The organism is Undibacterium sp. YM2 (genome assembly GCF_009937975.1).
Taxonomy (GTDB): domain Bacteria; phylum Pseudomonadota; class Gammaproteobacteria; order Burkholderiales; family Burkholderiaceae_D; genus Undibacterium.
On the sequence record NZ_AP018441.1, the window covers coordinates 5,004,290 to 5,119,632 of the forward strand.

At 52.8% G+C, this 115,343-nt stretch carries 89 protein-coding genes and 2 pseudogenes (1 of these 91 cut by a window edge); 57 read left to right on the forward strand and 34 right to left on the reverse strand.

The annotated features are described in order from the left end of the window. Positions 1 to 43: 43 nt before the first annotated feature. From dnaJ to grpE, 3 genes are all read right to left on the reverse strand, one after another. Positions 44 to 1,162 (reverse strand): molecular chaperone DnaJ, encoded by a 1,119-nt coding sequence (dnaJ, locus tag UNDYM_RS23000; protein ID WP_162043198.1) that lies wholly within the window; start codon positions 1,160 to 1,162, stop codon positions 44 to 46. 158 nt (positions 1,163 to 1,320) lie between these two features. Then, positions 1,321 to 3,261 carry a molecular chaperone DnaK gene (dnaK, locus tag UNDYM_RS23005; protein ID WP_162043199.1) on the reverse strand — a complete coding sequence of 647 codons (1,941 nt, stop codon included), beginning with the start codon at positions 3,259 to 3,261 and terminating at the stop codon, positions 1,321 to 1,323. 143 nt (positions 3,262 to 3,404) lie between these two features. Continuing rightward, positions 3,405 to 4,007, reverse strand: coding sequence for a nucleotide exchange factor GrpE (gene grpE / locus UNDYM_RS23010; RefSeq protein ID WP_162043200.1), 603 nt, complete (start codon positions 4,005 to 4,007; stop codon positions 3,405 to 3,407). A 614-nt stretch (positions 4,008 to 4,621) separates the two neighbouring features. On the opposite strand from grpE, the gene rfbB reads away from it, so the two are divergent. The 15 genes from rfbB to UNDYM_RS23085 all read left to right on the forward strand — a co-directional run bounded on the left by rfbB (position 4,622) and on the right by UNDYM_RS23085 (position 20,422). Beyond that, the gene (gene rfbB, locus UNDYM_RS23015) at positions 4,622 to 5,698 is read left to right on the forward strand and encodes a dTDP-glucose 4,6-dehydratase (protein WP_162043201.1); all 1,077 of its coding nucleotides are present in this window, start codon (positions 4,622 to 4,624) and stop codon (positions 5,696 to 5,698) included. Continuing rightward, positions 5,695 to 6,603 (forward strand): glucose-1-phosphate thymidylyltransferase RfbA, encoded by a 909-nt coding sequence (gene rfbA / locus UNDYM_RS23020; protein WP_232063086.1) that lies wholly within the window; start codon positions 5,695 to 5,697, stop codon positions 6,601 to 6,603. Before rfbB ends, rfbA begins: the two co-directional genes overlap by 4 nt. A 17-nt stretch (positions 6,604 to 6,620) precedes the next feature. Beyond that, entirely contained in the window at positions 6,621 to 7,166 is a 546-nt protein-coding gene (gene rfbC / locus UNDYM_RS23025; protein WP_162043202.1) for a dTDP-4-dehydrorhamnose 3,5-epimerase, read from the forward strand. Then, positions 7,163 to 8,131, forward strand: coding sequence for a dTDP-4-dehydrorhamnose reductase (rfbD, locus tag UNDYM_RS23030; protein WP_162043203.1), 969 nt, complete (start codon positions 7,163 to 7,165; stop codon positions 8,129 to 8,131). The genes rfbC and rfbD overlap by 4 nt, the downstream gene beginning before the upstream one ends. Then, positions 8,128 to 8,529, forward strand: coding sequence for an FdtA/QdtA family cupin domain-containing protein (locus UNDYM_RS23035; RefSeq protein ID WP_162043204.1), 402 nt, complete (start codon positions 8,128 to 8,130; stop codon positions 8,527 to 8,529). Before rfbD ends, UNDYM_RS23035 begins: the two co-directional genes overlap by 4 nt. Before the next feature lie 142 nt (positions 8,530 to 8,671). Continuing rightward, positions 8,672 to 9,796: a DegT/DnrJ/EryC1/StrS aminotransferase family protein gene (locus UNDYM_RS23040; protein WP_162043205.1), complete on the forward strand. Its 1,125-nt coding sequence runs from the start codon at positions 8,672 to 8,674 to the stop codon at positions 9,794 to 9,796. A 2-nt stretch (positions 9,797 to 9,798) separates the two neighbouring features. Then, the gene (locus UNDYM_RS23045) at positions 9,799 to 11,046 is read left to right on the forward strand and encodes an O-antigen translocase (RefSeq protein ID WP_162043206.1); all 1,248 of its coding nucleotides are present in this window, start codon (positions 9,799 to 9,801) and stop codon (positions 11,044 to 11,046) included. Then, positions 11,033 to 12,454: a hypothetical protein gene (locus UNDYM_RS23050; protein WP_162043207.1), complete on the forward strand. Its 1,422-nt coding sequence runs from the start codon at positions 11,033 to 11,035 to the stop codon at positions 12,452 to 12,454. The genes UNDYM_RS23045 and UNDYM_RS23050 overlap by 14 nt, the downstream gene beginning before the upstream one ends. Positions 12,455 to 12,469: 15 nt before the next feature. Then, complete coding sequence (locus UNDYM_RS23055) at positions 12,470 to 13,261, forward strand: glycosyltransferase family 2 protein (protein WP_162043208.1); 792 nt, start codon at positions 12,470 to 12,472, stop codon at positions 13,259 to 13,261. 3 nt (positions 13,262 to 13,264) lie between these two features. Continuing rightward, on the forward strand, positions 13,265 to 14,221 hold the full coding sequence (locus UNDYM_RS23060; RefSeq protein WP_162043209.1) for an SDR family oxidoreductase: 957 nt from the start codon (positions 13,265 to 13,267) through the stop codon (positions 14,219 to 14,221). An 8-nt stretch (positions 14,222 to 14,229) separates the two neighbouring features. Beyond that, a complete protein-coding gene (locus UNDYM_RS23065; RefSeq protein WP_162044757.1) occupies positions 14,230 to 14,790 on the forward strand; it encodes a sugar transferase in 561 nt (186 codons plus the stop codon). 18 nt (positions 14,791 to 14,808) lie between these two features. Then, the gene (locus UNDYM_RS23070; RefSeq protein ID WP_162044758.1) at positions 14,809 to 16,737 is read left to right on the forward strand and encodes a nucleoside-diphosphate sugar epimerase/dehydratase; all 1,929 of its coding nucleotides are present in this window, start codon (positions 14,809 to 14,811) and stop codon (positions 16,735 to 16,737) included. Positions 16,738 to 16,762: 25 nt separating this feature from the next. Continuing rightward, a complete protein-coding gene (locus tag UNDYM_RS23075) occupies positions 16,763 to 18,139 on the forward strand; it encodes a phosphomannomutase/phosphoglucomutase (RefSeq protein ID WP_162043210.1) in 1,377 nt (458 codons plus the stop codon). A gap of 179 nt (positions 18,140 to 18,318) precedes the next feature. Then, a complete protein-coding gene (gene waaC, locus UNDYM_RS23080) occupies positions 18,319 to 19,317 on the forward strand; it encodes a lipopolysaccharide heptosyltransferase I (protein WP_162043211.1) in 999 nt (332 codons plus the stop codon). Between the two features lie 277 nt (positions 19,318 to 19,594). Then, positions 19,595 to 20,422, forward strand: a complete 828-nt coding sequence (locus tag UNDYM_RS23085; RefSeq protein ID WP_162043212.1) for an AraC family transcriptional regulator — start codon at positions 19,595 to 19,597, stop codon at positions 20,420 to 20,422. 21 nt (positions 20,423 to 20,443) lie between these two features. Here UNDYM_RS23085 and UNDYM_RS23090 read toward each other — a convergent pair whose 3' ends face one another. The 5 genes from UNDYM_RS23090 to UNDYM_RS23110 all read right to left on the reverse strand — a co-directional run bounded on the left by UNDYM_RS23090 (position 20,444) and on the right by UNDYM_RS23110 (position 24,822). After that, positions 20,444 to 21,436 carry a proline dehydrogenase family protein gene (locus UNDYM_RS23090; protein WP_162043213.1) on the reverse strand — a complete coding sequence of 331 codons (993 nt, stop codon included), beginning with the start codon at positions 21,434 to 21,436 and terminating at the stop codon, positions 20,444 to 20,446. A 238-nt stretch (positions 21,437 to 21,674) separates the two neighbouring features. After that, the gene (locus tag UNDYM_RS23095; RefSeq protein WP_162043214.1) at positions 21,675 to 22,115 is read right to left on the reverse strand and encodes a hypothetical protein; all 441 of its coding nucleotides are present in this window, start codon (positions 22,113 to 22,115) and stop codon (positions 21,675 to 21,677) included. Between the two features lie 53 nt (positions 22,116 to 22,168). After that, entirely contained in the window at positions 22,169 to 22,858 is a 690-nt protein-coding gene (locus UNDYM_RS23100; RefSeq protein ID WP_162043215.1) for an energy transducer TonB, read from the reverse strand. A gap of 64 nt (positions 22,859 to 22,922) precedes the next feature. Continuing rightward, positions 22,923 to 23,768, reverse strand: a complete 846-nt coding sequence (gene kdsA / locus UNDYM_RS23105) for a 3-deoxy-8-phosphooctulonate synthase (protein WP_110256067.1) — start codon at positions 23,766 to 23,768, stop codon at positions 22,923 to 22,925. A gap of 55 nt (positions 23,769 to 23,823) precedes the next feature. After that, positions 23,824 to 24,822 (reverse strand): hypothetical protein, encoded by a 999-nt coding sequence (locus UNDYM_RS23110; protein ID WP_162043216.1) that lies wholly within the window; start codon positions 24,820 to 24,822, stop codon positions 23,824 to 23,826. Between the two features lie 390 nt (positions 24,823 to 25,212). Between UNDYM_RS23110 and UNDYM_RS23115 the strand changes: the two genes are divergently transcribed. Then, on the forward strand, positions 25,213 to 26,115 hold the full coding sequence (locus tag UNDYM_RS23115) for a DMT family transporter (RefSeq protein WP_162043217.1): 903 nt from the start codon (positions 25,213 to 25,215) through the stop codon (positions 26,113 to 26,115). Between the two features lie 3 nt (positions 26,116 to 26,118). After that, on the forward strand, positions 26,119 to 27,396 hold the full coding sequence (gene waaA / locus UNDYM_RS23120; RefSeq protein ID WP_162043218.1) for a lipid IV(A) 3-deoxy-D-manno-octulosonic acid transferase: 1,278 nt from the start codon (positions 26,119 to 26,121) through the stop codon (positions 27,394 to 27,396). Here waaA and UNDYM_RS23125 read toward each other — a convergent pair. Further along, complete coding sequence (locus UNDYM_RS23125; RefSeq protein WP_232063571.1) at positions 27,391 to 32,475, reverse strand: two-component regulator propeller domain-containing protein; 5,085 nt, start codon at positions 32,473 to 32,475, stop codon at positions 27,391 to 27,393. The two genes, waaA and UNDYM_RS23125, sit on opposite strands and share 6 nt — an antisense overlap. Positions 32,476 to 32,516: 41 nt before the next feature. Here UNDYM_RS23125 and UNDYM_RS30270 point away from each other — a divergent pair, with 41 nt between their 5' ends. Beyond that, positions 32,517 to 32,765, forward strand: coding sequence for a hypothetical protein (locus UNDYM_RS30270; protein ID WP_174244912.1), 249 nt, complete (start codon positions 32,517 to 32,519; stop codon positions 32,763 to 32,765). Positions 32,766 to 33,379: 614 nt separating this feature from the next. Beyond that, entirely contained in the window at positions 33,380 to 35,869 is a 2,490-nt protein-coding gene (locus UNDYM_RS23135; protein ID WP_162043221.1) for an adenosylcobalamin-dependent ribonucleoside-diphosphate reductase, read from the forward strand. Between the two features lie 166 nt (positions 35,870 to 36,035). Here UNDYM_RS23135 and UNDYM_RS23140 read toward each other — a convergent pair whose 3' ends face one another. Continuing rightward, the gene (locus UNDYM_RS23140) at positions 36,036 to 36,629 is read right to left on the reverse strand and encodes a hypothetical protein (protein WP_162043222.1); all 594 of its coding nucleotides are present in this window, start codon (positions 36,627 to 36,629) and stop codon (positions 36,036 to 36,038) included. Positions 36,630 to 37,088: 459 nt separating this feature from the next. Between UNDYM_RS23140 and UNDYM_RS23145 the strand changes: the two genes are divergently transcribed. Next, positions 37,089 to 37,898, forward strand: a complete 810-nt coding sequence (locus tag UNDYM_RS23145; protein WP_162043223.1) for an ABC transporter substrate-binding protein — start codon at positions 37,089 to 37,091, stop codon at positions 37,896 to 37,898. A gap of 485 nt (positions 37,899 to 38,383) precedes the next feature. On the opposite strand, the gene UNDYM_RS23150 is transcribed toward UNDYM_RS23145, so the two are convergent. Beyond that, entirely contained in the window at positions 38,384 to 40,462 is a 2,079-nt protein-coding gene (locus UNDYM_RS23150; protein ID WP_162043224.1) for a multicopper oxidase family protein, read from the reverse strand. Between the two features lie 350 nt (positions 40,463 to 40,812). Between UNDYM_RS23150 and UNDYM_RS23155 the strand changes: the two genes are divergently transcribed. From UNDYM_RS23155 to UNDYM_RS23245, 19 genes are all read left to right on the forward strand, one after another. Next, positions 40,813 to 42,057: a nitrate/nitrite transporter gene (locus tag UNDYM_RS23155; protein WP_162043225.1), complete on the forward strand. Its 1,245-nt coding sequence runs from the start codon at positions 40,813 to 40,815 to the stop codon at positions 42,055 to 42,057. A 48-nt stretch (positions 42,058 to 42,105) separates the two neighbouring features. Further along, the gene (locus UNDYM_RS23160) at positions 42,106 to 43,491 is read left to right on the forward strand and encodes a NarK family nitrate/nitrite MFS transporter (RefSeq protein WP_174244963.1); all 1,386 of its coding nucleotides are present in this window, start codon (positions 42,106 to 42,108) and stop codon (positions 43,489 to 43,491) included. A 218-nt stretch (positions 43,492 to 43,709) separates the two neighbouring features. Then, complete coding sequence (locus UNDYM_RS23165) at positions 43,710 to 47,438, forward strand: nitrate reductase subunit alpha (RefSeq protein WP_162043227.1); 3,729 nt, start codon at positions 43,710 to 43,712, stop codon at positions 47,436 to 47,438. Then, positions 47,435 to 48,988, forward strand: a complete 1,554-nt coding sequence (gene narH / locus UNDYM_RS23170) for a nitrate reductase subunit beta (protein ID WP_162043228.1) — start codon at positions 47,435 to 47,437, stop codon at positions 48,986 to 48,988. Before UNDYM_RS23165 ends, narH begins: the two co-directional genes overlap by 4 nt. 62 nt (positions 48,989 to 49,050) lie before the next feature. Continuing rightward, positions 49,051 to 49,728, forward strand: coding sequence for a nitrate reductase molybdenum cofactor assembly chaperone (gene narJ / locus UNDYM_RS23175; protein ID WP_162043229.1), 678 nt, complete (start codon positions 49,051 to 49,053; stop codon positions 49,726 to 49,728). Then, positions 49,725 to 50,408, forward strand: a complete 684-nt coding sequence (gene narI / locus UNDYM_RS23180; protein WP_162043230.1) for a respiratory nitrate reductase subunit gamma — start codon at positions 49,725 to 49,727, stop codon at positions 50,406 to 50,408. Before narJ ends, narI begins: the two co-directional genes overlap by 4 nt. A 40-nt stretch (positions 50,409 to 50,448) precedes the next feature. Next, positions 50,449 to 51,195: a peptidylprolyl isomerase gene (locus tag UNDYM_RS23185; RefSeq protein WP_162043231.1), complete on the forward strand. Its 747-nt coding sequence runs from the start codon at positions 50,449 to 50,451 to the stop codon at positions 51,193 to 51,195. Between the two features lie 16 nt (positions 51,196 to 51,211). Continuing rightward, a complete protein-coding gene (locus tag UNDYM_RS23190; RefSeq protein ID WP_162043232.1) occupies positions 51,212 to 51,670 on the forward strand; it encodes a hemerythrin domain-containing protein in 459 nt (152 codons plus the stop codon). A 27-nt stretch (positions 51,671 to 51,697) separates the two neighbouring features. Further along, entirely contained in the window at positions 51,698 to 53,008 is a 1,311-nt protein-coding gene (locus UNDYM_RS23195) for a hypothetical protein (RefSeq protein ID WP_162043233.1), read from the forward strand. 84 nt (positions 53,009 to 53,092) lie between these two features. Next, on the forward strand, positions 53,093 to 54,100 hold the full coding sequence (gene moaA / locus UNDYM_RS23200; RefSeq protein ID WP_162043234.1) for a GTP 3',8-cyclase MoaA: 1,008 nt from the start codon (positions 53,093 to 53,095) through the stop codon (positions 54,098 to 54,100). A 19-nt stretch (positions 54,101 to 54,119) separates the two neighbouring features. Next, positions 54,120 to 54,815 (forward strand): carbonic anhydrase, encoded by a 696-nt coding sequence (locus UNDYM_RS23205; protein WP_162043235.1) that lies wholly within the window; start codon positions 54,120 to 54,122, stop codon positions 54,813 to 54,815. Between the two features lie 79 nt (positions 54,816 to 54,894). Next, positions 54,895 to 56,832: a type IV pili methyl-accepting chemotaxis transducer N-terminal domain-containing protein gene (locus UNDYM_RS23210; protein WP_162043236.1), complete on the forward strand. Its 1,938-nt coding sequence runs from the start codon at positions 54,895 to 54,897 to the stop codon at positions 56,830 to 56,832. Positions 56,833 to 56,868: 36 nt separating this feature from the next. Further along, positions 56,869 to 57,516, forward strand: a complete 648-nt coding sequence (locus UNDYM_RS23215; RefSeq protein WP_162043237.1) for a response regulator transcription factor — start codon at positions 56,869 to 56,871, stop codon at positions 57,514 to 57,516. 154 nt (positions 57,517 to 57,670) lie between these two features. Next, positions 57,671 to 58,363 (forward strand): Crp/Fnr family transcriptional regulator, encoded by a 693-nt coding sequence (locus UNDYM_RS23220; protein WP_162043238.1) that lies wholly within the window; start codon positions 57,671 to 57,673, stop codon positions 58,361 to 58,363. A gap of 71 nt (positions 58,364 to 58,434) precedes the next feature. Further along, positions 58,435 to 59,439, forward strand: a complete 1,005-nt coding sequence (locus UNDYM_RS23225) for a peptidase U32 family protein (RefSeq protein WP_162043239.1) — start codon at positions 58,435 to 58,437, stop codon at positions 59,437 to 59,439. A 1-nt stretch (position 59,440) separates the two neighbouring features. Next, positions 59,441 to 60,364 (forward strand): U32 family peptidase, encoded by a 924-nt coding sequence (locus UNDYM_RS23230; protein WP_162043240.1) that lies wholly within the window; start codon positions 59,441 to 59,443, stop codon positions 60,362 to 60,364. A gap of 6 nt (positions 60,365 to 60,370) precedes the next feature. Next, positions 60,371 to 60,823, forward strand: a complete 453-nt coding sequence (locus tag UNDYM_RS23235) for an SCP2 domain-containing protein (protein WP_162043241.1) — start codon at positions 60,371 to 60,373, stop codon at positions 60,821 to 60,823. Beyond that, positions 60,823 to 61,197 carry a putative zinc-binding protein gene (locus tag UNDYM_RS23240; RefSeq protein WP_162043242.1) on the forward strand — a complete coding sequence of 125 codons (375 nt, stop codon included), beginning with the start codon at positions 60,823 to 60,825 and terminating at the stop codon, positions 61,195 to 61,197. The genes UNDYM_RS23235 and UNDYM_RS23240 overlap by 1 nt, the downstream gene beginning before the upstream one ends. 55 nt (positions 61,198 to 61,252) lie before the next feature. Next, the gene (locus UNDYM_RS23245; RefSeq protein ID WP_162043243.1) at positions 61,253 to 62,398 is read left to right on the forward strand and encodes an NnrS family protein; all 1,146 of its coding nucleotides are present in this window, start codon (positions 61,253 to 61,255) and stop codon (positions 62,396 to 62,398) included. Positions 62,399 to 62,492: 94 nt separating this feature from the next. Here UNDYM_RS23245 and UNDYM_RS23250 read toward each other — a convergent pair whose 3' ends face one another. The 6 genes from UNDYM_RS23250 to msrB form a co-directional block, all read right to left on the reverse strand. Continuing rightward, positions 62,493 to 63,614, reverse strand: a complete 1,122-nt coding sequence (locus UNDYM_RS23250; RefSeq protein ID WP_162043244.1) for a hypothetical protein — start codon at positions 63,612 to 63,614, stop codon at positions 62,493 to 62,495. A 116-nt stretch (positions 63,615 to 63,730) separates the two neighbouring features. Continuing rightward, positions 63,731 to 64,084, reverse strand: coding sequence for a gamma-glutamylcyclotransferase family protein (locus tag UNDYM_RS23255; RefSeq protein ID WP_162043245.1), 354 nt, complete (start codon positions 64,082 to 64,084; stop codon positions 63,731 to 63,733). Between the two features lie 68 nt (positions 64,085 to 64,152). Beyond that, positions 64,153 to 65,595 (reverse strand): coniferyl aldehyde dehydrogenase, encoded by a 1,443-nt coding sequence (locus UNDYM_RS23260; protein WP_232063572.1) that lies wholly within the window; start codon positions 65,593 to 65,595, stop codon positions 64,153 to 64,155. A gap of 171 nt (positions 65,596 to 65,766) precedes the next feature. Continuing rightward, positions 65,767 to 66,474 (reverse strand): peptide-methionine (S)-S-oxide reductase MsrA, encoded by a 708-nt coding sequence (msrA, locus tag UNDYM_RS23265; protein ID WP_162043246.1) that lies wholly within the window; start codon positions 66,472 to 66,474, stop codon positions 65,767 to 65,769. Between the two features lie 24 nt (positions 66,475 to 66,498). Beyond that, positions 66,499 to 68,379: a cytochrome c biogenesis protein DipZ gene (locus UNDYM_RS23270; RefSeq protein WP_162043247.1), complete on the reverse strand. Its 1,881-nt coding sequence runs from the start codon at positions 68,377 to 68,379 to the stop codon at positions 66,499 to 66,501. 20 nt (positions 68,380 to 68,399) lie between these two features. Next, positions 68,400 to 68,876, reverse strand: coding sequence for a peptide-methionine (R)-S-oxide reductase MsrB (msrB, locus tag UNDYM_RS23275; protein WP_162043248.1), 477 nt, complete (start codon positions 68,874 to 68,876; stop codon positions 68,400 to 68,402). 152 nt (positions 68,877 to 69,028) lie between these two features. Here msrB and UNDYM_RS23280 point away from each other — a divergent pair, with 152 nt between their 5' ends. From UNDYM_RS23280 to UNDYM_RS23295, 4 genes are all read left to right on the forward strand, one after another. Further along, complete coding sequence (locus UNDYM_RS23280) at positions 69,029 to 69,745, forward strand: response regulator transcription factor (protein WP_162043249.1); 717 nt, start codon at positions 69,029 to 69,031, stop codon at positions 69,743 to 69,745. Then, positions 69,742 to 71,253, forward strand: coding sequence for a HAMP domain-containing sensor histidine kinase (locus UNDYM_RS23285; RefSeq protein WP_162043250.1), 1,512 nt, complete (start codon positions 69,742 to 69,744; stop codon positions 71,251 to 71,253). Before UNDYM_RS23280 ends, UNDYM_RS23285 begins: the two co-directional genes overlap by 4 nt. Before the next feature lie 126 nt (positions 71,254 to 71,379). Further along, positions 71,380 to 71,997 (forward strand): phosphohydrolase, encoded by a 618-nt coding sequence (locus UNDYM_RS23290; protein WP_162043251.1) that lies wholly within the window; start codon positions 71,380 to 71,382, stop codon positions 71,995 to 71,997. Positions 71,998 to 72,239: 242 nt separating this feature from the next. Continuing rightward, positions 72,240 to 74,303 (forward strand): TonB-dependent receptor, encoded by a 2,064-nt coding sequence (locus UNDYM_RS23295; RefSeq protein ID WP_232063573.1) that lies wholly within the window; start codon positions 72,240 to 72,242, stop codon positions 74,301 to 74,303. A 153-nt stretch (positions 74,304 to 74,456) separates the two neighbouring features. Here UNDYM_RS23295 and UNDYM_RS23300 read toward each other — a convergent pair whose 3' ends face one another. The 4 genes and pseudogenes from UNDYM_RS23300 to UNDYM_RS23315 all read right to left on the reverse strand — a co-directional run bounded on the left by UNDYM_RS23300 (position 74,457) and on the right by UNDYM_RS23315 (position 81,384). Then, positions 74,457 to 75,902, reverse strand: coding sequence for an efflux transporter outer membrane subunit (locus UNDYM_RS23300; protein ID WP_162043252.1), 1,446 nt, complete (start codon positions 75,900 to 75,902; stop codon positions 74,457 to 74,459). A gap of 9 nt (positions 75,903 to 75,911) precedes the next feature. Next, positions 75,912 to 79,114: pseudogene (locus tag UNDYM_RS23305) on the reverse strand (efflux RND transporter permease subunit). Between the two features lie 40 nt (positions 79,115 to 79,154). Then, positions 79,155 to 80,396, reverse strand: coding sequence for an efflux RND transporter periplasmic adaptor subunit (locus UNDYM_RS23310; RefSeq protein ID WP_162043253.1), 1,242 nt, complete (start codon positions 80,394 to 80,396; stop codon positions 79,155 to 79,157). Between the two features lie 58 nt (positions 80,397 to 80,454). Next, entirely contained in the window at positions 80,455 to 81,384 is a 930-nt protein-coding gene (locus UNDYM_RS23315) for an alpha/beta hydrolase (RefSeq protein ID WP_162043254.1), read from the reverse strand. Between the two features lie 187 nt (positions 81,385 to 81,571). Between UNDYM_RS23315 and UNDYM_RS23320 the strand changes: the two genes are divergently transcribed. After that, a complete protein-coding gene (locus UNDYM_RS23320) occupies positions 81,572 to 82,603 on the forward strand; it encodes a LysR family transcriptional regulator (RefSeq protein WP_162043255.1) in 1,032 nt (343 codons plus the stop codon). A 111-nt stretch (positions 82,604 to 82,714) separates the two neighbouring features. On the opposite strand, the gene galA is transcribed toward UNDYM_RS23320, so the two are convergent. The 3 genes from galA to arsA all read right to left on the reverse strand — a co-directional run bounded on the left by galA (position 82,715) and on the right by arsA (position 89,624). Beyond that, the gene (gene galA, locus UNDYM_RS23325; RefSeq protein WP_162043256.1) at positions 82,715 to 85,582 is read right to left on the reverse strand and encodes a beta-galactosidase GalA; all 2,868 of its coding nucleotides are present in this window, start codon (positions 85,580 to 85,582) and stop codon (positions 82,715 to 82,717) included. A 102-nt stretch (positions 85,583 to 85,684) separates the two neighbouring features. Continuing rightward, complete coding sequence (locus UNDYM_RS23330) at positions 85,685 to 87,688, reverse strand: ATP-binding protein (protein ID WP_162043257.1); 2,004 nt, start codon at positions 87,686 to 87,688, stop codon at positions 85,685 to 85,687. 172 nt (positions 87,689 to 87,860) lie between these two features. Further along, positions 87,861 to 89,624 (reverse strand): arsenical pump-driving ATPase, encoded by a 1,764-nt coding sequence (gene arsA, locus UNDYM_RS23335; RefSeq protein ID WP_162043258.1) that lies wholly within the window; start codon positions 89,622 to 89,624, stop codon positions 87,861 to 87,863. 461 nt (positions 89,625 to 90,085) lie between these two features. Between arsA and arsC the strand changes: the two genes are divergently transcribed. From arsC to arsH, 3 genes and pseudogenes are all read left to right on the forward strand, one after another. Then, complete coding sequence (arsC, locus tag UNDYM_RS23340) at positions 90,086 to 90,514, forward strand: arsenate reductase (glutaredoxin) (protein WP_162043259.1); 429 nt, start codon at positions 90,086 to 90,088, stop codon at positions 90,512 to 90,514. Then, entirely contained in the window at positions 90,498 to 90,689 is a 192-nt protein-coding gene (locus UNDYM_RS30350; RefSeq protein WP_370529369.1) for a hypothetical protein, read from the forward strand. Before arsC ends, UNDYM_RS30350 begins: the two co-directional genes overlap by 17 nt. A gap of 246 nt (positions 90,690 to 90,935) precedes the next feature. Further along, positions 90,936 to 91,484: pseudogene (gene arsH, locus UNDYM_RS23350) on the forward strand (arsenical resistance protein ArsH); the annotation flags it as partial. A 76-nt stretch (positions 91,485 to 91,560) separates the two neighbouring features. Here the strand turns inward: arsH and UNDYM_RS23355 are convergent. Beyond that, the gene (locus UNDYM_RS23355) at positions 91,561 to 91,914 is read right to left on the reverse strand and encodes a CZB domain-containing protein (protein ID WP_162043261.1); all 354 of its coding nucleotides are present in this window, start codon (positions 91,912 to 91,914) and stop codon (positions 91,561 to 91,563) included. Between the two features lie 574 nt (positions 91,915 to 92,488). Between UNDYM_RS23355 and UNDYM_RS23360 the strand changes: the two genes are divergently transcribed. The 5 genes from UNDYM_RS23360 to UNDYM_RS23380 all read left to right on the forward strand — a co-directional run bounded on the left by UNDYM_RS23360 (position 92,489) and on the right by UNDYM_RS23380 (position 97,952). Continuing rightward, a complete protein-coding gene (locus UNDYM_RS23360; RefSeq protein ID WP_162043262.1) occupies positions 92,489 to 92,938 on the forward strand; it encodes a hypothetical protein in 450 nt (149 codons plus the stop codon). A 236-nt stretch (positions 92,939 to 93,174) separates the two neighbouring features. After that, the gene (locus UNDYM_RS23365) at positions 93,175 to 94,323 is read left to right on the forward strand and encodes a hypothetical protein (protein WP_162043263.1); all 1,149 of its coding nucleotides are present in this window, start codon (positions 93,175 to 93,177) and stop codon (positions 94,321 to 94,323) included. A 181-nt stretch (positions 94,324 to 94,504) separates the two neighbouring features. After that, a complete protein-coding gene (locus tag UNDYM_RS23370; protein WP_162043264.1) occupies positions 94,505 to 95,614 on the forward strand; it encodes an aminoglycoside phosphotransferase family protein in 1,110 nt (369 codons plus the stop codon). Positions 95,615 to 95,625: 11 nt separating this feature from the next. Then, positions 95,626 to 96,618, forward strand: a complete 993-nt coding sequence (locus UNDYM_RS23375; protein ID WP_232063574.1) for a T3SS effector HopA1 family protein — start codon at positions 95,626 to 95,628, stop codon at positions 96,616 to 96,618. Next, positions 96,615 to 97,952 carry a lanthionine synthetase LanC family protein gene (locus UNDYM_RS23380; RefSeq protein ID WP_162043266.1) on the forward strand — a complete coding sequence of 446 codons (1,338 nt, stop codon included), beginning with the start codon at positions 96,615 to 96,617 and terminating at the stop codon, positions 97,950 to 97,952. Before UNDYM_RS23375 ends, UNDYM_RS23380 begins: the two co-directional genes overlap by 4 nt. Positions 97,953 to 98,085: 133 nt before the next feature. Here UNDYM_RS23380 and UNDYM_RS23385 read toward each other — a convergent pair whose 3' ends face one another. The 3 genes from UNDYM_RS23385 to UNDYM_RS23395 all read right to left on the reverse strand — a co-directional run bounded on the left by UNDYM_RS23385 (position 98,086) and on the right by UNDYM_RS23395 (position 100,482). After that, the gene (locus UNDYM_RS23385) at positions 98,086 to 98,385 is read right to left on the reverse strand and encodes a DUF1843 domain-containing protein (protein ID WP_162043267.1); all 300 of its coding nucleotides are present in this window, start codon (positions 98,383 to 98,385) and stop codon (positions 98,086 to 98,088) included. 124 nt (positions 98,386 to 98,509) lie between these two features. Then, a complete protein-coding gene (locus UNDYM_RS23390) occupies positions 98,510 to 99,979 on the reverse strand; it encodes a GDL motif peptide-associated radical SAM/SPASM maturase (RefSeq protein WP_162043268.1) in 1,470 nt (489 codons plus the stop codon). Positions 99,980 to 100,035: 56 nt separating this feature from the next. Next, complete coding sequence (locus tag UNDYM_RS23395; protein WP_232063575.1) at positions 100,036 to 100,482, reverse strand: DUF1843 domain-containing protein; 447 nt, start codon at positions 100,480 to 100,482, stop codon at positions 100,036 to 100,038. Between the two features lie 210 nt (positions 100,483 to 100,692). Between UNDYM_RS23395 and UNDYM_RS23400 the strand changes: the two genes are divergently transcribed. Together UNDYM_RS23400 and UNDYM_RS23405 are read left to right on the forward strand one after the other, a co-directional pair. Then, positions 100,693 to 101,310 carry a bifunctional 2-polyprenyl-6-hydroxyphenol methylase/3-demethylubiquinol 3-O-methyltransferase UbiG gene (locus UNDYM_RS23400; RefSeq protein ID WP_162043269.1) on the forward strand — a complete coding sequence of 206 codons (618 nt, stop codon included), beginning with the start codon at positions 100,693 to 100,695 and terminating at the stop codon, positions 101,308 to 101,310. A gap of 111 nt (positions 101,311 to 101,421) precedes the next feature. Continuing rightward, positions 101,422 to 102,507 (forward strand): hypothetical protein, encoded by a 1,086-nt coding sequence (locus UNDYM_RS23405; protein WP_197740948.1) that lies wholly within the window; start codon positions 101,422 to 101,424, stop codon positions 102,505 to 102,507. A 1-nt stretch (position 102,508) separates the two neighbouring features. On the opposite strand, the gene UNDYM_RS23410 is transcribed toward UNDYM_RS23405, so the two are convergent. The 6 genes from UNDYM_RS23410 to UNDYM_RS23435 all read right to left on the reverse strand — a co-directional run bounded on the left by UNDYM_RS23410 (position 102,509) and on the right by UNDYM_RS23435 (position 110,205). Beyond that, the gene (locus tag UNDYM_RS23410) at positions 102,509 to 102,943 is read right to left on the reverse strand and encodes a GAF domain-containing protein (RefSeq protein ID WP_162043270.1); all 435 of its coding nucleotides are present in this window, start codon (positions 102,941 to 102,943) and stop codon (positions 102,509 to 102,511) included. A 31-nt stretch (positions 102,944 to 102,974) separates the two neighbouring features. Next, positions 102,975 to 103,874: an EboA domain-containing protein gene (locus UNDYM_RS23415; protein WP_162043271.1), complete on the reverse strand. Its 900-nt coding sequence runs from the start codon at positions 103,872 to 103,874 to the stop codon at positions 102,975 to 102,977. Between the two features lie 23 nt (positions 103,875 to 103,897). Next, positions 103,898 to 104,845: a UbiA family prenyltransferase gene (locus tag UNDYM_RS23420; RefSeq protein WP_162043272.1), complete on the reverse strand. Its 948-nt coding sequence runs from the start codon at positions 104,843 to 104,845 to the stop codon at positions 103,898 to 103,900. Further along, complete coding sequence (gene eboE, locus UNDYM_RS23425) at positions 104,842 to 106,062, reverse strand: metabolite traffic protein EboE (protein WP_162043273.1); 1,221 nt, start codon at positions 106,060 to 106,062, stop codon at positions 104,842 to 104,844. Before eboE ends, UNDYM_RS23420 begins: the two co-directional genes overlap by 4 nt. Positions 106,063 to 106,069: 7 nt before the next feature. Next, entirely contained in the window at positions 106,070 to 107,365 is a 1,296-nt protein-coding gene (locus UNDYM_RS23430; RefSeq protein WP_197740949.1) for a 3-dehydroquinate synthase, read from the reverse strand. Positions 107,366 to 107,526: 161 nt separating this feature from the next. Next, entirely contained in the window at positions 107,527 to 110,205 is a 2,679-nt protein-coding gene (locus UNDYM_RS23435; RefSeq protein ID WP_162043274.1) for a ferritin-like protein, read from the reverse strand. A 416-nt stretch (positions 110,206 to 110,621) separates the two neighbouring features. On the opposite strand from UNDYM_RS23435, the gene UNDYM_RS23440 reads away from it, so the two are divergent. The 3 genes from UNDYM_RS23440 to UNDYM_RS23450 form a co-directional block, all read left to right on the forward strand. Next, complete coding sequence (locus tag UNDYM_RS23440; protein WP_162043275.1) at positions 110,622 to 112,016, forward strand: nucleotide pyrophosphatase/phosphodiesterase family protein; 1,395 nt, start codon at positions 110,622 to 110,624, stop codon at positions 112,014 to 112,016. A gap of 37 nt (positions 112,017 to 112,053) precedes the next feature. Next, entirely contained in the window at positions 112,054 to 113,175 is a 1,122-nt protein-coding gene (locus UNDYM_RS23445) for a TatD family hydrolase (protein WP_232063576.1), read from the forward strand. A gap of 102 nt (positions 113,176 to 113,277) precedes the next feature. Beyond that, a protein-coding gene (locus UNDYM_RS23450; protein WP_162043276.1) for a tetratricopeptide repeat protein crosses the window boundary here: on the forward strand, positions 113,278 to 115,343 show its 5' portion. 709 nt of this gene lie beyond the right edge of the window; the window shows 2,066 of its 2,775 coding nt (coding positions 1-2,066); the start codon lies at positions 113,278 to 113,280; its stop codon lies off the right edge, out of view.

Here is a 115,343-nt window from a genome sequence, read left to right on the forward strand (position 1 = left end):
GTCTTTTTGCAAAAAAATCAGGATGCAGCTTTATTTTGCAACTTCATTCAAAAAACTTCTTGACCTTGTCCATCCAGGTTTTGCTTTGCGGGTTGTGCTTGGAACCGCCTTCTACCGTCAGTTTTTCAAAGTCACGCAAGAGTTCTTTTTGCTTTTCTGTCAGCTTCACCGGTGTTTCGATGACAACGTGGCAGAACAGATCGCCCGCATAGCCGGAACGCACGCCCTTCACGCCCTTGCTGCGCAGGCGGAAAGTCTTGCCCGACTGGGTACCTTCAGGCACGGTGAACGATGCCTTGCCACTCAGGGTCGGCACTTCGATATCGCCGCCCAGGGCCGCCTTGACAAAGGAAATCGGAATTTCGCAGTGCAGGTCGTCACCTTCACGCTGGAATACCGGATGCTGCTTGATATGGATTTCCACATACAAGTCACCTGGCGGGCCACCGTTGACGCCCGGCTCACCATTGCCGGATGAACGTATGCGCATGCCGTCATCGATACCTGCAGGGATTTTGACTTCCAGCGTCTTGTTACGCTTGATACGGCCAACGCCTGAGCAAGTAGTACACGGATCAGGAATCATCTTGCCTGTGCCATGACATTTCGGGCAGGTCTGCTGTATGCTGAACAAGCCTTGCTGCATGCGCACCTGGCCATGTCCGGCGCAAGTGGTACAGGTAACAGGTGAAGTGCCTGGCTTGGCACCAGAACCATGACAGGTCTCGCAAGAATCCCAGCTAGGTACGCGGATGGTGGTATCAAAACCGTTGGCAGCCTGCTCCAGTGTGATCTCAAGGTTGTAGCGCAAATCAGCACCACGGTACACTTGCGGGCCCGCATTGCGACGGCCACCACCAAAGATGTCACCAAAAATATCGCCAAAGGCATCCGCAAAACCACCTGCGCCACCACCACCGCCGCCACCCATATTCGGATCGACACCGGCGTGACCATAGCGGTCATAGGCATCGCGCTTCTGGCTGTCGGACAACATCTCGTAAGCCTCTTTGGCTTCCTTGAATTTTTCTTCCGCGACCTTGCTGTCCGGATTGCGGTCCGGATGGTATTTCATCGCCAGCTTGCGGTAGGCCTTTTTGATTTCTTCTTCAGTGGCGTTTTTGCCCAACCCAAGAATCTCGTAAAAATCACGCTTCGCCATCTCTTGTTAACCTCAGTATTGTTCTTGAACTTATGCTGCGGACTTAAGCATTAGCCTAAGCGCAAACGCCGGGTCAGCACCGCAAAGCGAGCCACCCGGCGCGTCATGACGGGCAAGCCCGTCATATCAGTGGACTGGAACAGTCCACCGGCGACGTCTTACTTGCTGTCTTTGACTTCCTTGAAGTCAGCATCCACGACATCATCATCTTTTGGTTTGGCTTCTGCACCGGCAGCGCCTGCACCACCGGCCGCACCTGCTGCTGCCTGTTGTGCCTGCATGTCGGCATAGACTTTTTCACCCAACTTTTGTGATGCGGTGGACAATGCGCCCAGCTTGGTGTCGATCTCAGCCTTGTCACCGGATTTCAAGACATCTTCCAGTTCCTTGATGGCAGCTTCGATTTTCTCTTTTTCGCCAGCTTCGAGTTTGTCGCCATGTTCAGCCAGCGCTTTTTTGGTGGAGTGCACCAGCGCGTCGCCCTGATTGCGGGACTCGGCCAGTTCCTTGACCTTTTTGTCTTCTTCCGCGTTCAGTTCAGCATCTTTGACCATTTTCTGGATTTCATCTTCTGTCAAACCAGAATTGGCCTTGATCGTGATCTTGTTTTCTTTGCCAGTAGCTTTGTCTTTGGCACCTACGTGCAAGATACCATTGGCGTCGATGTCAAAAGTCACTTCAATCTGTGGTGTACCACGTGCTGCTGGTGGGATACCTTCGAGGTTGAACTCGCCCAGGCCTTTATTACCGGCAGCGATTTCGCGCTCACCCTGATAAACCTTGATCGTCACTGCAGGCTGGTTGTCGTCTGCAGTAGAGAACACCTGGCTGAACTTGGTCGGGATGGTCGTATTTTTCTGGATCATTTTGGTCATGACGCCGCCCAGGGTTTCGATACCCAGGGACAAAGGTGTCACGTCCAGCAGCAACAGGTCTTTACGGTCACCAGACAGGACAGAACCCTGGATCGCTGCACCAACGGCAACGGCTTCATCAGGATTGACGTCTTTACGTGGTTCTTTACCAAAGAATTCCTTGACCACGTCCTGCACTTTAGGCATACGTGTCATACCACCAACGAGGATGATGTCGTCGATGTCAGTTGTCTTAACGCCTGCATCCTTGATCGCCATGCGGCAAGGCTCGATGGTTTTCTGGATCAGTTCTTCTACCAGGGCTTCCAGTTTTGCACGTGTGATTTTCAAATTCAAATGCACAGGTGCGCCGTTTGCCATGGCGATGTAAGGCTCGTTGATCTCAGTCTGTTGTGAGCTCGACAATTCTATCTTTGCACGTTCGGCAGATGCCTTGATACGTTGCAAAGCGATAGGGTCTTTGGACAAGTCCAGACCATTGATCTTTTTGAATTCGTCAATGATGTAATCGATAACGCGTTGATCGAAATCTTCACCACCGAGGAAAGTATCGCCGTTGGTGGACAATACTTCGAATTGCATTTCGCCATCTACGTCAGCGATTTCAATGATGGATACGTCGAAAGTACCGCCACCCAAGTCGTATACTGCAATCTTGCGGTCGCCTTTTTCTTTTTTGTCCAGACCAAAGGCCAGCGCAGCAGCAGTTGGCTCATTGATGATGCGTTTAACATCCAGACCGGCGATACGGCCTGCATCTTTGGTTGCCTGACGTTGTGCATCGTTAAAGTAGGCAGGAACAGTGATGACTGCTTCTGTCACTTCTTCACCGAGGTAATCCTCAGCGGTTTTTTTCATTTTGCGCAAAACTTCAGCAGAAATTTGCGGTGGAGCCAGTTTTTTGTCGCGCACGGACACCCATGCATCGCCATTGTCAGCTTTGGAAATGGAGTAAGGCATCAGACCGATGTCTTTTTGCACTTCTTTTTCTTCGAACTTGCGACCGATCAGGCGTTTGACCGCGAACAGTGTGTTCTTGGGGTTGGTCACAGCCTGGCGTTTGGCAGATGCGCCAACCAGGATTTCACCGTCTTCTTGATACGCAATAATGGAAGGCGTAGTACGTGCACCTTCTGCATTTTCTATCACTTTTGGCTGACCGCCTTCCATGATAGCAACGCAAGAATTGGTAGTACCCAAATCAATACCAATCATTTTTCCCATGATAATTCCCTCAGAATTTAGATTTTTTTGTCAATGTTGGTGAGTCAGTGCGTTTTTTTAAGCTGCAACTAACTCGTCTGTTTCGGATATATGGTAAAAAACACGCTTTTCAAGCCACTTTTGCGTGTATTTTTACGCTTTTCTTACTTTCCTTGCGCTACTGTCACTAAAGCCGGGCGCAACAGGCGGTCGGCAATGGTATAGCCTTTTTGCAATACCGTCACGACGGTATTTGCCTCTTGCTCGGCTGGCACCATGGAGATGGCCTGGTGCTTCATAGGATCCAACTTATCGCCCTGGACCGGATTGACTTCGGTCAAACGATTCTTTTCAAATGCTGAACTGAGTTGCTTCAAAGTCATTTCCACGCCTTCTTTCAGAGCTTCTATGGAAGGCGTGTCTATCTTCAGTGCCATTTCCAGGCTGTCCTTGACTGGCACCATGGCTTCAGCAAAGCCTTCAATCGCAAATTTGTGTGCCTTGCTGATATCTTCCTGGGCGCGGCGGCGGATATTTTCACCCTCGGCCTTGGCACGCATGAAGGAATCTTGCAATTCTTGCACTTTTGCTTCCAGCTTGGCAATGACTTGCTCGGCAGTATCCTGTACAGGCGCTGCAGCCTGGGCAGCTTCTGGTGCGGATGTCTGCACCGTTTCACCTTGAACTACACTGTCCAGTTGAACTTCCGGCGCGGTGGCTTCTTTTATTTCTACCTTTTCCGCTTGCTGGTTTTCTTGCTCTTGCATACTTACTCTCCCGATCAAAAACGTACATTACCCCTGCATCTGGGGATATATCCTTACGATTTCAAGGCTTTATCAGCAAATTTTCCTGAACATCCCTGAATTTTCCTTAACTGAGCTTTCCTGACAGGATATTGGGACTAGGCAGCCAAGCTGCAAGCAGCATTTGATGTACAAATGATGTACAAATAAACACATTTCGTAACAAAGTCAGAACAATTCATTACTGGCATCTGCTGCGCCGCCTCCTAAAATAATGAGTAAGAAATATCTCCCCTGGAGGTCTCATCATGAAACTCTCACTCATCTCCCTGCTCTTGCTGGCTTATACCGTTGCCACCGTCGCCTGGATCTGCCTGTCCCAGACAAACCCGCTGGCGTCTTAATCCATCAAGACATGGCAACATTTTCATATTGGCAAGTTTATAAGCTCGCCCGCTACTTTGCTGCGCGCTGTTACACGCTGCCTCGGGCTGTCTATACATAAACAATTGCCAAAACATATTAAATAAACGCGTAGATTAGTAGGCCCCTTCAACGAAAGCACGCTCTTCTCAAGTAAAATCGCCTGTTGCGAGCAATTCAGCAGATTTCAGCGATTATTAGAGGAGTGAGGCATGATTTTTGTCACAGGGGGCGCGGGTTTCATCGGTGCCAATTTTGTTCTGGACTGGCTGGCCCAGTCAGATGAGTCCGTACTCAATTACGACAAACTGACTTATGCCGGTAATTTGAACAACCTGGCCAGCCTCAATAACGACGCACGCCACGTATTTGTCAAAGGCGACATCATCGACAGTGCGCATCTGTGCGGCTTGTTTTTTGAATATCAGCCCAGGGCTATTGTCCACTTCGCAGCAGAAAGCCATGTAGATCGTTCCATCCATGGTCCGGCAGCTTTTGTGACGACCAATGTCAACGGCACTTTCAATCTGCTGGAAGCGGCACGCACTTACTGGCAAAGCCTGGAAGGTGAAGACAAGGCCAACTTCCGCTTCCTGCATATCTCTACTGATGAAGTATATGGCACACTGGCCGCAGATGATGCGGCATTCAGCGAAACCACGGCTTACGCACCAAACAGCCCTTATTCAGCCACCAAGGCAGCCTCCGACCATCTGGTACGGGCATATCACCATACCTATGGCTTGCCGGTACTGACTACCAATTGCTCGAATAATTACGGTCCTTACCATTTTCCGGAAAAACTGATACCGCTGATGATCGCCAATGCGCGCGCAGGCAAGGATTTGCCGGTGTATGGTGATGGTTTGCAAGTGCGTGACTGGTTGTATGTCAAAGACCATTGCGCCGCAATCCGCCGCGTGCTCGAAGCTGGCAAACCTGGTGAAACCTATAACGTCGGTGGCTGGAATGAACAAACCAATTTGAGCGTGGTACACACCCTGTGTGAATTGCTCGACGAGCTGCAACCCAAAGCACAGGGCAGCTACAAAGACCAGATCAAACATGTGACCGACAGGCCAGGCCATGACCGCCGTTATGCGATTGATGCCCGCAAGATAGAAAAAGAACTGGGCTGGAAGCCGCAAGAGACTTTCACTACCGGCCTCAGAAAAACCGTGGAATGGTATCTGGCCAATGATGAATGGACCAAGCAGGTACAGTCTGGTGAATACTTGAAGTGGGTAGCGCTGCAATATGAAGAAGATGAAGACGGGGACGTAGTATGAGTGGTAACAATATGGCCAGTACTTCAGCACGCAAAGGCATTATCCTGGCCGGTGGCTCTGGCACGCGCCTGTATCCGGTGACACAGGCGATATCCAAGCAATTGCTGCCTGTGTATGACAAGCCCATGATTTACTACCCGCTGACATCACTGATGCTGGCGGGAATACGCGACATCCTGATTATTTCCACACCACAGGACACGCCGCGCTTTGCGGAATTGCTGGGCAATGGCAATCAATGGGGCATACAACTGAGTTATGCCGTCCAGCCCTCACCTGATGGTCTGGCACAAGCCTTTATCATAGGCCGTGAATTTGTAGGCAATGCCAGCACGGCGCTGATACTTGGTGACAATATCTATTACGGCCATGATTTTGAGCCGCAAATGCGCCAGGCTGATGCACAGCAAAGCGGTGCCACCGTATTTGCCTATCATGTACAAGATCCTGAACGCTATGGCGTCGTTGAATTCAATGAGAAACGTCAGGCTATCAGCATAGAAGAAAAACCGAAGACACCGAAATCGAATTACGCTGTCACTGGCCTATATTTCTATGACAACCAGGTCTGTGACATCGCCGCCAGCATCAAGCCTTCAGCCCGGGGCGAACTCGAAATTACCGACGTCAATAATGAATATTTGAAGCAGGGTACGCTGAATGTGGAGCTGATGGGCAGGGGCATGGCCTGGCTTGATACCGGCACCCATGAATCGCTGCTCGAAGCAGGACAATTCATCGCCACGATAGAAAAACGCCAGGGCCTGAAAGTAGCCTGCCCTGAAGAAATTGCCTACCGCCGCCATTACATCAGTGACGCCGACCTCGAAAAACTCGCGCAGCCACTGAAGAAAAATGAATATGGCCAGTATCTGTTGAAGTTACTGGACAAGAAAGCGTATTGATAGATGAAAGTTTTACGATGAAAGTGGTAGAAACCGGCTTGCCCGGTGTATTGATACTGGAACCCCGGGTTTTTGGCGATGACCGTGGCTTTTTCTATGAAAGCTTCAATGCGCGCACCTTTGCCGAGCTGACAGGCCTAGATGTCAATTTTGTGCAGGATAATCATTCCAAATCGGCTAAAAATGTCTTGCGCGGCCTGCATTACCAGATACAGCAAAGCCAGGGCAAACTGGTACGTGTGATTGCCGGTGAGGTCTTTGATGTCGTCGTTGATCTGCGCAAGTCTTCACCGACTTTTGGCAAGTCTGAAGCTGTCGTCCTGTCTGGCGAAAACAAGCGCCAGTTGTGGATACCGCCAGGCTTTGCCCATGGCTTTTTAGTCACCAGCGACAGCGCAGAATTTTTGTACAAGACTACCGATTACTGGGCACCAGAGCATGAACGCTGCCTGTTGTGGAATGACCCCGTACTGGACATCAACTGGCCCTTGCAGGATGCACCACTGCTGTCTGGCAAAGACCAGTTGGGCAAACTGCTGGCAGATGCCGAGGTCTTTGCATGAGGATATTATTGACAGGCACGAGTGGGCAACTGGGCCATGCTCTCTTGCCACGCTTGCCTGCAACAGCAATAGTGCATGCGCCGCAAAGAGCAGAACTGGATTTAAGCAATGCCGCGCAATTGCGACTGTGCATCAACGACTTCAAACCAGACCTGATCATCAACCCAGCTGCTTATACGGCAGTAGATTTGGCCGAAAGTGAGCCAGAAAAAGCCCATGCCATCAATGCGACTGCCCCTGCCATCATGGCAGAAGAAGCACGCAAGCTCGGCGCTGGCCTCATCCATTATTCAACGGATTATGTCTTCGCCGGTGACAAGGCAGATGCTGAGGGCAACTGGCGAGCCTATGCAGAAACAGATGCGACGAGTCCCTTGAATGTGTATGGCAAAACCAAGCTGGCAGGCGAACAAGCCATTGTCGCCAGTGGTTGCCAGCATCTGATCTTGCGTACCAGTTGGGTGTATTCAAACTTTGGCAAGAATTTTTTCCTGACCATGCTGAAGCTGGCGCGTGAACGCGATCAATTACGCGTCGTCAATGACCAGTGGGGTACGCCCAATTCGGCTGACTGGCTGGCTGCTGCTACTTGCGAGATACTGGCTCAGCTACCGCAATCCACAGATGCGGTGAACTGGTGGCAGCAATTTGGTGGCATCTATCATCTGAGTGCTACAGGCACGACCAACTGGTTTGCCTTTGCCACCGCCATCATAGAACTGGCAGACCAGCAAAACAAACTGGGCAAGGCCGCACCGCAGATCAGTGGCATACCAGCCAGTGAATATCCTGTGCCTGCGCGTCGCCCGCATAACTCTTTATTGAGTACAGAAAAATTGCAGGCTGCTTTTGGATTGTCCATACCAGACTGGCGCATCCCTCTAGATGCCTGCATGCAAAGCGTACAAGCGCCCGCTTCTGCGTCACTCCATACAACAACTCAAGCTCAAGGTCAGACCACGTGAAACTGCAAATGATACCTATGCGCGTGCTCGGTGATGAGCGCGGCAGCCTGGTCGCCGTTGAGGCAAATCAGGACATCCCTTTCCCTATCGCCAGGGTTTACTATATTTTTGGTACGCTGGAAGGTGTGGAGCGCGGCTTTCATGCCCACAAGACCTTGCAGCAAGTAGCAGTGGCAGTACGCGGTTCATGCACCATGGTGTTTGATGACGGCAAAGAGAGAGTAGAACTGGAACTTGATTCCCCGGCCAAAGGCGTTTATATAGGCACACGCATCTGGCATGAAATGAAAAATTTCACCGAAGATTGTGTCCTGCTGGTGTTTGCTGACCAACACTATGACGAGGCAGATTATTTGCGCAAGTATGATGAGTTTTTGAAGTTCATAGAAACTGACTGATATCAGTCAATCTGGAAAAGACCTCTCACCACAGAGGCACAGAGACACAGAGGTAATCAAGAGAAAATCTCATGAGAAAATAATAGCCTCCCTTGTGTCCCAGTGCCGTCCTTCTTAGACGTGAAATAAGTGAATGGATAATATGAAACCTATACCTTATCTGGAACTCAAGCCTCAGCATCAGGATTTGCGTGCCGAGTTGAATCAGGCTTTTAATGAAGTATTGGATAGTGGCTGGTTTATCCAGGGCAAGCAGCTGGAAGCCTTTGAAGCTGAATATGCTGCGTACTGCGGCAGCCAGTATTGCGTTGGTGTCGGCAATGGCATGGATGCACTGCACCTGATCTTGCGTGCTTATGGCATAGGTGAAGGTGATGAAGTCATCGTGCCTTCGAATACTTACATCGCCAGTTGGCTGGCGGTATCGTATGCAGGGGCAACGCCAGTGCCGGTAGAGCCGGACCTGGCGACCTACAATATCGATCCGGCAAAAATCGCGGCGGCTATTACTCCCAAGACCAAGGCCATCATGGTCGTGCATCTGTATGGGCAGTTAGCGGACATGGATCCGATTATTGCCATCGCCCGTGAACATGGTTTGAAGGTCATAGAAGATGCGGCGCAATCGCATGGCGCAACATATAAAGGGCGAGTCTCTGGTGGCCTGGGTGATGCTGCGGCCCATAGTTTTTATCCGGGCAAGAACCTCGGTGCCCTGGGTGATGCGGGTGGTGTCACCACCAATGATGCAGAGCTGGCCAAGCAGTTAAAAGTCTTGCGCAACTATGGTTCGCAAATCAAATACCATAATGAAGTCAAAGGTTACAACTCACGCCTTGATGAATTACAGGCCGCACTATTAAGAGTAAAACTGCACAGGCTGGATGGCTGGAATGTACAGCGCCGCGCACTGGCGCAGCAATATCATGAAGGTTTGAAAGACTTGCCTGGCCTGGTGATACCGTTTGTACCTCAGTGGTCTGAGCCGGTCTGGCATATCTATGCCGTACGTCATGCCAAACGTGACGCCTTGCAAAAACATTTGCAGGATGCCGGTATAGGCAGTCTGGTGCACTACCCTATCCCGCCTCATCTGCAACCTGCTTATGCTGAATTGCAACTGGGTGTGGGCAGCTTCCCGCTGTCTGAACAAATCCACGCAGAAGAACTGAGCCTGCCGCTTGATCCTTATCTTGCGCCTGAAGACGTCAGCCGTGTCATCGCCGCCGTGCGCGAATTCGCCCTGCAAGCTGAGTCGGCCACCTGACAATGACACTGGTACGTACCAGCCTGTTGAATGCAATTGCTGTCATGGTCAGGATGCTGACCATGCTGGGCCTGAACAAACTGCTGGCAGTGTATGTAGGGCCAGGTGGCTATGCCGTCATAGGCCAGTTCCAGAATGCCGTAACCATGATCTTGTCATTTGCCAGTGGCGCGATTTCCACAGGTGTGACCAAGTACACGGCTGAACATGGCGACGATGCCGCTGCCCAGCAAAGAGTATGGGCCAGCGCGGCGCGTATTTCTATTTATTGCTCGCTCACTGCTTCTGCCGTCATTGCGGTATTTCACCAGCAACTGGCGGTATTGCTCTTAAAAGATGCGCAGTATGGCAGCGTGTTTTTATGGCTGGCTGCCAGCCTGGTGTTGTTTGTCCTGAATACGCTCTTGCTGGCGATTTTGAATGGCAAGAAAGCAGTCGCCGCTTATGTAGCTGCCAACATCGCGACGAGCATAGTCACCCTGCTGGCAACCTGGTTGCTGGCCAGCGTCTGGGGCCTGTATGGTGCACTGGTCGCGCTGGCAGTGAACCAGTCTTTCGTCGCCATCATCACCCTCGTGCTCTGCCTGCGTAGCAAATGGTTCAGCATGGGCATGCTGTTTGCAAAGGCAGACAAGGACATGCTGCGCAAACTGGGCGCGTATGCGCTGATGGCTGTCGTCACGGCCACGGTCGTGCCGCTGAGCCAGATGCTGATACGCAATCACCTGGTGCAGGACTTTGGCTGGCAAGAGGCGGGCTACTGGCAGGCGGTGACACGCATCAGTGATATCTACCTGATGCTGATCACTACCACGCTGACCGTGTATTACCTGCCGCGCCTGGCAGAAATCAAGGTCGCGGCAGAATTAAAAAAAGAAATCGCCCGGGTGTATCGCTTCGTTTTGCCATTGACAGCGCTGGGTGCGGTCATGGTCTATGTCTTGCGCGATCTCATGCTGTGGCTGGTATTTACTGAAGAATTTCGCCCCATGTTGCAGCTACTGGCCTGGCAATTGGTAGGCGACTTTATCAAGATAGGTAGCTGGGTGCTGGGTTTTGTGATGCTGGGCCGGGCGCTGACCAAGCCTTATGTGATTACCGAGATTGTCTTCAGCCTGTCACTGGTGGCCCTGACTTATCTGCTGACCCCGGCATTTGGCTTGCAGGGTGCAGTCATTGCTTTTTGCATTAACTATGTATTGTATTGGGCATGTATCGCCTGGATTTTAAAAAAATATGCCTACCGCTGAACGCTCTCTCAAGCTCGCCAGTTTTATACAGGCATGCGTCGCCCGCGTACTCGCGGCGGGCGAACTCGAAAGCTGCATGCGGCGTGCCCGCGCACTGGGCGAGCTGCTATGGAAAAACAATCTGGGCCAGTATGCCTTGGTTGAGCTGGAACAGACTTTGCTGCAACGCTACCAGCATTTGTTCACCGCGCCAGCACAAACAGACATCAAGGCAACTTACTTGCATGTATTGAGCCAGGCTTACACCGCCAGCGGTCATACCCGCGTCGTTGAACACCTGATCGCCAGCCAGGCCTTGCAGGATTCTGCGGTACTGGTGACAGAAAAAGCACCACCTGCTACCTGGGAGAAGCTGAGCACGCCCGGCCATCCCTGCATCTGCCTGCCCAGGTACAGCGACAGGCAAGAAAAGATACAGGCCTTGCTGAATCATTTTGCACAATACAAAATCCTTGTGCTGCATATCCACCCCTATGACATTGATGCTGTCATCGCGGCAGGATTGTCCAGGCAATTGTGCGGCACCCGCATTTATATGTACAACCATGCAGACCATGTATTTTCTTATGGTCACGGCATGGCGGACGTAGTGCTGGAACTCAGTTATTTTGGTTGGGAACTCAGCAAACTGCGTGGCACGCATGAGAAATGCGTGTTTGCCGGTATCCCGCTCAAGTTGCCGGATGCCACTGCCGATAGGCAGGAAAATGCCACCGGCCATATCGCCAGCGCAGGATCAGCCTATAAATATAAACCCGGCGGTGACTATTCCTTCCCTGATTTTGCAGTGCAATTACAAGCCAGGACGGGACGCAAACTGATGCTGATAGGCCCCAACCTGAAAACCAACTGGTGGTGGTGGAAGCCTGCGCGGCAGATGGGCAAGCAGGCGATTTTCCACAAGCGCATGGCTTATCAGGATTATCTGGCCTGCATGCGCGACGCCAGTGTGTATGTTGACAGCTTCCCGCTGACCGGCGGCACGGCCTTCCCGGAAATGGCAGTCAAGGGCCTGCCCTGCTTTGGCATACTGACAGGTGCGCATGGTTATTCACCAGCGGACCAGCTTAAATCTGCGAGTCAGCAAGCCCTGCTGGATGACATGGGTTATTATCTGCAACAACAGCAACGCCCGGCAATGGACCAGACTGGGATACTGCAAGGAATCAGGCAAGTGCATGGCATAGAACAGGTGGCACAGCGTATCAGCAGGGCAGAAACTGCGAATGCACAAGAAAAACAACCACCATGGTCAAATCCGGCACCTATAAACTGTGATTTCTATGAGAAAATCTGGTACACAAGGAAATTGTTTACGCCGCCCATCCATAATTTCCCTGACTGGAAACTGGGCGTATTATTTTTAAAGTATTGGATACAAAGTCGGCAGCTTGCTCGCCAGGCTTAATGCTGCAGCTAATTTATGATACATGTCGCAATCGTCAGCCACGGCCATGAAAACCTGCTTATCGCAAGCGGCGTGGGTGGCCTGCGCGATGCCGCCGAAGGCATGCATGTATGGATCAAGGATAACCAGCCTTCGCCGGAGTTGAAAGCCTATTGCCTGCAACATGGCGTGTCTTATATAGACGATAAACCTGGCCTGGGCTTTGGTGAAAACAATAATTACCTGTTTGACCTGATCAGCAGCAGTATAGGTTTTGCCGAAGGTGACAGCTTTATCGTCATGAACCCGGACATCACCATCAATGCTGACACCATCTTTACCCTGGTAGAGAACATGCGGCGCGATGCTTTTCCGGTGGCGACGATCAACCTCTACCGTGATGATCAGCACCTGTATGTAGATGCGAATGTACGCCGCTTCCCGAATGTGATTTCTTTATTGCGCATGGTGGCGGTGCGTTCCCTGTCCGAGCCCTACGACAAGAAAACCATGACAGAAACCTGCCATGTCGATTGGGCTTCTGGTGCCTTCCTGGCTTTTGATGCACTGCACTATCAGGCCCTGCAGGGGTTTGATACCCGCTACTTCATGTATTTTGAAGATGTGGATATCTGTTACCGCTCCAAGCAATTGCTGGGCAAGGGTATACGTTTTTATCCGCAACTCGATGCTACCCACACTGCCGCCCACAAGAACCGCAACCTGGTATCACGCCATGCGAGCTGGTTTTTCCGCAGCTTCCTCAAATTTTTGTCGCGCCGCTATTTTGTCTATGACAGGCGGTCGAATTTGCCTGCTGCCAAATAAGGTATGAAGCAGCAAATCTTGTTGACCGGTGCCAGCGGCTTTGTCGGCCAGGCTCTTGCCCGCGCCTGCCTGGCTCAGGATGTTGCCCTGATTTGCCCCAGCCGCCTTCCTCTGGACTGGCAGGATGCAGACATGCGCAATCCCATTGTCAGCGATATGAGTGCGGACACTGACTGGTCTGCCCATTTGCAAGGTGTGGATGTCGTCATCCATAGCGCAGCACGGGTACATGTGATGCAAGAGACAGCCAGTGATCCCCTGGCACAGTTCCGCGCCGTGAATGTCCATGCCAGCCTGCAACTGGCACGCCAGGCAGCAGCTGCGGGCGTCAGGCAATTTATTTACCTGAGTTCAGTCAAGGTGAATGGCGAAGCGACCTTGCCAGGTCATCCATATACCGCTGATGACCAGCCCTTGCCTCAAGATGCCTATGGCATATCCAAAATGGAGGCAGAGCAGGCCTTGCTGCAACTGGCACAGACAACGGGCATGGCTGTCACCATCATACGCCCGCCGCTGGTGTATGGGCCGGGTGTCAAAGCCAATTTTCTGAGCATGCTGCGCATGGTGCGCCGTGGCCTGCCTTTGCCCTTGGGCAGCATACGCAACCAGCGCAGCTTTGTATACCTTGGTAATCTCGTTGATCTTGTCCTGCATTGCCGTTTGAATGAAGCGGCGCGCAACCAGGTTTTCCTGGCATCCGATGGCCGGGATTTATCAACAACAGAATTATTGCGCCTGTGCGCGCAGGCCTTGCAAGTCAAGTCGCGGTTATTACCATTCCCTGCTGCTTTGCTGACACTCGCAGCCAGCATGCTGGGCAAGAGAAATGTCGCTGACCGTTTGTGCCAGTCACTGCAAGTCGATATCAGCAAGACCAGAAAGCTGCTGGCCTGGTCGCCGCCCTATACTATAGAACAAGGCTTGCAGGCCACAGCCGCAGCCATACTCGTTGAATGAAGAATATGTTGAAGCGCCTTTTCGATCTCGTCCTTGCACTGACAGCCAGCCTGTTTTTGATGATACCTTTGATCATCGTTGCCATCTGCGTCAAGCTGACTTCACGCGGCCCCATCGTTTACTGGTCAGACCGGGTCGGGCGCAATAATGTCATTTTCAAGATGCCCAAGTTCCGCAGCATGCTGATTGATACACCCGCAGTGGCTACTCACTTGCTGAGTAATCCTGACCAATACCTGACACCCATCGGTTCTTTCCTGCGCAAATCCAGCCTCGATGAATTGCCGCAATTGTGGAGCATACTGCGAGGTGACATGAGTTTTGTCGGCCCCCGCCCTGCCCTGTTCAACCAGCATGACCTGATTGCCCTGCGTACGGAAAAGCAAGTACATACTATCCCGCCTGGCCTGACGGGTTGGGCGCAGATCAATGGCAGGGATGAATTACCTATCCCCGTCAAAGTAGATCTGGATGCCTATTACCTGCAGCATCAATCCTTCATGCTGGACATCCGCATCTTGTTCCTGACCTTCTACAAGGTGGTGCGTCGTGATGGTGTTACACATTAATAAGGCTGCGCTATCATGATGCAATCCGTACTCAATCTGCCCCGTCTGCAAAAACAGTTGATAGCTGCTCTGGCCGACGCCATCTGCCTGCCGCTGATGTTTATCCTGGCAATCTGGCTGCGTTATGAAACCTTTAATGCCAGCCTGTTCAATCATTACTTCTGGCTCATCGTTTCTTCTTCCCTGATCGCCATACCGGTATTCATACGCATAGGTTTGTACCGTGCCGTGATCCGTTTCATCGACCAGAAAATCATCAGCGTCGTGGTCTTTGGCGTCACCCTGTCGGTGCTGTTCATGGCCTTTGTGGCGGTGATGCTGCATATCACGCCTTTGTCGCGTGCCGTGTTTGGTTTTTTCTGGGCGGGGTCGATCCTGTATGTGGGTGCCAGCCGTTTTCTGGCCAGGGCCTGGCTGTTGCAGGCCGACATGGCCGAGAATGCCACCCGCATTGCCATCTATGGTGCGGGCAAGGCTGGTGCGCAACTGGCCACTGCCCTGCGTGCCGGTGGTGAATATGTCTGCACTGCCTTCATCGACGACAATAAATCGATACAGGGTTCTACCATAGGTGGCGTCAAGGTATTTGCACCTGAATTGTTGAAGGACCTGGCTGAGCGCCACGACATACGCGAAATCCTGCTGGCCATGCCCAGCATCAGCAAGACCAGACAAAAGCAGATACTTGACCAGCTAGAACCGCTGAAACTGAAGATCAAGGTCACGCCATCAATACAAAGCCTGGTGAATGGCGAATTGCGCTTGCAGGATATACGCGAAGTAGAGATAGAAGATTTGTTGGGCCGTGATCAGGTGGAGCCGGATGCCCGCCTGCTGAGTATCTGCATCACAGGCAAGCGTGTCATGGTGACGGGGGCTGGTGGCTCGATAGGCTCTGAACTATGCCGCCAGATCTTGCGCCAGCGCCCGGCCAAACTGGTCTTGCTGGAAATGTCGGAATATGCCCTGTATGCGATAGAACAGGAATTGACTGGCCTGCGCCAGCAACTGAAGCTGGATGTGGAGATTTTGCCCTTTCTCGGTTCCATACTCGACAGCGCCAAGCTTGACCGCATCTTCACTACCTGTGAGGTTGAGACCCTGTACCATGCTGCGGCATACAAGCATGTGCCACTGGTCGAGCATAACCCGGCAGAAGGCATACGCAATAATGTATTTGGCACGCTGTCCGTCGCGCAGGCGGCGATGGCGGCAAAGGTCAAGAATTTTGTGCTGATTTCTACCGACAAGGCAGTGCGCCCTACCAATGTCATGGGTGCCACCAAGCGCCTGGCAGAGCTGATCTTGCAAGCCTGCTCACGCCGCCAGCAACATACCCGTTTTTGCATGGTGCGCTTTGGCAATGTGCTGGGCTCATCCGGCTCTGTCGTTCCCTTATTCCGCAAACAGATCATGGCGGGTGGCCCCATCACTTTGACCCATCCAGAAATCACTCGCTATTTCATGACTATCCCTGAGGCTGCGCAACTGGTCTTGCAGGCAGGTGCCATGGGCGAAGGTGGCGATGTGTTCGTACTCGACATGGGTGAACCGGTGCGCATCATCGACCTGGCACGCCGCATGGTGCATCTGAGCGGCCTCGAAGTGAAGAGTGAAAGCACGCCCGACGGCACCATAGAAATCCAGCACGTAGGCCTGCGCCCCGGTGAAAAACTGTATGAAGAATTGCTGATAGGCGACAATGTTGAAGGCACCTCGCACCCGCTGATCATGCGCGCCCAGGAGAGCGAGTTGCCATGGGATCAACTGAATGCCCTGTTGCAAAACCTGCATGCTGCCTGCACCGCCTTTGATTATGAGCAAATCCGCGCCCTGTTGCTGCAAATAGTGGCAGAATATGACCCACAATGCGGTATTGAAGACCTGATCTGGCAAGCCCAGCAAGTTGGTGCTGAAGAGCAGACAGCCACAGTGCTGCTCCACTGAATCTTTTTACTATAGAAAAATAATCATGTCCCTACTCTCCCCCAGCATATTCAAAGCCTACGATATTCGCGGCATTATCGATAAAACCCTGGATGCAGAAGTTGCCCACCTGATAGGCCAGGCCTTTGGCAGTGCCGCCATTGCCAAGGGTGAGAAAACCGTGGTCATAGGCCGCGATGGCCGCTTGTCCGGCCCTGACCTTATCACGGCGCTGGCCAAGGGTTTGCAATCGACTGGCGTTGATGTCATCGACCTCGGTGTAGTTGTCACCCCCATGGTGTATTTTGGCACCAATGTACTGGGCGCGACATCCGGCATCATGGTCACTGGCAGCCACAACCCGCCTGACTATAACGGCTTCAAAATGGTGCTGGCTGGCGAAGCAATTTATGGCGATGCCATACAAGCCTTGTACCAAACCATATTGAACAAGGATTTCAAACAAGGCAGTGGCAGCTACCGCACGCATGACATCAAGGCGACTTATCTTGAGCGCATCATCGGCGACGTCAAAGTCGCCCGCCCACTGAAAATTGCCGTCGATTGCGGCAATGGCGTGGCTGGCGCGTTTGCCGGTGAGTTGTATCGTGGCATGGGTTGTGAAGTCATAGAACTGTTTTGCGAAGTCGATGGCACCTTCCCCAACCACCATCCAGATCCAGCCCACCCGGAAAACCTGCAAGACCTGATACGCTGCCTGCAAACCACTGATGCAGAAATAGGCCTGGCATTTGATGGCGATGGTGACCGTCTCGGTGTAGTCACCAAGGATGGCCAGATCATCTACCCAGACCGCCAGCTCATGCTGTTTGCCGAAGACGTATTGACACGCAACCCCGGTGCGCAGATTTTGTATGACGTCAAATGCACCCGCCATATCGCCCCTTGGGTGAAGGCACGTGGCGGTGTCCCGCTGATGTGGAAAACCGGCCATTCCCTGGTCAAGGCCAAGCTGCGTGAAACCGGCTCGCCTCTCGGTGGTGAAATGAGTGGCCACATTTTCTTCAAAGACCGCTGGTATGGTTTTGATGATGGCCTGTACGCTGGCGCACGCTTGCTGGAACTGGTCAGTCGCGTAGCTGACATGACAGCCACGCTGAACAACTTGCCACAATCAACTTCAACACCAGAATTGCAATTGCAACTGGCTGAAGGCGAGAACTTCAAGATCATTGCCGCCATGCAGGCGAATGCCAGCTTCCCTGGTTCCGATGAAATCATCACCATCGATGGCCTGCGTGTGGAATACCCGGACGGCTTCGGCCTGGCCCGCTCATCGAATACCACCCCCGTCATCGTCATGCGCTTCGAAGCCGAAAACCCCGAAGCACTGGCACGCATACAGGGCGCAATGAAACAGGCTGTGCTGGCTGTCAAGCCAGACGCGAAATTGCCGTATTAATTTTTAAGACCGAAAAGATCACCACAGAGACACCGAGACACAGAGAAAAACAAGAGAAAATCTTTTGGTATGAGAGTACTTAGCAAAACTCTTCACGCCTTTGGTTTTTCTCTGTGCTCCTCTGTGTCTCGGTGTCTCTGTGGTGAGCAGTTAGGTCGTCACCCGTATCAACTATCCAAGTGAAAATTCTTCTTGTTCGCGTTTCGTCGTTGGGCGATGTTTTGCATAATATGCCCATCGTGGATGACTTACGTCGCCAGTTTCCGCAGGCGCGCATAGACTGGGTGGTGGAAGAAGCCTATGTGCAACTGGTGCGTCTGAACCCAGGTGTAGACCAGGTATTCCCCTTCGCCCTGCGCCGCTGGCGCAAGAGCCTGGGGCAGGCAGCAACACGGCAAGAGATCAAGAATTTCTTTCGCCAGTTACGGCAAGAACAATATGACCTGGTACTCGATACCCAGGGCTTGCTCAAAACCGGCATCATCATGGGCCTGGCAAAAACCGTCAAAGGCGGCAAGAAAATCGGCCTCGCCAATGGCACTGAGGGTTCGGGCTATGAAGGCATTTCCAGAATCTTCCACGACATCAGCGTACCGGTAGATAAGCGCACCCACGCCGTCCTGCGCGGCCGCCTGGTTGCCGCTGCGGCTGGCGGCTATACCGTCAACACGCCCGCCAGCTTTGGCTTGCAGGCACCCGATATACCTGCTGACCAGCGTGCATGGCTGCCAGCCACGCCGTATGCAGTGTTCTTTCATGGCACTGCCGGCGCAGCCAAGAAATGGCCGCGAGAGAATTGGCAGGCGATTGCCGCAGAATTAAAAAACCACGAATTACCGATACTGCTCCCTTGGGGCAGCGCAGTTGAAAAAGCTGAGGCCGAAGCGATGGCTGCTGTCATGCCTAACGCCAGCGTCTTGCCTGCACTCTCCATGCAGGCAGCAACCCTGCTGGCGCAAAAGGCGCATTTGGCAATTGGTGTCGATACCGGCCTGACGCATATCGCCGCAGCTTACGAAACCCCGACCATAGAAATTTATTGCGCTTCACCGCGCTGGAAGACTGAGGGTAACTGGTCGGACAAGATTATTAATCTTGGAGATAGCGGGCAGCCTGCGACTGTTGACGAGGTCAGGGCAGCGATCAGTACATTGCTAGAATCAACAAACAAGCAGTAATGTCCAAGATGGCCCAATGATCCGCCAATCTGAGCAACGTCATTCCAGCGTGCTTTTGGCTGGAATCCAGTGACGTTCATAGCATACTATGCAACAAATTAATTTCAGGGTTGTATGTCACGAACTCGCTTTTCAAATACCTTCGTAAGTCATTTAAGGCCATAGGCCAAGGTAACCCGACAGCTACTCCCTTCTCTTACATTATCCAAGACCTCAGGAAAATGCCAGATGCGGTAAAATAAAACCCCGCCTGTCAATAGTCAATATACTGCGAACCATGGCATCCCCTTCCAGCCACAGCGCCTCACCCAGTTTCTGGCACGACGAAAAACTACCTTTTGTCGAGATGCGCTCTATCAAGGGAGCGCGCAGCATAGGCTATGCGAAGCATTCGCATGAGAGCTTTTCCATAGGCGCAATCACTGGCGGAAAGAGTACCTACCTGAATGGCAAAATGAAAGAGCAGGTAAGTGCCGGGACGGTTGTTATTATCAATCCTGAAGAGATGCACGCCTGCAATCCCGTTATTGACGAGCCCTGGTCTTATCACATGTTGTATGTCGATCATGCATGGTTGGCGGCGCTTCAGCACGAACTTGGTTTTAGTGCCAATGCTGACTTCAGGCCGTTTTCAACAATATCGACAAATTCCCTGTTTGTGGAACTGACCTCTCTATGTGCGATATTAGAGGATGAACATGCGGATCAATTGCAAAAGCATGGCGCTGTCATCGACTTTTTCTCAATGCTGCAAAACCGGCTTGATCCCGCATCCACCAGCAACAAGGATGCCAACGTGAAGCTCATGCGCGCAGCGGAATTCATCAAGGAAAACTTCAACCGTAGCCTTAAACTTGAAGAAATCTGCGCCGCTGCCGAGTTGTCGCCAGCCTATCTGATACGCGCATTCAAGCATCAATTTGGCATGACGCCTCATGCCTATCTGATCAATCACCGTATTCAACAGGGCCGCGCCCAGCTCAGACGCGGCCACGCCATAGCCGACATTGCCATCGACATTGGATTCTCGGATCAGGCGCATTTCCAGCGCGCTTTTAAACAGCATCTGGCAGCCACACCCGGTCAGTATCGCGGTCGCGGATAGACTCATACCATCATAAGGAAATTATGATGATGCTTCCATGACGTCGATCACGGCCTGATAGAGCCGCACAGGTTCCTCTGCAATGCGGTTGAGTACGTAGAGAAAATATTCTTCGCCAAACACCGCATATTCCCGTGTAACAAAACCGCGCTTGTGCAAGTTATCAAGCAAATCAGTGCCAAGACCGATCAGGGATTCAAATTCATAGTTATCGCGCCGCACATCCTCGCTTGAGATGAATGCAGATAATTCCTCTTGAATTTGACCATCATGGGTCGCTATCGAACATAGATGGCCGCTTGTCAGCAAGGCCTTTGCGTAGCGTCGATAGCAGGCTGCCAGTTCAGGGCTATTGCGGCTGTAAGCAATATTTTCTGCCTCAAGAAATGCGCCCTTGACCAGGCGTATCCTTCCCGGATATGCCATCAGCACAGGAAGATCCTGTGCTGTGCGATGCAGCTTGGCGGGCACGGTAATGCCAATATTGCTCAGACCCGCCTCCGTATGCAAGCGGCCATAGGTCGCGTAAATATTATCAGCACGATCCGATCCCTCCATCGAAATCATGACCTCGCGCCCTACCGCTGCTGCGGCTGTAGCGATGCGTTTGATATTTTGGAACCCAAGTTCTGCGTCGATCACTGATCCCACGTGCGACAGGTCCAGGGAAATCGAACAGCGCAGGTTCAGTTTACCGATAGCTGCAATCAATTCTAGGAATATGGCTGTTTCTGCCAGCGCCTTGCCTTCGTCCCGGCAACTCTCCCCCATGTATTCAGCCGACCCGGCATGGCCTCTTGCATTGATTTGTTCTATGCGCCGCAGCACATCTGGAATTGTCTCGCCAGCGACATAGCGCCTGGCCACGCGTTGCATATAGGGACGTAAGCTTGGATCGTAACAAAACCGCGCCTTGGCTTCTTCATCCAGTGCCAATTGGCGAAGTTCATTCGCCGCCTGCGCAACCAATGGCTGCCATGCTGCTGGAAATTTTGGCAAATTTGATACTGTCATGTTCAACTCCGGTCGAAAAATGGAAAGGAGTCAATGGTGGCGGGATACTGCGCCAAAGTATTGAAGAAAACTGCCCTCTTCCTGAGTCCGAGTCAAAGCGCAGGTGCGCAACACTGACAGGTAACGCGATGATGATTGCCGCACCAGGTAATAAATGTGTAATTGCCCGCTTAACAGACGTCCGCAGCCAGTTTTAGCTTCTCACATCCATCTGGACCGCATGCGGTTGGCGCTAAACTCAAATAGGCGAACAAATGGCAGAGAATTTTTCCTGATGTCGTAAAAGGATGGGCCGGATAAATGGGGTAATCGACCATGCGTCGCTCAAATCCTGAGTATCAGTGCATGACCAATACCAGACAAGATGAATATGTATGTCAATATCTCGCTCAAGCAAGTCCAGAAACTGCTTCCAGCTCTCGCTACGCAGAAAATTCTCTTTTCTATCTATGGCGTCGCAAGATGATTGCACTAACATAGCCATGAGCGTGAATTTTTCGTCTTCGCTTAGCTCACCACTATCATAGACGACGAGAAATTCATCTATCCTGTTTGCATCAGCAACTTCATATTCCCAATCCTGCATATTTTTTTCATTGGGCAGATTGAAGCGTATTGCCAGTGCGTCTATGGCGGCTCTGGTGGGGAAGCGGTAAAGATGGTCAAGGTTTTCGAACATGGCTTACTCGAACATCTTTACTTAAGAAATTCATTTACTGGCATTCGTAATTCTCAATTTGCTCGCAACGGCAGAAACCTCAGAGAAATCGTCGATGCCCGATTTCCCTTTTCATTCGATGCTGGCTTGAATTTACAGGAACGAGCAAGTCTTAAACTTTCTTGATCCAATTTGTTTTCCATCCGCCATTGAAGTTCAGCCACATCGACTCCTCCCTCCTTATTCAACCAAACGCCAACTACAATACCGCGTCCAGGTTCATTTGATCTTGCGAAACTTACAAATTCAGATTTGCTACATGTATCTGTCAACAACTCTGCCGGAATCTCAGCAGGCCCCTCCAATTTCCAAACAAAACCACCCTTTACATATACTTTCTCCAGTCCTGGATTATCAAATATTTTACATCCCATGATATTTGTTAAAACAGTTTCATCCAATAGGCGCCAGCCACTACTTCTCACGATCTCAGCAATAATAACGCGCCCCTCAGAGTCAGTCACGGCATCAACTTCAGTCTTTCCTTCAAATTCGTGTCGCAATGCAAACCGTGGATATTCAGCTCTTTTGCAACGGTGAAATGCCAAGGGTTTGTCAGAAAAATATGCTTGCATCTCCGAAATTTTCGCGTTGTTAGAATTTATTCTTGAATCAGTTTGTATCTGCGCTGAGGATAGCCCCCAATTTAAATTCAACAGCACAAATAAAAGAATATAGCGAATAGAAATTTGATTTTTAAACATGTTTTCTTATTAAATCGCGAGTCAATGCAAGGAGAACATACGCCTCATTAAAATGAACCTGATATTAAATCTCCAGCTTGGCAAACGACTTCACCAAATCATCCAGCGACTTCAATTGCGCCAGGAAAGGTTCCAGCTTATCCAGCGGCAAGGCACTGGGGCCATCACATTTCGCTTGCGCCGGATCAGGATGTGCTTCGAGGAACAGGCCTGCCAGGCCAGTCGCCATGCCCGCACGCGCCAGTTCGACGATCTGTTCGCGACGGCCACCTGAGGCTGCTGCGCCAGCTTCGCGTTGTTGCAGGGCGTGGGTAACGTCGAAGATGACGGGCAGGTTGTTCGTCACTTTTTTCATAACGGCGAAACCTAGCATATCGACCACAAGGTTATCGTAGCCAAAGCAGGTGCCGCGGTCGCAGAGTATCAGTTGGTCATTGCCTGCTTCCCTGAATTTCTCGACGATGTTCTGTACTTGTGAAGGGCTGAGGAATTGCGGCTTCTTGATGTTGATGACGCGGCCAGTTTTGGCGAGTGCAACCACGAGGTCAGTCTGGCGTGCCAGAAAGGCGGGCAGTTGCAGGACATCGACGACTTCTGCCACTTGCGCGGCTTGCCATGGCTCGTGCACGTCGGTAATCAGGGGTACACCGAACTCTGCCTTGATGGCCTCGAATATCTTCAAGCCTTCTTCGAGGCCAGGGCCGCGATAAGAATGGATGGAAGAACGGTTGGCCTTGTCAAAGCTGGCCTTGAAAACATAGGGGATGCCCAGCTTGCTGGTGACACGCACGTATTCTTCGGCAACGCGCAAGGCCATGTCTTTGGATTCCAGCACATTCATGCCGCCGAACAGGACGAAGGGGCTTTGGTTGCTGGCTTGAATTTGTGGGGTGATGGCGACGGTAGTCAAGATGATTCCAGTTCTTAAAAATAGTTTGTTTGGTTTGCTATCAGGCGATATTTATTCACGACACCCAGCGCAAATAGTCTTGCCACTGCGGATCAAATTCGCTGCTGATATCAAACTCCAGTGGGGCAAAGTTTTGTGCCAGTTTATGCGCCTTGGCCAGAGCGGCTTCTACATCGCTGACGTGCCAGTTCATGCTGCGCACATTGCCATGCAGGGTGATCTGGCTGGTGATGCCTTCCTGCGTTTGCGCTAATAAGGTTTCAAGCTGGTCTTCAAATTCGCGGGCGGCTTCAAGATCATCTTTGTTGTCCAATACCACATCGACTTGCACGCGCCACAGCATGTCTGCCCTGCCAACCAGAGCCATGGCGGATTCATTGCGTTGTACCAGCAATTTGTCGTCTGGATCGGTATTGCTGACGAGCTCAAAACCTGTCCATTCATTTTCACCGCTTGGGAACAGGGCCGTATGTCCAAGCTCATCGCGCCAGAAATGATCGAGCACGGCCGGGAAAGCGGCCAGGCTCACCGTATCTTGTTCAGCTTCGTCTTCCATGAATTCTACCGGGCCGATCTTGATGGCGAAATCATATTCACCGATGGCATGGTCCAGCAGAATGAAGGACATGTGCCTGGCATGATCGACCATATCTTGCGGTATAGGCTTGGCAAACCATAATTGCAAACCCACCCTGCCTGCATCGGCATAATGACCAATCAGCACCTCGGATGGGCTAAGGCTGAAATTATCCATGGACATGCCAAACTCGCCCATTTCTGTGCGCGCCCGGAAGGCGGTCACATTGGGGAACATGGTCAGTTTGGGGGCAGTCTGCGTGAGCGTCATGACATCCTGAAAATGTTCGGTCGCGCCATGGGCCGTGATGATGAGGTCATAGACGCCATCTTCAGTCTTGCCTTGCAATTCAGCAGCCAGCTTGGGGAAATGGGGTTCCAGCAATGCATTGATGGCTTCCATGACATCGCGAATTTCCATTTGCTGTAATTGTGGCTGTGCATTTGTCAGTGCTTGCCAGAAAATATCTGTGCTCATCTATTCATGTCCAGGATGGTGGAGGGCTCAACATGTCCTTGCATGTTGTTTAAGAGGCATAGGATATCATTTTATGGGGGTGGTTTTGTAGAAGTGCAAAGCAGCTTATTCAGCTTTACTAAATTTTCAAGCAACATGCTTAGCGACGAACGCCACTGGGCTCCTGCCTGCGCAGGAGCGACGATTTTAGAGTTTTCCGGTATCAAACTACCCGGCCTGCAACGCCAAAGAACTTGCATTAGAGACAAATAATTACAAAATTGAGGAAATTTCGTCCCTTGTTGATAAAAAAGCACATTCTCTGCTAAGTATTAAGCTCCAGCAAGACATACACCCCTGCACACCGTTTTCAGGTATATTCCCACCTCTTCGCCCACACTCCCAAGCTTGATGTCTGCTCATCGTAAAAATCTTGATGGTTTTGCCATTTCCCTCATGCTGGTGCTGTGCCTGTGCTGGGGTTTGCAGCAGGTGGCGGTTAAACTGGCGGCGCCTGTTATCGGTGCCACCATGCAGTTGGGTCTGCGCTCAGGCCTTGCAGCGATGCTGGTGTTGCTGCTGATACTTGTTAAAAAACTTCCATTTTCTTTGCGCGACAAACATCTCATGCCCGGTATTGCGGCAGGTGTTTTGTTCGCTGTTGAATTTTTATGCATATCGCTGGGACTGAAATACACCACGGCCTCGCATATGTCGGTGTTCTTATATACCGCCCCTATTTTTACCGTGCTGGGCCTGCACTGGCTGATACCGGCTGAGCGTTTGCAATCGACACAGTGGCTGGGTATCCTGTCGGCCTTTGCGGGCGTGGCCATTGCCTTCTCAGGAGCCTTCAGCAGCAGCCAGCGTGATGTGGCTGACATGCTCATCGGTGACAGCTTTGGCGTGGCGGCAGCGGTGTTGTGGGCAGCGACGACGATTACCATACGCAAGTCCAGCCTGTCTGAGGCTGAGCCGACGACCACGCTGTTTTACCAGTTGGCAGTGGGTGCGGCAATCCTGCTGGCCTTTGTAGTTTTACGCGGCGAGAGCCTGCCCACGCAATGGGATATAACCAGCATCGTCAGCCTGTTTTTCCAGACGGTGGTGATTGCCTTTGCCAGTTACCTGACCTGGTTCTGGCTGATGCGGCGTTACCTGGCATCACGTCTTTCTGTATTTTCTTTCCTGACACCCTTGTTCGGCGTGGCCGCTGGTGTCATTCTTATGCACGATCCCATTAGCCCGCGCTTTGCGCTGGGTGCAGTGCTGGTCTGTGGTGGTATTGTATTGGTGAATTTCCGTCGGACATAAAGCATGCGTCTTCTTTACTCCCTGGTATGGGGCCTGTCCCTGCCGTTTGCCCTGTTCCGCCTCTGGTGGCGAGGCCGCCTTGAACCTGGCTATCGCCAGCATATAGGCGAGCGCCTGGGATTTTACCCAGCCACTGCGAGTGTGCCAACGATCTGGGTGCACGCCGTCTCTGCAGGGGAAACCCGTGCAGCAGAACCGCTGATACGTGCCCTGCTGGCACGCTGCCCTGAACACCGTATCCTGCTGACGCACATGACAGCCACCGGGCGTGAGACGGGCGGCAAGCTGTTTGCCGATGTGGGGCCAAGGCTGCAACAGGCGTTTTTGCCGTATGACATCAACTGGATGATCATACGCTTCCTGCAGCATTTTTCGCCGCAACTGTGCATCTTGATAGAGACAGAAGTCTGGCCCAACCTGATTGCCCAGTGTGAGGCCAAGTCCATACCGGTAACACTGGTGAATGCCCGCCTGTCTGAAAAATCCTTGCGCAAGGCGCAGCGCCTGGCATCGCTGATACTGCCTGCTGCCCGCGCCATCAGCAGCGTGGCAGCACAGTCGAATCCTGATGCCTTGCGCCTGCATGAGCTGGGCATAGAGCAACCGGGTGTGACCGGCAATATGAAGTTTGACGTGACACCGCCGCCATTGATGGGTGAGCGCGGTGCAGCCCTGCGCCGCAGCTTTGGCGAGCGGCAGGTGATACTGTGCGCCAGCACCCGCGATGGCGAAGAAGAACTGATACTGCAAGCCTTTGTTGAGCAGGTGCCTTTGCTGCAAACCAACCCGCTGCTGATCATCACACCACGCCATCCGCAACGCTTTGATCATGTGGCCGGCCTGCTGGATTCACATGGTATTAAATACCTGCGCCGATCCAGCCTGAACCATGAAGAGATCGCCCCTATAGGTGAAGACATACAGGTCATACTCGGTGACAGCATGGGCGAGATGTATATGTACTATGCGGCCTGCGATATCGCCTTTGTCGGTGGCAGCCTGGTACCACTCGGTGGCCATAACCTGATTGAAGCCTGTGCCATGGGCAAGCCTGTACTGACAGGTACGCATACATTCAATTTTTCTGAGATCACTGACCAGGCGATTGCCAGCGGTGCGGCCTTCCGTGTTGATGGTGCGCTGAGCCTGTTCCAGCAGGCTCATGCTCTGCTGGCAGACAAGCCAACATGCCAGCGCATGGGTGAAGCAGCCTACACTTTCTTTTTGCAGCATCAGGGCGCAACTGCACGTACCATGCTGATGCTGGAAAAATATCTATGATGCGATACTGCCGACAGGGCTGACATTGTCGAGTATCTGCAGGGCCGCTTCAAAGTCAAATACTTGCAGTGAACGCACGAACTCTTCAGCCTGCGCCCCCAATACCTGGTGCATGCTGAGCTGGTGAGTGTTGAAATAATCGAGTGCTTCACTGTCTGAGTCTTCGAGATACTGGCGCAAGGTCGTGAACAAACCTGCGATTTCTGCTGCATCAGTAGTATTTCGGCCTCGACCTGTCTGCTCTGCCTCCTTCCCCTGCATCGCGGCTTTACTCGCCTGATCTTGCAAGGCCTGTTTGAGCGCATTGATAAGCTCCGCACTGGCCGCACTGAATTTTTTTAACAGCGCCTCATTCTCTTCGGAATTCTCTATGGCCAGCTCCAGCTCGGTGGATACTGCAGCCAGGTCATTTGCACCGATATTGCCAGCCGCACCGCGCATGGTATGGGCTTCGCGCTCAGCCGTGCCACGGTCACCCCGCTCCAATGCCTGCGTGATCTTGTCAGGCGCACTTGCAGCACTCTCAACAAAGATTTGCAGCAGGCGCAAGTAGAGGTCGAGATTCTGGCTGCAACGGCGCAAGGCGGGGGCGACATCGACACCGGGTATGCTCAGGTCGTGGACAGGAGCTTCAGTCCTGGCCGGCTCCGCCTTCATGGCTGGTGTGGCTGCTGTAGTGGATACAGCGGGTGCGGCACCAACAGCCGCTGCCGTCACGGCTGGTGCTGAGTCTTCAGTCTGATAACCTGGCATGCGCTTGCCACACCAGCGGGAAAGAGTGGCAAAGAAACTGTCGGGGTCTATCGGCTTGGCGATATGGTCATTCATGCCGGTATCAAGGCAGCGTTGCCGCTCTTCATTCATGGCGTGCGCAGTCATGGCAATGATGGGCAAGTCCAGCCATTCGGGATAAGAGCGGATGACGGTAGTGGCAGCATAGCCATCCATCTCCGGCATTTGCAAGTCCATGAGCACGATGTCATACGGATTGCCCTGGTTCAGCTTGTCGATGGCAATACGGCCATTGTCGGCCACATCGACGATCATGCCTGCCTCTGTCATCAATTCGGCAGCGATTTGCTGGTTGACATGATTGTCTTCGACCAGCAGGATGCGCATGCCTTCAAAGCGGCAGTCGCTATGTGTCTCAACTGCAGTGCTGGCAGGCGCCTCACGCGATGTGGCACTGATACGCAGCAGGACCTCCAGCAAACCCGCCATGCCTGTGGGCTTGGACAGATAGGCGAGCGGTGCATAAGTCCTGGCCTGCATGGTGGTTTCATCAAAACTCATGGTGGTCAGCATGATGACCTGGGGTGCTTCCTTGCCCATGCTGGCGGCGATGGCATTCATGGTGGCGGCACCATCCATGTCAGGCATGTGGGCATCAAGTAACAGCAAATCATAGGGGCGACCATGTACCCTGGCTTCGCTCAGCATGTGCAGAGCCAGCTTGCCGCTGTTGGCAGCATTCACTGTCAGGCCGAGTTGCTGGCCGAGCTTTTGCAAATGCATGCGGGCAACGTCATGGTCATCGACGACCAGCAGTTTCAGGCTTTGTACCTGTTCAGGCAAGACGATTTGCGGAGCCGGGGTAGCAAACGCGAACCAGGAAGTGAAATGAAAATTACTGCCCTTGCCTACCTGGCTTTCTACCCAGATAGTGCCACCCATGAGTTCAACCAGGTGCCTGGAGATAGTCAGGCCCAGCCCAGTGCCGCCATATTTACGGGTAGTGGAACTATCCGCCTGGGTAAAGGCCTGGAACAGGTTTTCCTGCTGCTCTTCTGTCATGCCGACGCCAGTATCCTGCACGCTGAATTGCAGTTGCACCTTGTCGATTTCTGCCTGCACCTGCTTGACCAGGATGATGACTGAGCCCTGGTCGGTAAACTTGATGGCATTATTGACCAGGTTGGTAATGATCTGGCCCAAGCGCAAGGGGTCGCCGCGCATGCTGTGCGGGACATGGGTATCGATATCAAATACCAGTTCTATGTCTTTTTCTGCGACCTTGTGGGCAACGATGGTGGCAACATCGTCGATGACATCGGCCAGTACAAATTCGGCAGATTCTATATCGAGCTTGCCTGCTTCTATCTTGGAAAAATCCAAGATGTCATTCACCACGCCGAGCAGCGAAGTACCAGCACTATGTATTTTGTCGATATAGTCGCGCTGCTTCAGGCTCAGGCGGGTTTTCTTGGCCAGGTGCGAGAGACCGATGATGGCATTCATCGGTGTGCGTATTTCATGGCTCATATTCGCCAGGAAATAGGACTTGGCAATGGTAGCCTGTTCGGCCTGTTCCTTGGCTTCGCGCAATTCATCCTTTTGCAGATAGGTTTCGGTTTCATCTATCCAGAAACCATTCCATATCCAGTCACCATTGACACGCTTGGGCGCCACAGTTTGCGAGCGCAACCAGCGTACCTTGCCATCGACCAGGACGCGCTGGTGAAAATTGCTGGAGGTGCGGTTATCAACGGCCCGGTTCAGGCTGGCCTCGGCAGTTTCACGGTCTTCTGCCAGCGTCGTGCGCCAGCGCGCGTCCTTGTCGGCCAGCAAGTCTGCTGCTGGCACACCCATGACGTTTTTCACATTCTCGCTGACATAGGCATATTCTCTTTGCCCATCCGGCCTCTCACGGTATTGATAAACCGAGAGTGGCAGGACATCAGTGAGATCTGTCAAACGCTTGCGTTCACGGTCAGCCTCGGCAGTTCTCTGCCTGACCAGTTCTTCGAGCTGGCTTTGCTGGTAAGAGAAACGGCTGACACGCCAGCGATAGACCAGGAAGATCAGACCCAGCAGGATAAGGCTGGCGATGATCCTGAACCACCACTCCATCCAGAATGGTGGCGTGATGGTGATGAGCAGACTGGCACCTTCTTCACTCCACTCGCCATCCTTGGTGGCGGCACGCGTCCTGAACACATATTCGCCTGCGCCCAGATTGGTATAGTTGGCAGCACGGTGGGCACCGTCTATCTGTACCCAGTCCTGGTCGAAGCCATCGAGCTTGTAGGCATAGCGATAATGCAGGGGATCGGAATAATTCAGTGCGGCAAATTCTATCGATACGACACTGTGCTTGTAAGACAGGGTGATGGATCTGGCATCAGAAATATTGCCGTCCATCTTCACACCTGCAGGCAATTTCCCGCCACGTACGGACTGGTTGAAAATCAAAAAATCAGTAATTGTCGTGACAGGTTTGGCAGTGTTATCGCGTATGGCCCTGGGATAAAACCAGGCCATGCCCTGAAAGCCACCAAAATACAATGCGCCGTCGGCATCGCGGTGGCTGGCCCCTACCGTGAATGTGCCATCGATGAGGCCGTCATCGGCGGAATATTTTTTGATGGTCTTCCTGTCCGGCCCGAGTTTGTACAAACCGCCATCGGTGCTGATCCACAGATTGCCCACCTCATCTTCAGCAAAACCGGCGGTCGCATCATTCCCCAATGCACCACCGTAACGAATAAAACTGATCTTGCCATCCGCGCCCTGCACCATCTGGTTCAGGCCGCTGGCCGTGCCTACCCAGATCACCCCGGCCTTGTCTTCATACACGGCATATACGCGGCTATGGCTCAGGCTATCCGGGTTATCGGGATCGTGGGCATGGTGTTCAAAGCGGCCTGTGCTGCGGTCCAGCCTGTCGAGGCCACCAAAGCTGCCCACCCAGAACTGGTCGCGACGGTCAAACAGGATGGACACTACCCGGCCATGGGCGAGGCTGTCGCTGTCCCTGGGATTGTGCATATAGCGCTTGAACTTGCCGCCCTGCATGAGGTTCAGGCCATCATCGCTACCCACCCATAAATTACCTGCCTTGTCATAGGCCAGCGAGTGCACGATGCTGGAACTGATGCTGTCTGCCTGCTTGGGGTCATTCTGGAAATGCTGCGCACGCGCGGTCACGGTGTCGAACAGGTTCAGGCCATCCTGGGTACCTACCCAGAGCTTGCCCTCGGGTGCCAGCTTCAAAGCCCTGATCTTGCTATTACTGAGGCTGTTTGCCACGCTGTCGAGGTGATGATAGGTGCGTATCTGGCCACTGGCCTTGTCGAGACGGTTCAGACCGTCGCCCGTGCCTATCCAGACTACTCCGTCCTTGCTGGTGATGGCTGAGACTGTATTATTGCTGAGCGTCCTGGGTTCACCCGGCAAATGCAGCAGGCGCTCGAAGCCACCACTGGCAAGATTGGTGCGGCTGGCACCACCAAGCCAGGTACCAACCCACAAAGTGCCGGTTCGGTCTTGCAACAGCCGCGTGACGCGGTTGTCAGCCAGACTGTGCCTGTCACTCGCATGATGGCGGTAGGACGAGAATTTGTTGTCAGCAGGGCTCCAGCGTTTGAGGCCATCATCGGTACCTGCCCAGATCACGCCATCACGGTCTTCCAGCAAAGAAGTGACAGGGCCAGGATCAAGACCTTCAGCCTGCCCAAAGCGGCGTCTTTGCTGATGGTCACGGGACCACAGCTCCAGCCCTGCCGAGGTGGCTATCCACAGGTTACCCTGTTTATCGCTGAGCAGGGCCTGTACATTATTGTGGCGCGGGTCTGGTCTGGCATCGCTGTCCAGGCGAAAATTCTCGAAGGCGGTCTTGCCCCTGTACATGACGCTGAGACCGGCATTGCTGCCTGCCCACAGGTTGCCATCCTTATCCAGGTTCAGTGCACTGACCTGGTCACTGGCGATGCTGGCGGCATCCTTGTCGTCATGACGCAGGATCTGGAAACGTGCAGTATCCGGGTCAAAATGCGCGAGGCCATCACCTGTTGCCAGCCACAGGCCTGAGCTGCTGTCACTGATGATGGCCTGTATCTGGTTGCCACCAGAGCTGCGGATATCGGCGAGGTTGCGCTTATACCTGACCATGGTCTCGGTTGCCATGTCATAACGGTGCAGGCCGCCATTGCGCGTGCCCACCCATATCCTGCCCTTGTCATCCTGATGCAGGGCCCAGACCCAGTTATCGGTGAGGCTGTCTGTACGGCTGGGGTCATGGCGGAAAAATACCACCTTGGCACCGTCATAGCGATGCAGCCCCCCTGGGTGCCAAACCACATATAGCCCTGGCGGTCTTGCAGCATGGATTGCACGGATTCATGCTGGAAACCCTGGTCACGCCCAACCTGCTCAAAACGCAGGCTTTGCACACTGACCGCATGAGCAGGCTGGCAAAACAAAAGGAAAACCAGGCACAGCAAGCAGGTGCAGGCGAACAGGAACTGAGGGAAAGTATATCGCCTAGCCAAACTGCCCTGCCTCATTATGTGCCCTCTGTTTTTATTGAATTTCTTGGATCAAATTTTGTTCAAGTATATGTTATACAGTCATCAAGAAATCACTGTTAACCCTGAGATTCGCAGAGTTTTTCACAGTTTGTAGGGAATTCGCTAAAAAGCGGCAAGTTTGGCTAGACTTACTGACATCAGAGCCCTGTCCGGACGCAAGTGGAAACAAAAAACTATGCACGCAGATATCAAAAATACATATCTGCCTGGCAAACCGGATGAGGAATTTTTTTAACGATAAAAATCTGTTCATGTCATACAGACATGGTTGCCGGAAAGATAAAGTCCGGCCCAACTTCCTGCATCTCTATCCAAAAATCCTGTATCGCTACGGCAGTTTTCATTCTGCCGGAAAATCAGTTGTTCCGGCTGAAATTTTTGCTTGGTAATTTTGTTATGTCTTGTCTGCAAGATTATTCTTATCTAGATGCAGCTCAAGAAAAATTGTCGCAGCGGGGTTTATAATGGAAGCCATCAGACATCAGGATGGTTGGCATTGCGATGCCTTAAATTCAATAGGGCAATACTTCGCAATACTTCTTTTAATAAGGGCTACGCCATCCTGCTTCCCATCTAATACCCAGGCAAAAACAGCCTGGCACCCCGCCAGTTTTCTTGAACAGGTGGGGCTTAGGATTCATCTCTGCAACAAGTAACAAAGAAAAACGATCGATATGAACGCAAACGAAAAAATTTTAGGATTGACAGAAATGTCTCCCCAGGAAATCTCCCTCGATGTCTTGCTCGAAAAATATGCCAAAGGCGATGAAGTCACCATCCATGATGTGCAGGCTCGCGTTGCTAAAGCACTCGCCAGTGTAGAACAGCCAGACTTTCAGGCTTACTACGAAGAAAAATTCTTGTGGGCGCAAAAGAATGGTTTTGTACCAGCAGGCCGCATCAATTCTGCCGCTGGCATGGACTTGCACGCCACCCTGATCAACTGTTTCGTACAACCGGTAGGTGATTCTGTTTCCAGCGCCACCGATGGCAAGCCTGGCATTTATACCGCTTTGGCAGATGCCGCAGAAACCATGCGTCGCGGTGGTGGTGTTGGCTATGATTTTTCTACCATACGTCCCAAGGATGCATTGGTGCGCGGCACCCGTTCACGCGCCTCCGGCCCGGTGTCTTTCATGCAGGTCTTCAATGCATCCTGCTCGACAGTAGAATCTGCCGGCGCGCGTCGTGGTGCGCAGATGGGCGTCTTGCGTGGCGACCATCCTGACATCCTGGAATTTATACGCTCCAAGGACCAGGGTGGTTTGACGAATTTCAATATCTCCATCGGTGTTACCGATGAATTCATGGAAGCAGTGGCAAAAGACGCAGACTTTTGTCTGGTACATAAAGCGGAACCTGGCGAAGACAAAAAAGAAGCCGGTGCCTACCAGCGTGAAGATGGTCTGTGGGTCTATCAAACCGTACGCGCACGTGATCTGTGGGATGAGGTCATGAAATCGACCTACGATCATGCAGAACCAGGCATCCTGTTTTTGTCGCGCATGAATGCAGAGAATAATCTCTACTATTGCGAAAAAATCGAAGCCACCAATCCCTGCGCAGAACAACCGCTACCTGACTATGGTTGCTGCTGCCTGGGTTCCATCAACCTGACACGCTTCATCAAAGGTGCATTCACTGACGCTGCCGAATTTGATTTCACTGCCTTTGAGGCGGTAGTGACTGTAGCGACACGCATGCTCGACAATGTACTGGATGCTACTGCCTGGCCTCTGCCTCAGCAAAAAGCCGAGGCCATGTCCAAGCGCCGCGTCGGCCTGGGCTTCCTGGGTCTCGGTAGCAGCCTGGTCATGCTGGGACAGCGTTATGACTCCGATGCTGGCCGTGCTTTCGCACAAAAAGTATCGGAAGTCATGCGCGATGCAGCCTATCTGGCATCGGCAGAACTGGCGAAAGAAAAAGGCCAGTTCCCATTATTTGACAGCACAAAATACCTGTCTGGCGCATTCGCCAAACGTCTGCCAAAAAACGTGCGCAATGCGATTTCCAAACATGGTTTGCGCAATTCGCACCTGCTGTCCATCGCCCCTACCGGCACCATCACCCTGGCCTTTGCTGACAATGCATCGAATGGTATAGAACCGGCATTCTCCTGGGTGTATAACCGCAAGAAACGCATGGCTGCGGGTGACCCAAAAATCTATGAAGTGGCTGACCATGCATGGCGCTTGTACCGCCACCTGGGCAATGATGTATCTGACGACAGCAAGCTGCCCAAGCAGTTTGTCACCGCTCTCAATATGTCCGCCAGCGACCACATGAAGATGTTGCAGGTCGTGCAGCCTTACATTGATTCTGCGATTTCCAAAACCGTCAACGTACCGGCAGATTATCCTTACGAAGACTTCCAGAACCTGTACATGGATGCCTGGCGCGCTGGCCTCAAGGGCCTGGCAACTTACCGCCCAAATAGCATCCTGGGCAGCGTCCTGTCGGTCTCTACTGAGCCAGCACCGGAAGTCAAGCATATTCCTGATGATGACCTGCTGCGCAAACAATTCGATGGCCGTCCATTTGGCGACCTCGAATCTGTCACTTCCAAAGTGCAGTACATGACGTATGAAGGCAAAAAGACGGTCTATCTGACAGTCAGCTTCATCCATATAGATGGCATGGTCGGCGGCGAGCGCGTGACAATAGAGCGCCCATTTGAATTCTTCATGCCTGCGGGACAAAAGAACGATGGCCAGCAATGGATATCAGCCAGCATGCGCTTGCTGTCGATGGCAGCGCGCTCAGGTGGCTCCATCGCCAAGGCACTGGCAGACATGCGTGAAGTGGTGTGGGACAAGGGGACGGTACGCTGTGGCATGATCACCAAGGATGATGGCTCACAGGCACCGCTGTTCCATGAATCCGAAGTCGCCGCCATAGGCTACTCACTGCAACGCATACTGATGAAACGTGGCTTCCTTGACGCCGCTGGCAACCAGATCCCTATCACCGTACTGGCAGAAAAGTTCAAACAAAGAAGCCATCACTACGGCATGGATGACCTGGCCTATGAAGGTGAAAATGCAGCACCGATCAGCTATATCCCCACTGGCAAAAAATGCCCGGATTGCGGCGCACATGCACTGCAAAAAATAGATGGCTGCAGCCGTTGCGTTTCTTGCGGTTATGTCGGGGCTTGCGGTTAACTTGCAGACTAAATATTGGTGGCAACTTGTGGCTTACAGCATAAGGTACAACTAATTTTTTATGCTTAAATAAACAATGCCAGTGAAATTCACTGGCATTGTTTTTAGTACCTCTTAAACCAAAAAAATGCGGCTAGTTCGAGATTGTGAATTCCGCAGATTGATGTTACGGCACAACTGAAAATCCTGTTTCACTATCAAAGTGCAGTGGTGTTTTGACTGTGTTAGAAAATAAGGTCCCTCCCCACATCTGTCCCCCACCTATCAGAACACACGAATCTTCTTTATTGGCTCTGCCTAGATAACTTTTGAAATCAAGTGCACCGATACCCTGAATATGCTGAATAATTGGATCAGCTTTAATTGGTATATGAATCTTGTATCGGTTCGCGCTGTGTCCAGTACCACTAACGGAAGATGCTGCAGAGTTCGCTCCTGAATCCATGAACACGCCACCGCCCCATAATCCATAAGCGGACTCTGACTCAGAGCATGGAATTAACGAGAAATACAAATGGTGGGTAAATTCAGAAGCCAATTTAGGAATATCGTCTTCAGATTCAATATATAGAACGTAGTATGGGCCAATGCCGTCATCCTTTTCGGGTAAGTTCGGATATTCATGAACTTGACCACTCTCCGGTATCTTGTCTGTAGTCGAAAGCCCAGCCATCGAAATGGTGACACGCTTTGTACAACTACAGAGAGCTAAGAGAGTGATGATAATGACTCCCCATTGGGATACACGCAGAATTTTCATATTTGTCTCGATATACTAATACTAATATTTTCATGCATCATGCGATTAACATTGATGCATACCCATCAATGCTCCACGATGAACCGTCGGCTTGCCTCTTGAATTTCTTCATCGCTCTCCCTCCTGAAAACCAAGACGAAAATTAACACTACTCATCGAGAATCAGCAGCACTTTTTTCACGCGCTTTGATTAAGCATCCGTCTCTCAGACGATGCATGCACTTCCGTTTTTCTTAATAATTCAATAATGCAATTTACCAAAGCTTTCATACTCTCAGGAAAGTAATTTGCAAGACGCTATTTAGACATCTTCATGCACTGTATTTTTTAATCCAATTTTTTCAAATCTTGACAATTCAAGAGTCGTCGCCCTCATTGCTGATGATATTCTAAAAATCTGCTGGCAGACCTCCGGGCGTCAGAGTTGCCGGTATTGATAGGTTTTACAGATGGGGACCGATGTTTAAGCGTTTTACTTTTCTCACCTTTTTTCTTTACAGTCTTTGCCTGGGTGTAGCCTGCGCAGCGCCGAAATGCCCGTCAGAGACTATCAAAGTCGATCTGCTGGAACTTGGCATTTTCTTTAAATCTGAACGCGGGATAGCGGCGGGGAATGGCATAGACCGGGATCTTGTTGACGAACTCAGCAAGCGCAGCGGCTGCAAATTCGAGGCCAAGGTACAAGCGCGTGCCCGCACCTGGGTAGAGCTAAAGGCAGGCCGCAAGGACATGACGATGGCAGCACTGAGCTCCCCAGAGCGCGAAGAGTATCTCTGGTCTTTTCCTTATGTGCGCATGCATCACATCGTCTTGCTTGGTCCGGCTACCCCCTCTTCTATCAATACCCTGGAAGAATTCCAGGGAGCCAGCACACTCAAATTCGGCGTCATACGTGGCTTCAGGCATAGTGCATTCTATGACCCATTAATCGCTGCATGGACACAGGCCGACCGTGTAAAGGTCTATGTCGATGAGGCACATTTGATCAATGCCTTGATACAGGGCGAAATCGCCGCTGCCACCTCCTACCCCGGTGTTTTCCAGTTCTATATCGATACCAAGACTGCACCCACAACGGTCAGAGTCCTGGATTGGGACAAGGACAATCTGCAGGCCATTGGCAATATCAGCTTCAGCAAAGCTCGTTTCAGTCAGGCTGAAGCGCAGGAATGGGGACTGCTGATTAAAGCCATGCAGCACGACGGCACTTTGCTGAAAATCTACCGCAAATATGTAGGTCCTGCGGAAGCGCAAAATATGCTGCCTTGAGAATTTACGTCCATGGGCAACGAGACTGATCAGCTCTTATCGGTGCAAGACTTGTTGACTTGCCCCGCCATGAAAATGAATACAGGTTTCGCGCCTGGCATTTTACAGTGCTGTTCATGTCGCTGGTCAGGCTGCTCTACTTCAATTCAACGACTTGATTTATACAAGCTCTACGTCGGGAAAGTATGACGGATTATTGCATGACGCATTTTTCTGAAAAGTATTTGTTGATCCCGCAATTTAAATAATCGAGCCAGTAAGTATCAGTATTGCACTCTTAAACCTCACCATTTTTAAAACAGCGCTGTGCTATTGCAAGTTACTTGCTGGTTCGCGGGGGGCAGGGAACTGCACGGATAAATGCGATAAACCCCCGGCATCATCACTATGCCGCAGACCAATGCTGCGCTGAATGCTCCAGATAGCAGAATGGCTGCCGTACAGCAGCCATTCTGAGAGTGCAAGACGTGCAATATTACAGTCTGTTAGTGATGCGCCCCATGTCCACCTGTGGATGCACCACCATTACCATCCGGCAGCACGACCTTGACGTTTTGCATCATGCCCTGGTCTTCGTGATCGAGGATATGGCAATGCAATACGTACTCACCGATATAGCGCTGATAACGGGTACGGGTCTTGACGGTGTAGCCTGGCGTCGCCATGATGGTGTCTTTCCATACTCCCTGCATACCGGCATATTGCCCTATCGTCGGTGCTGTCGTATCTTTGAGTGCACTGACATCGACACCGTTTTTATCGGTGATGCTGATAATCTGATAGGGATTGACGTGGATATGGAAAGGGTGCTGTATCGGTGCTTCACCGGTGTCGGTCGGGTTGTAAGAATTGATATGCCATTCCTGTACCTGACCCAAGATCAGGGTCTGATGAACTTCTGACGGTACATAGGGTGCACCATTGACGTCAAAGGCAATTTTGCCGCCGCGCTGATCAATGCCCAGTACCAGATCGACCGGTTTTTGTGGGTCGGTGAGTTCGGATTCAGGGATGGCTTTATGCGGCACGAATTTCGTCAGTTTCAAGCCATCTTTCAAATCCCTGATGATGGTATCGCGCACACTTCTTGACAACAGACCGGCGGCACGTACCAGTTCTTTGGTGACGAATTGCGTTTGATCACCGCTGGTCTTATTGCCTATCGCATGGATCACCGTGATCACCTTCGCATTATTCGGCTCGGCAGAAACAAAGTCAGGCGCGCCGGAATCGCTATAGACGCAATAATCACCTTTTTCTGGAAGGCTGAACAGGATGTCGCTGCGATAGCCCGGTTGCAAGGTATTGGTCACCTTGGCGAAAGCGCTGGGGCGGGTCAGGCCATCGGTTGCGACTTCAAACTGCAATACGTCTATGCCGTTGCAGGCATTTTTAACCTCGGCTTGCAGTGTCTCTGGTGTATTGGCGGTGGGTGTCAGCTTGCTGATGTCGTTGATTTTGCGGATACGTAAAACGATGGACTCACGTACACCTGCATCTATCAAGCGCCAGCGATACAGTTTGCCTGCTTCCATCACCAAAGGTTTGGCAGGATTACGTGCGAAACCGTTGATCAGGGTATTACGGCCAGACTTGGTCCAGGCAGTGGGGGCGAATTGCGCCTTAAAGTCTTGCACTATGCCTATGTCTCCCTTTTTACATAGCCAGGTACCATCAGGGTTGGTCTGTATGACGTCTATTTCTTTGCCAGGGTTCTTGGGGTCAGGTCCCTTGATGAAGCAGGCATAGGGAATCTGCTGCATGAGCATCACTTCGCCATAGCTGCCCGCAGCAGGCTTGAAGGGATTGAGCAAGGTGTCGAGATCACCATTGCTGAGTATGGTAGGCTGCCTGTCGCCCTTGACGATCAGCGCACCTGCCATGCCGCTACCTACCTGTATAGCGGTTGAGCCATGCACATGCGGGTGATACCAGAAAGTGCCAGCCGGGTGATCCCCCGGCACGTTGTATTCGTATTCGAAATTGACCTTGGGCTTGATCGCCAGCAGCACATTGTCGCTATTGCCCGATGGTGAAATCCACAGGCCATGTGAATGCAGATTGGTGGTGTTGTAGCAATGCGGAGTATTGACATTGTCTTTCGCGACCAGCTCGCAACCCGGTTCCTTGTCGAGGCGGTTACTGAGGTCAAAGCGCACGGTCTGCCCTGGTTTCATGACTACCGTAGGTGCAACAAAGTCGGGGCGCAGCAGATTGGGTACACCAGAAACATTGCGGCCATACGAACGCAGGGACACCTGGTCATACTCGCCTGTAGAAGGATTGTAGATAAACCCCGGTGTCATCTGTATGGGCAGGAAATAACGGATTTCACGGCCCGATCTTTCCACCATCTTGCGCTGCTCACCACTCAGCAGATTGGCTGCGGGCTTGATCAGGTCTGCCGCTACATCGCGGTCATCGATCTGGCTGGCAAGCGGCGGTGCTGGTGGCGTCTCTTTGATTTTGGCCTCTTGTGCCAGAACCGCATGACAGAACATGCTGGCCCCGGTCACGGTGGCGACACCAGCCAGGCGGCGCATTTGCTTTAATTGTGTGTGCATAAGATGATCTCAAATCGGAGTGAGGAGGATGAGGAAGATATCAACGGTATTTACTTGCCATTTCAGTTTATAAAATTGACATGTATCTTGCAACAAAGTTAAGCAATCGCTAGCACAATTTTGTTGTTTTTTCGACAAATCTTTCAATTACTTGCAATTGAAACACTCATCGTGAGCGCGCCGCCCTGCGCGGCCTGCATGGTTTGCTCCGGTCTGGCTATTCAAAAGAACTAGTTCTTCCAGATATGCCTCCCCTCCTTTTGCATGGAAAACAGCAACCGTCAGACGAATTTCTTAATACCCCTACTCTTTGTAAGCTGATAGCACCTATAAAAGTAAAAGGAGCTGTCATGGCCAGTCAGGGCAAAGCGTATGCGGTGCTGGGTTCCAGCACGCTGGCGTTCACTGTATGTTTCACCATCTGGATGATGTTTGGTGTGATCGGGATACCCATCAAGACCGCCCTGCATCTGAATGAAACCGAATTTGGTTTGCTGACAGCCATGCCGGTGCTGACCGGTTCGCTGATACGCGTACCACTGGGCATCTGGACAGACCGTTTTGGCGGTCGCATCGTCCTGTTTCTGCTAATGCTATTCACAGTAATACCTATTTATCTGATCAGCTATGCCACGGCTTACTGGCATTTCCTGGTGCTGGGCTTGTTCGTTGGGCTGGCAGGTGGTTCTTTTTCTGTTGGCACTCCTTACGTTGCACGCTGGTTCAAGAAGGACAGGCAAGGCCTGGCCATGGGCATCTTTGGCGCTGGCAACTCGGGGGCGGCTGTGAATAAATTCATTGCTCCCGCCCTGATCGCTGCCGCGGGCTGGACCCTGGTACCCAAGGTGTATGCAGGCTTGATGCTGGCTGCAGCCCTGATCTTCTGGGTGTTCTCTGCCACTGATCCCAGCCATAACGTCAAATCCAATATCAGCTTCCTGGCCCAGCTCAAGATGCTGAAAGACCCGAAAGTCTGGCGCTATTGCCAGTATTACTCCGTCGTGTTTGGTGGCTATGTGGGTCTGAGCCTGTGGATGGTCAAGTATTACGTGACTGAGTATGGTTTCGACATCAAGAGCGCCGCCCTGCTGGCTGCCTGCTTCTCTTTGCCTGGCGGCGTCCTGCGCGCCTTTGGCGGCTGGCTGTCCGATAAATTTGGTGCCTATAAAGTGACCTGGTGGGTCATGTGGGTGTGCTGGGTCGCCTTCTTTTTGCTGTCTTATCCGCAAACTGATTTTACGATCAAGACCATCAACGGCATGCAGACCTTCCATATCGGCCTGACACCAATGCTGTTCACGACCATCCTGTTTGTCGTGGGCATTGCGATGGCTGTTGGCAAGGCATCTGTCTTCAAATTCATCTCGGATGACTACAGCAGCAATATCGGTGCCGTATCCGGCGTGGTTGGCCTGGCTGGCGGTCTGGGTGGTTTCATCCTGCCTGTGCTGTTTGGTGCGATTGTCGATGTGACAGGAGTACGCAGCTCGTGCTTCATGCTCTTGTACGGCACGGTCTGTGTGTCCCTGGTATGGATGCACTTCCAGTTCCGCAGAGAGGGCATGCTGGCGGCACAGGCAGCCATGCCAGCCTGACATCTGTGAGCATTTTTTGATTACAAGTTATTTGAAAACCAGGAGCATATGATGAGTCATGTATTAAACCGCTGGGAGCCAGAAAATATTGAATTCTGGCGCAAGGAAGGCAGCTCGATTGCCAACAGAAATTTATGGATATCCATCCCCAGCCTGATGCTGGCATTTGCGGTCTGGATGCTGTGGAGCGTGGTGGCAGCCAATCTCGACAAGGCGGGATTTCATTTCAGCAAAGACCAGTTGTTTTTCCTGACAGCCTTGCCCGCGCTGTCTGGTGCGACCTTGCGGATATTCTATTCTTTCCTGGTCCCCGTATTTGGTGGCCGCAAATGGACAGCGATTTCCACCGCAAGTTTGCTGATCCCCGCCATTGGCATGGGCTTTGCCTTGCAAGACCCGACGACCAGTTATTCGACCTTGCTGATATTGGCCTTGCTGTGCGGCTTTGGTGGCGGCAATTTCAGTTCCAGCATGGCGAATATCAGTTTCTTTTTCCCTAAATCACGCAAGGGTTATGCGACTGGCATGAATGCGGGCATAGGCAATCTGGGTGTCTCTGTCGTACAGTTTGTGACACCGTTCGTAATTTCTTCCGCCATGTTTGGCGCAGCCGTCTCTGGCGAAGGTTTCCTGTTCCATAATGCCAAGACAGGCGCAGACCACATGTACTGGCTGGCGAATGCCGGGTTTATCTGGGTACCATTCATCGTCGTGGCAACCCTGATGGCCTGGTTTGGCATGAATGATATTGCCTCTGCCAAGGCGTCTTTCGCCGACCAGGCGGTGATCTTCAAGCGCAAGCATAACTGGCTGATGTGCTGGCTCTACATTGGCACCTTTGGTTCTTTCATAGGTTTTTCGGCTGGCTTTGCTATGCTGATCAAGGCGCAGTTCCCGGAAATTGATGTGGCAAAATTTGCCTTCCTCGGCCCCTTGGCTGGTGCGCTGGCAAGGCCGGTAGGCGGCATGATCTCGGACAAGATAGGCGGCGCGAGGTTGACCTTCTGGGTATTTGCTGCCATGACCATCACTATACTGGTGGGTATCTTGCCCGCTTTGCATGATCACCAGTTCATGATCTTCCTGGTGTCTTTCATAGGCATGTTCATTTTGACAGGTCTGGGTAATGGCTCTACGTTTTGCATGATCCCCATCATCTTCCAGACTGAACGTGAGCGCGCCGCCAAAGGCAAGGGCGAAGCTGCACTGAAGCAGGCCAGGCTGGATGCGGCCAAGGAATCTGCCGCTGTACTGGGTTTCTCCGGTGCGATAGGTGCTTATGGCGGTTTCTTCATCCCCCAAAGTTTTGGCACCTCCATCAAGATGACAGGTGCACCTGATATGGCCTTGTATGTGTTCATCGCCTTCTACATTTCTTGCATGGCCATCACCTGGTGGTATTACTCACGCAAGGGTGCAGAGATGCCTTGCTAGTTTTTTAATTGACAGAAATACCCTGAAACCAGCCTGTGTACCTACAGGCTGTTTTTTTTCGCGGAGTCGCCCTAGTTCTAAAGGACTAGATGACCTAGTGCGAATGCGCAACTTATTACACCGCACCGAAGAATGGGCGTAAGGCCTCTCCTTCCCTACACTTCCAGCATGCATTAAAGAAAATGTGGGTACATCCCCCACCTGATAAGGAGTTTACGATGAGTCATTTTCTGGATAGATTGAAGTTCATGTCGCGGGTGAGGTCTACCTTCTCCGATGGTCATGGTGCAGTGGTCGAAGAAGACCGTAAATGGGAAAATGCCTATCGCAGCCGCTGGCAGCATGACAAGATCGTGCGCTCTACGCATGGTGTCAATTGCACAGGTTCCTGCTCGTGGAAGGTATATGTCAAGAATGGCCTGATCACCTGGGAAACCCAGCAAACTGACTATCCACGCACCCGCCCTGACCTGCCGAATCATGAACCACGCGGCTGCCCGCGTGGTGCGTCTTACAGCTGGTATGTGTATTCCGCCCAGCGCGTCAAATACCCGATGATACGTGGCCGCCTCATGGAGATGTGGCAAGAAGCCCGCAAGACCATGGGGCCGATAGAAGCCTGGGAGAGCATCAGCCAGAATCCGGAAAAAGCCAAACGCTATAAATCCATACGTGGCCTTGGTGGTTTTGTGCGTGCTGACTGGGATACGGCGCAGGAAATCATCGCTGCATCGAATGCCTACACCATCAAGAAATTTGGCCCTGACCGCGTAGTGGGTTTCTCACCTATCCCGGCCATGTCCATGGTGTCCTATGCTGCCGGTTCACGCTACCTGAGCCTGATAGGCGGTGTGCCACTGTCTTTCTATGACTGGTATTGCGACCTGCCACCAGCCAGCCCACAAATCTGGGGCGAGCAGACTGACGTGCCTGAATCTGCCGACTGGTATAACTCGACCTACCTCATGGTGTGGGGATCGAACGTGCCGCAAACCCGCACGCCGGATGCCCACTTCTATACCGAGGTGCGCTACAAGGGCACCAAGACGGTAGCCGTCTCATCTGACTTTGGCGAGATGGTCAAGTTTGGCGATATCTGGATGGCACCGAAACAGGGTACCGACGCCGCACTCGCCATGGCGATGGGCCATGTGATATTGAAGGAATTCCATCTCGGTAACAAGTCAGACTACTTCCGCAGTTATGTCAAACAATATACCGACATGCCCATGCTGGTGCGTCTGGTCGAGCGTAATGGCAGCTATGTACCAGACCATATGCTGCGTGCTTCACAATTACCTGGCAACCTGGATGAAGCCAATAACCCGGAATGGAAAACCCTGGCCATTGATGAAATCACGGGTGAGATCGTGTCGCCGAATGGCTCAATAGGCTATCGCTGGGGTGAAGGTAAATTCGACGATGGTGCGAAAGTCGGCCGCTGGAACCTGGAAGCCAAAGACGGTAATACTGGCCGCGCAATTGATCCGCAACTGAGTCTGGTCGGCAAACATGATGAAGTAGTCACGGTAGGTTTCAATTACTTCGGTGGTACCGACGCAAACGATATGTTGCTGCGCCACTTGCCAGCAAAACGTGTGACTCTGGCCGATGGCAGTACTGCGCTGGTGGCGACTGTGTATGACTTGTCGATGGCGAATTATGGCGTTGACCAGGGTCTGGGCGGTGCGGTTGCCAGCTCGTATGACGATGATGTTCCCTACACACCAGCCTGGCAGGAAAAACACACCAGCGTCAAGCGTGAACTGGTCATACAGGTCGCTCGCGAATTTGCCCAAAATGCCCATGATACACAAGGCAAGAGCATGGTCATTGTCGGTGCGGCCCTGAATCACTGGTACCACAACGACATGATTTATCGCGGCATCATCAATATGCTGATGATGTGCGGTTGCATAGGTAAATCCGGCGGTGGCTGGGCGCACTATGTAGGACAGGAAAAACTGCGTCCACAGTTTGGCTGGGCACCGCTGGCCTTTGCCAGTGACTGGGTACGCCCTGCCCGTCAGATGAATGGCACCAGCTTCTTCTATGCCCACACCAGCCAGTGGCGTCATGAAAAACTGGCGATGGATGAGATACTCGCGCCGACTGCCGACAAGTCCAAAATCAGCCATATGAGCATGATAGATATGAATGCCAAGTCCGAGCGCCTGGGTTGGCTACCATCTGCACCGCAACTGGAAACCAATCCGCTCGACATCTGTGATTCTGCAGAAAAAGCAGGCCTGACACCGCAAGACTATCTGAAGAACAGCCTGAAGTCTGGTACGGTCAACATGAGTTGTGATGACCCGGATAATCCCAAAAACTTCCCGCGCAATATGTTTGTCTGGCGCTCGAATATCCTCGGCAGTTCAGGCAAGGGCCATGAATACTTCCTCAAGTACTTGCTGGGCACACAAAATGCCTTGTTTGATGATCCTGACGAAGCAGTCAAACCGTCTGAAGTCAAATACCGTCCGGTGGCGGCAGAAGGCAAGCTGGACTTGCTGGTCGTGCTCGACTTCCGCATGAGTACCACTTGCCTGTATGGCGATATCGTCTTGCCGACAGCGACCTGGTATGAAAAGGATGACCTCAATACCTCTGACATGCATCCCTTCATCCACCCATTGAGTGAAGCAGTACAACCGCTGTGGGAGAGCAAAACGGACTGGGAAATCTATAAAGGCATCGCCAAGAAATTTACTGAAATTGGCGGTGACTATCTGGGTACCCGCAAGGACATCGTCCTGCAACCTTTGATGCACGACACACCGGGTGAACTTGGTCAGGCTTTTGAGCCCAAGGACTGGAAAAAAGGTGAATGTGACCTGATACCTGGCAAGACTGCACCTAACTTCTTTGTCGTCGAACGCAACTACAAGGATATCTACAAGAAGTTTACTTCGATAGGACCTTTGCTCGACAAACTGGGCAATGGCGGTAAGGGCATCAACTGGAATACCGAGCATGAAGTCAAGGAAATCGGTGGCATTACCAAAGTCGTGACTGAAGAAGGTATTAGCAAGGGTCGCCCGCGCCTGGAAAGCGCGATTGATGCCTGCGAAATGATATTGACCTTCGCACCGGAAACCAATGGCCATGTTTCCGTCAAGGCATGGGAAGCGCTGGGCAAGATCACTGGCCGCGACCATACTCATCTGGCTGTCGGTCGCGAGCATGACAAGATACGCTTCCGCGATGTGCAGGCACAGCCACGCAAGATCATTTCGGCACCAACCTGGTCTGGCCTGGAATCTGAAGAAGTCAGCTACAACGCTGGTTACACCAATGTGCATGAATACATACCATGGCGCACGCTGACTGGTCGCCAGCAGTTCTACCAGGACCATCGTTGGATGCTGGATTTTGGTGAAGGCCTGTGTGTGTATAAACCGGCGATAGATACCAAGACCGTGGCACCGATGCTGAACAGATCGCCGAATGGTGAAAAAGAGATCGTCCTCAACTTCATCACACCGCATCAGAAATGGGGCATCCATTCCACCTACTCAGACAATCTGCGCATGCTGACCCTGAGCCGTGGTGGCCCGCATGTATGGGTATCTGAAGTCGAGGCGAAAGAGGCAGGTCTGGTCGACAACGACTGGGTTGAAGTCTTTAACAGTAACGGCACACTGACCGCCCGTGTCGTTGTCAGCCAGCGTGTGCCCAAAGGCATGTGCCTGATGTATCACGCCCAGGAAAAGATCGTCAATACACCGGGCGCAGAACTCAGTGGCAAGCGCGGTGGTATCCATAACTCGGTCACCCGTGCTGTCCTGAAACCTACCCACATGATAGGCGGCTATGCACAACTTGCTTATGGTTTCAATTATTACGGCACCGTAGGCAGTAACAGGGATGAGTTCATCGTCTTGAGAAAAATGAAGAAAGTAGATTGGCTGGAAGGCAAACTGGAAGAGGAGTCAGCATCATGAGAATACGCGCACAAGTCGGCATGGTGCTGAACCTGGATAAATGTATAGGCTGCCATACCTGCTCGGTCACTTGCAAAAACGTCTGGACCAGCCGTGATGGCGTTGAGTATGCCTGGTTCAATAACGTGGAAACCAAGCCTGGCATAGGTTATCCGAAAGAATGGGAAAACCAGCAAAAATGGAAAGGCGGTTGGCACCGCAATGAGGCTGGCAAGCTGGAACCCAGACAGGGTGGCAAGCTGCGCATACTCGCCAATATCTTCGCCAATCCCAACTTGCCAGCGATTGATGATTATTACGAGCCATTCACCTTTGACTATGAGCACCTGAAGAATGCACCATTGATGCAGACGCCACCGACAGCACGCCCCATATCCGTGCTGACAGGCAAGAAGATGGACAAGATAGTCTGGGGCCCGAACTGGGAAGATGATCTTGGTGGTGAATTCAGCGCACGCAGCAAGGATGCCTTGTTTGAAGGTGTGCAAAAAGAGATGTACAGCACCTTTGAATCCACCTTCATGATGTATTTGCCAAGGCTGTGTGAGCATTGCCTGAATCCAGCCTGCGTTGCATCCTGCCCTTCAGGTTCGATATACAAGCGTGAAGACGATGGCATCGTGCTGGTCGACCAGGATAAATGCCGTGGCTGGCGCATGTGTATTTCTGGCTGCCCCTACAAAAAGATTTATTACAACTGGAGTTCGGGCAAGGCCGAGAAATGCACCTTCTGCTATCCACGCATAGAGGCTGGCCAACCTACGGTCTGCTCAGAAACCTGCGTAGGCCGCATACGCTATCTCGGTGTCTTGCTGTATGACGCCGACAAGATAGAAGCCGCAGCCTCAGTGCCGGATGAAAAGGATTTGTATGAGGCGCAGCTAGGCTGCTTCCTCGATCCGCATGATCCGGCAGTGATCGCCGAAGCGCGCAAGCATGGCATACCTGAGAGCTGGATAGAATCTGCACAAAAGTCGCCCGTTTATAAAATGGCGATGGAGTGGAAGATAGCCTTCCCTCTGCACCCTGAATACCGCACCCTGCCCATGGTCTGGTATGTACCGCCACTGTCACCGATACAAAAGGCTGCAGAGGCAGGCCACATGGGCATGAATGGCATTATTCCTGACGTCAAGTCCCTGCGCATACCTGTGCGTTACCTGGCTAACCTGCTGACTGCAGGCAAGGAAGAACCCATCACCAGCGCACTCGAACGCATGCTGGCCATGCGTGCCTACAAGCGTTCTGAAACTGTATATGGCGAGCTTGATCATGCGGTATTGAAACAGGTTGGCCTGAATGCGGCGCAAGTCGAGGACATGTACCAGACGCTGGCGATCGCCAATTACGAAGACCGCTTTGTGATCCCATCTTCACACAAGGAAATGGTGGAAGACAGCTTCAATGAAAAAGGTAGTTGCGGTTTCACCTTTGGTAATGGTTGCTCAGGCGGCACTTCGGACGGTGCCCTGTTTGGCAAGAAACCACAAGGCAGTGTGATCTTTGTCGATATGCCCAAGTCACGCAAGAAAATATCGACTGTTGAGTAACAACAGGTGCGCATGTTATGCGCACCTGAAAAAAACAATAAAGACACCATAAAGGAAATCGTATGCAAATTTATCGCATCCTGTCGGCACTGATGAGCTATCCACAAGCTGATCTGATCGCCGCCCTGCCTGAGATTGAGCAGGCGCTGCAAGACGAGCCTGTGTTTCTCGATGCCTTGCAAGCCACCCTGGACTATCTGCGTTCTGACAGCCTGATCGCTCTGCAAGAAAACTATGTGGCAACGTTTGACCGCACCCATTCTTTATCGTTGCACCTGTTTGAACATATCCATGGCGAAAGCCGTGACCGTGGGCAGGCCATGGTCGATTTGCTCGAAGAATACCGTACCCATGGCTTTGAGCCAGAGGCGAGTGAATTGCCGGACTTTGTTCCCTTGTTCCTGGAATTTCTGAGCCTCATGGATGAAAGCACGTCAGAAAAATTGCTGGGTGAAGCCATCCATGTACTGGCAGCCATAGGTATGCGCCTGCAACGCAAGGACAGCCCTTATGCCAATCTGTTCCTGATACTGACGACCCTGACCGATGTCGTACCGCATGAACAGGGTGAGCCGCCAGTGCGTGACATGGATGATGCAATGGAAACCTTTGGCCCGGGTGCCGACGGTGTAGAACCACTGCTCAAACCCAATCTGTCGGGTACACATCCCCTCAATTTTTATCCCAGGCAGCCCGGGCACGGTGCTGCTGCCGCCCAATCAACAGGGAGACCATCATGACTTATCTGCACCAATTCATTTACGGGATTTATCCCTATATCGCACTGGCGATTTTCCTGTTCGGCAGCCTGGCGCGTTTTGAACGTGAGCAATATACCTGGAAGAGTGATTCTTCACAGATGCTGCATGCCGGTAATCTGCGGCTAGGCAATATCCTGTTCCACGTAGGGATACTGGGCCTGTTCTTTGGTCATCTGGTGGGTTTGCTGACGCCTGTCATCGTCTGGGATACCTTGGGTATCAGCCACAGCTTCAAGCAAATGATTGCCATGGTCGCCGGTGGCGTCTTTGGCAGCCTGTGCATGCTGGGCTTGCTGATTTTGTTGCACCGTCGTTTTACTGACGCACGTATTTCTGCCGTCACCAAGGCGGGCGACAAGGTCTTGCTGTTATGGATCTTCGTCACGCTGGGTCTGGGCTTGTCGACGATATTTGAATCTGCCCATCACAGCGATGGCCACATGATGGTCTTGCTGATGACCTGGGCCCAGCACATCGTCACTTTCAAGGGAGATGCTGCAGAATTTATCATCGCTGCTCCCTTGCTGTTCAAGCTGCACCTGTTCATGGGGCTGAGTCTGTTCGTAATCTTCCCATTCACCCGTCTGGTACATGTCTGGAGTGGTTTTGCTTCATTAACTTATATCAGCCGTGCATGGCAGCTGGTCAGGCCACGCTGATCGCCCCTGATCATTCATGATTTGAAAGAAGGAGAACAAGATGCCCGTCATCGTCAATGACTATGAACTGACAGATGCTGACATGGAAAAGGAATTGCCTGCCCACGAGGGCACAGCAGATGCCATGAAAAGCGCCATGACTGCCCTGGTATTGCGCCGTGTGCTGCTGGATGAAGCGCAGCAACAGGGTTTGCAACAGGCAGATGAAGATGAACGTATTGATGCGCTGTTGCGACAGGAAGTCATCGTCCCCATACCAGCGCGTGAAGAATGCCTGCGCCAGTACCAGGCCAATCCTGCCCGCTTCAAGGTCGGTGAACTGGCCGAGGTCAGCCATATCCTGTTCCAGGTAACACCAGGTGTAGATCTCGATGCCCTGCGCAAGCATGCACAATTGCTGCTCGATGAGCTGCTGGAAGATCCTACGCAGTTTGCCGCATGCGCCAAGGCAAATTCGAATTGCCCCTCCAGCGAAGTGGCTGGCAGCCTGGGGCAGGTGACACGTGGCATGACGGTGCCTGAGTTTGAGCAAGCCGTATTTGCCGCAGAACCCGGGCACATCATCCCCAGGCTGGTGGAAACCCGCTTTGGTCTGCACATCATCCTGCTGGGCCGCAAACTTGATGGCCAGTTGCTGCCTTTCGACGAGACCGAAAGCAAGATCGCCCTGGCCATGCAAAAGGCCAGCCATGACCGTGCCCTGCACCAGTACCTGCAATTGCTGGTGGGGCGCGCAAAGATATCCGGCATCGATATCCAGGGTGCAGCCACTCCTTTAGTTCAATAAACCCGAAAGTAAAATCATGTCGCAGGCAATGAAAAAACTCGTGCTTCAACACCTGGAGTGCGATGAACAACTGAACCGCTGCGAAGCAGCTTTGCACAAGGGCGATATGGCGGCAGCGGCCAGGAATTTTGCCCTGTTCAGCCAGCAGCTTGATGCTCATTTTGCGGTGGAAGAAGAGCGGCTTTTCCCGGCGCTGGAAAAAGCCACCGGCATGTTTCATGGCCCTACCGTGGTCATGCGCGCCGAGCACGCAGAAATCCGCAACCTGCGTGATGAAGCCAGGGCTGCCATCAGTGAAGATGCGGCAGGACAGGCACTGGCCATACTCGATACCCTGAATGTCCTGATACAGCAGCACAATATCAAGGAAGAGAATATTCTCTATCCCATGTGCGGCGGCAGCATTCCCGAACTGGAAACAGTGCTGGGCATGAACGCCGGCAGTACCTGCTGCGGTGCCTGTTCCTGCTCTTGATCTTTTCAGGAAAAAAGATGTGCTTCAATGGCCAGCCTGAAAGTTCTTAACTACGAACTGTCCCCCGCACCAGCCACCATCTTTGGCTGCTTGTTACCAGCGCCGTGGATGGGCATGGCAACCGGGCTGCTGCTGGCATTTGGACCGCAACAGGGCTTGCCTGAGCGTTTTTCACCACTGGTACTGGCGCTGACGCATTGCCTGGTGCTGGGCATGCTGGCGCCCATCATGCTGGGCGCCCTGTTCCAGCTCATGCCCGTGGTGGCAGGACAGGCGGTGACAGGTGCCCGCAGGATGGCGCCGTTTGTAGCCCTGGGCTCTGCCCTGATTGCGGCGGCACTGACCCTGGGCTTCTTGTGGGGCCGGACTACAGGCTTTGCAACGGCCATTGTGCTAGCTACACTCTTGTATGGTGCAGTGATTGTGGCCTTGCTGGTAACGGCATGCAAGGTCGTGGTAGTCGATACCACCACCCGCAGCTTGCGCTGGATAGCCTGGGCCTTGCTGCTGGTTGTCGCCCTGGGTATCAGCCTGGCCGGTAATTTTGCGGGCTGGTGGCAGCTTGATGTCATGTATGTACTGGACTTGCACGTGGGCTGGGGGCTGGTGGGCTGGATAGCAGCGCTGGTACTCGGTGTCGCTTCCACCACGGTACCGATGTTCTGGCAAACCAGACGGCCATCAGCGCATTGGCAAAAAGTCTTGCCGGGCGTCTTGTGGCTGGCCTTGTTACCAGCCTTCCTGCCAGCCTTGCAGCCTTATGCTCTGCTGTTTGCCTGTTCGCTCATTTTTATCATCGCCAGCTTGTCCTTGAAAGCCATCTCACAGGCCAGGCGGCGCTTTGATCCGGCCTGGAGTTTATGGCTGGTGTGCGCTGGCAGTTATATGGCCGCTGCCCTGCTGGCAGCCGTGCCCACGGCGCAAAGGCTGGTTAGCGGCTTTGTCTTTAGCAGCATAGCCTTGCCGGATTTTGTATCTCAGGCACTACCGTGGTGGACAGGCATCCTGGTGCTGGTCGGCGGCGCGGTCTTGCCTGTCAATGCGATGCTGGGCAAGATCATTCCCTTCCTGGTCTTCCTGCATTTGCGCAGGCAGACGCCGATGGGGCAGCGGGTACCGACGATGCAGGTAGTATTGCCGCCGCAGCGCCTGCTATGGCAGGCACGCATGGTATTACTGGCATTTGCCCTGCTGTTGCTGTTACCGCTGGCACCTGCCTGGCTGACGACTGCAGCAGGTCTGGTATTTTCGCTATCACAAGGCTATCTGGGCAGCCTGCTGATCATCTGTCTGTTGCGTTACCGGCATGAATTGAAGGCCGTGTTGCTTGCTCAATAAACTATTCATATAGGCCAAAAGAACTATCCTGCTTTAGCTTGGCGGCGAATTGTGTCATTGCCGGTCACAGACCACAATGCAGACATGGAAACTCCTGTCCCTCCCTCAAGCACAGCCGCACTGACAGACCGCTTTGGCCGTCGCGTCAGCTACTTGCGCCTGTCTGTCACTGACCGTTGTGATCTGCGTTGCAGTTATTGCATGCCTAAAGGATTTTCTGGTTTTGAAGAACCGGAAAACTGGCTGCGCTTTGATGAGATCACCCGCGTGGTAGCGGCATTTTCCCGCATGGGTGTGGCGCGGGTACGGCTGACCGGTGGCGAGCCCTTGCTGCGCCGTGGCTTGCCACAACTGGTGACACAATTATCCGGTTTGCCTGGATTGCAAGATATCTCGCTTTCCACTAACGCGACCCAGTTACACAAGCATGCCCAGGTCCTGCATGATGCAGGAGTGCGCCGCATCAATGTCAGCCTGGACAGCCTGGACCGTGCCTGCACAGAAAAAATCACCGGGCGCGACAGTTTCGCCAGCATCATGGCTGGACTGCAGGCGGGCAAACAGGCAGGTTTTGATCCCATCAAGCTCAATATGGTGGTCATGCGCGGCATCAATGACCATGAAATCATGCGCATGGCACAATTCTGCTTTGAAGAAGGTTTCATCCTGCGCCTGATTGAGGCCATGCCCATGGGCGAAACCGGGCGCAATAGCCAGTACATGGATATAGGCCCGGTTCGGGAGCAACTGGTCAGCAAATTCAATTTGATCCCTGCTGCGGCCGAACTGGGGGGCGGGCCTGCCCGCTACTGGACCACAGCCGACAGCAAGGGAACGATAGGCTTTATTTCCCCCATCAGCCAGCATTTCTGCGCTACTTGCAACCGGGTGCGTCTGTCGGTAGATGGCACCTTGTATATGTGCCTGGGCCAGGAAGAAAAATTCGAATTGCGCCCCCTGCTGCGTGCCGGTATCAGCGACCAGGAGCTGGAAGCTGCAATCAGAATGGCGATAGAATTGAAGCCTGAGCGCCATGAATTCAAGGAACAACCGCATAAAATCATCCGTTTCATGTCACAAACTGGCGGTTAGCAGAATGATGGAGTAGCAGATGGAAGTCAGAAATATCCAGCAATTCATAGAAGGGTTTCAGCGTTTTCAAAGCAAATATTTCACAGGGGAAGACCGCCTGTTTGAAAAGCTGAATCACGGCCAGAATCCCACTACCCTGTTGATAGGTTGCTGTGATTCCAGGGTAGACCCGGCGCTGTTGCTTGATTGTGATCCTGGCGATATCTTCGTGGTACGCAATGTGGCCAACCTGGTGCCGCCCTGTAATGAATCGGCACAGCAGCATGGTGTCAGTGCAGCAATACAGTTTGCGGTAGAAGCCTTGAACGTCAAGCGCATCATCGTCATGGGACATGAAAAGTGTGGCGGCATACGGGCGCTGATGCAGGGTTACCAGCCTGGCCGCAAAATAGATTTCATAGGCCGCTGGATGAAGATCGCAGAACCGGTAAAACTGCAAGTCAAGCAGCAACTCGCCCATTGTTCAGAGGCAGAACAACTGCGAGCCTGCGAACTGGGTGCGGTGATCAATTCACTCAATAATCTGCGCAGCTTTCCCTGGGTGTCCGAGCGGGAAGCCACGGGTGAGCTGGCACTGCACGGCTGGTACTTCGATATGAGCAATGGTGCCTTGCTGGCCTATTCAGAACGCTCGGATACTTTCTTGCCCATGGTCTGCCCCCTGAATATTTCCAGTAAAACCCTTATTCCCGAAGTCTCGTACAGCGAACCATAAAAAAACTTCCTTATGCGCCTATACTATGGCTAATCACCAAGCTAATCACTAAGCTAATCAAACAGCACTGACCACCACCATGAATCCCATCTCAGGTCCCCCATATACCTTGCCAGCAGGCAAGCGCCTGACTTTCAGGATCTTGCTGACGACACTGATAGGTTTAAGTCTGACGCTGGCAGCAGTCGGCTATACCTTATTGCTGTCATGGCAACTTGAGGGCGGTGGCGCAGCGATCAATGAGGCAGGCAGTTTGCGCATGCGCTCTTACCGGCTGGCCATGGAACTCGAACACCAGCAGGTCGCCACAGAGATAAAGCAGGAATTCGATGACTTCAACCGTATCCTGAACGACTTGCAAACAGGCGACGCCAAGCGCCCGCTATTTCTGCCAGCATCACAAGCGATACGCGAACAAATGCTGCTGGTACAAAAAGAATGGCAGCAGCATGTAGAGGTCAATGCAAGAAAAGTCCTGGCTGAAACCGACCTGCAAAACAAGCAGGCCATGCTGACCCTGTATGCAAAAGAACTGCCGGTTTTTGTAGAGAGCATCAACAAGCTGGTGTCGCTGGTTGAAGTAGAGCTGGCAGAAAAAACAACCTGGCTGCGCCTGTGCCAGACCGCCCTGATTTTCATGTCACTGGCCGCCAGCATTGCCTTGCTCTATCTGCTCTACCTGTGGATAGTTGGCCCGGTAACGCGCATGCAGGCGGGTATTGCGCGCATGTCCAGGGATGATCTCAGCGTGCGCCTGCCAATTGAGACTGAAGATGAATTCGGTGTCCTGGCACATGCCTTCAACCAGATGGCTGACCATGTGCAAAGCGTGCACCGCACGCTGGAAGAACGGGTGGCAGAAAAAACCGCCAGGCTGCAAAACCAGAACCATGAAATCAGTACCCTGTATGAAATTGCCGGTTTCCTGGCTGGTCCACATGCGATAGAAGAATTATGCCGGGGTTTCCTGAAAAGGATCATGCAGAGGATGGAGGCCGATGGCGGTACCGTGCGCATACTCGACAACCAGAGCGATAACCTGCATATCACGGTGCATGAAGGCATCTCGGAACAAATGATAGAGGAAGAGCATTGCATCAAGACCGATGACTGCCTCTGCGGTGCTGCCACACACCAGGGCATTATCATCGTCAGGGATTTTCGCAAGATGGACCAGCAGCGCCGCTATCGCTGCCAGGAAGAAGGGTTTTTCTCGCTGGCGGTGTTCCAGATAATGGCGCGTGAACAGGTCATAGGCAGTTTCTCCCTGCATTTTTCCAAAGAGCGCAATATCATCAGCGAAGAACGCAGACTGCTGGAAACCCTGGGTAAAAACCTTGGTGTGGCAATTGAAAACCAGCGCCTTATCGCCAGGGAAAAAGAATTTGCTGTGTCCAGTGAACGCAACCTGCTGGCGCAAGGCCTGCACGACAGTATTGCGCAAGGCTTGAATTTCCTGAACCTGCAGGTACAGATGCTGGAAGATTCATTAAGCCGCAATGATGTAGCAGAAATCAAGGACATCGCGCCGCTGCTGCGTGCCGGTGTGCAAGAGAGTTATGAAGATGTGCGCGAACTGTTGTTGAATTTCCGTACCCGCCTGCAAGACAGTAATCTTGAATCCGAGATGCGCAATGTGGTCGCCAAATTTCAGCGCCAGACCGGCATCCATGGCGAGATAGAATTTGTCGGCAATGGCGCACCACTGGCGCCAGAACAGCAATTGCAGGTGCTATTCATTTTGCAGGAAGCCTTGTCGAATGTACGCAAGCATGCGCAGGCTGGTGAAGTCAGTATCAGGGTGAAGAATGAACGTGATTTTTCCCTGACTGTGACGGATAATGGCGAAGGTTTCAACATGGACGAAGTCCATGAAAAAGGCGAAGCCCATGTGGGACTGCGCATCATGCAGGAAAGAGCAGACCGGCTGGCTGCGAAATTCCATATCGCAAGCCAGCCTGGCGAAGGTACCACGATAGCACTGGAGTTATTGCGGCAGGAACGCCTGGTAGCATAAGCATCATTTATAAAAAACTGGGAACACGGAATAGCCATGCCTATCAAGATTTTGCTGGTGGATGACCACACACTTTTCCGTAGCGGCATACGCTTGCTGCTACAGCGTAATCCTGAATTTGAGGTGGTCGGCGAAGCCGTCGATGGTCTTGACGGTGTCAAGCGGGCCAAGCAATTGCGCCCTGATGTCGTGCTGATGGATTTGAACATGCCCGGCCTGTCTGGCCTGGAAGCCATGCAACTCATCGTTGAGGATTTACCCGACACGGCAGTGCTCATGGTGACCGTATCTGAAGAAGCCGAGGATTTAACAACCGCCTTGAAAAATGGCGCACGCGGTTATTTATTGAAGAATATAGAAGCAGATTACCTGACCCAGGCCATCAAGCGTGCCGCCGCTGGTGAGCCTGTGATCGCCGAATCCATGACCGCCAAGCTGGTATCGCAATTTCGCTCCGGGTTGAATCAGAACAGTGTCCCCAAAAAAGAAAAACTGACGCCGAGGGAAAGAGAAACCATGGTCTGCCTGGCACGCGGCGAGAGCAATAAGGAAATTGCCCGCAATCTCGACGTCGCAGAAAGCACCGTCAAGATCCATGTGCAAAACATATTGAAGAAACTGAACCTGACCAGCCGTGTACAGATTGCCGTGTATGCAGTCGAGCATGGCATGGATAAAAATTGATTTTTAAACAAAGACATCCCTTTCCCCTCATCCGGCCTCATCCCGCCTCATCCTCCCTTATCCATTTGCAGCAGCGGCCTAGTCCTCCCGGCGTATAGGCATAGCCACACCAGGCTTCTACACTTGATCTCAGTCAGTTTGCCGGAGATCTGTGATGACGAAAATAAATTTATTGGGCCTGCTGCAAAACCATGCCTTGTTCCGCCATATTTCGCAGGAAGAGGTCAGGGAACTGCAAAAAGAAGTCCTCAAGCTGGAGCTGGATAAAGGCGCCATGCTGTTCCGCAAGGGCGACATGGCAGAAGCCACCTATATTGTGGTCTTTGGCCTGGTCAAGCTCTGCCTGCCCTCATCACAGGGCAATGATAAAGTTCTGGAGCTGATACGCGGCGGGCAAAGCCTCGGTGAAGCCATGATGTTTCTCGATGAGCCCTACCCCTTTTATGCAGAAGCGCTGGAAAATACGCTGCTGCTGAAAATCCCGCGCCACGCGCTATTGCAATTGCTGGACCGCTCCCCCCTGATTTCGCGGCAGATGCTGGCAGGACTTTCTTATCGCCTGCTGGGTTTCATCCGCAATGTAGAACGCTATTCCCTGCAAAATGCAACGCAGAGAGTGATCGATTATTTGCTGCAATTGTCTGCCTCGCAGCACAGCAATGATATACGGCTGGAGCTTAAAAAACACCTGGTCGCGTCCCTGCTGAATCTCTCGCCTGAAACCTTGTCACGTGTCTTGCACCAGTTAATGGATGAGCAATTGATCAGGGTATGTGGATCAAATATACATATCGCCTCTGAAGAAGCATTGAAGTCATATCAGACGCATATTCCCGCGATGCACTGAAACTGAAGCAGAGCCCATTTTATTGACCCAGCACAATGACTGTGCGAATAATTTTCATTACCATCTGAGGCATGAAACCTATAGATCTGGTGGCTCCTGCCGGTAGTCTGCTTGCCTTGAAGGCAGCGGTAGATAAAGGGGCGAATGCGGTTTACCTTGGCTTGCGCAATGCGACTAATGCGCGCAATTTTGGTGGATTGAATTTTGCCGACCACGATATACGGCAAGGAGTTGCCTATGCCCATGAACGTGGCCGGCAAATCCTGTTTGCCATCAACACCTATCCGCAGGCACGCGCTGTTGGTGAATGGCGGGCGGCAATTGATACCGCCGTGCAGATGGGTGCAGATGCGGTGATACTGGCCGACCCTGGCCTGATGGCGTATGCGCGTGACCGCCACCCTGAGCTGCGCCTGCATTTGTCGGTGCAGGGCTCGGCCAGTACGCTCGATGCGATAGAACTCATGCGTGAGCAATTTGCCATCCGGCGCGCCGTACTACCGCGTGTGCTGACCCTGCCCGAGATAGAAAAGATCATACGCCAGACCAGTGTGGAGATAGAAGTGTTTGGCTTTGGCAGCCTGTGTGTCATGGCGGAAGGCCGTTGCCTGCTCTCAAGCTATGTCACCGGTGACTCACCAAATAATAAAGGCGTATGTTCGCCAGCGCATGCGGTGAGCTGGGAAGAGCAAGACCGGACCATGTATGCGCGTCTGGGCGGTACCCTGATAGACCGCTATGCACCCGGTGAAGCCGCCGGTTATCCAACCTTGTGCAAAGGACGTTTCGAAGTCGAAGGTGAAATCGACTATGCACTGGAAGAACCAACCAGCCTGAATGCCATAGGCCTCTTGCCCAAGCTGATCAATATGGGAGTTGCCGCCATCAAGATAGAAGGCCGCCAGCGCAGCCCGAATTACGTCAGCCAGGTCGTTGCTACCCTGCGTGCGGCACTCGATGCCGCGCAACGCGACCCGGAACGTTATACACCGCGCACAGACTGGCAAGCCAGCCTGGCCCGCCATGCCGAAGGCGCGCAAGTGACCCAGGGTGCTTTTGAACGTCCGTGGAAATGATATGACTGACAGCTTACCTGCTACCACCGCTCTGCTTTCCCTCGCTCCCCTGGCCTACTACTGGTCCAGACAGGACACTTTGAATTTTTACGTCGATGCCATGCAATGGCCGGTCGATATCGTCTATCTCGGTGAAGTCACTTGCTCGCGCCGCCATCTGATGAAACTGGATGACTGGCTGGCGCTGGGCAAGGAATTGAGGGATGCAGGCAAGCAGGTTGTGCTATCCAGCCTGACCCTGATAGACAGCGAGGCCGACCGGCGCAATATGCACAGGATGATAGAACGCGCCTGCGCAGAAAACTTCCTGGTCGAGGCGAATGACTACAGCGCCGTGCGCGCCATGCAGGGCAAGCCCTTTGTCGCCGGGCCGCATTTGAATATCTATCATGCAGACAGCCTGGCATGGCTGGCCAGTCTCGGTGCCTGCCGCTTTTTACCGCCGCTGGAAATGGGGCGCGATGCGCTGGCAGCCTTGCAACAGCAACGCAGTGTACAGATGCAGACTGAAGTACAGGTCTGGGGGCGCATGGCCCTGGCTTTTTCATCACGCTGCTTCACCGCCAGGCATCATCGCCTGCGCAAGGATAGTTGTGAATTCCGCTGTGAGCTATACCCGGACGGGCTGCCCCTGGCCACCCGTGACGGCAAGGATTTTTTGACCATCAATGGCATACAGACCCAGAGTGCCAGTTGCGTCGATCTGGGTGCGCAATTACCTGAACTGACTGCCATGCAGGTGGATATCTTGCGTCTGCAGCCACAGTCACAAGGCATGGCAGAAGTGATTGCGGCATTTGACCGTGCCAGAACGGCAAAGCTGGCTGCCGAAGTCAGCGATGCCCTGCTGCCACCCCATGCACAGCGCAGCAATGGTTACTGGATGGATAAACCCGGCATGCAATGGCTGGCCGGAGAGAGATAAATCAACATGGACCTGAGTAATTTCCGTTTTCCCCAGAGTGTACAAAAACTGGGCAGCTATTTGCCAGCACCACTGGCGAATGCCCCTTTGATGCTGCTGCTTGAACTGGCCAGACGGCGGGCACTGCTGGTCGCACCTGAGAGCCTGTACGGCAAGAGTTTTCGTATCAGGGTAGAAGACCTCGGTTTGTCACTGTGTTTTTACTGCGAGGCTGGCAAATTCAAGCCGCTATCATCTCTACCCCAGCCGGATGTCAGCCTGTCTGCCAGCGCCATGGATTTTTTAAAACTGGCGACTGGTCAGGAAGATGCGGATACCCTGTTTTTCCGCCGTCGTTTGAAGATGGAAGGTGACACTGAGCTGGGCATCGCCGTCAAATACTGGCTCGATGCCAGCGAACGCCCGGCCTGGCTCGCCCGCTTTGGCCAGCATTTCATGCAGGCAGGTGAAGGTGTGTGATGAAAACCGTGCCACTGCCTCTGGTGTATTCCTGCTCTGGCTGTTCCAGTGTCGCGCAACTGGCCAATGATTGTGCGCTCAGGCTGGACCGCGAACAAAAGGCGCAAATGTCCTGCATCAGTGGCGTTGGTGGTGGCGTTGCCAGTCTGGTTAAACTGGCGCAATCTGGCAGGCCTGTACTCGCACTGGATGGCTGCGCACTGGCCTGTGTCAAAGCCTGCCTGCAACAGGCTGGTGTCGTCCCTGATGTTCATCTGGTGCTGAACCAGCAAGGCGCACGCAAGCGCTTCCATGCTGATGCCACTGAAGATGAGAGGAAACATATCTGGCAACAGGTCGAAGATGCCGTGCAGACCCTGGAGCCGCAAGCATGAAGCCAGGTTTATATTTTGCGGGGCCTCGCTGGCCCTACCCAAGGGATAGATGATCATGAAACGTCTTGCCACCGCCCCCCACAGACTGTATTTCTTTCTCGGTGCTGTATCTGTCTTTATCCTGTTCTTCTGGTGGTGGTTGCAGCTACAGCATCCGCAGACCATGGCCATACCCTTGCATGCCTTGCTGATGCCGCTAGGTGTCTTCCCCTTGTTCATTTTGGGTTTTACTTTCACTGCCGGGCCCAAATGGCTGGCCGTCAGCGCCGACGATGACTACTTCCTGCTGCATGGTGCCACCTATTTTTGCGGCCTGCTGCTGGCCATGCTGGCAGCCAGCCTGGGTCTGTCACCTTTGCGCAGTTCGGGTTTTGCACTGATGCTATGCGCCTGGCTGGCAGTGACCTGGCGCTGGGCCGGTTTGATCAAACGCAGCACAGTGCCGGATAAAAAACATGCGATTACCATCCTGCTTGCCATGTGCGGCGGCGCATGTGCACTGGCCGCGACCCTGATGTGGAGTTGTGGCTGGACAGATGCATGGATCGTCGCCAGGCAATGCGCCTTCTTTGGTTTTTTACTGCCCGTGTTCCTGACAGTCTGCCATCGCATGCTGCCATTTTTTAGCGGCAATATCATCAAACCCTACGTGGTCTGGCGTCCTTACTGGTTGCTGCTTGCCTGGTTAAGCGGCTGTGGTTTGCTGGTGATCAGCGGCAGCCTGCAATGGCACTGGCTGGAAGCAGGTACGGCCACAGCGATGAGCCTGAGTTTCATCTACACCTCCTGGCGCTGGGGTTTGTTGCGCAGCATGGCAAACCGGCTGCTGGCCATGCTGCATCTGTCGTTTGCCTGGCTTGCCATCGTCTTTGCACTGCAGGCTGCGGGCGCGTATGGCGTATCAGTCGGATCAGCGCCTGTGCATGCGCTGGCCCTGGGTTTCATGGGTACCATGCTGGTGGCATTTGTCAGCCGGGTTACTTATGGCCACAGTGGCCGCCCGCTGCAGGCCTCCGGCCTGTTATGGGGTATTTACCTGGGCTTGCATATTGCCGCCCTGTTGCGCATTTTGGGAAGCCTGTTGTCATACAGTTTTCTCATCACGGTCTCTGCAACAGCCTGGCTGGCCCTGCTGGCCTGCTGGATCGCGATGATGCTGCCTATCTACCTCAAAGCGCGGGCAGATGGGCAGGCTGGTTAGCTTGTCCGCTGATACTTCCTTCGCGAAGATAAAGTGCATACGGCTCAATCTATTCAAACTACAACACAACATTGATGAAGCAATGAGTTCTTATCTAACTTTTTCTGCTTACACTTTCCACGCCAGGATGCCAAGCTCTTAATGCTTCTTCTCCGAGAACGACAAATTTTTCAATGTGCTGTGGATAATTCTGATATTTATTCTGCCACGTAGAATCTCCAGTCTGATGCCAATAAGTGGAAAAAATGGAGCCTATATCATCTGCATCTTTTTCTGGCCACCATTTTTTAAGCGCTAAGGGCAAGTTCTCGAAATTATCTACCCCATTCTTACCTGCGTCTAATGTTAATTGGGTAAGTTCTTTGAGTCCACTATCAAATGTAGCAAGTATATATTGACGCGATTCTTCTCCAATCTCACCCCTTATACGTCTTACAAAATCGCTCAAGTGAACGATATCCCAGGCTGCATTTTTCGCTCCGCTTATCGCCTTTTCCCTATTTGAAGATCGCAATCCTTTCAGCAACCCTTGTCTTGGTGAATTTGGCGCGAAATACAAACATGCCAACATTGCAGCGTGTCCAGCTAAAATAAATTCCTCGCACATCCATCGGAATAGATTGATAGTCCGCTGCTTAGGTGAGAGATTGGACAATTCAAGTTCAGCAATTTTTAGTATGGTGGAGTAATAACAGGACCAGCGTTTTAGCCCCTTTGCTACGTCAAAGGTTGTAACCTGCAAAGGTACGCCCATTGGTGGAATTTGATTGACCCTACCCAATGCCGCGTTAATCCAATTATAAGGATTACCTTGATCTGCAACGTAAAACCAAGACAATTCCTCATTTGCAACATCGTTCCCATGAGATGGACCGAGCTCATGAAATGCGATAGATGGCTCAATAAAAATATCAAGGCATTGGGCATAGGCTAAGACTGCCGCTGCTTTCCTCCTGTGCTCGTCCATTGGCTCCCCTCTTGCGAGCTGCGCAAGCCTGGATACAATATTTCTGTCTGGCAAAATGGTAGTTTTTTGTTTTGATATTTGGGCCCGACGAATAAAGTAACCCGGGCTATAAATATCGTCTTTCGTCGCACTGTCGTCTGATACAAAAACGTCTATTCCCCTCAATATCACTGAAATTGAAAGTAAATCTTCATAAGGAAAGTCTTTAGAAATCAATACTTCCTCATGATCGATAAATATTGTTTTCATAAACCTATCCTACACAAAACATGATCAACTCAACGCTTCATAAACTAAAACAATTTGGCAACAGTGCTAGTGACATATAAAAGCAGGTGTGAAGCCCATGCAAAACAAAAAAAAAATCAGGCACGTATATACACCCAGGCCTGCTTGCCAGATTTCAGGGATACCGAAACACGCTTGTAGTCTGCCACTTCGTAGGCATCGGCGGCTGCCAGTTCTTGCGAGGTGATCGTAAAGACAGTGCCAGCAACTTCATCAGCAGGGTTGGCGCTGGCCTGGACGATGGGGTGACGCGTCTTGCCACTGGTTGCCACGACATCAGGATCAGCTATGGCGAGCATTGTCTGCGCATAGCCAGGCAGGGTATCTGGCTTGCCTGCAAGTTCACGGCCAAAATTGGCAAGTTGCACCGCCTTGTCTTGCAGTGTTCCATAAGAAAATAGCAGTACTCCAGTATCTGGCGACAAAGTCATGTTTACATTTCCTCAAATTAATGATGTGAATTGATGATGCAAGTCGATAAGGCATGCAGATTTTATTTTCAGCCTATGAGCTTCAATAACTTCAGCATGCGTGCGAAGGTTTTTCCATAAGGCGGATAAAGCAGGTGCATGCCATTCAGGCTGCTTTGATAGAACACAGGCTTCTCCTTGCTGAGCGCACGGAAACCCCATTCGCCATGATAGGCCCCCATGCCACTGGCACCAACGCCACCAAAAGGCTGTGATTCCTGACTCAGATGCCACAGGCAATCATTGATGGTCACACCGCCAGACACGGTTTGTTGCAGCACCAGGTCACGGTTGTCATTATCGGTGCCGTACCAGTACAGGGCCAGCGGGCGCTCCCGGTTGTTAATGAATTCTATCGCCTCTTTGACGTTGCCTTGATAGGTAACGATGGGCAGCAAGGGGCCAAAAATTTCTTCCTGCATGATGCGCATGTCTGGCGTGGCATTCAAGACCAGCACAGGCGCCTGTTTGCGTGCGGCTGTCATGCCTGCAGACTGGGCGGTGCTGGTGAGTGGCAGCAATTGCGCACCCTGCTCTACTGCGTCATTCAATAAGCCTTGCAAGCGCTGGTAATGATGGTCGTTGATGATGGCGGTGTAGTCTGGATTCTCTTCCAGCACCGGATACATCTTGCCAGTGGCAGCTACCAGCGCTGCCACCAGTTCATCGCGCTTGTCTGCCGGCACCAGTACATAATCCGGTGCCACACAGGTTTGGCCAGCATTGAGCAATTTGCCAAAAGCCAGGCTGGCTGCGGCAGTTTTGATGTTGGCGCTGGCATCCACAATCGCCGGGGATTTGCCACCCAGTTCCAGCGTTACCGGCGTCAGGTTCTTGGCTGCTGCAACTGCTACATGCCTGCCGACTGCGGTTGAACCTGTGAACACCAGGTGATCGAAACGCAGTTCAGAAAATGCCTTGGCCACGTCTGCGCCGCCAGTGACGACCACCATTTCATCTTCAGAGAAATAATCAGCAACCAGCTTGGCCAGCAGTGCTGAATAATGTGGAGTCAACTCTGAGGGTTTGAGCATGACCCGGTTGCCTGCGGCAAAGGCAGCAATGGCTGGCCCCAGCGCAAGTTGATGCGGATAATTCCATGGCGAGATGATGCCGACCACACCCAGCGGCTGGCTCAGCAACCTGTTCTTCGCAGGCAGGTATTGCAAGGCAGTGGCAGCACGACGCGGCTTCATCCAGCCAGCAAGGTGGCGTCTGGTGTGCTTGATGGAAGAAACGATGAGCGATAAATCGGCCAGTTCAGTTTCGTGTGCTGAGCGATGTCCAAAATCCTTGCTGATCGCCTGGTTGACTTCTGCACCATGTTGCACGGTTATTTTTTCGAGACGGCTGAGCCAGTCCAGTCGCTGCTGCAGATCAGGGTGAGGCTGGGTACGGCTGGCAGCTCGCAAACGCTTGAGCGTGGCTTCCAGGGTTTGCGCAATGACTTCGGGTGCAAGATTCATTTCCATACCAGTCTCCTCAACACAATGATCATTTATGTAATTTTTGCCATTATGCGTCAAATTTCAAGGGGATCAAGGTATAAATGTATGAGGAACCTTTGATATCAAAAATAGACATGAAAACCGGCCAGTATCAGTTGACCAATACCTGACCGGTTTTTTTTAAATACTGGCTACTCAAATGCCTTTACGCACCAGCACTGGATCTGGCCGATATACCGCAGGCATGACACGCTTGAGGTTTTCAACCTTGGGCAAGTCGTTGATGGCGATGTATGGCTCATTTGGATGCAGGGTCAGGTAATTCTGGTGATAGGCCTCTGCCGCGAAGAAACCTGTGTCTGCTTCCAGGGTAGTCGCCAGTTTGCTGCGGAAAGCGCGCGAGGCATTCAGTTGGGTGATGTATTTTTCAGCCACGTCGCGTTGTACTGGCGTGGCCGGGAAAATCGCGGAACGGTATTGTGTGCCCGTATCCGGCCCCTGGCGATTCAATTGGGTAGGGTCATGTGCAACAGAGAAGAATATCTGCAGCAACTTGCCATAACTGATCTGGGTAGGATCATAGGTCACCTGCACTGCTTCCGCATGACCTGTAGCACCAGAACCCACCAATTCATAATGCGCAGTTGTTGCCTTGCCACCTGCATAGCCCGAAACTGCATTGGTGACGCCGCGCACATGCTGGAAAACGCCTTGCACCCCCCAGAAGCAGCCGCCCGCGAAAACTGCAGTCTCTGTCTTGGCGCTACCTGCCGGTACATCCACCACCGGCGCGGCAATGATGACTGCTGCCTCACCGGCCCTTACCTGACCATTGAAAACCAGTGCTGCGGCGACACTGCCTATGCCCAGCACCAGGGCTGTCAAACTGCTTGCTATTTTCATGTCGTACTCCTTGTAGAAGGAAAATCAACCAAAAGTGAAGGCGTAGGCTTCCACGCCAAGATCAAGAAACTCTATGCTGAAAGTATGCTCAGCGACTTTGCCGGATTGCCGCACCAGTTGGTACAGGCGCTGACCAGTCACCGTGCCAGTACCGTCTGCAGCGATGTCGCTGCCATGTGCAGCACCAGGCGCCGCGCCGTCGATAGTGACGCGGAAACGCACGGGCTTGCCGTCTTTGCCTGGCCCCAGTACAAGGTGCAGGTCGCGGGCCTGGAAGCGGTAAGTGATGCGCCCGCCCTTTTGCATCAGGGCGGCATGCTCTTCCTGCACTTTCCAGTTACCTGCCAGCCCCCATTGATTCAGTGTTAGTTGCGCTGGCAGGCTGTAATCGGCATTGCGGTTTTGCTGTACGCCGCCAGTTGACACAAAGTTTTGCACACGGCTGTAACCAAGATAGGTCTCTGGCGATTTCACCTGGTTATCGTCCGCCGCCATTTGTGCACCCGCCGCACCGGTCTCGATGACGACATCATTGGCGACATTTTTCTGGCCTGCTTCTTCCAGCAATTGCTGTATCACTTGTTCAGATTGCACATATTCGCCTTCACCAAAATGATGGTGACGTATGCGGCCAGTGGCATCGATGAAATAATGCGCAGGCCAGTACTTGTTGCCAAAGGCACGCCAGATTGCATAGTTGTTGTCGATGGCAACCGGATAGCTGATGCCCAGATCGCGCACGGCCTTGCTGACATTGGCAGGATCGCGTTCAAACGCAAATTCAGGCGCATGCACACCAATCACGACCAGGCCCTGATCACGGTATTTTTTGGCCCATGCCTGCACATACGGCAGGCTGCGCAGACAGTTGATGCAAGAGTAAGTCCAGAAGTCGATGAGCACGACCTTGCCTTTGAGCTCTTGCGCAGTCAGTGGTTTTGAATTGAGCCATTGTGTTGCCCCATCCAAGGCTGGCATGACCCCTTCTTCGGGTAAAGCCCCTGCTGTAGCTGCATTGCTACCATGGGCAGACATCATGGCATTCGATGGCGCCATGGTGTTGGATGCCATTTGCTTGTTCGATGACATCATGGCATTGGACGCCATCATTGCATTCGAGGCCATCATGGCTCCCTGCTGCGGTGTAGTCTGTGCTGGTGCAGGATTGGCTTGCACATCCGGTGAATTTAACGCATAGCGGTCTATCAATTGCTGCTCCAGCCCTGAGGTAGCAACAGTGGACAAACGTGTCAGCAAGCCAGTATCCAGACCCAGCGCAATCGCAGCAACACCGGCTATCATGGCAGCACCCAGGATACGGCGTATCCATTCACCGGCACCCAGCGAGCGTTTCATCGCGGCAAATACCTTGCCACCTATCAGTAAGGCAACTGCCAGTGAAGTCGCCGCACCGGCGGCATAGGCCAGCAACAGGAAAGTTGTCTGTGCACTGGCACCATTGAGTGCAGCACCAGTGAGCAGCAGACCCAACACAGGCCCGGCACAGGGTGCCCATAGCAACCCCGTTGCCACGCCCAGCAAGAGTGATGAACCTATACCACCGCCATCCGCCTGCGCTGTGTTCGACAGGCGGTCACCCGCAGCCACCAGCGGCTTGGTCAGCTTGTCAGCCAGATGCGGGAACAACAGCGTCAGGCCAAAGAAAACCAGCAAAGCCATCGCCAGCCGCCGGCCATACTGGTTAGTCTGCAACACCCAGTTACCGCCGACAGCAGCCAATGTAGCGACGGCAGCAAAGGTCAGCGCCATGCCCACCAGCAAGGGCAAGCCACTACGGCGGAATGGCTGGCCAGTGCGGGCGAAGACAAAGGGCAGCACCGGCAAGATGCAGGGGCTGAGTATGGTCAGCACACCGCCAAGATAAGAAATAAGTATCAACAACATGTTTGCTTTCTGTGCGTGGTTCAGGCTTTGCCAGGAGTAAAGTTCATCGCCACGCCATTCATGCAATAACGCAAGCCGGTAGGGCGCGGGCCGTCATCAAATACATGACCGAGATGGCCACCACAACGCCGGCATTGCACTTCTGTACGCAGCATGCCAAAGGTGGTGTCGGTCACATTGACAACAGCGCGTTCCAGTGGCGCATAAAAACTGGGCCAGCCTGTACCGCTGTCGAATTTGGTTTTTGATGAAAACAGCGGTAACTGACAACCAGCGCAACTGAACTGGCCGCTGCGATGTTCATCATTGAGCGGGCTGGTAAAGGCACGCTCGGTCGCGCCACGGCGCAAGACCTCGTATTGCATGCCGGTCAGCAGGCGACGCCATTCAGCATCGGTGCGTTGAACTTCAAACACATTAGCTACAGGGGCAGCTGACAACATGCGGCTCAAGGCCAGCATGCTGCCAGCCAGTAGAAATTGACGTCGGTTTTGCATATATCCTCCTTGGTGTATGTACAGCATCTGTGCCATGGTTCTTATTGTGCGCCTCAATCGCTGTCCAAGTCTTCACGTAAAGTTAAACGATTTGTGATACTTTTTCTCTGCAAATCCTGCACAATGACAACATTCGGATGGCGGGGAAAAGCGTGGATACAGCAAAAAATATACTGATCGTGGAAGATGACATGCCCATCGCCGACCTGCTGCGCCTGCACATGAAGGACGAGGGTTATCAGGTCACGCATTGCGCTGACGGCAAACAGGGTCTCGCACAATTGCGCACTGGTAACTGGGATGCCCTGATACTCGACATCATGCTGCCCGGTGTCGATGGGCTGGAAATCTGCCGCCAGGCCCGTGCCATGGAAAACTATGTGCCGATTATCATCATCAGTGCCCGTTCCAGCGAAGTACACCGCATCCTGGGTCTGGAACTGGGTGCTGACGATTACCTCGCCAAGCCTTTCTCTGTGCTGGAACTCGTGGCCCGCGTCAAGGCCATGCTGCGCCGTGCCGATGCGATGGACAAGAGCCGCCGTACTGAAGCAGGGGATGTAGCCGTAGATGGCGTGGCCTTGTCACCAGTGACGCGGGTTGCCACTGCCGATGGCAAGGTGCTGGACCTGACCCCGCGTGAATTTGACTTGTTGTACTTCTTTGTACGTCACCCCGGTCAGGTCTATTCACGTCTGGATTTGCTCAACAAGGTCTGGGGTTATGAACATGAGGGGTATGAACATACCGTCAATACCCACATCAACCGCCTGCGCGCCAAGATAGAGAGCAACCCGGCAGAACCGCAGCGCATACTGACGGTATGGGGCAAGGGCTACCGTTATGCACTGCCGGGAGAGGCAACGTGAAGCTGACGCTGTCCCAGCGTTTGTCGCTGGTATTTTCTGTGTTGCTGCTGGCCAGTTGCGGTGTCTCTGCCTGGCTGCAGATACGCGCCAATGACATGCGCGAGATGGAAGTGGTGCAGGGCCTGTCACGCGGCCTGGCGGGCAGTATCGCTGTCAATGCACAATTGACGGGCACAGAAGAAATGGGGCCGGATTCTGTACGCCGCCTGTTTGACCAGTTAATGACTGTCAACCCCAGTGTGGAAGTTTATTTGCTCGATGAAACCGGCAAGATCATCGGCAATGCGGCACCGCCTGGACGTCTGAAGCGCCAGCAGGTTGATCTGGCACCTATACGCAAATTCCTGGATGGGCGCATGTTGCCCATACTTGGCGATGATCCGCGCAGTGAAAACAGGCGCAAGGTATTCAGCGCAGCGGCATTGCGCAGTAACAGGCCGGAGGTACATTACATCTACGTTATTTTGCAAGGCGAAGAACATGACCGCTATGTTGCGCACGCAGGCATCAATGCCGTATTGCGTGTTACCCTGTTGTCGATGGCGCTGGTGGCATTGCTGACCCTGGTGGCTGGCTGGGCTGCACTGCGCTGGGTCACTCGCCCCCTGCACAAGCTGGCAGACACCATGCGCCGTTTTGATACCCAGGCTGAACAGCCCGTCGTACCGCCACCGTTAGCACAGACTGCTAACCAGCGTGATGAAATCGCGGTGCTGGAAACCAGCTTCGGGCAAATGGCGGCGCGCATCAATGAGCAATGGCATACATTGAAGCAGATGGATCATGACAGGCGCGAAGTGGTCGCCAATATCTCTCACGACCTGCGCACGCCACTGACATCCATCCATGGTTACCTGGAAACCCTGGCTGCCAGAGATGCGACGCTGGATGCAGCTGAGCGACAACGCTATCTGGCGATTGCACTGGGCCAGAGCCGCAAGGTCGGTCGTCTGGCGCAGGCGCTGTTTGATCTGGCACGTCTTGAGCATGGCGGAGTAGCGCCAGAACCTGAAGCCTTCATGTTGAATGACCTGATACAGGACGTGTTCCAGAAGTTTGAGCTGCTGGCGCAAAACGGCCAGGTCAGGCTGGAAGCAGAGCTGGATGGCAATGCCATGGTCATGGCAGACCTGGGCATGATAGAGCGGGTGCTGACCAACCTCATCGACAATGCCATACGCCATACGCCGGCAGGCGGCGCGGTGACTGTGGCGGTAGCAAAACGCTCGCAGGCAGTGGAAATCTGCATACGTGATACTGGCCCCGGCATACCCGCTGAATTACTGGGCAAGCTGTTCAAGCGGCCATTTGCACTCAGTGGTGAAGGTCACGGTGGTGGGCTGGGCTTGCTGATCGTGCACCGCATCCTGCAATTACACCATAGCAGTATAGAATTACGTACAGACCCCGCTGCAAACAGCACGGGAGCATGCTTTTGCTTTGCCCTGCCACTGGCAACTGGCGCTGCGGGTAACATTAACTCATCGATAAATAAACAGATTAAGTAGGACTTACGAAAAATTGTCACAACCAGGCATAGCGACGAAGACAGTACTTCAGTACGCGGCTCCTAGGAGAGGAGCTGCAACGCAGTTGGGGCGCTTTTGCGTAAGTCCTATTAAGGAAAAGCACCATTGAAAACTAGAGCATGGATCAGGCTGCCGTCAGGCAAACACCTTGACCTGATCAACCCCGATCCCCAGGCCTGGCTGGATAGCGACCTGGCAGACAGGCTCTCGAGAACTTACCGCTGGGGTGGCGAATCCTGTTGGCCACGGCCACTGTCAGTAGCCCAGCATAGCCTGAACGTACTTGCCCTGCGCAGTACCATGACAGAAACGCCTATGAGCGCAGGAGCTGCCTTGCGCGAACTCTTGCATGATGGTGAAGAAGGCCTGCTGGCCTTCGACTGTATTTCACCACTCAAAGCCGTATTAGGAGCGCCGTTCAAGGAAGTCAGCGACAGGCTCACAGATGCGATCGTCAGACGTTATCAGCTACCCGCCTGGGATGATATGGATTACCGCCTGCATAAGCTTGCAGATGAACTGATCGCAGCCTCAGAAGCCGTACATTGTGCGGGCTGGCCACGCAATGAAGTACTTGATGTACTGCAAATCAAACTGCCCATACTGGAAGAAGACCCACTGGTAGAAATTTATGATTGCCAAGCATGGGAGCCCTGGCCGCCAGAGCTTGCATGCCAGCGTTTTTTGGCAAAAATGAATGAACTTATTACCTCCTCAAGCTGACCTGCGCTGACACAGGCTAACTCAAGGCAAAGCCGGATACTGTTCACAAGTCAACACTACAGCCCAGGTTCTTCCCTTGCGCCTGTCACGCATGGTGCCAGGTTCTGCAGAACATCTCCTGTCTGGTAACGCCTGGTTACCTTCATTTCCCATCACGAAAAGAGTTTTAAAAATTGTGAATCCATTTGTTTGTTTCCCGCGTATTAAGACTTGAGAGAAATAAAAATAATCGTGGAGCAATAATGCACAAGACAAAAATGGACCCTGCCTTGCTTTTCTGCCTTGCTTTTTTTCTACTGCCAACTGTTCAAACCGCACAAGCAGACGAGCCAGAAAAAATCGCCACGGTGCAAGTCCTGGGCAATTATGACAATGCGGTTGGCACCAGTAATGCCGCCAGCCAGGGCTCAGTAACATCCAATCTCGTCAGCAACCGCCCTGCCCTGCGTACTGGTGAATTGCTGGAATTTGTACCGGGCATGATCGTTACCCAGCATAGCGGTGATGGCAAGGCCAACCAGTATTTTTTGCGCGGCTTTAATCTTGACCATGGCACTGACTTTGCGACTTTTGTTGATGGCATGCCAGTCAATATGCGTAGCCATGCACATGGCCAGGGTTATTCGGATTTGAATTTCCTGATCCCTGAACTGGTACAGCGCATAGATTATAAGAAGGGGCCGTATTTTGCCGATGAAGGTGACTTTGCCTCTGCCGGTGCGGCTCATCTTCGTATGACAGACAAGCTGGGCGCCGGTATCGCCAGCCTGTCTTTGGGCGGCTATGGCTACCAGCGGGCAGTGTTGGCAAATTCAATGGCACTGACGAACGGCAATTTGCTGTATGGCCTGGAGATTAACCGCAATGATGGCCCCTGGCTTAATCCTGAAAACGTGCGCAAGTACAGTGCCGTGCTACGCTATAGCCAGGGCAACCATGACGATGGTTACAGCTTGACAGCCATGGCCTACAAGAATAACTGGAACTCCACAGACCAGATACCCTTGCGTGAAGTGCAGTCTGGCCAGATCAGCCGCTTTGGTGCGCTTGACCCTACGGATGGTGGACAAAGCTCGCGCTACAGTCTTTCGTATGCCATGAAAAAGCGCAGTCCGGATGGTGTATTTGAAATGGATGCTTACGCTGTGCAATCCAGCCTCGACCTGTTCAGCAACTTTACCTATTTCCTGGCTAACCCTGATACAGGTGACCAGTTCAGCCAAAGTGAAAAGCGCCAGATGCTGGGCATGAATATCAGCCAGACCTGGCCGCTGACTGTGGCTGATCTTGAAATGCATAACAAGATAGGCGTGCAACTGCGTTACGATAAACTTTCACCCGTCGGCATTTACAACACCATTGCACAGCAACGCATATCAACGATACGCGAAGACAGCGTGAAAGAAATCAGCGCTGGTTTTTATGCAGAAAATTCCATACAGTGGCACCCCAAATTTCGCAGCATTGCCGGGCTGCGCTACGATGCCTACCGCTTTGATGTCAACAGCAGCATAGAAGGCAATTCAGGCAAAGCCAGTGACTATATCGTCTCGCCCAAATTGTCATTGATCTTTGGCCCATGGAACAAGACCGAATATTTCATCAACTACGGCAGCGGTTTTCACAGCAATGATGCGCGCGGCACCACGCAAACACGCTTGCCTGATGGCGGCATCTCCACGCCGGTAACACCACTGGTTAAAACTAAGGGCGCAGAATTGGGTGTGCGCACAGAAATCATCCCCGGCCTGCAAAGCTCGCTGGCACTGTGGCGACTGGATATTGCCTCTGAACTCTTGTTTGTCGGTGATGCTGGTGAAACCGAACCCAGCCGCGCCAGCCGCCGTACCGGCATAGAATGGAACAACCATTACATCGCCAGACCATGGCTGTTGTTTGACCTTGACCTGGCAGCATCCCGGGCTCGTTATACACAAAATGATATGGCGGGTAATTACATCCCCGGCTCCATTGACAGGGTGGCCTCTTTTGGCGTGACTGTAACTGACGTGGGCCGCTGGTACGGTGGCTTTGAATTGCGTTATTTTGGCCCACGTCCTTTGATTGAAGACAATAGTGTGCGTTCTTCATCGACCACGCTGGCCTATGCCCGCATGGGTTACAGGATCAATGCCAGGACCAGGCTGACGATGGATGTGTTCAACCTGTTCAACAAGCAGGCCAGCGACATTGATTATTATTACCAGTCACGCCTGCCGCGCGAAAGCATGGAAGGTGCCAATGACATACATTTTCACCCAGTAGAACCACGCTCTGTGAGACTGACATTGACACATAATTTTTAATGCATACAGATGCCATTGGCGCAAAAAAAAGCGTACTCCTTGACGGAATACGCTTTGGAAACCAGAACTCGTTCTGGGAGGGTGGAAATCTTAGCCGGCTTTTGCCGCGATAATTTTCAGAGCAGTTTCAGTGTTTACTACAGGTAGACGATCTCAGCCGCCACTCCAGCCACCACCGATGGCACGTATCAGGCTGACCGCAGACCTGGCGCGTGCACCATCGAGTTGTGCGGCGATGCGCTGTTGCTGTAAGACCGTACGGTCAGCGTCGATGACGTTCAAGTAACTGACTGATCCTTCGCGGTATTGCACATGCGAGAGTTTCGCTGCCCGCTCTGCCGCCTGCACCGCATGGTCTTGCGCCTGGGTCTGGTCGCGCAGCAGCCGCAAGTCCGCCAGGTTGTCTTCGACTTCCCTGAAGGCATTCAGCACAGTCTGGCGGTAGTTGGCCACATCTTCTTCATAGACGGCACCCGCTCTTTCCACATTCGCCTGGCGGCGGCCACCATCAAACAGCGGCATGGACAATAAAGGCCCCAGAAGGAAGGTGCGGCTGCTCCAGTTCAGCAAGTCACCGAGGCTGGCGGACGCATAACCGGCAGAGCCTGTAATATCCAGCCTGGGGAAGAAGGCTGAGCGTGCCACACCTATGCGTGCATTGGCGGCGGCCATGCTGCGTTCTGCTGCGGCAATATCTGGCCTGCGTTCCAGCAAGTCTGATGGCAAACCAGCCGGGATATTGACAGCGATACGTGATAAAGGACGCGGCGAAAAATTGAATTCTGCCGGCGTCTTGCCCAGCAAGACGGCCAGTGCATGTTCTGCCACCGCCCGGCTGCGTGCCAGACCCAGTGATTCTGATTGCGCCGTTGCCAGTTCTGCCTTGGCGCGTGCCAGATCCAGTTCGCTGATATCACCTTCATTAAAACGGGTTTGCACCAGCTTCAGGGTTTTTGAGCGTAGTTCTACCGTGGCGGCATACAAGGCCTGTTCTGCATCCAGTTCACGCAGCAAAAAGTAGGCTTGCGCCACATCGGCTTGCAAGGCCAGTTGCACGGACTGGAACAGGGCTTCATTCTTTTGCGTATCTGCCGTTGCCGCGTCTATGCTGGAAGCCACACGGCCAAACAGATCCAGTTCATACGAGGCACCAAGCTGGGCATTGTAAGTCGTCGATGTCGGCATCCTGGTATTGTCAGGCAAACTCTGGGACGCCGGTGCAGCGCGCCCACGGTTGGCACCCAGGCCAGCATTCACTTGCGGGAACAGGCCAGCACGCGCATCCTGCCGCAAGGCGCGGGATTGCTTCAGGCGGGCAGCAGCCGCTTTGAGGTTCTGGTTGGCCGCCATGGCCTGGCTTTCCATCTCGTTGAGGCTATCGTCTGCAAAGATTTTCCACCATTCGCCACGGGCGACTTCTTCTGAAGGCTGCGCTTCTTTCCAGTTGCTCGAGTTGCTGCTTGCCTGCACTTCTTTATAGGCAGCGGGAGTTGTCACTTCCGCTTTCTGATAAGTCGGCGCAACCGAACAGCCAGCCAGCACCAGCAATAACATCAACAGGGATGAAGCGGACTTTAAGGGTTTGATTGTATTCATCATCATGCTCTCTCAAACTTTAACAGTTGCGTGCTCATGGGCATGTGCTATCGCTGGTGCTTCATGCACGGTGGCAGAATGCAGCTTGCGGCCACCCACGAAACTACGTAACAAGACATAGAACACTGGCGTCAGGAACAGGCCAAACAATGTCACACCCAGCATGCCAAAGAACACTGCCACACCCATGGCATGACGCATCTCGGAGCCAGGGCCGCTGGAAATCACCAGTGGCACCACACCCATGATGAAGGCGATGGAAGTCATCAGGATAGGGCGCAGACGCAAGCGGCTGGCATCTATCGCGGCCTGCAAAGGCGTGCTGCCCTGCAGTTCAAGCTCCCGCGCAAATTCCACAATCAGAATCGCATTCTTGGCCGATAGCCCTACCAGTACCATGAGACCGATCTGGGTGAAGATATTGTTGTCCCCACCTGTGAGCCAGACGCCGGTCAAAGCCGCCAGCAAACTCATGGGCACGATCATGATGACAGCCAGTGGCAGGGTCAGGCTTTCATACTGCGCTGCCAATACCAGGAAGACCAGCAAGACACTGATAGGAAATACCCAGACACCGGCATTGCCAGCCAAAATCTGTTGGTAAGTCAGGTCCGTCCATTCAAACTTGATACCGGCAGGCAGGGTCTTGGCAGCAATACGCTCTGCCGCAGCCTGTGCCTGGTTCGATGAATAACCGGGGGCTGGGCCACCATTGATATCCGCCGCGGTATAGCCGTTATAACGCACCACCATCTCAGGACCAAAGCTTGGCGTGACTTTGACGAGGGAAGACAAAGGCACCATTTCACCAGCAATGTTGCGGGTTTTCAGTTGCAGAATATCTTCAGGCTTGGCACGGTAAGGCGCATCTGCCTGGGCACGTACCTGATACACACGGCCAAAACGGTTGAAGTCATTCACGTACAAGGAACCAAGATAAATCTGCATGGTGTCAAACACATCGGTCACCGGCACACCGAGTTGCTTGGCCTTGACGCGGTCGAGATTCACATCCAGTTGTGGCACATTGATCTGGTAGCTGGAAAACATAGGCCCCAGTTCTGGTGCTGTTCTGGCCGCAGCAATAAAGGCCTGTGTTGCGGCATCCAGTTCAGCATAGCCCAGTGCCCCTTGTCTTCTATCTGCATCTTGAAACCACCCACCGTGCCCAGGCCCATGACAGGTGGTGGCGGGAAGACAGCGATAAAAGCATCTTTGATACCGAAATATTTCTGGTTCAATTTGCCCGCAATCGCATTGGCAGAAAGCTCGGCACTGCGGCGTTCTTCAAACGGCTTCAGCGTCACAAAAACAATACCGGCGCTGGAGCTATTGGTAAAACCATTGATGGACAAACCAGGGAAGGCAACTGCGCTTTCCACGCCCGGTTCTTTCAAGGCAATGGCCGACATGTCACGGATGACTTTTTCTGTCCTGTCCAGCGTTGCACCATTAGGCAATTGCGTGAAGCTGATCAGGTATTGCTTATCTTGCCCAGGCACAAAACCACCCGGCACGATATAGGAAATACCCACGGCTGCTGCCAGCAATACCACATATACCACCATACTGGAAGCCTTGCGTGAGATAACGCCAGCCACACCCTTGGAATATTTTTCAGAACCGCGATTGAACATGCGGTTAAAGGCATTGAAGAAGCGGCCAAACAGGCGGTTCATGACCTTGGTCAGCCAGTCCGGTTTTTCATCATGGCCTTTGAGCAAAATCGCAGCAAGTGCCGGTGACAGGGTCAGCGAGTTGAAGGCCGAGATCACAGTAGAAATCGCAATCGTCATCGCAAACTGTTTGTAAAATTGCCCGGTCAAGCCAGTCATGAAGGCCAGTGGTACGAATACCGCAACCAGTGTCAGGGCAATAGCGATAATAGGGCCGCTGACTTCACGCATGGCGCGGTAAGTCGCTTCTTTTGGTGACAGGCCAGCTGAGATATTTCTCTCCACATTCTCTACCACAACAATCGCATCATCGACGACGATACCGATGGCCAGCACCATGCCAAACAGTGACAGGGCATTGATGGAATAGCCAAAGCCCAGCATCAGCGAAAAAGTACCGACGATGGATACCGGCACAGCCAGCAAAGGGATCAGTGAAGCACGCCAGGTTTGCAAAAACACGATGACCACCAATACCACCAGCGCAATCGCTTCCAGCAAGGTCTCGACGACCGCATGGATGCTTGAACGCACGAATTGCGTAGGGTCATACACGATCTTGTATTGCACAGAGCTGGGGAAGTCCGTCGCCAATTCTTTCATTGCCGCACGCACCTGGTCAGACACGTCCAGCGCATTCGCACCAGGTGCCTGGAAAATAGGTATCGCTACTGCCGGTTTATTGTCGAGCAGGGAACGCAAGCCATATTCAGCGGCATCCAGTTCTATACGCGCCACGTCCGCCAGGCGGGTGACTGCACCATCGGCAGAAGTCTTCAAGATGATTTCGGCAAATTCTGCTTCTGATTTCAAGCGGCCTTGCGCATTCACATTGAATTGCAAAGGTGTGCCTGGCACATTAGGGGACGCGCCGATGACACCGGCTGCCACCTGTACGTTTTGCTCACGCACGGCATTCACGATATCAGATGCCGTCAAACCACGCTGTGCGACTTTTTGTGGATCGAGCCAGACGCGCATGGCGTAATTGCCCGAGCCAAACAGGCCAACTTCACCTACGCCCTTGATGCGTGCGAGGCGGTCTTTGACATTCAACACTGCATAGTTGCGCAGGTAAGTCATGTCATAGCGGTTATCTGGTGAAATCAGATGCACGACCATGGTCAGCGCAGGTGAACTCTTGATCGTCGTCACACCCAGGCGTTGCACATCGGCAGGCAGGCGTGGCAAGGCTTGCGAGACACGGTTTTGCACCAGTTGCTGCGCCTTGTCAGGGTCTACACCGAGTTTGAAGTTGACGGTCACCGTCAGGTTGCCGTCACTGTTTGCCTGTGACTGCATGTACAGCATGTTTTCCACGCCGTTGATGGATTCTTCCAGAGGTGAAGCCACAGTTTCTGCAATCACCTTTGGATTGGCACCCGGATATTGCGCCCGCACCACGACAGAAGGCGGCACCACCTCGGGATATTCCGAGATGGGCAACTGGAACATGGCCAGTGCACCGGCCAGCAAGATGATTACCGATAACACCCCGGCGAAGATGGGGCGGTCGATAAAGAATTTTGAGATATTCATGATATTTTTCTATCTGCGTTTATATTTGTGTACGCAATGATCAGGACTTGTTAGCCGCAGCAGTTTTGCCTGCTTCAGCAGTCGTGTCCGGTTTCGCTGCAGCAGCCACTTTGCTCATGGGCACCATATTCGGTGTGATGGCGTCACCAGGGCGAGTACGTTGCAGGCCATTGACGACGATGCGTTCACCGGCCTTGAGGCCTGCTTCGACGATGAGCATATCTTCCTGCCTGTTACCGAGACGCACTTCGCGGTAGGCAGTGTGATTGTCTTTGTCGACTGCCAGCACAAAGCGCTTGCTTTGATCTGTGCCCACGGCTTTTTCATCTATCATCAGGGCTGCATGCGGTGCACCGCCACCGAGGCGTACACGGGCATACAGGCCGGGCAGCAACAGGCCATCCTGGTTTTCAAACACGGCGCGTACGCGTATGGTTCCTGAAGAAGTATCCACGCGGTTGTCGATGGAAACCACCTTGCCCTGACGTGAATAGCCTTCTTCATTCGCCAGACCCAGGAAGACCGGCACTTGGGTATTCTTAGCCTGTGCAGGGTTTACGTATTTCAAGAAGCTTTGTTCATCCACATCAAAGGATGCATACACCTGCGAAACAGAAACCAGGGTACTCAGAGGAGGAGTGTTACCCCCGACAGCGATGACGTTACCGACAGTAACCTCGGCGCGCGAGATGCGGCCAGCAACAGGTGCGGTGATCTGGGTATATTCGAGATTGAGTTTTGCTGCTTTCAATGCCGCCTGGGCTGCCAGTACATTGGCGGCTGCTTCACGCGATGCATTTTGTTTTTCTTCAAAGTCACGGCGGGCGATGGCGTTTTCACCCAGCAGTCTTTCACCGCGGGCCACGTCAGAACTGGTATAGGCTGCGCGTGCCTCTGCGGCTGCCAGTTGTGCCTGGAAGCGTGCGACTTCAGCCGCATAGGGACGTGGATCTATGGTGAACAGCAAGTCACCTTTCTTGACCAGGCTACCATCCTTGAAATGCACGGCAGTCAGTGTGCCGCCTACCAGCGGGCGTATTTCTACCCTATCGACGGCTTCTAGCTTGCCAGAATAATTTTGCCAATCGACGATATTGCGGCTGACGACTTCAGCGACATCAACGGTCGTTGCTGGCGGCGCAGCCTTGGGGGCGTCATTGGCTTCAACATTGATGGCGCCTATGGTGCCAGCAGCAGCAATCAACAGGACGATGGCGGCGCTGATGGCGATGGATTTACGGCTTGGAGTTGTGGATATAGTGGAGCTGGTAGATTCAAACATGATATTCCTCGTGGATGTAGTATGTAAATTACTGAGTTCTTGAGAGTCTTTTGTTTTGTCAGACATTTTGTTTTTCCTCCAGGGATACGAAAGCAGATGTAGTCAATTCAGTAGGGGTGGCCAGACGACGGCGCAAAAAATCTGCCACTTCCACCAGCACAGGCTGATGTTCAGGCAATGAGGCATGTTTGATCCCGGCAAAGCGGGCAACCTGCACAGGCACACCAACCGTGATCAGGGCTGCTGCATATTTTTCTGCTTCCACGTGCAGGACATCATGTTCAGCAGTAGCGATAAAGGCGGGTGACAAACCACCCAGGCGGCTGGATTCCAGCGGTGCGGCATACGGGTGCAGGCGCTGCAAAGAGCGCGGCAGGTACTGGCCATAACAATGCGCACATTCTTGCGGGGTCAGGTCAGATTCCAGTTTCTTGGCGTCGCCCAGGCGTGTCATGCTGGGGTCCAGCATCGGGCCTATCAGCGCCTGCGCCAGTATCGGCGGGGCATTGCGGTCACGTGCTATCAGGGTCAAACAAGTCGCCAGATTGCCACCGGCATCGTCACCTGCTACTGCCAGGCGGCTGGCGTCAGCCCTGATGCTGGCGGCGTTTTTGATGGCCCACAGCATGGCGGTGTATGCATCTTCCGGCGCTGCCGGAAAAGGCTTGGCCGGGGCCAGTGAATAACCCACTGACAAGACGATGACATTGCTGTTGCGGGCAATGAAGCGGGCCGGTACATCGGCATCATTCAAAGACCCGCTGATAAAACCTCCGCCATGGAAATACAGCACTACCGGCAAAACCGCATTGCCCTGAGGGCGGTACAGGCGCACAGGAATGACCCCAAGCTGGCCAGGGATAAGGAAATTGTCTATCTGCAAAGATGGCTCAGCCGTCTTTGTGGTCTTTTTTCTTTTCTTGACGGCGTTGCCGGGATTGCCAATAGCGCCGGAAATACCAAGAATTGTTGCTGTTTCGTCCATCATATTGTCGCCAATCGCGCCAGAGCTTAGTGAATGGACCGAATAGTAGGCGCGATGCGCTTGCGGATAAACGCCTATAATCGAACATGACTATTCGGCCAGGTCGACTAATCAAGCTTCAAATTAGGTTTATACTTCGTTCAGACGAATAGTCCTTGACCATGCCAACCAGTTATTCAGGAGTACCGCGATGGACCGCTTCCAGGCAATGCAAGTCTTTACCCGTGTGGTGGACAGCAATAGTTTTACCCGCGCCGCCGACAATCTCGGCTTGCCGCGTACCACTGTCACGACCATCATCCAAAACCTGGAAAGCCTGTTGCAGGTACGCTTACTGAACCGCACCACCCGCCGCCTGAGCCTTACTCCAGACGGCGCAGCCTACTATGAGCGCTGTGTGCGCATTTTGGCCGACGTCGATGAGACTGAATCCTCATTCCAGAACGTCGCGCGCGGCCCCAAAGGCCAGTTGCGCATAGATGTACCAACCTCGATAGGCAGGCTGATACTGTTGCCGCAAGTCTGTGAATTCTATTCGCGCTACCCTGACATCAAACTGGTCATGGGCATGGGTGACCGCATGGTCGACATGGTGCAGGAAGCGGTCGATTGCGTGATACGAGTAGGGGAATTGCAGGATTCCAGCATGGTGGCCCGCCGCATAGGCACGTTCCAGAGCATCACTTGCGCAGCGCCAGATTATCTCGACACCCACGGTGAACCACAAACCATAGAAGACTTGCAGCACCATCAGGCCGTACATTATTTTTCCAGCCGCACTGGCCGCAATCTCGACTGGGATTTTGTCGTTGATGGCAAGACCGTGGATGTCACGGTCAATGGGAAAATCTCCGTCAATGATTCTGAAGCCTACATAGAATGCGCACTCAAGGGTTTTGGCCTGATACAGGCACCGCGCTTCATGCTGATGCCGCATCTGCAATCCGGTGCATTGCGTGAAGTATTGCCGCAATGGACACCCGCCCCCATGCCCATCTCGGTGGTCTACCTGGCTAACCGCCATCTGTCACCCAAGGTACGCGCCTTTGTTGACTGGGTGGCGGAACTGTTCCCACGCTGCCCGCTGTTCAGCGGCCGCGATGCAGAATTGCTGAGCGGGATGGGTGAATGTATTTTCGCAGGCAAGCAAGACCAGGGAGCCTCACACAATACTTTGCGCTCTGTCATCGAGAAAAAGAATATTGCTGAGAGCGTGTTTTAATCTCGCTTAAAGCATATTTTCTGATAGACGTTCATGACAATATCAGACTTGCCAGCAACCGCTGCGCTGCTGGCAAGCCTTAAGCGCATGGTCCCGGCTTTGGCAAGCCAATTACTTTTTGGGCTCTGCAATAATATTACCTTCCAGCCCGGCTTGCTTGCCTGGTTCGCCCTCAACTAACACCGTCACTTGCGCAGGTCCTTCAACGGCGGGCAAATCCACACTGAAGTCACCTGTGTTCACAGAAGTTTTTGTTCCCAGCAATTTGCCATTCAACCAGACCTCGGCCTTGCCGTTGATGCGTGAAAAAAGCAGGCGGGCCTTGCCGCTGCCTAGTGTTTTATCCAGCGTAAAATTGCTGCGGAACAGGTGGAAGTGATTCTCCTTGCTGTCACTCCCCCTGGCATCAACTTCCAGCATCGGTGCTTGCCCCCAGCTCCAGGTATTCATGTCATTGTCTGCCAATGTCTGAGCCGGGTCAGGCCGCGTGGCAAACGTGGGTGAGAGGCGCCAGTTTTGCAAATACAGCGTGGGGGCATAGCTGACTGCGACAGCAGGAATACCCGCCGTTTTTTGTACCGGTATGCGCACGCTGGCTGCTGTCAGGCCAGGCGCCGTGGCAGTAACCAGCAATTCGCCGCTGCTGTCAAAATGACTTTGCACGATCAGTTGTGCCAGACCGTTAAACAGCTTGCGTGTCTTGCCTTTTTCATCTTCGTGCGAATTAGGGTCACCATTGCCATGACCTATGGACTGGCCAGCACCTGAGACAGCAAAGCTGACTTCGCTATTATCAATTGGGACGGCGCGCCCTTGCGCGTCAAGCGCACGCACGGTAATCGGCATGGCATCACGGCCATCACCTGCCAGTGATGCACGGTCAGGCAAAAGTTGTAATGCGGTTGCCTTGCCTGTGGTTTCTACGCTGGTGTGCGCCACCTCTTTACCCTCCTGGTAGCCCAATGCTTCCAGCTTGCCGGGTTCATATGCGACCTGGAAGGTATTCATGCGGTAAGGATCAACCTTTTGCTCACCCAGCTCACGGCCATTCAGCAAGAGCTTGATGCGCTCTACATTGGCCATGACCATGACGCGGATTTCCTTACCTTCCTGTCCTTGCCAGTTCCAGTGCGGGGCGATATGAATCAAAGGGCGATCCTTGATCCACTGTACCTGATGCATGTAGTAGGCAGTCTTGGGAAAGCCATTCATGTCCATGATGCCAAATACTGAACTCACCGAGGGCCATTCGTGTGGCGTCGGTTCGCCACGATAATCAAAGCCAGTCCAGACAAAGCCACCTGCCACATACAGGCGGCTGTCTATGGCTTGCCAGGCATCGCGGTGACTATTCCCCCATTTGGCAAAGTCATCGTCATAACTGGCGACGATATTCCTGCTTTTATCAGTAGTGAATTCACCGCGCGTCATGAAGGCCGAGGTATCTTCTGCGCTGGTGAATGGCTTGTCGGGATTGGCCTTGTGATAGCGGTCATAATCAGGCACCTGGTAATTGGCACCCAGCACATCGACGGCATGTGAGACATTCAAGGCAGTAAAAAATCCGCCATTCATCGCGGCAGTGACAGGCCGGGTATCATCCAGAGCCTTGACTGCCGCTGTCATGCGGCGTGCCATTTCATAGCCGACTTCTGTGCCCTGTACTGGTTCTTCATTGAACACGGACCACAGGATCACGCCAGGGTGGTGACGATCACGCCGTACCATCCATTGCAGTTGCTTCATATAGTCTGGTGAGGGATTAAAATTGCGGTTTTCATCCATGACCAGAAAGCCCATGCGGTCTGCCATGTCCAGCACTTCAGGTGCCGGTGCATTATGGGAAAAGCGTATGGCATTCACGCCCAGTTCTTTCAGGCGACGCAAGCGATATTCCCAGATGGCATCTGGCACCGCCACACCAACACCGGCATGATCCTGATGCAGGCAAACACCCTGCAATTTAACATGCTGATCATTGAGGAAGAAACCTTGCCTGGCATCAAAGCGTATGCTGCGAAAGCCGGTTTTCAGACTCACCTCATCTACTGTCTTGCCATCCTGCAAAACCACTGTTTTGACACGGTACAGTGCCGGTTTATCCAGCGTCCAGCGCTGTGGTTGATTGATGGCTACTGGCAATTTGGCGATAGCCTGGCCAAGCACAGGCACACTGACAGACTGTATCTTGCTGGCGACCACCTTATCATCGGGACTAAACACCGTGACTTCGACCTTGACATTAGCTGCCTGCTTGCCGCTGTTGTCCAGCGTCACCGCTACCGGGATTTGCCACTGTCTGTCATTGATTTGTTTTGGTGTTGCATGCACACCGTCAGTCATGATGTGGACGGGATCGGATTTCAGCAGCCATGCATGGCGGTAAATACCCGCACCTTCATACCACCAACCCTCCATCTGTTCTGCATCGACACGGATGGCAATGGTATTGCTGACATCTCCATAGCGCAGATAGGGTGTGATATCGATATTGCTGGCGTTATAGCCAGACCAGTTACGGTGCACGATATTGCCGTTCACCCAGATACTGGCGTGGGTGGCAATGCCGTCAAACTGCAACTCAAAATAGCGGCCACGCTCACTTTCATCGACCCGCAGATAACGACGGTACCAGGCAATGCCGCGCGGCCTGTAGCCTTGCGAGATATTCGCCCTGGGGTCGAACGGGCCTTCCACTGCCCAGTCATGCGGCAGGTCCACCTTGCGCCAGTCACTGTCATTGTATTTTGTAGCTGCCGCCCCACGGGCGTTGCCTGCCTTGGCATTGCCATAACTTGCACTATGCCCGACTATCTCTGGCATGGAAATATCGCCGGGATGGAATAACCAGCCTCTGTCCAGCGACAAGCGCTCACGGCCAGAATCAGCGAAAGCAAAAGTCGATGGTAAAAGCGACAGCAGGATGCTGATGATGCACAGCCGCCATGCCTGCCTCAGTGATGATATGAAAGTTAGCATATCCTGCTCCCTTGAATAGAGCTGGATATTTTATGGGAGTATGCTCAGCGCCGACGCCCGCCCCGGAAAGAATCAACACCTTGACTGATTTTCATTAAATGCTCAATTTTTCGCAGTAGCTAAATCACCGCCACGCTGTGCAGCAGCAGGCAGGGTGAACCAGAACACGGTACGCACACCAGACTCTGATTCAAAACCTATGCTGCCGCCCATGGTCTCTACCAGATTCTTGGTGATGTTCAGGCCCAGGCCAGCGCCGCCGAGATTTTTTTCACCATGTTCTTCTGCCTGGGCAAACTTGCCAAAAATACGCGGGCGGAATTCGTCAGGAATACCTGCACCATGGTCTTCGACCTCTATCCTGAAAACCTCATCCTCATGCTTGAGGCGGATTTCAACTTGCACATGTTTGGGTGAATATTTGGCCGCATTCGACAAGAGGTTGGCAAACACCTGCATGATGCGCTCAGGGTCACCCATGACCCAGGCCGACCTTGGATAGTCGATCAATACAAAAGAAGTCTGGCGTTCCTGTGCATAGCCGGTATTTGCTTCTATCGCCTGCAAGGTCAGGGCGCACAGATCGACACGCTGAATTTCAAAACGCATGTGACCCGAGCTGATTTTTTCCATGTCGAGGATATCGTTGACCAGGCCAGTCAGGCGCTTGCTGTTGTTATGGGCTATGCGCACCAGTTGCAAGGCCCTGGGGTTGAGTTCCATCAGCGTGCCAGATTCCAGCAAACCCAGTGCGCCCCTGATGGAAGTGATAGGAGTACGCAATTCATGGCTGACCGTAGAAATGAAGGCCGCCTTCATATTATCTACCTGCTTGCGCTGGGTGATGTCACGCGCTATCGTGGAGGCACCTATGACGTTTTGTTCGCCATCATGTACCGGTGACATGGCAATCGAGAGCTGGATTTTTTCACCATTCTTGCGCAAGCCAGTGACTTCAAAATGACTGACCCGCTCTCCCCTGATGATGCTGTCCAGATGCGCAGCACTGGCAATCACATCATTGTCCGCATACAGTAGCCTGGAAGAACGGTCCAGCACTTCAGCAGCCTGGTAGGCAAACAACTTCTCTGCTCCTGCATTCCAGCTGGTGATGATGCCTTCCAGGGATACGCCTATGATGGCGTCTTCCGAACTGTCTATGATGGCAGACAACTGGGACAGCTTTGCAGCCGCTTGCAACTGCTTCTCAAATTGCCGGACGATGATACCGCCAAAGATCAGCAGCATGATGATCAGCACACCATTGCCTATGCCTTGCACGATGGCACTGGAGCGCCAGGCTTCCAGTACTTCTTCCCTGGACAGGGCAGCCACCGCTATCAGAGGAAATTGTTCAAGACGGCTATAACCAACGATGCGTTCTATGCGGTCAAGCTTGGAGGTTGTGGAAAATGTGCCAAAATTATTGACAGCAATCTGCTCACGGAAGATGGGGCTGTTAATGTATTTTTTCCCGAGTGCGCCAACGATGAGCGGCCTGCGCAGGATCAAGGTACCGTCATCTGTCAACATGGCGACGGAACCTTTTTTGCCAAGGTTAATGCTGTTGAAGTATTTGAGCAGGAAATCAACATCAATATGTGCCAGCACCATACCCGCATATTCGCCGTTTTTATGGTCGAAGCGGCGCGACATCAGGAAAACCCAGTTGCCATCCTGAACCACTTTGGCTGATTTGCTGATATACCAGCCAGCCCCGGCATGTTCCTGATGATAAGCAAGATTGTCACGCTCCAGTTCACTGACCTGGGTAAAACCGGCATTGCTCGATGCCATGAGCTTGCCATCGGTATCGATTACCGTCATGAGTTTTAACTGGGGCAGGTTGTCCATCTCACGCTTCAGGGTTAGCGTGAGTTTGTCGCGCTGATGCAGGTAATTGGCATCCTGCTCCAGCCTGTCCATGACAGAAATGATGGCAGCATCCACCGCCTTGAGCGTATCACCCGAATGCTGGGCCATGGCCTGCGCCAGATTACCGGCTGCAATATCGCCGGCTCGTATAGCCATCTCATGGGTTTTCCACATCTGCCAGATACTATTGCCTGTCAGTACCGTACAGACCAATACAATGAAGATGTACATGGCCAGTTTGATGGGTAGCCTTTTTACAGGAACTGCAGTTTTCATACGTGATAGTGAGCGACAAAGGCAACCGCCTGGATGGCAATGTCGGCCATTGTATGTTGTCTGGCATATTGTGAGCAAACTTTCATTGCCCGCCTAAAGCACTATCGAGATGACGCCTTGCCAATACTTAACTCACTGCATGTAATAATTTTTTGAGTCGCTCCAATCCCACTGGCTCTTCTGCCTGCAAGGGTATTACAGCCCAGCGCTGGGCATATTTTTTTGCTACTTCATCAATCAGTGGTAGTTCACTACGTGCACGTTGACGCAGCAAACCAGAAACCGGATTTGCCAGGGCCAGACTGTTATTAATGATCCAGGCCCAGGGCTCTATACCTGCACGGCGCAATTCATTTTGCAGGCCCGCTGCTTCCAGAACTGGCGTAGTCTCAGCCAAGGTGATGATGACAACTTTGGTTTGAAGCGGATCTTGCAACTGCATCATGGGCGTTGTGAAATGTATCTTGGTATTGAGCATCTGCCGTTCAATTTCTCTATGGTAGGCGCCTGTCGCATCAAGTAACAGCAGCGTGTGGCCAGTCGGTGCGGTGTCCATGACCACAAATTTCTTGCCGGCTTCGCGTATGACACGTGAAAAAGCCTGGAACACGGCAATTTCTTCCGTGCAAGGTGAGCGTAAGTCTTCTTCCAACAAGGCGCGCCCACGATCGTCCAGATTCTTGCCCTTGCTTTTCATTACCTCCGCGCGGTAACGTGCAGTCTCTGTATGTGGATCTATACGGCTAACGGTCAAATTTTCCAGGCTGCCGTCCAAGGTCTCAATCAAATGTGCCGCAGGATCCGAAGTCGTCAAATGTACTGGATAGCCGCGATCGGCCAGTTCCAGCGCAATGGCTGCTGCAACTGTGGTTTTACCCACACCACCTTTGCCCATGGTCATGATCAGGCCATGACCGTTGCCAACCAGACCGTCAATTAAACCAGCGAGACTGGGAACAAGAGGAATATCTACCGGCGCAACATCGTTCCGTTTTTTCTGCGTGTTCGCTGGTGCCAACAAGGCCCTTAGTGCCTCCAGTCCGACCAGATTAAATGCTTTCAGCGGTAGATAATCAGTAGGTGCGTCTTTCAATACGCTGGGTATGGCTGATAAGGCTGCCTGTTCGCGTTTCCATACTGCAGCAGCCAGCACATCCCCGGCAAGTTCGTTTTCTGGCAGTACCCCATTAATCACAAGGTATTGGTGTTGGAAGCCGATATCAGCCAGTTCCTGGTGGGTACGCGCAGCTTCACGCAAACTTGCGCTCTGCGCGCGTGCGACCAATATCATTCGGGTATGTCGCGGGTCAGAAAGCGCGCTGACCGCTGCATGGTATTGCTCGCGCTGCTTTTCCAATCCTGCCAGTGGCCCCAGGCAGGAAGCATCGCCCTTTCCTTGCTCCAGAAAACCAGACCATGCCCCAGGCAATTGCAACATGCGTATGGTGTGACCGGTAGGAGCAGTATCAAAGATAATATGGTCAAAGCACTTCGTTATAGTGGGATTAGTCAAGAGATTGGTAAATTCGTCGAATGCGGCAATCTCGGTTGTGCAGGCACCCGATAATTGCTCTTCCATGCTTTTTAGCACTGCATCAGCTACACGTCCACGGGCAGGTCCGACGATGCGGTTGCGGTAGATTTGTGCTGCCGCCTGTGGATCAATCTCTAATGCGGACAAATTCGCGACATCGGGCACTGCAGTAATGGCGTTGCCAATGCTGATACCAAACACCTGTCCCACGTTAGAGGCCGGGTCTGTACTTACAATCAAGACACGTTTGCCTGAGTCAGACAGCATAATCGCACTGGCGCAGGCCAGCGAAGTTTTGCCGACACCGCCTTTACCAGTAAAAAATAGAAACTGCGGTGCTTCTGTGAGAAATAACATGGTATTCCTTGAGGTGGGTTCAATCTTCATTTCAGATTGTCTGTCCTGTCACAAAAAGCCGCAGTTGCGTTGCAGCCAGTGCGAGTACAAAATCTGCACATTGAAACAGCAATTTTTATATACCCTTTCAATTTAATCAGTTGGTCAGATACTGCATTGTCTAAGAACAAACAAATCTATCTTACTTTACTTTGATTCCACATTTCCATTATTATTGAAATATAGAATCAAAGTAAAGTTTCATTTTGATATCAAGCTTCCTGGTAGAAGCCACATTAAAACGTCTGTTACCAGTTGAATGGAAGGCAGTGAATGCAAATTGCGAGCATGCTGGTCAGCTTAACGCATACTCACTTGGGCGCAAACCCAGCGGTACTGAGGGTGTGATGGCAACGGTGGCATTTTGCTGCTTGTATCGACTTCTACACTCTGTAAACGCTTAACTTTTTCTGGAAAACTACATGACGATTACCATTTACCATAATCCTGAATGCGGCACATCCCGCAATACCCTTGCCCTGATACGAAATAGCGGCGCTCAACCGCAAGTGATTGAATACCTGCAGCATCCGCCAGAGAAAGCAAAACTGCTGGAACTGATCGCGGCAATGAAGGTACCGGTAAGAGACGTCTTGCGCAAAAAAACTGGGCCGTACGAAGAGCTGGGGCTTGAAGATGAAAAATGGTCTGATGATGATCTCGTCAACTTCATGGTCGCGCATCCGATATTAATGAATCGCCCTATCGTAGTAACGCCGATTGGCACGAGGCTATGCCGCCCTTCAGAAGTCGTACTGGATATTTTGCCATTACCGCAGCAAAGCGAATTCTTCAAGGAAGACGGCGAGAAAGTCGTCGACAAGGAGGGTAATCGTGTTCACCAAAAATGACTTTCCCAGCCTGCACCTGGACTTGTTCAGGCAGCCGGAAACAGAGCAATTGTTTGCACCTGTACGAGCAGGCCACGCGCCGCGAATACTGCTCCTTTATGGCTCTTTGCGCGAGCGTTCGTACAGCAAATTACTGACCTTGGAAGCGGCCAGGTTACTAGAACTCATTTCATAAATAGGATGAGTGCGAACAAGACGATTTGGGATGCAGTGCAAGGCGTGACCCGCTGCTAAGGCTCCTGCCTTAGCGAGGGGCACAACGCTGCAATGCGCCCAAATCGTCAGTTCCCGAAGGGTTTGCCTCATAACGCGCGCTGGACTGCGTTGGACTCGTTATCAATAGGCAAAGCTATTGACTGCCTCGTCCGTCTTGCCAGCCCACGTTATGAGGCAAACGCATCTCACCCTATTTATGAAATGAGTTCTAAAGGCAATGGGCGCAGAAACACGGATTTTTGATCCACATGGTTTGCCATTGCCCGATGAGGTACCTGACAGTCATCCCAAAGTGCGAGAATTGCGCGAGCTGGCGCTATGGGCTGAAGGAATGGTCTGGACTTCGCCTGAACGTCACGGTGCAATGACGGGCATCATGAAGACGCAGATCGACTGGATCCCCCTGTCCGTTGGCGCCGTGCGCCCTACGCAGGGCAAGACACTGGCGGTCATGGAAGTATCAGGAGGATCGCAATCATTTAATGCTGTCAATCAAATGCGCATACTTGGTCGCTGGATGCGCATGATCACGATACCGAATCAGTCATCGGTCGCGAAAGCTTTTCTTGAATTTGATGAGGCCGGACGAATGAAGCCATCAGCTTACTATGATCGCGTAGTCGATGTCATGGAAGAGTTAATGAAGTTCACTTTACTGACACGTGATGTAGCCACTTATCTTGTGGATAGATATAGTGAACGCAAGGAAACTGCAGAGGAACTGTCCAGGCGCGTCAATCAGCGTGGCATCTGATAGTTGCCCCCATTAGCCCGGCGACAGACTAATGGGGGTAAATGAATGTCATCCATTAATAAAAGCAGAATTCACTTCATAATCCCGCCTCTTTTTTGAATTTCATGATGGCCACTCCTACCGCACTTGATGCTGCCGAATAATTCGTGCCAGCATTAATCATTGCTTCTGCCTCGGAATATTTCTTCGCATTGATAGCCTGTGCCACTTTACCAGCTTCAATATGAAATGCCGCATGCCTGGCAACGCAATCCGCATGCGTTGCAAGATTGCCGAATAAGGATTTGCCCTCGCCGTGCAAATACTTGCCCAACTCGCAGCAATTGTCCCTGGCGATAGTGGTAGCATCCATGGCTTCTTTTTTACTTATTGCCATGCGGAATTTTGTCTTCCACTCTGAATGTTTAGCTACAGCATCTTCAAGATCCATGTCTTCCCCTCATTATTTTTTTACTTCCAGTTCAGGATAGATGTGCCTCACTTTCACGACTTGATGCAAATCAAGCTGCAGGCAAAGCTGGACAGAGGTCATAAAGAAAAATTTCTCGACATCAAGCACTATTCACACATCGTTACGGAAAGCAAAAAGATACTCATAAAACAAGATAGTAATAAATTGTTACGCATTTCGACCTTGACAAATATTAATAATAAATTAACCTTGAATTATTGACATGCAAATAAAGTAATAAGCATATGCATTAAATTTCCTCGTCTGCAATCTCTCCCTTTCAAGTGATTTTTGAGCATTTGAGCCCGTTTCTGACTGGCTTGGGGTGGATCGTTGTCGCCGTTTTTTTTGCACGCACGGATTTGCATCTCAGCAGGGATTTTGAACGTGTCATTTGTTTGTAACGGTGGCACGTGTTGTAGCTGCAAGGCAGGAGCCTGGCTTTTGCTTATTGAGTTTGTATTGTTGTCCAAATTATCTGAATCCAGCACCAGGTATCTGAAAAAGCCCTATGCCTGATCTGTGTTTCAGTTTCAACCGAATGGAGAATGTGATGGCGAAAGACAAGTATTTTGTAGAAGTATTGGCCGCTGATCCGGCGAATATTCCTGATGTGGTCTTGCTCAATGGCTTTGTGGGTAATTCTGCACTGGAAGGCTATACCCGGCTGTACCTGAATACAGTCCTGAATGAATATTATGAAATCCCCAGCGACGCAATCTTGCACACGGCGGCGGCATCCGCCAGCAGCAATAATCCCCTGGAAACAGCCTATGTATGGATCAAGGCCGATGCCGAGCTCATACGCAAGGGCAAGAGCGTGGCTGACACCAAGCTCAGTTTTTTCAACGGGCCCATACAAAGTGCGCAGGCAGCATCCGCCGCCAATGCTGCAGCCCAGGCAGCGGTGGCTGGCGGCCCTACCGGCGTACTGAACTGCACGCAGGCCCCGGCGCAATGCGGCAACACTGCATGGCCAGGTTGCCCTGATACCCCGAAATAATCTGACAGAAATTCCGACAAGAATTCAGACCGAATTACCCGAATTGGAATATTCGTGATGTGAAGGGCTCTTGTTTGACTGGCCTTTTTCTCATGCGAATGTGTGAAGAATGGCGCATGTCATTGCCCTGCTTCTTATCAGAGGCATGCATTGCGGCCATTAGTTTGTTGTTTTGTTTTTCCCTGGTTTTCTTTTTTGTTCATGAAATGCAGTACCACTCTTAGGAGAGTTTTGCCATGACTACTCAATTACCGATTTGTCACATCAACACATTGATTCCTCAATGCCTGCCTGTGACTATTCCGGCCGCATGTCATCATCTGACACAACCACCACAATGCCTGATACCAACTTCGCCTGTCATCTGCCATGTGACGCAACCACCACAATGCTTCCCACAGACTCTGGTTGGGCCGATCTGCCAGCATGTCACCAGCCCCGCAATATGCCATTTCACCCATAATCAACCTCAATGCGGCATACAATGTCAGGCTAATACACGCTTGCCTATCACTACGACCTTCGATCCAACCATAATCCAAAACCAGACACCAGTATTCCAAAACCAGACACCAGTACTACAGGGTGGTGTGGGTGGCCTGGCCGCACCAGCGCAGGCACAAAACTTTGCCGGAGCAGCAGCGCCTGCCCAGCAATTTGCAGCACAAGCCAATGTCGGACCAACCGGCGTACAGCATTGCACAGCCGCACCACAGTTTTGCGGTAACACAGCGTGGCAGCCTTGCCCGCCCATCGGTCCAACCGGCGTGCAACATTGCACCGCTGCACCTCAGGTTTGCGGCAATACGGCATGGCAGGGTTGCCCGCCACCACAAGCACAACAAGCGCAACAGGCACAATTCCCTATCCATCCAACGACAAATCCTACTGCCAATACTCATTGCTTCATTTGCCCACCGTTCACCATTGAGGCGCAGCAGGCTGCACCTCAGCAAGCACAGGCAATGAACCCAACGAACGCGACACATTGCTTTGTTTGTCCTCCACCTACCCTGGAAGCACAACAGCAGGTTGGCCCAACTGGCGTTCACTTTTGCACAGCCGCGCCGCAATTTTGCGGTCATACAGCGTGGCATGGTTGCCAGCCACCACTGTCAGCGCCGCCACATTGCCCAACCGTTGTTGCCGCTGTTTGCCATACCGCCGTACCTGTTTGCCACACAGCTGCCACGGTGTGCACACAAACGGTAGCTCCCACCCATCTGCTGGGTTGCACTTGCCTGCCGATGACAGTTGGCCCTGTAATTCCTACCCAAAACATGCAAATTTGTGGCAACACTTGCCTGCCAATGACGGTAGGGCCTGTTATTCCTACGAATAACATGCCGATTTGCGGCAATGTCACTGCACCTGGCTTTTGCTAATCAAGGAGCAAGTGAACTAAAACAGTACAGAGCAGTTTGATCAGCCCTGGTAAAAACGGTCGGGATACATTCCCGACCGTGGGTTGACTCATTCTTTGTAAACCCCAGGTGCAATTTTGCACCTGGGGTTTCGGCATACTGGCAAGCGTAAGGCTTGCCGCAATACCAGGAGTAATCAGGAATGTTTTTGACCGCATCCAATATGGCCCACTATCTGCTGGCGCGAGGCACGGTTCCACCAAGCGCGGTTGTCGATGGTGATTTTATGGTGGTAGAGGCAGGCCGCCGCAACCGCAATTACAAGATCATCAGACGCGATGGTTCAGGCTTGTTCGTCAAGCAGATCAAGGAAGTCGAGCCTATGGCAATCTCGACCATGCAGCGCGAAGCTGCCTGCTACCGCATGGCGCAAAAAAATGGTTATGAAGCTTTGGCAAGACTCATGCCCGGCTTTGTCGATCATGACGCTGGCCGTCATTGCCTGACCATCAGCTTGTTACCTGGCGGTGAAAACCTGACAGAATTTCATGCCCGCAATAAAACATTCCCAGCCGGGATAGGCAAGTTGCTCGGTGCTGCCCTGGGGAGCTATCACCAGACCCTGCGAGGCAAGTCGCTGCAGACAGAAGACCTCAGCAATTTCCCGCGTATGGCACCATGGATATTGAGCTTCCATCTGAACAGTGTGCAGGCTGGCTCCACCCTCAGTGGTGGCGTGCAACAATTGGGCGCACTGATCAGGCAATACCCTGACCTGCAGCAAAACCTGGCACGTCTGGCACAGGGCTGGCGCTATGACAGCATTATCCACGGTGACATGAAATGGGATAACTGCGTGGTCTATCCTGGCCCCAATGGCGAACTGGCTTTACGCATCATAGACTGGGAACTGGTTGATTATGGCGATGCCAGCTGGGATATTGGGGCAGTGCTGCAAGCTTATCTGACCTCTTGGATTTACTCCATGCCGCTGTATCAGGAATTTGACCCTACCCGCTTTGTCGATAAGGCTGTCTTTCCACTGGAGGGCATGTACCCGTCCATACACGCTTTCTGGCGCAGCTATGTACAGACGGCAGGCATCGATAAATCGCAAGCCTATCCCTACCTGTTACGCTGCATAGAATACGGTGCTGCACGCATGGTGCAGACTGCGTTTGAATCACTGTATTACTCGCCCGTCATGACCAATCATGCAGCGACCTTGTTACAGGTCAGCCAGAATATTTTGCGCGATTCACGACAGGCTGCGTCCGCCCTGTACGGGTTTAGCGGGGAGTTATCATCATGAGCGAGCCATCCATGCACGAAGAATTAAACAATATCTACGCTGCCTTGCAAATCCACAATCAGCATAGCTATGCACTAGGCAATACTACTCCCATCCCTGTCACATCGACAGGTGCCCAAACCAGCCCGGCCCAGGCACTGACCGCCGCCATCAATAACAGCCTGTATGGCATGTACTATGTACGTGATGCTGCGGATGAAGCTGCCCTGCCTTCGCAAAACCTGGTAGCCAACCTGAGCCAGGCCAACCAGACCTCAGACCGCTGGGACCCTGGCTGGAAAATTTACCAGCAAAGCCCCGATGGCCGCGTCATGATACAAAAAGGTGAGCGCAGCCGCACCGCAATGGCGGGCGAATACGCGGCCAACAAATGGCCGGGCATGCCAGCGCAGGCCGGTGAGCTGGTGAACTTGCGTGTGTATCCCGGCACTGCCGACATGCAGCAAGGCTTTTACTACGCGTTTGGCAGCAACCTGTCTGACCAGTTTGACGACTATGAACTGATACGTTTTTACTTCAATGTTCCAGCGCATGCCGCAGCAGAATTACTCTACAGCCTGACCACACAACTGAACCGTTATGCCCTGCCCTTCAGGTATAAAACCCTGGTCGATGCCAGTGCCTATCGCCGCGCCGATGCCGCTGTGCTGTATATCGCCAAGCGCCACTACGCCATGGTCGCAGCGCTGATGCAGGACTTGCATGCCAGCCTGGGCAGCAAGCTGCGTGCAGCCACACCAATGTTTTGTAAATCCCTGATGAGTGGCATAGGTGTGGCAGAAGAACCAGGTACCGGTGAAAGCTTTGGCATGCACAGATGCAGGCTGGTGGCAGAAGGCATGGTCGATGCATGGCTGGCAGGCTCACAGAGCGTGAGCGCACGCGCAGACGCCGTGCAAAAACGCTTCGCCACGAATGGCATAGACATGCGCACCCCCTACCTGAACCGCAATTCAGTCAACCTGTTTGAAACACCCGTATTTAACGGAGGCTTGCTGTTATGAATGCACCGATCAATGTACCTATGACTACACCTGTAACTGCGCCTATGACTGCACCTATGAATGCGGTCATCAATCCTTACAAAGAAGTTTATCTCGACGTTGCCGACCGCATAGGTCGCAATTTATGCCGTGATGCGGTCTGGGATGGTGCGCGTTGCAACTGGCTGGGCTGGTCCATGGAAGCCGTGAATCAAAACTGGGTACCAGCTTACCGCTCCTTTGCCGGAGACCTGTATGGCGGCACCAGCGGCATCGCGCTGTTCCTCGCTGAACTGCATCAGTTCAGCGGCGACAAGCAACAAAAACGGATACTCGAAGGTGCTTTGAACCAGGCACTGTCGCTGTCTGACAAAATGCAGGGTCCAGCCCGCAGTGGTTTTTACTCAGGCAGCAGCGGCTTTGCCTATGTGCTGGTACGCATAGGTACATTATTGAAAAATGAAGCCCTTATCGCCCGTGGCCTACGTGAAATGGCCAGCCTCAAAGAGCACGTGCCGGATGCGATGTTCATCGATGTCATCGGCGGCAGTGCCGGTGCCATACCGGCGATGTTGAAACTCGGCCTGGAACACCAGCGCCCCGACTTTATCGCCATGGCGCAAAGCCATGGTGATTATTTACTGACACATGCCAGCAAGAGTGATGCTGGCTGGTCATGGGAAACCATGCATGTGCCCGGACAAAAACACCTGACCGGTCATTCACATGGTGTGGCTGGCATCGTCACCGCCTTGTTGGAACTGTATCGCGCCACAGAAGAAAAACGCTACCTTGATGGTGCCAATGAAGGCTTGCGTTATGAACGCGGCCTGTTCAGTGCCCAGCACAATAACTGGCCAGACTTGCGCATCATGGACGCCAGCCAGACTGATGCACCACCGGTGTATAACATGGCCTGGTGCCATGGCGCACCCGGCATAGGTTTATCGCGCCTGCGCAATGTGGCACTGATGCCGGATGATGCCATGCTCATGCAGGAATTGAATGCGGCCATACAAACCACGGCGAGTTCGCTGATGCCAGCCTGGGTGCATGGCATAAGTAATTTTTCGTTATGCCATGGTGCCTGCGGTAATGCTGAATTGATGATCATGGCAGGGCAATATCTGAAACGCCCCGACCTGACCCAGATCGCAGAAAAGATAGGGCAGGAAGGCTGGCAGCATTATGGCCAGTCCGACATGCCCTGGCCTTGCGGCGTGGCGGGCACGGGTGAGACACCTAACCTGATGCTGGGTACGGCGGGCATAGGCCACTTTTATTTGCGTCTATATAATCCAGAGGCTGTGCCTTCGGTGTTGATCGTGACGCCGCCGGAGAAGGTGGGGAGTTGATTGAAATTTTGCAGGTTGGGCTACGCTTCATCAGCCTGGCGAGGCCCGGCCCAACACTTGGCCTCAACATACGTATACGTTATTTAAACGCCGAGTGTTGGGCTGGTAAACCGCAGCCCAACCTACAAACACATTAAAACAAACGACTGTAATAAGCCACTTGCGCTTTCAAACGCGCGACTTCTGCCTGGTCACCGCGTGTTACTGCATCTTGTATCGCTACACCATATAAAGCCTGTGGCGGTAAGCCCTTGGCTTTCATGGCTTTTTCCAGCGATGGCAAGAGACGTTCTATTTCTGATGCAGCCGCAAGATAATCGAGTGCCTGATCGCGTATCGCAGTGATCTTGCTGAGATCACCACTGGCGATGGCTTCATGGATGGGGACGCCATATAAAGCGGCCATGGGTGCGATGTGAGTTGGGGAAACCATATCTACTCCTTTTAGGAAATGCTGGCAGCAAATGAAGACAATTAACTGCCTTGCGGATGAAGGAAAATATTTTTCAACACCAAAATCATCCCGACCTTCAGAAACAATGGCCGGGCTTTGATCGTCAGACTGTGCTGGTCAGCACATGCAGGCGATCGAGTACGCTCTTGAGTTCTGTCATGACGGCTTGCCGTCTGGCTTCTTCAATGGCATATTTTTGTGCGGCTGCAGCGACATCGGCATGGCAGTGCGGACACTCGGTCTCGTCCTGCCAGATGTACTCATGACAGTTGCGGCACAATCCCAGTTCAGGCAAGGGATTGCTGCTGGTGCGTTCTGCCACGCGTGGTGCTGGCGCAGGTTCCTCAGGCAGAATTTGCCTGCCGGGAATCGCTTCTTCATACAGTTCAAACCTGCCTATGGCAAAAGGCTTGTCAGGCGCTGGTGCCACTTTGCGGATTTTTTCATGTATGCCGCGTTTCTCCAGCTTCAGTGCGCGGTAGTGGCAATAGGGATTATTGCCGGGCTTGCCGAACAGGGAATCTGAAGTCCAGGTGCAGCCACCACGGCAGACATCGGCGTAGTAGCAGGTGCGGCAATGACCCCATAGTGAATCGATATTGCGCATGCGACCAAAGTGCAAAGCCTCAGACGTGTTCCACAACTCTGCCACGGCAGTGTCACGGACATTGCCACCACCATAGGTTTCCGTCGCCAGTGATGGGCAACCCTTGATGGTACCGTCCGCTTCGAGGCCGATGACATTCTGGCCAGCAGCGCAACCTGTCCAGTGCAGTGTTTCATCGCCGAGGCCACGCCAGTGATGCTCGAAGGGACCGAAGTAACCAAGGTTATTGCCAAAGGTCAGCAACAGGCCGCGTTGCTGACCTTCATGATAAAGCCGGTTCAACAAGGGCATGAGTTCGAGCACACGATGCGGTTGCAACAACAGGTGGTCATTCTCTACCGCATTGCCCATGGCCACGGTGATCTGTAATTGCCAGTGAGTGGCACCTGCTTCGATGATGCGGTTGAACAGCGGCTCCAGCTGATCTATGGTCTCTGCACCTATCTGGGTATTACAGCTGACACCCAGGCCCAGGGATTTGGCGGTTTCCATGGCACGCAGGGCATCATTCCAGGAGCCGACGACACCGCGCAACCTGTCGTGATAATCCTTCATGCCATCGATGGACACACCTATGCCAAACAAACCGGCCTGCTTGCCTGCTTCCAGCCTTGCAGTATTGAGGTTACGGGCACCGGTTTGCATGCCCACCCGGATGCCGTGACCAGCAATACGTTCCACCATTTGCAGCCAGTCCTTGCGCAAGAAGGCTTCGCCACCTATGAGGGTGATTTCACGCGTGCCCAGGGCGGCCAGTTGATCGATCACGGAAAAAGCTTCTTCGGTAGAGAGCTCACCCACCCTGCGTTTGCCTGCACGTGAGCCGCAATGACTGCATTTCAAATTGCAGGCGAGGGTAATTTCCCACACCACGTGCACAGGAGTATGGCCGTTGAGATCAGACAGCGTACGCGCCCTGGCGGGTTGGGATGCTTGAGAAGATTGAGATACAAGAGTTTGTTCCATACTAGGCTCCGGTGGCAAATGCCAGCAAGCTGGCATCCGGGATCATGCGGCTGTACTTATTTGCTGGCGTTGAGTTGTGCCAACAGGCTCTGTGCGAGTTCTTTCAGACGATCGACTTCGGCCTGATCACCACGCGCCTGCGCGTCCTGAATCGCGACGCCATAAGGTGTGACAGGATGAAACGCGGCGGCAGTGTTACCACCGAGCAGATTATTGTAGGAAGCGAGTTCAGATTTGATGCGGGAGATCTCAACCTGATCGCCACGGGCGACGGCGTCTTGTATGGTGACGGCATACAGGGGACGTATGATGCCGCCCTTGCTTTTGATGGCGCTTTCCAGCTCTGGCAATAAGCGGGCGACATCAGCCGCGCCAGCCAGGTGGGCGAAGGCTGCATCACGTGCGGCACTCATTTTGGCAGCATCGCCACTGGCAATCGCATCACTCATTGCCGCTCCATACAGGGGAATAAAACCGCCAAAAGTCTCTTTACTGGTAGTCATGAGTTGCTCCTTGAGATAAATCCGGTTATGAAAAGGGTGGGTATCTAGGGAATTCTGGAAATCTGCCTGCTATCAATATGGCAAGCTTAATTAGTATATTTTCAATTATCGAAAAGTCAATGTCATTATTCTTTTTTTAATTAAAGAATATGGAGAGGAGTGCTTTACAATCTTTATTTCCGTCAAAACACACGATGTAAGAACAGGCTTATGGCAAGAATCAGCGGTACCGAAGGCTATGCAGAAATGGCGGATTACCTGGTGCAACAGTGGCAGGAAATTTCCTTCGAAGAACATCATGCCGCAGTCTTGCACCTGTTTCCGGCAACACCTGGCCGTGTGCTCGATCTGGGTTCTGGCATAGGCAGTGATGCCGCTGCATTTGCTGCATTGGGGCATCAGGTTGTTGCGGTAGAACCTGTCAGTGAATTACGCCTGCCCGGCATTGAACTGCATGACTCAGACCTCATCACCTGGCTGGATGACAGCCTGCCCGACCTGGCTTTGCTCAGCTCCAGAAAAGAAACTTTTGACCTCATCATGCTGAGTGCCGTGTGGATGCATCTGGACGAAGCTCAGCGTCAGCAGGCCATGCCCCGGCTGGCGAGTTTGATGAATGCATCGGCAACCCTGATATTGTCGCTGCGCCATGGCCCTGTTCCTGCCGGGCGACGGATGTTTGATGTCAGCGCGGCAGAGACGATAGAACTGGCTGCTCTGCAAAACCTGAAACCCATTTTGCATGTAGAAGCAGCGTCAATACAAAAACTCAACCAGCAAAGCGGGGTGACATGGACACGGCTGGCGTTCAGGCATGCAACATCGTAAAGCGACAAAAATACAAAGATGCAAAGACACATATCATATTGACCACAATTATCTTTTGTGAAACACTGGCCTGCATTGAACTAATTTCAGGCTCATTTTCAGGCTCACTACATGGCAAACCCGCTACCCATCGTTGTGCCACAACTCATGATGCAGCAGCGATGCGCATCCAGCATTGTCTTGCGCGGTCTGAATAATCCGCGCGGCATCAAACTCAAACATGATGGCAGCCTGTTGCTGGTAGAAGCAGGCAGCGGCGACGCAGGGCAGCCTTTCTCTGGACGACTACTGCAATTCAAACAGGATACTGATGGCGGGTACGCAAGGTGCGAGGTACTCGCTGATGGTTTTCGCTCCATGAATATGCAGGCTCGCATGTGCCGGGATGAAATATTTGGACTTGCCGATATTGCCTACGGCGAAGGTCGCTGGTTGCTAAGTCAGACAGATTATGTTGCTGGTTCCCGTATTCTTGATTTGACTAGCTTGCCGCCTCAGCCACTTATCCATAGCAGTGGCAATTTAAATACGCTTTGTTATCACCCACAAAGACAAAGCTGGCTGACGGTCAAGCCAGATACCAATCAGGCGATAGAATTCATTGATGGCCAGCCGGAAACAGTAGTCGGTGTACTGGCAGATTTATCTGGTGGCCAGCATGCGGTGCCAGTGACGATTATCCTGGATCAAAGCTCAACAACAGGTGAGGCTAATCAGCCTGTATTGATTTCCCTGTTCTCTGGCGAGTTGCAAGGCGATGCCGACAAGATGGGCATCAACTTTGAAAAAGGCGTCAGCCAGATCGTCAGGCTGGATCTTGCCACGGGCGAAGTCAGCACAGTCATAGCAGGCCTGACGCTGGCCACCGCCATGGCATTCACAGAACAAGGTCAATTGCTGGTGCTGGAATTATGCGAGGATTTTTTAGAACCCATGCCTGCAAATGAAGTACCGCAAACCGCCTGGCATGGTGGTTTCAAGCGCTATTCCGGTCGCCTGCTTCGCTTTGATCTGGACAAGGGCACGGTAACTTGTCTTGCCAGGCATCTGGATACACCGTCGAATTTATGCGTGACAGGCAATACGGTCTTCATCAGCGAAGGCATGGGCTTGCCCGGCCGCCCCATCGCCAATGCAGATGGAGAAACCGTGGCCCTCGAAGGCTATGTGCGCAAACTCATACTACCCGTCAATTAATTCAGGCAGCCTGCAAACGCGCAGTCAGTTCAGCCAGTTTGGCAGGGAAAGGCGCCTGTGCCACCCACTCTGCCGGGTCACCTTCTTTTTGCCAGGCAAAGCCAACCACCGCCATGACATCGCCCGCTTTGCTTAGCAGGGGAATCGCGATTGCCGCCTGCGCACCAACGGCCTTGGCACCGGGCCGTATATTGCCGCTTTTATCGTCTTGCAGATTGCAGGTTTGCACAGGTGTCTTGCTTAGTTGTGCCGCACCTGCCATGCCCTTGCCATGACTGACATGGGCAACGATGGCGAGCACAGGTTCAGGTATGCGCAAGGCGGCACTCAGGTATAAATCTTCACCGCGCTGTACATGGATGGTACCTGCGGCGGCATCCAGATTGGCGATGCTGTCTTCCAGCCATTGCTGATGCTCTGTGTTTTTTTCAAACATATTCATTCCCCTCAGTTTATGAGTATTGCTATCAGTGTGAGTCTTGCAACAGCTCTTGCCAGCTCAGGTCTCTTGCTGCGGTAATCAGATTTTGTTGCTGGCACAGTGTGCGAATCTTGCTGTCATGGGCAGACAGGCTTTTGGCGATCGCCAGCTTTTCTGCCATGCTGCCTTGTTCAAGAGCACGCAATAATTCTGGTTCACCGAGCAATGCCAGTTGTGGTGTCACGCAGCGCCATAGCTCGGGGCTGATAGTACGCCCTGCTGCCCAGCGTTCATGGGCGAGATCAATCAGAATACTGGCAAGAGCAGGATTATTTCTTTGCTCCAGGCCTTGTATTGGCCATAGCGGGCTGTCGAGAAAAAAACATTTGACGACCATCTGGTTCCAGGCAGCCTCATCAAATACCTGCATGGGATAAGGGTTACGATGTGCCATCGCTTCAAAAATGGGACGCATGCTGGAACGTATCGCCTCGCGGGCGCGGTGTTCTATCACCGCCGCCGCGGGATACAAGGGAAAGCCGGAATACAGGGCGATCAGCTCATTGATCTCGGCACTGTCAGCGCTGCTGTCAAGCTGGCTGGCGAATTGCGCTTCATCACCGGCGTAGCTGGCGAGTAGGAAAGCCACCCTGGCTGCGATATCGACGCTCCAGGCCGAGGGGTCAAAACCAGGGCGTAGTACATGCGCTGCGGCCAGTTCATCCGCACTCAAGTTCAAATCCTGTTTGCCAAGTTTGCGCGAAGCCATGCCCATGGCGCGATACACGTCACGTTCCTGTTTCGCGGTACTGATTTGCTGGCATTGCAGGCGGAACCATAGCAAGGCTTCTGGCATGCTGCGTGCGGCTATCCAGATATCGAGTTGCGACAAAGCTGCTGCAGTTGGTGTCAGTGCCTGCATTTCTTCTAAAGATGGATGTCTCATGATGGCCGCCTTCAAATGATGGATCAGGTTCCGGGAATCACACGTTGCAAGACCCTGGTCAGGATAAAGGCGCCCAGGCAAAATGCCACGGCGGCAAGGCCGCCACCGGCGATGGCAATCACCAGTGCATCCAGCAAGGATGTTGCCGCAATCAATTGCGCCACGGCCCTGGGTACCGAACCTGCCAGATGACGGGTAATCAATAAACGCACAGCGATAACGTCTGCAACGATCAGGGCCAGCAGCATCAGCAAGGCCAGCCCGCCGTCGGCCCAACTACTGACCGAGCGGCTGCCATACAAAAGCACAGGCAAGGCCAGTATCAGCAAAGGCCACAGGCTGCCAAGACGATTCAGGCTCTCCTGTTTTGCTGCATAGGTCAGTCCTACGACATGCGCCCAGATAGCCAGCGCTGCCAGCACCACAGTGGTATTGAGCAATACAGTGCTGGTCCGCGGCGGCTCGCCCGTAGCATTGAGTTCAAGCATCATGACACTGGCAGCCGCAACAAAATACACCAGTGCGCGGCACAGGCCCATGATCAGCGGGCTCAGTGGATTGCCCTTATGCCAGACGTTGTACAGCAGGATGGTGGCAGCCAGTGCGCAGCCACAAACAATGGCCCAGGTGCCGTAATAACTGAGTATGGCAATGCCAGCCACCTGCAGGATAAAGCCTATGGCAAACACGGCCCTCGCGCTGATCTGGCCAGAAGGAATCGGTCGCCCCGGTCTTTCGCGGGCATCAATTTCACGGTCAAAGGCATCATTCAAATACATGCCCGCGCAATAAAAAGCCGATATCGCCAGCATGACCAGCAGCACATGCATGAGTGACAAGGGGCGACCAGTAATACTGCCAGCAACGATGGCACCCGCCAGCACATTGGTCCATACGGTAGGCAGATTGGATACCCGGCCCAGCCGCAGATAAATACCCATGCGGCTGTTATTCATGACTAAAGTATTCATGTCAGCAGTTCTTTCATGATAAAGCTCAACTCACGCGCAATGGCGTGGTCTTTGGATTCAGTCTTCAAGTGCGCAGGCAAGACATCCCAGGTATAAGTCTCGACTTCCAGATGCCCCGAGAAACCTTGCTTGCGCAGAGCCCGCAAGGTCGCCAGCAAGTCTGCGCGGGTTGACCCCAGTGTTGAAGCTTGCTGCTGTTCACTATCCCAGAAGATAGGCACATGGCAATGCACCCGCCATTCACCGTCTGCATGGCCAGCCTGGTAAGCTGCCAGCGCGGCAGGCAGGTCGGTATAACGCTGCAACCCATCTTCATTCTGGATCACAACCTGATGCAGATAAACACCATCATCAAAACGTCGCAATTCGCTCAACAAATCGGCATGCATGACAGGAATGCGCAAGGCGCAAGATAACTGTATCTTGGGTATGCGTATGCCGAGCGCGGTCAGGGTCTGCATGGCATGGACGGGGTCTTCAAATTCGACTGCAGCATGGCAGACGTCATAGCACACGCCAAGATGACGGCGCATCAGGCGCTCGGCCTGCGCTTCTGTGCATGAAACCAATGCAGCCAGCTTGCCGATGCTGTCCTTGGCCCATAACTGATCACAGAAAAAAGCCGTGGTCTCGCTCATGGTCTCCAGAAAACAGCAGGGCTCTGGCTCCAATGCCAGGGCTATGCATTTTCCAGTTGCTTGTTCCATTTCGGCCAGCATGGCAACTGCCTGTATGAGCTGCTCAACAATCTGCTGTTGTGCATCTGCAGTTTGTGTTTCAGATTTGTAGGCACCTGGGACGGTGGAAATACTGCCCTCCATATCATCAGGCAGGAGCTGGCTCAAAATCACGGCGCATTGTCTGGTGTAGCGCAAACGTTCAGCATCACGCCAGTCTGGCAGATAAACTTGCTCCTTGACCCTGACGGTGTGAAAAGGCCCGTAGGGAAAGGCATTGATGGTGAATACATAGGCACCCAGCTTTTGTAGCTGCATCTTGAATTGCTGCAAGACTGCTGGCTGGGCCAGGCTGTCAGCCGCAATCGCCGACAGCCTCAGACCTATGCCGAAGGGCTGGCCTTCAAGCAGCTCCAGCTTTTTTCTGAGTACGGGGATAGTTTCATTGAGGCTGGCACTGATTTCTTCCCAGCTTTCACCCGCATGGATATTCGTGCAGTAAGTCAGGTGCACGTTTTGCGGTGGCAGGGATATCAACATATCAGTCTCAGCCTGCGGTGGTGGTTGAAGTTGAGGCCGAAATTGCGGCTGGTATTGCAGGTGATATTGTTAGCTGTGCGCTTGTTTGCAAGCTTTGCAGCCAGTCTATCGCTGCACGCACCAGTCCGGCATCCATCTCATGTACTTCTACACCGCTGCCTATCGCGGCCAGCAAGGTGATGGTCAGCTCTCCACCGAGGTGTTCACGGAATTCTCGCAAGCCTTGCAGCACCAGCAATTCGCCTTGTGTATTCTGCGCGAGTAATTGCGGGTGCCACAGATCAAAACCTAATTGCGTCAACAAGCGATGGATGCGGGCATCTTCTCCAGCAGGCAATAAACCTGCGAGGCAGGAATAACGGGCATCCAGCGCCAGGCCTATCGCCACCGCCTCGCCATGCGACAGCGCATGTGCGGTCAGGCGTTCTAGTTTGTGGGCGACCCAGTGGCCATAATCAAGGGGCCGGGCAGAACCGCTTTCAAACGGATCACCACCATGCGCGATCTGGTGCATGTGCAGACCAGCTGAGCGGGCGATGACGCTGTTCAGGATTGCGCTGTCAAATGCAGCCAGCGCGGGCAGCTGCTTTTCCATCATGAGAAAGAAGGCGTGATCACGTATCAGGGCAACCTTGACGGCTTCTGCCAGCCCTGCCCGTTTTTCACGCGCAGGCAGGATATCGATGAAAGCTGCATCATTGATGACAGCCCAGGGCGGTGCAAACGTGCCTATGAGGTTTTTCTGCCCCTGCCAGTTGACGGCATTCTTGACACCAACCCCGCTGTCATCCTGCGCCAGCACCGTAGTCGGGAAGCGTATATGACGCACTCCGCGGTGGAAAATCGCAGACGCATAACCGACTGCATCCAGTACTGCACCTCCACCTATGGCGATTGCATAAGAATGCCGGTCTATCGCGCGTTCTGACAATGCCTGCAATAGCGTTTCTACGAGGGCAGGATCATTTTTGCAGGCTTCGCCACCGGGCATCATGAAGATGTCACCGATTAATTCCATCGCTTCATGGTGGAAGTTAATATAAGTCAGTATCTGCTCAGCAAGACCATGCATGGCTCTGGCCACGCCTTCATCGAGAAAAATGGCGAGGCGGTGGCGGCGTTGTGGCTCACGCAAAGTCACAACCGCACGAAAATCAGGATTGGCAATATCAAAGGCATCGTGGGTGGATACCACAGGGAAAGAATAATCGACACGCACATGTTGCTGTTGCCAGGCACCGCGCAAGGCAGGCGGCGCTGTCACATCCAGATCGGGCAGCCTGTTGAGTTCAGCCAATTTCACGATAAGTCCTTTTCATGGATATCCACATCCAGTTCACCATCATGCTGTAATTGATTATAAAACTGATATGCATTTGTTTGCAAATTTATCAATCCCTCCAGACAACATCGACAACATTGGCAACATCAGCAACGCTGTCTGGAGGAAACACGATGGCTCACTCAGTCAGGAAAAGGCAGCTGGAAGCTCGGCCCCGCTGTCGTGCCATCGTTCAAACCAGAAGGCGTCTCCATCAATTGCTGTGCTGCCAGACCGAGCGAGAACATCAGGCCAACTGCCTGACCCAGCTTGTCTGGTTCGCCATTGAAGGCGATGTGCAAGCCATTCAGCAGCGCCTGATAGGTATTGGCAAACTGCTCCTGCAAGATGCGGGCGCGTGAGCCTTTGGGATACACCGCCAGATTGGGGTCATCCATCATAGGCCAGACACCATCAGGGTCAAACGGGATTTTTTCGCCGCTATAGGCAAAGCCATGTTCGCTCTTTACAAGGCGATGACCATTGACAATCTCGGCATATTTGTAATAGTGCGACAACTCACCATCGCCATCACCGGGATGACGTGCATTTGCCCCCTCGCCCTGGCGCTTGATTTCATCGATCGCCCGGCAGGCATCCGCCAGCGACGTGATCGCGAACAGTTTGCCTGTGCCATGCCATTCCGTGACCTGTTTCTCTGCATTGCCAAAACTGATCTGCCCGGCATTACTGAGCTCAGTCAAAGCCTGTTTGATTTCATCATAGAACCAGCCTATGGTGTATTTCGAGGTATCAACAGGATCACCTCTCTTGGCGCGATAATGCACCGGCTCTATGGTTTTTTCTGGTTGCTCTATGGACATGAAGGCACGCAACTGGTCTATCGAGCATTTGCGCAGGCGTACATTCAGGTCTGCTCTTAAACCACCCGGCAAGGAGCCAGGATAGACAGGGACGAATTTGGGGCGGTTGAAGCAGGGCTGGCCACCTATGGAGATGAAGAGATTTGAGACCAGTGCCATGTGCAACATCTCTTCCATGACCACGCTGCGTATCAGTTGCGCCACCTCGATATTGGCATTTGGCTTGATACTGTAGAGCGCAGTCAAATACGGCGGTATGGTCGCATGCTCAAGTTCTATCGCCTGTTGCAGGGCGCGGTGCAGATCAGGGACTGAATCGAGTTCCATGTAGAGCGGGCTTTCCAGCCACTTCAACAGCATCTCGCGCTTTTTGGTAGAAAGGTCGCGTGTCACCGGCATGTAATTGGGATCGGATACCGGGGCCTTGAACACATTCTTGAGTGCATAGATCTTGTTCGTCAGACTGGCATAATTCGACAGATCGACGATCTTGTGCATGATGGGATAGAGGTCGGCATATTGCTGGAAAATGGGCCGCACATCACACATCCAGTCTGGTTTGTCAGGTATCGTGTAGCCGCTGAAGACCAGGGCATTCAGCGTCAGTGCGCCATTACCCACGCTGCCCAGCGGCGGTGGCGCACTTCCTATCTGGTAGGTCACGCAATACACCTGCCCATCGATATAGCCACGTGGATTACCAGGGTCTGTTGCTTTCAGTGTCAGTTCCGCCCGGCCATCGCTGCCAGTGGTAATGCTGGTCTGGAAAGCCAGTGCTTCAGTAGGTGTGCCGACTTGTTGCGGGCCCGATACTGGCCCCTGGGTGACCTGGCCTTGCATCGCAGACGGATCATAGCCGAGGCTGATCTGGGTATTCGCCAATGGCTGCCCGAAGCTGCTTGCATAAAAATGCACGCTGGTATTTTCTGGTGGGTTAAACCTGAAAACAAAATTGTCTGCCCTCACCCACTGACCATTCGGTGCTTCTGCCAGCAGGGGCTGGGTAGCGTTTTTGACCAGGCCCAGCGGGGTATTGCTGGCAGCAGCAAGTTGCGCACTGCTCAGCGGAATCGAGACTATGCCTGCCGTGCTTTCATACCATTGCTGCCCCTGGTAATTGACTTCAGCCAGCAATTGCGGCGGGCCAACATTTGGCAGCAAGGCTACCGTCAGGCTGCCCGAGTCTGCCCTGGGGCCACCCAGTGCCTTGATGGGCAGGCTGTTACCGAGATCCAGGGTCAGCACATTGCCAACAATTTGCCCGATGGCGTCATTGGCTGTTTGCCCTGGTACTGCCCACAAGCGACGGCCTGGCACGAAATGCCGGGGCTCACACGCATCATGCAAGCCTATGCTGCCGACCACGCGGCCAAAGGTGAAATTGGGGGAAGACATGGTGTCGTCAAAACTGTCGACATTGAACTTGATACTGAAATTGTCTGGCGTTTTATTCTCGGCCAACAACTCTTGCAGGAAGCGCGAAGTTCCGGCCCCGGTGATGCTGATCTGTTCGAGCACTGACTGGTAATACGCGCAAAAGAATGAATCAGGCTCACCAGGCGGGTAATTGACCCAGATGTCCGCAAACGGCGCGACCGCAAAACGGCTACGGAAGCCCATGCCGGAAGCCTCGCTGCCAAGATTGACCGAAAAACCCCAGATCTGCGACACCATCTGCTGTTCACTATCGAGATCAACCAGCTTGCCCTCCACCCTGCTGTCGGTGCCATTCACTGCCAGGCCGATGACGGGATCAAGACTGGGGTCGCTGCAAGTGCTGCCATCCTTATACACCACGCTGGTCACTACGCACTGACGGAAACGCCACGAGCCAGTGCCATTCGGGTTCCACCAGCCATTGCTGGCACCCGGCCCGGGCATCTGGTAATTAGAACGGAAACGCGCTGTATTGAAATGTTCAGGGTCATTATTGACCGTGGATACATCAGCTTGAAACTGCCCGGCAAAAACCAGACGGGGAAGGCTTAGATAACTCATGGTGACTCCTGGGGTAGATATCAAGTGAATTGACGGGCTTACCTGGGTTTGCTGGGTTTGTCCTGGCAATAATGGTGACGCCTGATAGTGATACTGAGGGCGTTCCGCTACTACTCGCAGAGAACCGCTGTGCCAGCCTGAACAGGCAGCACACAATTACAAATATTGAAACATTAATGCAAAATAATCAATGAATATTTGCAAACAAATGTTGAATTATGATGACATTTCGAAATTATTTAAAAAGAAACATTTTTTACACAAAGCATGTTGCAGTAAACCATGGATAAGATAATAATCAGGCAACAAGAGGGACCAGCAAGGAGCGAGACAAGGGCAGGCTTTGCAGCGCAAACCTGTTTCATGCCTACCAAACCAGCCGACCCAGCCACATAGCCAATGAACAAAGATTTGCCATGCAAGCCCAAACCCTGTTGATACTGAATATCGTTGGACTGACACCCCGCCTGATAGGAACCTATACACCCAGGCTCAAGGCCTTTGTTGAACAGGGCAGGCTGCTGCCCCTGCAAACCGTGACGCCGGCCGTCACCTGTACCGTGCAAGCCACCATGATGACGGGGCTGCCGCCGCAGCAACATGGCATAGTCGGGAATGGCTGGCTATTTCGTGATCTGGCAGAAATCTGGTTCTGGCGGCAATCGAACAAGCTCATCACTGGAGAAAAAATCTGGGAAGCAGGCAAGGCGCGCGACCCCAGGTTCACTTGCGCAAACCTGTTCTGGTGGTACAACATGGCCTCCAGCCATGACTATGGCATTACGCCCCGCCCTATCTACAAGGCAGATGGCCGCAAGCTGCCAGACTGTTATACGACACCTCCAGAGTGGCGCGATGAACTGACCCAAAAACTCGGTGCCTTCCCACTGTTCCAGTTCTGGGGCCCGGCCACCACGATCAAGTCCAGCCGCTGGATAGCTGATGCCGCCAAACTGGCGATCACTGGAAAGAATCCCACCCTGACCATGGTCTATCTGCCCCACCTTGACTATGACTTGCAAAGACATGGGCCAGACCTGACAGACCCGGCGGTACAGCAATCGCTGCGTGATATAGACGAAGTGGCAGGAGACTTGATCGCCCATGCACAACAGGCCGGGCGTCGTGTCATGATACTGTCTGAATATGGCATCACGGCTGTCGATCGCCCAGTGCACCTGAACCGCATACTGCGTGACGCCGGTTATCTGGTGGTACGCCAGGAAGATGGCGCAGAACTGCTGGACCCGATTGCCTCCAGCGCCTATGCCGTGGCTGACCACCAGTTTGCCCATGTATATATCTCCAGGCCGGAACTGATTGCGCTGGTGCGCAGGCTGCTGGCCGGTGTCGCTGGTGTGGAAGGTATCTGGGCCGGTAGCGAGCGTGCAGAAATAGGGCTGGATCACCCGCGCTCCGGTGAACTGGTTGTCATGGCAGACAAGCGCTCATGGTTCACCTACTACTACTGGCAGGATGATGCGCTGGCGCCAGACTTTGCGCGCACGGTAGAGATACACCGCAAGCCCGGCTATGACCCGGCGGAATTATTTGTCGATAAAAATATCCGCTTCCCCAAACTCGCCGTCGCATGGCGGCTGGGCAAGCGCCTGCTGGGCATGCGCAGTCTCATGAATGTCATCGGTCTTGATGCCAGTCTGGTACAGGGTTCGCACGGCAGGCCGGTGGATGATGTGGCCGATGGCCCCTTGCTGATACTGGACCAGGCAAAGGCTGATGGCGTGAACGAAGTCCACGCGGCAGATATCAAGGACATCGCCTTGAAAATCATGTTTGAAAATCATGTTTGAAAATCGTGTTTAAAGATACACACTCAGGAGCAGGCAAATGAACGAGAATGGCACACCCCAAAATAAGTACCCTGGCAACTTCGTCGCTGACAGTACGATAGTCGATGAAATGTTTTCCGACCGCGCAGTAACCTGCCCCTGCTGCAATGGCACGATCACGCCGCAGATGCTGCAAAACCTGCTGGCCCAGGCCGGACAACTGCAACAGGGCCAGGCAGTATTCCGTCAATTGCCCAGCGGTGGCAATGGCATGATGATAGACCCACATGCCCACATGATCGCCCGCACTACCGATGATTACGAAGCCATGGCCAGGGCGGGCATAGTCGCTGTCATAGAACCGGCATTCTGGCTAGGGCAGTTGCGTACCAATGTCGGCAGTTTCATCGACTATTTTTCTACCATCACCGGCTTTGAGCGTTTTCGCGCCGGGCAGTTTGGCATACGCCATTATTGCGCGATAGGTCTCAATCCCAAAGAGGCAAATAACCCGGCACTGGCAGAAGCGGTACTCGACATCATGCCGCGTTATCTCGGCAAGGAGGGTGTGGTCGCGCTCGGTGAAATTGGCTACGACGAGCAAACCGAACTCGAAGACAAGGCCCTGCGTGCGCAGATCGCCATGGCAATAGAATTTGAACTGCCTATCATGATACACACGCCGCACCGTGACAAGAAACGCGGTACCACCCGCACCATGGATGTGCTGGAGGAATGCGGCTTTGATCCGGCACGCTGCGTCATCGATCATAACAACGAAGAAACCGTACAAGAGGTGCTGGATCGCGGTTACTGGTGCGCCTTCACGATCTATCCATCCACCAAGATGGGTAATGAAAGGCTGGCTGACATCGTCAATCAATATGGCCCTGAGCGCATCATCGTCAATTCTGCCTGCGACTGGGGCGTGTCTGACCCTCTGGCGGTACCCAAATCAGCCCGCCTGATGGCCAGCCGTGGTATTTCTGCCGAAGTCATCCACCAGGTCGTGTATGCCAATGCCCTGTCTGTCTATGGCCTGAACCAGGAGATGCAGGAAGCCCACTGGTGCCAGCCTGCGAAAATAGACCAGCGTACCCTGTATAGCGGCAATTCCGTGCTGCGTGGGCAGACGCCACGTGTGGATGAAGAAGTCTTGAATCCGGATATTATTCGCTGAGTTGGCCGGGAGCTTGTCATTTGCTGAAGTCGATTTGCCGCCAGTAAGACTGATTACTGGTTAAAATACCTGAACTTGAGACCAACCAGATGACCAGCTCCCATGTTGAAATGGCTTAAAAACACTTTTTCAAAGTCAACAGAAACTTCCCAACAACAATTTGTAGAAACCGCAGTTGAGCAACATGCTCAGGCACCTGCGCCAACATCTCCGACAGAACAGGCTGCGCCTGCTGCATCAACAGTCGTCACCATGGTTGAGGGCGACCAGAATGCGCTGATCATTGCCTACCAAAAACTGGCCCTGGACCCGGCAGAAAACCTGCCCGCCGATATCCTGGCTGACAAGTTGTATGAAAAAATGCTGTTGCCAGAAGCGGAAGCAGTGTATCGCCTGGTGTTAAAGGCCAGGCCAGAATCGCTGGAAACCTGGACCAATCTGGGCCTGACCCTGGATGGGCAGTCACGCTCTGCCGAGGCGATACCGTGTTACCAGCACGTCATTGCACAAGAGCCTGGTAATACGATTGCGCATTTCAATCTTGCCGTCAGCCTGTCATTGCTGGGAAAAAATCCTGAGGCTGAGCAGGCTTATTTGCGCGCACTGGAAATCAATCCGCAAATGACGCATGCGCATTTCAACCTCGGCATACTTTTCCAGCAGCGCGACCATTTTAGCGGGGCTATTCATCATTATGAAGAACTGCTGAAACTGGACCCACAACATTACTACGCCTATTGCAACCTCGGCATGATACTCGCCAGCCAGGGCCGCATGGCTGAGGCAGAATCCTGTTTCCAAAAGGCGATTGCTGCACAACCTGAATTGTTCAATGCAGATTTATTCCTGATCAATCTGTACCAGCAACAAGGCAGACAGACTGACGCCGAGACCCTGCTCAAGAATCTCTATCAGCGCCAGCCTGAAAATACCAATGCGCGTGACAACTTGCTGAACCTGTACATGCAACAAAAGCGTTTTGCCGATGCGGCCACTATTTATAAGCAGATGCTGAATCAGGCCCCGGCAGAGCCAGTTCATCACTACAATCTGGCAGTCGTACTAAAGGAGCAGGGCCTGGTTGATGAAGCCTTACAGCATTACCAGCAGGCAGTACAACTCAAGCCCGACTTTACCGAAGCACACTGCAATCTTGGTGTGGCCTTGCAAGAGCAAGGTAAATTGAAAGAGGCGCAAGCCAGTTACGAGCGCTGCCTGGAATGTAATCCCTGCTTCAGCATAGCCTTGAGCAATCTTGCGCACATTTACAGCGGCACTGGACAATTTGCACAGGCAGAAGCAAATTATCGCAAGGCACTGTCGCTGGAACCTGGCAATGCAGACCATCACGGCAATCTGGGAAGTTTGCTATACCAGCAGAATCGCTATGCAGAAGCTGAAGCCAGTTTCAAACAGGCACTGAAACTCAATCCCAATTCCTTCAACGCCCTGCACGATTATGGCAAGCTGCATATGCACTTCAGCCGTCAGACAGCAGCTCACCAGTGCTTTGAGCAGGCCATCAAACTCAAGCCGGATTTTGCCGATGCCTACAATAGCCTGGGTGCCCTGTTTGATGACCAAGGCATGATCCCCGAGGCAGTAAATGCCTATCGCAGCGCTCTGGAATACCGCCCGAATTTTTCTGAAGCCTATGGCAATCTGCTGTTTGCCCTGAACTACCATCCAGACCTGAGTGCAGAAGAGATTTTTGCTGCCTACCGTGAATATGAACAACGCTTTGGCGCACCACTGTATCAGTTGCAGCGACCGCACACCAATAACAAGACCGCAGACCGTCGTCTGAAGATAGGCTATGTATCACCAGATTTGCGTCGTCATCCGGTGCAGCATTTCCTTGAACCGCTGATGGCTCATCATGACAAAGACCAGTTTGAAGTTTATGCCTATTCTGAATTGCTGACTGAAGATGCAGTGTCAGAGCGCTATCGCAGCTACGCCCATCATTGGATACCTACGACACATTTAAATGATGACGCACTGGCAGACCGGATCCGTGCAGATGGCATCGATATCCTGATAGACCTGGCCGGACATACCAGCAATAACCGCCTGCGCGTATTTGCCCGTAAGCCTGCGCCGGTATCTCTTTCCTGGCTGGGCTTTGGTTACACGACTGGCTTGCAGGCCATCGATTATTTTCTGGC

Coding starts and splice junctions, on each gene's coding strand:
- msrA (WP_162043246.1), bottom strand. CDS start 66,474: ATGAAAATAGCAAGCAGTTTGACAGCCCTGGTGCTGGGCATAGGCAGT.
- UNDYM_RS23145 (WP_162043223.1), top strand. CDS start 37,089: ATGTTTAAGCGTTTTACTTTTCTCACCTTTTTTCTTTACAGTCTTTGC.
- narI (WP_162043230.1), top strand. CDS start 49,725: ATGACTTATCTGCACCAATTCATTTACGGGATTTATCCCTATATCGCA.
- UNDYM_RS23195 (WP_162043233.1), top strand. CDS start 51,698: ATGGCCAGCCTGAAAGTTCTTAACTACGAACTGTCCCCCGCACCAGCC.
- narJ (WP_162043229.1), top strand. CDS start 49,051: ATGCAAATTTATCGCATCCTGTCGGCACTGATGAGCTATCCACAAGCT.
- UNDYM_RS23310 (WP_162043253.1), bottom strand. CDS start 80,396: ATGTTTGAATCTACCAGCTCCACTATATCCACAACTCCAAGCCGTAAA.
- UNDYM_RS23165 (WP_162043227.1), top strand. CDS start 43,710: ATGAGTCATTTTCTGGATAGATTGAAGTTCATGTCGCGGGTGAGGTCT.
- UNDYM_RS23395 (WP_232063575.1), bottom strand. CDS start 100,482: ATGACTACCAGTAAAGAGACTTTTGGCGGTTTTATTCCCCTGTATGGA.
- UNDYM_RS23205 (WP_162043235.1), top strand. CDS start 54,120: ATGGAAGTCAGAAATATCCAGCAATTCATAGAAGGGTTTCAGCGTTTT.
- narH (WP_162043228.1), top strand. CDS start 47,435: ATGAGAATACGCGCACAAGTCGGCATGGTGCTGAACCTGGATAAATGT.
- UNDYM_RS23375 (WP_232063574.1), top strand. CDS start 95,626: ATGCACGAAGAATTAAACAATATCTACGCTGCCTTGCAAATCCACAAT.
- waaA (WP_162043218.1), top strand. CDS start 26,119: ATGCGTCTTCTTTACTCCCTGGTATGGGGCCTGTCCCTGCCGTTTGCC.
- UNDYM_RS23100 (WP_162043215.1), bottom strand. CDS start 22,858: ATGTTTAAAAATCAAATTTCTATTCGCTATATTCTTTTATTTGTGCTG.
- UNDYM_RS23085 (WP_162043212.1), top strand. CDS start 19,595: ATGGCATCCCCTTCCAGCCACAGCGCCTCACCCAGTTTCTGGCACGAC.
- UNDYM_RS23320 (WP_162043255.1), top strand. CDS start 81,572: ATGGACCGCTTCCAGGCAATGCAAGTCTTTACCCGTGTGGTGGACAGC.
- UNDYM_RS23070 (WP_162044758.1), top strand. CDS start 14,809: ATGCAATCCGTACTCAATCTGCCCCGTCTGCAAAAACAGTTGATAGCT.
- UNDYM_RS30270 (WP_174244912.1), top strand. CDS start 32,517: ATGCTGGAAACCCTGGTCACGCCCAACCTGCTCAAAACGCAGGCTTTG.
- UNDYM_RS23115 (WP_162043217.1), top strand. CDS start 25,213: ATGTCTGCTCATCGTAAAAATCTTGATGGTTTTGCCATTTCCCTCATG.
- UNDYM_RS23240 (WP_162043242.1), top strand. CDS start 60,823: ATGAAAACCGTGCCACTGCCTCTGGTGTATTCCTGCTCTGGCTGTTCC.
- UNDYM_RS23435 (WP_162043274.1), bottom strand. CDS start 110,205: ATGAGTTATCTAAGCCTTCCCCGTCTGGTTTTTGCCGGGCAGTTTCAA.
- UNDYM_RS23250 (WP_162043244.1), bottom strand. CDS start 63,614: ATGAAAACAATATTTATCGATCATGAGGAAGTATTGATTTCTAAAGAC.
- UNDYM_RS23370 (WP_162043264.1), top strand. CDS start 94,505: ATGTTTTTGACCGCATCCAATATGGCCCACTATCTGCTGGCGCGAGGC.
- UNDYM_RS23385 (WP_162043267.1), bottom strand. CDS start 98,385: ATGGTTTCCCCAACTCACATCGCACCCATGGCCGCTTTATATGGCGTC.
- dnaJ (WP_162043198.1), bottom strand. CDS start 1,162: ATGGCGAAGCGTGATTTTTACGAGATTCTTGGGTTGGGCAAAAACGCC.
- UNDYM_RS23055 (WP_162043208.1), top strand. CDS start 12,470: ATGATACATGTCGCAATCGTCAGCCACGGCCATGAAAACCTGCTTATC.
- UNDYM_RS23355 (WP_162043261.1), bottom strand. CDS start 91,914: ATGGATCTTGAAGATGCTGTAGCTAAACATTCAGAGTGGAAGACAAAA.
- UNDYM_RS23270 (WP_162043247.1), bottom strand. CDS start 68,379: ATGTTGTTGATACTTATTTCTTATCTTGGCGGTGTGCTGACCATACTC.
- UNDYM_RS23210 (WP_162043236.1), top strand. CDS start 54,895: ATGAATCCCATCTCAGGTCCCCCATATACCTTGCCAGCAGGCAAGCGC.
- rfbA (WP_232063086.1), top strand. CDS start 5,695: ATGAGTGGTAACAATATGGCCAGTACTTCAGCACGCAAAGGCATTATC.
- UNDYM_RS23415 (WP_162043271.1), bottom strand. CDS start 103,874: ATGAGACATCCATCTTTAGAAGAAATGCAGGCACTGACACCAACTGCA.
- UNDYM_RS23225 (WP_162043239.1), top strand. CDS start 58,435: ATGAAACCTATAGATCTGGTGGCTCCTGCCGGTAGTCTGCTTGCCTTG.
- UNDYM_RS23235 (WP_162043241.1), top strand. CDS start 60,371: ATGGACCTGAGTAATTTCCGTTTTCCCCAGAGTGTACAAAAACTGGGC.
- UNDYM_RS23410 (WP_162043270.1), bottom strand. CDS start 102,943: ATGTTTGAAAAAAACACAGAGCATCAGCAATGGCTGGAAGACAGCATC.
- dnaK (WP_162043199.1), bottom strand. CDS start 3,261: ATGGGAAAAATGATTGGTATTGATTTGGGTACTACCAATTCTTGCGTT.
- msrB (WP_162043248.1), bottom strand. CDS start 68,876: ATGCAAAACCGACGTCAATTTCTACTGGCTGGCAGCATGCTGGCCTTG.
- UNDYM_RS23440 (WP_162043275.1), top strand. CDS start 110,622: ATGCAAGCCCAAACCCTGTTGATACTGAATATCGTTGGACTGACACCC.
- rfbD (WP_162043203.1), top strand. CDS start 7,163: ATGAGGATATTATTGACAGGCACGAGTGGGCAACTGGGCCATGCTCTC.
- UNDYM_RS23160 (WP_174244963.1), top strand. CDS start 42,106: ATGATGAGTCATGTATTAAACCGCTGGGAGCCAGAAAATATTGAATTC.
- UNDYM_RS23380 (WP_162043266.1), top strand. CDS start 96,615: ATGAATGCACCGATCAATGTACCTATGACTACACCTGTAACTGCGCCT.
- UNDYM_RS23050 (WP_162043207.1), top strand. CDS start 11,033: ATGCCTACCGCTGAACGCTCTCTCAAGCTCGCCAGTTTTATACAGGCA.
- UNDYM_RS23045 (WP_162043206.1), top strand. CDS start 9,799: ATGACACTGGTACGTACCAGCCTGTTGAATGCAATTGCTGTCATGGTC.
- UNDYM_RS23215 (WP_162043237.1), top strand. CDS start 56,869: ATGCCTATCAAGATTTTGCTGGTGGATGACCACACACTTTTCCGTAGC.
- UNDYM_RS23300 (WP_162043252.1), bottom strand. CDS start 75,902: ATGATGAATACAATCAAACCCTTAAAGTCCGCTTCATCCCTGTTGATG.
- UNDYM_RS23155 (WP_162043225.1), top strand. CDS start 40,813: ATGGCCAGTCAGGGCAAAGCGTATGCGGTGCTGGGTTCCAGCACGCTG.
- UNDYM_RS23110 (WP_162043216.1), bottom strand. CDS start 24,822: ATGAGCACAGATATTTTCTGGCAAGCACTGACAAATGCACAGCCACAA.
- rfbB (WP_162043201.1), top strand. CDS start 4,622: ATGATTTTTGTCACAGGGGGCGCGGGTTTCATCGGTGCCAATTTTGTT.
- UNDYM_RS23400 (WP_162043269.1), top strand. CDS start 100,693: ATGGCAAGAATCAGCGGTACCGAAGGCTATGCAGAAATGGCGGATTAC.
- UNDYM_RS23245 (WP_162043243.1), top strand. CDS start 61,253: ATGAAACGTCTTGCCACCGCCCCCCACAGACTGTATTTCTTTCTCGGT.
- UNDYM_RS23150 (WP_162043224.1), bottom strand. CDS start 40,462: ATGCACACACAATTAAAGCAAATGCGCCGCCTGGCTGGTGTCGCCACC.
- UNDYM_RS23190 (WP_162043232.1), top strand. CDS start 51,212: ATGTCGCAGGCAATGAAAAAACTCGTGCTTCAACACCTGGAGTGCGAT.
- UNDYM_RS23315 (WP_162043254.1), bottom strand. CDS start 81,384: ATGATGGACGAAACAGCAACAATTCTTGGTATTTCCGGCGCTATTGGC.
- UNDYM_RS23230 (WP_162043240.1), top strand. CDS start 59,441: ATGACTGACAGCTTACCTGCTACCACCGCTCTGCTTTCCCTCGCTCCC.
- UNDYM_RS23260 (WP_232063572.1), bottom strand. CDS start 65,595: ATGGAAATGAATCTTGCACCCGAAGTCATTGCGCAAACCCTGGAAGCC.
- UNDYM_RS23255 (WP_162043245.1), bottom strand. CDS start 64,084: ATGACTTTGTCGCCAGATACTGGAGTACTGCTATTTTCTTATGGAACA.
- grpE (WP_162043200.1), bottom strand. CDS start 4,007: ATGCAAGAGCAAGAAAACCAGCAAGCGGAAAAGGTAGAAATAAAAGAA.
- UNDYM_RS23295 (WP_232063573.1), top strand. CDS start 72,240: ATGCACAAGACAAAAATGGACCCTGCCTTGCTTTTCTGCCTTGCTTTT.
- UNDYM_RS23220 (WP_162043238.1), top strand. CDS start 57,671: ATGACGAAAATAAATTTATTGGGCCTGCTGCAAAACCATGCCTTGTTC.
- rfbC (WP_162043202.1), top strand. CDS start 6,621: ATGAAAGTGGTAGAAACCGGCTTGCCCGGTGTATTGATACTGGAACCC.
- UNDYM_RS23405 (WP_197740948.1), top strand. CDS start 101,422: ATGGCAAACCCGCTACCCATCGTTGTGCCACAACTCATGATGCAGCAG.
- UNDYM_RS23060 (WP_162043209.1), top strand. CDS start 13,265: ATGAAGCAGCAAATCTTGTTGACCGGTGCCAGCGGCTTTGTCGGCCAG.
- UNDYM_RS23445 (WP_232063576.1), top strand. CDS start 112,054: ATGAACGAGAATGGCACACCCCAAAATAAGTACCCTGGCAACTTCGTC.
- eboE (WP_162043273.1), bottom strand. CDS start 106,062: ATGTTGATATCCCTGCCACCGCAAAACGTGCACCTGACTTACTGCACG.
- UNDYM_RS23420 (WP_162043272.1), bottom strand. CDS start 104,845: ATGAATACTTTAGTCATGAATAACAGCCGCATGGGTATTTATCTGCGG.
- UNDYM_RS23140 (WP_162043222.1), bottom strand. CDS start 36,629: ATGAAAATTCTGCGTGTATCCCAATGGGGAGTCATTATCATCACTCTC.
- arsC (WP_162043259.1), top strand. CDS start 90,086: ATGACGATTACCATTTACCATAATCCTGAATGCGGCACATCCCGCAAT.
- UNDYM_RS23040 (WP_162043205.1), top strand. CDS start 8,672: ATGAAACCTATACCTTATCTGGAACTCAAGCCTCAGCATCAGGATTTG.
- UNDYM_RS23390 (WP_162043268.1), bottom strand. CDS start 99,979: ATGGAACAAACTCTTGTATCTCAATCTTCTCAAGCATCCCAACCCGCC.
- UNDYM_RS23090 (WP_162043213.1), bottom strand. CDS start 21,436: ATGACAGTATCAAATTTGCCAAAATTTCCAGCAGCATGGCAGCCATTG.
- UNDYM_RS23185 (WP_162043231.1), top strand. CDS start 50,449: ATGCCCGTCATCGTCAATGACTATGAACTGACAGATGCTGACATGGAA.
- UNDYM_RS23135 (WP_162043221.1), top strand. CDS start 33,380: ATGAACGCAAACGAAAAAATTTTAGGATTGACAGAAATGTCTCCCCAG.
- UNDYM_RS23330 (WP_162043257.1), bottom strand. CDS start 87,688: ATGTACATCTTCATTGTATTGGTCTGTACGGTACTGACAGGCAATAGT.
- UNDYM_RS23360 (WP_162043262.1), top strand. CDS start 92,489: ATGGCGAAAGACAAGTATTTTGTAGAAGTATTGGCCGCTGATCCGGCG.
- UNDYM_RS23075 (WP_162043210.1), top strand. CDS start 16,763: ATGTCCCTACTCTCCCCCAGCATATTCAAAGCCTACGATATTCGCGGC.
- arsA (WP_162043258.1), bottom strand. CDS start 89,624: ATGTTATTTCTCACAGAAGCACCGCAGTTTCTATTTTTTACTGGTAAA.
- moaA (WP_162043234.1), top strand. CDS start 53,093: ATGGAAACTCCTGTCCCTCCCTCAAGCACAGCCGCACTGACAGACCGC.
- UNDYM_RS23095 (WP_162043214.1), bottom strand. CDS start 22,115: ATGTTCGAAAACCTTGACCATCTTTACCGCTTCCCCACCAGAGCCGCC.
- UNDYM_RS23365 (WP_162043263.1), top strand. CDS start 93,175: ATGACTACTCAATTACCGATTTGTCACATCAACACATTGATTCCTCAA.
- galA (WP_162043256.1), bottom strand. CDS start 85,582: ATGCTAACTTTCATATCATCACTGAGGCAGGCATGGCGGCTGTGCATC.